Source organism: Pareuzebyella sediminis, from assembly GCF_008367235.1.
GTDB lineage: Bacteria > Bacteroidota > Bacteroidia > Flavobacteriales > Flavobacteriaceae > Pareuzebyella > Pareuzebyella sediminis.
The window spans coordinates 691,752-807,094 of the sequence record NZ_VTZS01000001.1; the positions used below are offsets into that span (position 1 = coordinate 691,752).

Here is a 115,343-nt window from a genome sequence, read left to right on the forward strand (position 1 = left end):
ATGTTGGTTATTGTGCTTGAAGCTATCGGTTTTCCTCCTGACAAGTTGGCTATCGGCCTTGCTCTAATATTTGCCGTTGATAGACCCCTAGACATGCTTAGAACCGTAGTCAACGTAACCGGTGATGCTACTGTGGCCATGATAGTGGCGAAATCAGTAGGGAAAATGGGGGAGCCCAAAGTTAAAAATTGGGACGATCATCTCGAGGAGGTCAAATAGATAAAAAATACCTCTACCTATTTTTCGGCCCGTTTGTCCAACGCGTCGTTTCATCAATTCATCTAATCTTTGAACTGGCGGTATTTCGACATGGTGAACATATAGATACCATAACATACCAGACCGGCCGCCACGACTCCCATTAGCCATGGGCCAGAGCTATTTTCCTGAAGAAAGGAAAAAGCTTCGGCCGTTCCCTTTAGTTCTTCTCCGGATCCCGTTGGTCGCATGGCAGCTTTCGCAAAAAAGTACGCAATGATGCAAGTTAAAATTCCTCTGGAAATAAGGCCCGCATACCCCATATTCTTAATGAACTTTCGTTTGGTGGCATCTGCCATGGATTTAATATCGAATTTTTTTAAAAAGTCGCCCTTATATGCCTTAATAAATTGATAGATACCCTTAATACCTAGTGCAACTGCCAACCCTAAGAAAATAAATTTTCCGGTTTCCCCTGTCAACATTGAAGAACTAGAACCACCCCCAGAGCCCGAAGGCTCTTTAAAAATATCAATAATGGCAAAAAATCCTAATCCCAGGTAGAGTAATCCACTAATAAAAAAGCTGACGCGTTTGACGACGCCCTTTGAATCATTACCAATATGTTCCGGATCTTGGATACTTTGAATGAATCGCCATACGGCATAACATATAAGACCAATGCCCATTACGCCCAATAAAACCTTTCCAAAGGGTTGTTTCTCTAAAAAATCAAGTATTTGCAGTTTGCCTGCTTTTTCGCCCCCTAAATTGAAAGCGGCCAAAAAGGCCAACACTCCAGTTAAAGCATATACCAAACCTTTGGCAATAAAGCCCGCAAAGGCCATTCTTTTGATGTTATCATCCATATCAATTGATTATGATATAAGAATAATTATAATCAATGATTTGGATGGCCCCCATCACTTCTTTTTTTGACCAATATGAAAATTTCGCCGCTCCTTTTTCGAACTAATCCAAAAATTTGGCTCGTAATTCAGGAGTAGGTACCATGCACTGCGCTTTCCGGCCGAACCACCGATACCGGTATTTTGCGACCAGGTCATACACCATATTCCGCAGGGAGACGGGAATCCAACGAAACAAGGCCAAAACACTCCACGCGCCACCCACTTCTTTCGATATTTCCATAGCGGCTTCCGATTTCACGTAATAGGCGGTACCAGGATCAATTAGGATAATAGAATCTATTTTCGAAGTGTCTATATGACGTTCGTCAACCAATTTTCGGCCTATTTCACTTTGAAGTGCCGCAAAACGGAATACATCCTTTTTATCACGTTTGATTATATCTTGAATTGCGTTGTTACAAAGATTACAAACGCCATCAAAAAGAATGATTTTTTTCTTTTTCATAAATACAAAGGTATGAATGGCAGTGCATAATTAAACAATTTAATTATAAGCCGTCCAAAAAAGTATTAAGGTCGGTTTCCCTACCCAACTTGAGCTTTTTCTTCAAACGGTATTTTGACTTTAGAATACTATCGGGAAGTACGTTCAGGGTAGCAGCAATTTCCTTAGTAGTAAGGTTCATCCTCAAAAATGCGGCAAGGCGTATTTCCTTCTCGGAGATATCTGCGTATAAGGTCTTTAATTTCTGGTCAAAATCGTTGTGTACTTCTGCAAAATACGTCTTGAAAATCTCCCAATCTTGATCCGATGCGTTCTCTTTTTTGAGTAGCATTACCATTCTTCGGAACTCCATCTTAAACTTTTCTGGAGAATTTCTGATATTTTCAAGATTATCCATCAGTTCTTGTATGAACGTATTTTTCTGAACCAGATGCAGGGTCTGGCTGGCGAGTTCCTTTTTTTTATGCTCAATTTCCTTTCGATATATCTCTTCCTGTTTTTCTTGGGCCAATTTTTGTTTCTTTATGCGTTGTCGGAACACGAAATACAAAAGTCCAGAAATAAGAAGCAATGAAATCATTCCTACTGCATACAAGGTCTTGGTCAATTTATCAACCTTCGCCCTTTCGTTCAAGGTTCTGATTTCCTCTTGTTGAAGTGCAATTTCCGCTTCTTTTTTTTCCGTTTCATAAATGGTCTTCAGTTCTTCGATTTGTTGCGATTTTTTGGTAGTGTAAATACTGTCACTTATTTTGTAGAACCTTTTATAATCATCGTAAGCCAAATCAGATTCATTTCTGCTATTTCTAATTTCCGCCCTTGTACCAAGAGCATCCCGCAATGTGGGTAGTGCTCCAATATTTTCTGCTACGGCGATGACTTCATTAATATTTTTTAAGGCCGCATCCATATTATTTTCTGCCATATCAAGTTGTGCCAATTCGTAAAGGGCTTGTGTATGGTTCAACTTAATGTCTTGTTGCCGTGATAGGGCCAATGACTCCTCCAGAAGTTTTCGTGCCTCGTAATACTCACCGTTCATAGTACGTAGTCTGGCCAAGTCTTTTAGCGATTGAGAAATCATGGTCTGAACGTTCATTTCCCTTGCCAACAACAATGACTGCTCAAAATAAGCCTCAGCCCCTTTGTTGTCTTCTAATTTTTCGGCCGCTATTCCGGCAGTGTTTGCGGCGTATCCGAGATATATCTTGTCATCATTTGTCCGATAGATTTCCATCGCCTTTATAGCATATTTCAAGGCAGAGTCATAGTTCTGTTGTTCAAACTCGATGTCGGCCAATTGTTTAAGAGCGTCTCCCGCCCGCACTTCATCCTTGATGTCCTCAAAAAATCGCAGGGCCATCAGGGTATAATCCAAGGCAAGGGTATATTGACCTTTTTCAAAATAGATTCCACCCAGCACCTCGTATTCCGAACCCCTGAGGTCAAAATTGCCAAGGTCCGTTTGTTGCCTGTTCTGGTCTGTGTACATGTCTAGAATACGCTGTGTCAATAATATGGCCTGATCGAAATTTCCTTTTTCCCTTTCTATGGTTGCCAACGAATGAAGCGCAAATATTTGTCCGCGGATACTGTTGATACTCTTGAACCTATCGAGCGCCAGATTATGATAGTATGCTGCCGAATCATTTTTCGATTGATTGTAGTAATAGTTGCCGAACTGAATAAAGCCATTGGCCACTCCTTTTTCGTATCCGATTTTTTTTGAAAGTTCATATGCCTGTATGGCATATTTATGGGCTCCCTCCGGATCCATGAACATCATCTTTTCATGAACTCTTGACAACACTTGGGCTTTCAGGGTATCATCTGGAAGCGATTTTGCCCTTGTAATTAGGCTGTCCAATTCTTTTCTACGGTCTTGCGCATTGATGATCGTTACAATGCAAAGTAGCGAAATAAGGATGAGGTTTTTTGGTTTCATTCATGTCGGTTAAAGCAGCTTCAAGATAAGTAAAATGGATAGGTCAGGAAAGCACTTAGTTCTACATAAAAAGGTAGTCGTCCATATACTGTCCATATGTTTTGTCCCGTCATATTATTTCATTTGAAATATATTATATTGATAATCAGATATATATTATAATTTTTATCTACTTCAAAAAGCACGTTGTCCATTGTTCAAGTATAAGCCTTAATACTGATTTGTCCATACTTTGTCCATGGACAAAATTAGGTGAAAGGAGTGTTTTGGGCCTACATTCGAACAAGTTGAATCCAATACACCAAAAATTATGAAAAACAAATTATGTTCACAGAAGAAAAGCTTGATTCTTTTAACTAGCGTCATTATTTGCTTCTTGGCTTCCTGTAGCAAAGACGAGGCGGGGGAGGCCGAGCCTAAGACCAACCCTAATGCCCAGGAAATCGATGATATAATCGCCAACCTTAGTTACGATGCCTCGGCACTTTTAAATGTACAGGATACGGGTGGTGCATCATCGGAACGCACTTTAAAAAGGGAGCAACCATCACAACAGGGCCCTACTCAGGGAAATATCAGGACTTGTCTGACCCAAGAATATAGCCTAGAATCAAATTTTGATGATGTTGCCGTTCTGAGACCAACTAATGGAATTATTTGGCCGGGAGCTTTGGTCATTGGCAATGAAGGTATGCTAGACGGTGCGCCTGACCCATTTACCTTGGCCAGGGCACCTTTAACGTTGAGGTTAGATCTACCGGGTATAGGTGAGCAAGGAAATCTTAAGATAGATAACCCTTCAAATTCTTCGGTACAATCAAGTATTGACGGAGCTCTCGAGTGGTGGAACAATAATGCCTATCAAGACGGGTATGTCAATGCCTCTAACTCTTCCTATCAGGCCACCACTTCATATTCCTCAAAACAACTTAGTTTAGATGTCGGCCTAAACCTGGAATGGGCTACTGGCTCGGTAGCATCACAACTTGAATATGAAAGTTCATCCACCAAGCGTGTTGCAGCCATGGTATATAAACAAGTCTTTTATACAGTTACCATGGATACCCCTTCGAACCCATCGAGTGTCTTTGGTACAAACGTAACTACGGAACAAGTAGAGAAAGCTATAACGTCGAATACGCCTCCAGCTTATATTAATTCGGTTTCTTACGGTAGAATTATCATGTTCCGTATGGAAACTACGGACTCCAGAACATCTATTGACCTGGATGCCGTTTTGGAATATGCCGGGGGAGTTAATGCGACGGGCACCATTAATTCGGAATATGACGAGGTACTCAAAAATTCAAGCATTACAGTGGTGACCATCGGAGGGAACGCAGAGGTGGCCTCGGAAGCAATTAACGCAGCTGATATAGAAGCCGGCCCAGGTTCGCTAAATCATATCATAACCGGAAAAAATGCGGTCTATAGCAAAGATAATCCAGGGGTACCTATCGCATATACCATTCGGTACTTAAAAGACAATACGTTTGCAAAAATGGGATATACTACCGAATACAACATTGTCGAATGTGACAATTACGCTTTTGAACATAAGAACGCCTATATCAAAAAGGACTTGAGCCAGAAAATGAGATTCCGTTTTACGTATAAGGAAAGGGGAACCGAAAACTTCAAAACCGGCAAGTGGACGGAAGTCACAAAAAACAAAGTGAATACAGCGGCCAAACCACCTGCTGGAGCTCATGACGTTAGAATTCAGTTTGAATTCCTAGATGTTTTTGTCTGGACGACCATGGGCGAATTTCACCTCGATTACATAAGAAATGATACGTATTTTGAAGGATTCTGTTCCGGATTTCTATGCACGAAAATCAATGTTCGAAAATTATAGGTGTTTCCCGTATACAATTACCAAAACCGAACAGAATTAAAAGTATTTGGCAAATTGGGGCCCTAAATACTCGGGGGAACATATTTAGGGTTTTGCAGTCGGCTTCCAAGATTGGGTTCAACAACTTGGGGGTCGGCTGCCTTTTTTAAGCGAACGAATTCAGAAGAGGTGGTCCGCGCTAGCGGTATGTACAATAAGAAGTGTTGGGGTAATATTATTACTTTTTTCGCTCTACCAATTCTAGCTGGTCGACGCTTACATTGGTAGTAAACATGCCATAGTTAACAATAGCCTTGTCTTTTTCAAGACTGTCGATACTACCGACGGCCTTGCCATCGAGAAGCCGAACACGGTCACCTATTTCTAATATAGGTTTTGGAATCGACTTTTGCTTTTGTACGGCTTTTTTCTTTTCGATTTTCTTCTTTTCCCGAATACCTTTTACTTCTTTCCGAACCTCTTGTGCTACTTCGGCTTTTTTTGTTCTTTCCGCCTTTTCCTGTTTCGCGGATTTTCTTTTTCGCTTGCTATTCTCGGTTTCTACAATACGTAGAAGCTCCGATACCAGAGCTCGCTTCTTTTTGTCTTTAAAATATCTGTTGGCGACCTTGTCTATTTTTGCGCCTAGGTGAATCATTCGCTGATCATGGTCATACAGCTCTTGATAATTCTCAAGTTTTGATTTTATTTTTTCATTAAGCTTTTCAAGCCTTTGGGCCTCTTCCTTTGCTTTGGTTTCTTCCTCTTGAAGCCTTGAGCCCGTCTGCACCATTTTACTGCGTTCTTTCTGCAATTTGGCTATAGTAGCGTCAAACCGGACCTTTCCACGTTCTATCTTGTGTTTTGCTTTATTGATCAAGGAATAGGGAATCCCGTTTTTCTGGGCTACTTCAAAGGTAAAAGAACTACCTGCCTCGCCCAATACAAGTTGAAAGGTCGGTTCAAGAGTGTTTCCATCAAAGAGCATATTGGCGTTTGTCGTATGTGGCAATTCGTCGGCAAGGGCTTTCAAATTTGCGTAGTGTGTGGTAATCACTCCATACGACTGACGCTCATAGAAAACTTCCAGAAACGCCTCCGCAAGCGCGCCTCCCAACTCAGGATCGCTGCCGGTGCCAAATTCATCGATTAAAAATAAAGTATGCGCATCGCATTTTCTTAAAAAGCGGTTCATGTTCTTCAAGCGATAGCTATAGGTGCTCAGGTGATTTTCAATGGATTGGTGGTCCCCGATATCGGTGAGAATTTTATTGAACAAACAAACAGAACTTCTTTCATGAACAGGTATTAAGAGTCCTGATTGAAGCATTACTTGAAGAAGACCAATGGTTTTTAAAGTGATGCTTTTCCCTCCTGCGTTTGGCCCTGAAATAACAATGATACGATTTTCAGGATGCAATTCGATGGTCTGAGGATAGGTCTTTTCTTTTTTGGCCTTATTGCTGAGATATAGTAGCGGGTGATAGGCATCACGCAGGTACAGTCGCTGATTGAAATTTATTTCTGGCAGAAGGGCTTGAGTATCTACCGCATATTTGGCCTTGGCAGCAGTAAGATCCATGTGGCTCAAGAATTTTTGATAATCGCCTAAAAGATTGGCGAAAGGTCGAAGAGTGTTGGTCAATTCGTTAAGTATACGCTGTACTTCTTCTTTTTCATCGAATTCGAGATTATGTAGTTCACGACTGTATTTTAGCGTGGCTTCGGGTTCTATATACACAATGCTACCCGTTTTGGAAGTGCCCATTACATTTCCTTTGACCTTACGGCGGTACATGGCCTTGACCGCTAAAACCCTTCTATTTTCTACCACGGATTCGCGAATATCGTCCAGATAGTCGGAACCTGCATAGGTACTAAGTGCCGCTATAAAACTTTGGCCAATCTTGCCCTTCACCTGGTTCATCTGTTTCCGGATATTGAAAAGGGCATCGGAAGCCTTGTCTCTTACTTCACCAAAGCGGTCGATGACCTCTTCAATTTGAGTGGTTATAACCACATTAACCTCCAGTTGGGCCGAAAGCTCGAAGAGCAAAGGATAATATTCCTTGAATTTTTTTAAAAACTTTTGATGCGTAGCTACCGTCCCACATAGGGAACCAATCTTTCGAAAACCGCCGATTTCCAAAGTTGTATTATCAATCTTTAAGAGTTTTAACTCCGCATTGATTTGATCAAAACCATGATTTGGAATACGGTTCTCGCTAATCAAGGAAGAAAGGTACTCGGCCGTCTGTTGTAACAATGGCATAACCTCCTCTGAGGTTTTAGAGGGTACGATTTCCAAGGCTTTTTCTTTGCCCAACTCGGTAGTGCAACGGGCGGATACCTGTTTCAATACCGTAGGAAATTCTAAATCTTGCAGTGTTTTTTTATGTATAGATACCATACCATGCTACAATGGAGGGCAAAGGTAGCGAATCGGTTGAAAAAGTGCTGTGCTATTTAAGACAATGCGTAGATACGTTCTATTTTCAATGGAATCTGTACGTTGAACGAACCGGCATCTTCAGTGAATTAATATCAATTAAGGCGTGGGTGGCTTGTAGACCCAAGAATTACTTAATGAGTCTGCCCATAACTGAGCCCTTTACAAACGATTGACATTAATGGTGTCGTTACTTTTCAAGACGCCTTCTTTCTTCATTAAAAAAGAATAGGCAAGTCTATCGATTCCAAAAAATGTAAGGCTACTTAGCTATACCCCATGAATACGGCAACTATGATTGAAAGACCGCACAATAATAAAATAAGTAGGGTGGGAACAATAGCAATTCGCAACCATTTATTGTAAGGTATGCCACAGACCGCCAATACAGCCATTAGAGCTCCATTGGTGGGAACTATCATATCCATCATAACAGCTCCGTATTGGTAAGCCAACACACAAGTTTGTCTGGTTACACCTATCAAATCGGAAAGTGGAACCAAAACCGGCATGGTCAAAACCGCCTGACCGGAATAGCTTGGAATCGGGAAATGGAGTAGTGTATGGGAAATCATCATCAATACGGCCGATACGGTCGGAGGAAGGTATTGTAAGGGGCCGAACAGGGTATGTACTATCGTATCTATAATCATACCTTCTTTTAACACCAAGCCGATACTATTGGCCATTCCGATTATTATAGCGGCGAAAATCATTTCCTTAAAACCGGCCAAGTACATGTCCCCGGTTTTGTTGAGACCCAATTTCCCAATAAGACCGGCTAGCAATCCCAGGGCGAAGAAACAAGCCGATAATTCATTAAAACCCCAATCAAACATCAACATTCCATACACTACAACGGCAAAAGTGAGGCCCAGTAGGGCTAAAATTATTTTGCTCCCCACAGTCATGGGTTGGGGGGACGTTGAAGCTTCTTCTTTATCGATCCGGTGTTTTTTCGCATAGCGCAACAGATACCAAACCCAAACCACGAATACCAAAGCGAGTATGATAACCCGAAATTCGGCCCCGGAAAGAAGCGGTAGCCCAGCTTCTTTTTGCGCAATAAGCACAGCGAAAGGATTAGAGGGACTTAGGGAACTCCCCAGTACGGTCGAACCGTAGCTCATATAAATGACCGTAAAGACATCATACCCCAAGCTTTGGCCAAATAATATCAAGATGGGAATCATGGCTATTACTTCTTCTTGCATGCCAATAGTGGCCCCGCCCATCATAAAAAGAAACGATACAATAACTAAAGCCAAGGTCTCCCTGCCACTTAGGAGATGTACTAATTTACCAAGGCCCTGAGCAAAGGCACCCGTTTGCTCAATGACATAGAACGATCCCCCAATCAATAAGATCAGAACAATCGTTTCCGCCCGGCCGGCAATGCCCCGAGGCACGGCGAGCATCAAATCAAATGCAGATAATCTTTGACCTTCTATTTCTTTATAGGAATCACCGATCACCGTAGTGATACCTGACTCCTTGTCAACAATTCTTTCGTAAGTCCCTTGCGGTAAAATATAGGTTAGTACCCACGCGAAAAATATAAATGCCACGATAATGACGAAAGCGTTGGGGAATTTTTTCATTTCAGGATTGGGTTTGGTGGTATCCCAATGTAATAAATATCGGAATGCGATCTACTACAACGGTCATTATAATTTCACTCGGTAAAAAATTGGAATAACATCGAGAATCACGTTTCATCGGGATAGTTGTGTATCCAAAAAAAAAATTAGAATTTCACTAAAAAATAATATATTAGACTCCAGACATTGTCATGCAAACATAGCACTAAAACACTATGGACAAATGAAATCATCTTTTTTAAAGACTATCTTGGTCTTTTCGTTTTTTATAATTTATACCGGTGGATTGGCGCAAGTAACCGAAATTATCGTTCCTGATAGTACGGCAAAAATCGACAATAGATTAAAGTTTGGTATGGGCTTTGGGCTTAGTTTTGTCGGCGGCACGAATATTGGACTATCACCGAACCTGATTTATCAATTGAGCGATAAGTTTAATATCGGAGTAGGGGTACAGGGAAACTACACCGCCATCAAGGATTTAAAGCAAACTACGACCTTAGGGGCCAATCTTTTCACGGAATACAGGCCGCTAAAACGCCTGACTACCTTAATAGAATTTGCCGAATTACACGTTTCGGAGAAAACCGAGACCCCTACCGAAGTCAAGGAAAGTTTTTGGGAGTCCGTACTTTTTATCGGAGCGGGCCTCAACATTACGGATAAGATAGCCTTGGGTGCCAAATACAACCTACTGTACAAAGAGGATGAAAGTGTTTACACAAGCCCGATTATTCCTTTTGTGAACATCACCTTTTAACTTTTCACGGTAAGGCTGTGAAGGTAATTCTGCTTACCTTCTTTACATGTTATATCTTAATTCTAGACTTTAAAGAATCGATATCTCAAAGAGGGAAGCTGTATTAAAGCTTCAAAATTTATGGGCCATCGGTTTATAAGTAGTTTGGTTGAGTGCTTTATCAGGCAATTGCAACACACGTCAAAACCTTTTTTCGGCCATTCGTTGCAAGTCCGAAGTTGGCACCACTACAATTTCAAAATCGATCACACCCAAGAGTAGTTCCTCTTCCGTGAGGACCTCTACTTCCCACAGACCTTCCTTTACATTGCTTTTATAAGTATATCCTCGATATCCGCCATCACGACCTCCGGTAATTTCATATCCGATATCTTCAACAATTTCCCATTCTTGGGTATTCGAATTATACCATTTCCAGCGATGAAATATGGATTTTTCTAAGGCGGTAGGGGCAAATATCGAAGAAAAGACATATACATTTTCATTTGGACGATAGGCATACCTTAGCTTATGGTCCCTCCAAAATATGAACCACTCATCCTTTTCATAGGAGACTATATACTCCTTATTTCTTACTTCGATATTATGGGCCACTATACCTGCATCTAGGGCCAAAGGTACCGGAGGTATCATTTTTAAAAAATAAAAAAGATTGATCAATAAGTAAATAATGGCCACAAGACCGATAAGTTTGGCTAGATTAATTTCAGCTCTAGTACTAGGGCTCACCATATAAATGAGTATGATCAGAAATAGCGTACATCCCAAACTTATCGCTCCCGAAATCAAGAAAATATCCATATTTATTTTCTTTAGAAAAACGGGTATCATAAAAGTGAAAAAGGTTAGGCTAATAAAGAAATACACGCTAAACTGTAAGTATTTGTTGGATATACGCTTTTTCAAAAACTCATTGGCCAATAGTAAAAAAATCAAAATGACAAAAAATGAGGCTGTCTTGGACAAGGAAACACTCCTAGAGAAATAAATAACGTAGGCGCTTGAAAGTCCACCAAAGAAAAACTGAATGGCTAGCGGAAAATATTCTTCAAACCGCTCTAGAAACGTATTTTTCCATCGTCCATCGTCCGCAAGATTGTAGAGATATATTGTAACTGTAAGGCTGGTCATATGTAAGCACAAGACCACTAGGTCATACGTTCGGTCTATACGACCAAGGGTAAAGGAATCAAAAATAAAACCCCCAATAAAAAATAAAAGGGGGGCATATTTTTCATGCTTTCTGATAAACTTACGGAGTTTACTGTTTCTAAACCGAACCAAAGTCCTTTTCATGGAATTCTATGAAAAATGTGTATGCAAAGAAATGAAAAGGACAAAGAGAAATGGATCTTTTCGGACTTTTTTGTACCTGCAATTCAAATAACACCCTTTAACGAAGGTATACTCGGTAATTTTATGACCCAAACCTGATTACCCTCATACAAGGACAATGGAACTTCGAAATTCACACAATTTGTAGTAATTTGCACGGTACAAAAAAACAATTCCCATGCAAAAACCCCAATGGCAAACCGCCATAGCGTTCGAAGATATTACCTATAAAAAATGTGATGGTGTGGCTCGAATTGCCTTTAATCGGCCCAATGTTCGCAATGCTTTTCGACCCAAGACAACTAGTGAGTTAATTAAAGCCTTTTATGACGCACAGGAAGATACTTCGATAGGTGTAATTTTACTTTCGGCCGAAGGGCCGTCGACAAAGGATGGAGTGTATTCGTTTTGCAGCGGGGGTGACCAGAAGGCCAGGGGAGAAAAGGGGTATGTGGGTGAAGATGGAATGCATCGTTTGAATATTCTCGATGTGCAACGTCAGATTCGTTTTATGCCCAAAGCGGTCATTGCCGTTGTACCCGGTTGGGCCGTTGGAGGTGGTCATAGCTTACATGTGGTTTGCGACTTGACATTGGCCAGTAAAGAGCATGCTATTTTCAAACAGACCGATGCCGACGTGACCAGTTTTGACGGTGGATATGGCTCGGCTTATTTGGCCAAAATGGTCGGACAGAAAAAAGCCCGTGAAATTTTCTTTCTCGGCCGTAATTATTCTGCTCAGGAAGCATATGAAATGGGGATGGTGAATGCCGTGGTTCCCCATGAAGAGTTAGAAGAAACCGCCTACCAATGGGCCCAAGAAATCTTAGCTAAAAGCCCTACTTCTATAAAAATGTTGAAGTTTGCCATGAACCTAACAGATGATGGAATGGTGGGGCAACAAGTTTTTGCCGGAGAGGCGACACGCCTGGCCTATATGACGGAAGAGGCCAAAGAAGGAAGAAATGCCTTTTTAGAAAAGCGAAGGCCCAATTTTGGAAAAGATAAATACCTACCATAAAAGTTTCAATCTGAAGTATCATTTGTATGCGTTATCAAAAGCAAAAGCAACCGTGAGGTTTTTGTGATACTTAGTGCCTACTTTTAGTATAATAATTTATAATTATGAAGGCCATCCTCTTTTTTTCAGTTATACTAATTCTTTTCCTTTCGTGCTCCTCCGATGAAGTAACATCGACAAATGAAGTAGGCATGAGTGAGATGGAAAAGAATGAAAATGGTGAAGTCAAGCCCTTGACGGGTGATTTTGTTGAAGATACACATCCGACCATGGGAAAAGCTCAAATAAATATTGAGAGAACAGTATTAACCCTCACCAACTTCAAAAGTGATGACGGGCCGGTTTTAGAACTCTATCTCGCTAATGATTTAAAAGCTTCAAAGTATATTACTTTAGGTGAACTGAAGGGATTGGATGGGAATTACACTTATGATCTACCCAAAAATATTAATCTTGAGACGTACAAATACCTTATGGTCTGGTGTGTTGATTTTTCAGTAAGTTTTGGCCATGCGGTCTTGGAATAAGCAAATCGTTTAGGTGATGGTACGAACCAAAAAGGGCCTTTCCATTTCTGGAAAAGGCCCTTTTATCGAGAACACTATATGAAAATGAAAAAATTAACTACTAATTCTAAACTATACCATAAACTTAGCGGGATTTCCTTTTAGGTGAAAATTATTGTTGTGAGATAAGTGAGGTTTGTGGTGTAGGTCTAAGAATATGATATAGAAAGAATTATCCTACTCCAAATACAATGCTAATCGATAGATGCAATGATGCCCGCCAAAAAAGAGTTTATGTCAAATTCCGGTTCTTCTGCCAACCCTGTTCGTACTACCACTATATCTTTTGAAGGAAGAATAAATACCCGCTGCCCTTGAAACCCATTGGCCGAATACATATCCTTGGGAACGTCCGGATACTTTCCTCCAGCGTTCAACCAGAAGTGGGCCCCGTAAGTACCGTTCGAACCTTCGGTAGGTGTAGTAATATAATCGACCCAGGTTTCGTCGAAAAGTTGGGAACCGTTCCATTTTCCCTTGTTGAGGTATAGTAACCCAAATTTCGCCCAATCTCTTGTAGTCGCCCACGCATAGGATGATGCTACAAAATTACCTTTCATGTCCGTTTCAATAATCATTGAGTTCATCCCTATCTTATCGATTAGCGCACTGTACGGAAAATCAAGATATTCTTGCAACGAACCGAAACGTTTCCGCAACAGTCCTGATAACAAGTTAGAAGTTCCCGAGGAGTAGTTCCATATTTCGGTGGGTGGTGCGATACTTTGCTTTTCGGCCTGAACTGCAGGCATATCACTGGCAAGAAAAAGCATTTGGGTCACATCTGAAATGGAAGTATAGTCTTCATCCCATTCCAAACCACTTTGCATGCGAAGCAAATGGTTCAGGGTTATTTTTTTTCTCACATCGTCTTCCCATGCTGGTACGGGGGCTGCCATATTGAGATCCAATTTATCTTGATACTCAAGAATACCATACAAAGTAGCCAAAATACTCTTGGTCATACTCCATCCTAATATAGGGGTATCCTTAGTAAAACCTTCGGTATAACGCTCGGCCACAATATGGTTTTTATAAGCGACCAAAACGGTTCTAGTCTTTTGAATTTCAGGCTGTATAAAGGCCGTTTCGACCGCCGATTCTAGCGCATCGTAGTCGATATTGGCAAAAATCGTATCCGTCTGCTCTTTATCGCCATATGGGAAGGAACAAGGATTTTCACTGTGCTGTCGATGGGGCACCGGAAAGGTGCTACTTGGTTGGTAGGTATCGTTCACCAACATACAACCTATCCCTTCATGACAAACTGTTTTTCGTTTCATCAAGCCATATATCGAAGCTGTAGTGCTTAAACCATTATTTTCTACTTTGGCCAGGCTTATCAACGGCATATTATTGTCATGCTGAAGTACTGATTCTGGGCTCCTTCCGGTTATGAATACCGTAGAAGCCATATTCTTTGATGCGTAACCCGAAATGATATTGAGTTTAGGGTATTGTAAAAAAATGACGACCCCTAAGAATAGTGCTGGTATGAGCCAAAGAATTTTTTTTATTTTCATAAAAATATGATAGTGGTGTTGAAAAAGAAACATCGTAAAAATAATTCAATTCACGGAACAGTAAATCTTATTTTATAAATTGCCCCTATGAAAGTACTTGTACCTTTAAACATTCCCGATGCCGGTATTGAGCTTATGAAAAAGGCAGGCCTTGAAGTGACCAAATGGACCGAAGATCTGCCTATGACCAATCAGCAATTGAACCAAGCGACAAAGCAACATGACGCCCTCTTAAGCACGGGTAATTATAGTATCGATGAGGCATTCATAAAGGATAACCGACATTTGAAAATTATCTCTCAGTTTGCGGTAGGTTATGACAATATTGACTTAAAAACAGCAACGGAACTGGGTATTCCAGTAGCCAATGCACCCAATGCCATGACCGATGCTACCGCCGATATTGCGTTCGCACTTTTACTCGCTGTCTCTCGAAAAATGTGCTATATGCACAAAAAGATAGACAAGGGTGAATGGAGTCATTTTCGTCCACAAGCCCACTTAGGTATTGAACTGAAGAATAAAACGGTCGGTATTTTTGGGTTGGGGAGAATCGGGCTTGAGTTTGCCAAACGTTGCAAAGGGGCCTATGGTATGAAAATTCTTTATTGCAATCGAACCGATAATGACAAAGCGGAAAAAGAATTGGGAGCAACCAAAGTTTCATTTGAAGACCTTTTGAAATACAGTGATATTATTTCTGCGCATTGTGCCCTGACAGAAGAAACGACCCATAAATTTGATATGTCGGCCTTCAATAGCATGAAAGAGTCGGCCATTTTTATCAACACTTCGAGGGGGCCGGTTCATCACGAAATGGATTTGATCAATGCCTTAAAAACAAAACATATATGGGGGGCGGGGCTCGATGTGACCGACCCTGAGCCAATGAAATCCAACAATCCGCTATTAACTATGGAAAACGTAGCTGTAACTCCCCATATCGGATCGGCAACGGTCGAAGCACGAAATCGTATGTCGATCTATGCGGCAAGTAATATTATAGCCCTTTATAAGGGAGAAAAAATACCGTATCAGGTTCATACCTCATAGCGTGCAGCGTCGATAATTTGTTGGGGATGTTACCTTCGTTGAATCATAGATTGTAGGGTATTGTTATCATATGGGTACGATGGGATTATGAAACTTCTAAAAAGCTAGCTTTAAAAGACCTTCTTATGAAACCAATCATGCAAGCCAAGGTTTTTATAGTACTTGTTCTGCCTTTTCTCTTAGTTTGCTGTGGCGGGGCGGATAAAGATTACATTTGGAAAAATAGGGAAGTAACTGTTTCTGCCTATAATTCGTTAGCCTCGCAAACCGTAGGAAACCCTAGTGTTGCAGCATGGGGCGATACTTTAGTTAATGGTATGAGGGTGGTTGCGGTATCACGCGATTTGATAGGCTTAGGATTAGGCTACGGTACTCAGGTTAAAATAGAAGGTCTTAAGGGCATTTATCAGGTCAAGGATAAAATGCACTCAAGATATCGAAACCGTATCGATGTTTTTATGGGCAAAGACCTCGAGAGGGCAAAGAACTGGGGCCAAAAGAAACTGACCATAGCCTACAGAGTAAAACGCGATACGATAAGAAGCAAATAATTATGAAGAAACTACTACTCGTTGTATGTGGAATGATTTATTTATGGAGTTGTAAATCAAGTAAAGAAGCCTTCAACCCACCTACTATTATCGATACCCCAATTAAATTTAATGAACAGCGAAGGGAACTTACACTGCAATATATGAGGGAAAGGTATGGGCTGGAAAAAGAGGAGCCGACCATTGTTCCAAAAATGATTGTGCTGCACTGGACAGTAATTCCCACACTTAAGCAATCTTTCGAAGCCTTTGACCCTCCCACCTTACCAGATTGGAGACCAGATATAAAAGGCGTTAGTGGTCTTAATGTGTCTTCCCAATTTTTAGTGGATAGAGATGGTACCATTTATCGCTTGCTTCCCGAAACTACGATGGCAAGGCACGTAATAGGTTTAAATCATTGCGCCATAGGAATTGAAAACGTAGGCGGTACCGAAGAATTACCCTTGACTACGGCTCAAGTTCATTCTAACATACAATTAGTCAATTATTTAGCAACTAAATATGATATAGATTATTTAATAGGGCATTATGAATATACGCATTTTGAAGGTCATCCCCTATGGCTAGAAAAAGATGAAGATTATCGCACCCAAAAGACGGATCCAGGGGAAGATTTTATGCAAAAGGTTCGTGAAGCCACCAAAACCTTTAATTTTGAACCTGTACCCGACAAATAATATTTATTATATGAAAATCAAACTAGGCGTTTTGGCCTTATTCTTTATGCTTTTTAGTTATGGTCAAAACCAGACCATTACCGCTTCTCTCTACGAAACCTATGATACCTATAAAGAAGCTGCTCTTGACAAGCGCCGCATAAAACATAGCGAATTGCAACCCTTAATCAATAGATATCGTGAAAACCCTGATTTTGAGGTGACCAAGGTTGGGGAATCTATAGAAGGCAGGGATCTTTCTTTGATCAGCATAGGGAAAGGAACAACCGATGTTTTTCTATGGTCGCAAATGCATGGAGATGAACCTACGGCTACACAGGCCATGTTCGATATTTTTAATTTTTTGGCCAGTGACGACTTTAAAAATGAAAAGAATACAATTTTAGATTCGCTTCGACTACATTTTCTGCCTATGTTGAATCCGGATGGGGCGGAAGTTTTTCAAAGAAGAAACCGATTGGGCATCGATGTAAATAGAGATGCCCTTCGTCTGCAATCTCCAGAGGGAAAGACCTTGAAAAGAGTAAGGGATAGCCTAGAGGCGGCGTTCGGTTTCAACCTGCATGACCAAAGTACCTATTACAATGCCGAACGCACCGAAAAACCTGCGACAATTTCGTATCTCGCACCCGCCTATAATTATGAAAAAGAAATAAACAAAGTACGTGCGAATGCAATGAAGGTCATTGTTTTCATGAACAACATCATTCAAAAATATGCTCCAGGCCAAGTAGGTCGTTATAACGATGACTTTGAGCCCCGGGCATTTGGCGATAATATTCAAAAATGGGGTACCAGTGCTATTTTAATCGAATCGGGTGGATATCCTGATGATGTGGAAAAGCAAGAGATACGAAAGTTAAATTACGTATCGATTCTTTCCGCGATTTACACCATAGCCGAAGAAAGTTACAAGGACATTCCCTTAACAGACTATGAAAAAATTCCTGAAAATGACAGAAAATTATTCGACCTAAAAATTGAGCGGGCTACCTATGAACTCTTGGGAGAATCGTACATGCTCGACCTGGGCATTAATAGGCTTGAAGTAGACAAGGCAGATCATAACGATTTTTGGTACAGCAGTCGTATTTTAGATCAGGGCGACCTATCTACTTATTATGGTTATGAAACTTTTAATGCCTCTGGATATACGATAAGACCAGGAAAGGTTTATCCTCAAGTAGTACCTTCGCAATCCGAATTGGAGAATTTGGCAATGGATTCCCTTTTACGGTCCGGTTACACCTATGTGCGTTTGGAAAACATTCCCAATGAACAACTAGAATCCACTTACCCGGTACACCTTATCGGTAAAAAATATAAAGTCCCGGAATTCAATTTGGAAATCGGTATAAACCCTACATTTCTTCTAGAGAAAAATGGAAAAATCGAGTATGCCGTAATTAATGGGTTTCTTGTCAATGTAGAGAAACCCTTCAATGCTAATCTTAAAAATGCCATGATCTACCGATAGCCTTTTACACTAGGAACAGCTTTAGTAGCCGAAACGAATCACGGTATGTGATCCATGAAGGGCCAAAAGCACATACGAGTAAACTATTAAGGTGACGATAATTAAAAATAGGGTCAGGGCGGTAACTTTAGACCATCTCGGCATTCCGTTCAAGGCCGTGTTGCGAACTATTACATTGAGTACATCCATAATTTCTAGCTTTACGATTATTCATAGCTGTTCGTATTTAAGGATGTAGGTTTTTGATAAGAACTTTGGAGTGCTCTCACTCAGTAAACAAATATTCGGCCATAAACCCTACCGATCGTATTTTTTTTCGTCGAAATGCAATAAAAAAGGAAGAACTGCGACGTTCTTCCTTTTTTCAATTTCCAATATAAGCGGCTTTAAGCTTAGGATAGACTTAAAGTGTTTCAGAATCCAATAGCGCGAAGAACTTATCAAGATTAGGTATGATTACAATTTTAGTACGCCGGTTTTTCGCCATATTCTCCCGTGAATCATTTTCGACCAATGGTAAATAGCTGCTGCGGCCAGCGGCGATCATCTTCTTGGGATCAACATTGTATTTTTCTTGAAGTATGTTGACTACTGAAGTGGCCCGTTTGACACTGAGGTCCCAATTATTTCGGAACATGGCCGTATTGATGCTTCTAGAATCGGTATGGCCTTCTACCATAACTTCCATACTGGGTTCCGAATTGATAACTTCGGCCAATTTCCCCAATATATTATTTGCCTTTGAACTCACCTTATAACTCCCACTGTTAAAAAGGAGCTTGTCCGAGATGTTGATCATGACCACGGTTTTGTCAATATCGACGTCCACATCTTCCTCATCATCCGAAATAGACTTTTTTAGATTGTAAGAAACGGCCAGATTCATCGAATCTTCAAGGGTTTTAGCATCTGCGAGTTTCTCGGGATCTACCTTGGCCAAAGTCTTTCTCATTTTCTGCTTGGTATTGTTGCTCATTACCGCGACATCATCTATAGTGGTAAGTTGATTGTCATTGATTTCCTTCAGCGAATTTATTTTTTCGTTGTATTCGGTAACGCGGGCCTCGATTTTTTCTATTTTCGACTCGAGTTCTTCTTTTTCCACTTGGGTTTTGGTCAGTGCGGTTTGCGTCTCGGAGAGATTCGTTTCAAGGGCCGTGTATTTCTTTTTTGAAACACAGGAGACCAAAAAGACCACGGAAAGTGTACTTACAATAATCGTTTTTCTCATTTTCAATATTTTTATTTTGTAAAATAGATTCTTATCTAATTACGCAAGGTCGATGAAAATAGATGTTCGTTAAAGACAGAAAGATTGATACAATAACATTTAATGGGATAGGTGGGGCATCTCACTTGCATCTATACCTCTACATTACAGACAAAAAAAAGGTGCCATACTAGTAAGGCACCTTTTTTTTGTAAACATATCCGTTTTATTCGCAGCCACCAGTAAAACCGTCGGCACTGAATTTTGTTTGCACGGCGCCTTGCAGATTACCTTCAACTACTTGAATGGCCAAATTGTTTTCACCACTTCCATCCCGCTTAGGGCTGCAATATTCAAACAAGTAAAAACTATTGGCCCGCTGTGAAACCAAGTTGGAAATATTATTGAACGTAGTCTCGAGTTCGTCTTTGTTACCAGCAAATACGCTAGAAGTCTTTCCTAAATCACTGAGTACTTGAGTATCTATTTCGCCACCTAGTCCTATCGTGAAAAATGAAATGTTAGGGTTGGCATTATCGACTCTCTTTTGAGCATCTTCTTTGGTGTATCTAGAGGCCTGATCGGTACCATCAGTAAATATCACTACCGAAGCAGCGCCTATTTTGTCACCTTTAGTGCTCTCGTTCAAGAGATCTGAAGCCTTGTCGGTAGATTTAATTACCGCTCCATATAAATCTGTGGAAGGATCGCTACTGATATCTGTCGTTATGGTTTCTATACTCGCCGTAAGTTCTTCTTTGGAGGCGGTCAACGGATTCAACTCATGTAATTCATTCTCGCCATCAAACCAATAAATTCCCATCTTGAAAGACTCTAGGGTCGTAGCGGGCATCACATTGTTGATAAAACTGATACTGGCCGATTTTAATTCTTCAAGACTTGTGCTGAGTACACTGTTGCTCAAGTCAAGAACCAATAGTGTATTGTTGCTGAAAATTTGTGAATTCGGGGATATCCGGGCCTGTGACTCCGATGTCGATATCGTATTAAAACAATCATCGTTTCTACCTTGTTCATAAATAGTAAACTGGTCGGCGCTAAGTCCTGGTACCGGGTTTCCTTGCGAATCCGATACTTTAAAAAAGATGGAGACCTTACCAGGCAAGGTAGTATATTGTTCTTGAATGGAAAGTACCAGATCGCTTTCGCCGAGATTCAAACAATCATCTACCGGTTTTCCCTTACCAAGTTCATCACCGAAGTCCAATCCGAAGTTGACATCGTCATCGGCATTTCCACATGAAATTAGTAAGAATATCGAAAAAAAGAGGGTTGCGAGTTTGGAGGAGAATTTCATTTTCGAAAATTTAACGTTCACCCAAAACAACGGTGAAAATCAAGTAAAAGTATACTGTCCTTTAAAATTTATGTTAAAGATTGTTAAGGCAGATGAAAAGGTTTTTGTAGCTTTCGGGGCTAAACCGATAAATTCAAAGCGAATACCGATTCAACCCTTGTATTTGCTTTGGCCAAACGCCGATTAGTGGGTGATTAACAATGATGTATAAAAAAGTACCGCTTCCTTTCCTTCTAATAGTTGTTCTTATTACCGCACACTCAAGTACGTATTCACAAAAGAAGAACGCCTCCTTTCAATTAAATATCCGCAAAACCCATCTACCTATAGTCATTGATGGCAAAGGCGATGATTTAGCGTGGCAGGATACCGATGTGGCCAAAGATTTTTACATGGTTCTTCCCATGGATACAGGAATGGCCAACGAAACCTCGGAAATACGAATGACCTATGATGATGATAACCTATATCTTTTAGCCACTTTTTATCATAGCAAAAAAGCGGATTATTTCGTGGAATCCCTTCGTAGGGACTTTTCGTTCGGTAAGAACGACAATTTTCTGCTCTTTATGGATCCTTTCAACAATCAGACAACGGGTTTCTCATTTGGGGCGAACGCTTACGGTGCACAGTGGGATGGCACCATGTACGATGGGGGTAAGGTTGACTTAAATTGGGACAGTAAATGGATTTCAGAGACCACACGCGACGAAGAAAAATGGGTTTTTGAAATGGCCGTACCCTTTAAATCGATTCGGTACGAAGCAGGAGTTTCCGAATGGGGCATTAACTTTAGCCGATTGGATTTAAAGTCCAGCGAAAAATCAAGTTGGACCCCTATACCCAGGCAATTTCCTACGGCATCATTAGCCTATACAGGCACCCTCGTGTGGGATACCCCACCACCAAAACCAAAACTAAACTTTTCGGTCATACCTTATGTCTTGGGCGAAATAAGTAGAAATACCGCCAATGCTGAAGATGCCGATTTTAAAGCTAAGGTGGGGGGTGACTTTAAATTCAGCCTGACCCCTTCCTTAAACTTGGATGCTACTGTAAATCCAGATTTTTCGCAAGTCGAGGTAGACCGTCAGGTCACTAACCTAGATCGTTTTGAACTCTTTTTTCCAGAACGTAGGCAGTTCTTTCTAGAGAATGCCGATCTTTTTGCCAACTTCGGCTATGAGACCATCCGTCCATTTTTCTCTAGGCGTATCGGTTTAGGAGTGCCGATTCAGGCGGGGCTTCGTATCAGTGGAAATCTGAACAAGAAATGGCGAATAGGACTCATGGATATGCAAACGGCAAGTGTGGATGAAACTGGTTTGCCCAGTCAAAATTTCGGTGTGGTTTCATTACAACGTAAAATGTTCAGCCGTTCTAGTTTAGGGCTCTTGTTGGTCAACAAACAATCGACTAGGTATATTGAGGAAAATGATTCCATCTATGCCCGTTACAATCGTAATTTGGGTGTTGAATATAACTTGGCCTCTTCCGATAATCTTTGGAATGGAAAGGCATTTCTATTAAAGTCCTTTGCACCGGACAAAGAAAACAGTGGAATTACCCAAGCTGCCCATCTTGAGTATAAGAGCCGAAAGTGGAATTGGCGCCTACAAGAGGAATGGGTAAGCGAAGATTATTCGGCAGAAGTAGGCTATGTGCCGAGAAACGGCTATGTAAATATAAGCTCCTTCGCCGGTCATCTTTTTTTCCCAAAGAGTGGAAAGATAGTAAGTCATGGCCCTAAGCTCAATACTTCCTATTTCTTCAACGAAAAATTTGTTCGTACCGATAATACTAGCTTTCTACAGTATCTTATAGAATTTCGAAACCGAAGTAGTCTCGAGTTTTTTGTTTCTGATGATTATGTCGAATTGTTGAATCCTTTCGATCCGACAAGGCTCGGTATCGCCAGTCTTGCTGCAGGCACAAAACACCAGTGGAATGCTTTTGGTTGGGAATATGCTTCCAAACCCCAAAGTCTGTTTACCTATATATTTCAAGGCAGGGTAGGAGGTTATTATGCCGATGGCCGTCTTACCAGCCTTTCCTCGGAACTGGGTTATCGCTTTCAACCCTATGTAAGTTTGAGCGCCAACCTAAATTACAACTATATCGATTTACCGGCCCCGTGGAATACAAACGAATTTTGGCTTATCGGTTCCGAGGTAGATATTACCTTCACGAACAAACTGTTCTTTGCTAACCTTTTTCAATACAATGAGCAAACGAGGAACTTCAATTTGAATTCGAGATTACAATGGCGTTATGCACCTGCCTCAGATCTTTTTTTAGTTTATACGAACAATCAAATGATCGATCCTTTTATGCCCAAGGATTGGTCTTTAACCCTGAAATTCACCTACTGGTTCAACAAGTAAACCACCATCTTAAGGAGTCACTAACAAATTGTTAAAGTCCTTATTCAAGGAGCTTTTTTTTAATACCTTGTACATAAGGTTAATACTTTAATATTAACTAATAATGAGTAAAATCTTTTTATTAGAACTTTTAGAAGGCTACTATTAGAGTTGTATGACACATGAATTGAAAAAGATATTCGAAGCGTACCACAGGGCCAGTGCGCAGCAATTGAAAACCGCACTAGCTACAGTGGTGGCTTTAGAAGGTTCGTCTTATAGAAAACCCGGGGTTCGGATGTTGATTTCAGAGGATGGAAAGATGACGGGGGCGGTAAGTGGTGGCTGTGTGGAAAAAGAGGTTTTACGACAGGCACAATCGGTTTTTAAGGATAACATCCCTAAAATTATGACCTATGACGGACGCTATCGATTGGGTTGTGAAGGTATTCTTTACATTTTGATTGAGCCTTTTTCCCCGTCGGTATCGGTCGTCGATAATTTTCAGGAAATACTCAAGGGCCGAAAGACCTTTCAGGTTTCTGCTTATTATGAAAAAAAAGATGCCACCAACCCCTTATTTGGTTCGATGTTTACTTTAGGGGGAACTCCTCAAGTGTTTCGGGACGACTTTAAGCCCGATTCTTCTTTATCTATTTTCAAACAGAATATGTCTCCCTGTTTCCAATTGTTTATTATTGGAGCTGAACATGATGCCGTTCAATTGAGCAGTTTCGCCTCAAAAACCGGTTGGGAGGTGACTGTCGTCGCCGATGTTTCTGAAGAAAAGAATATATCCGATTTTCCCGGTGCCCTTGATTTTATTTCCTGTCTCCCAGAGGCCCTGGAAACAGAACAGATTGACCATCAAAGCGCAGTCATATTAATGACGCACAGTTATGTAAAAGATTTAAAGTATTTGCTTCGGCTATCCGATACAGAACCCGTGTACTTAGGACTTCTAGGACCAGCCAAGCGAAGGGAAAAGCTGTTGAATGAATTTTTAGAACGTCATCCAGAGGTTTCCGACTCTTTTTTCGACCGTATCTACGGGCCGTCTGGACTGAATATCGGAGCGGAAACACCCCAAGAAATTGCTGTAGCAATCATTGCCGAAATTCTCTCCGTAGTACGCGATAAAGAACCTATGATGTTAAAAAATAAGATAGGCCGAATTCATAGTTAATGGCCGATATTAAAAAAAACATAGCCGTACTAATTCTTGCTGCCGGTTCTTCTTCTAGAATGGGACGACCCAAACAACTACTTCCTTGGAAGGATACTACCTTATTGGGTACTATTTTGAAGAAGTCAAAACTATCCTGTCCAACCGAGATAGTCGTAGTTTTAGGTGCCTATGCCGAACGTATCAAATCTGAAATTGAAAAGGACGAATACATTTTGTTGGTAAATAAAAATTGGGAATCTGGTTTGGGGGGCTCTTTGGCCTTTGGCATCACGCATATTCTTGAAAACAGAAAAGGTCTTGATGGGGTGCTGGTACTTTTAGGTGATCAGCCATTTGTTGATGAGGATTTCATCGAGACGATGATCAAAACCTTCTATGAAAATGAAAAGGGCATTGTGGCCACTTCCTATGGAAAAAAGGTCGGGGTCCCTGCCTTGTTTTCAAGAGACTATTTTAATGAACTAATCGGCCTTGAGGGCGATTCAGGTGCAAAATTTTTGTTGCAGGAATATGAAGACGATATCATTCCACTGACTGCAGGTACCGTGACACTTGATATTGACACCCCACAAGACTATGAACAGTTAAAAAGCCGCTATTAAGCCTATAAACTATTACTTTCTATTTTATGAATAAGTCATTGAAAATCAATTTTATACAACTGTTATTGGTGACAGTTCCGTTTATATTGACAGCACAAGAAATGGGTTTTGAAGAATACAACCCGACTTCGACGCTGGTCGTACCCGTACACGAAATTAAACGGGCAAAGTATCCTTTTATAGACGTGCATAGTCACCAACGGAGTATGGAAAAGGAAGATTTGAAAAGACTAGTGAGCGATATGGATGCGCTTAATGAAGGGATAATGATCAATTTAAGTGGAGGCTCGGGGGAGCGATTAGAAAAAAGTACAGTCAATATAAAGGAGACCTACCCTTCAAGGTTTGCAGTTTTTGCAAACGTCGATTTTGATGGGGTCGGAAATTCAGGGTGGGCCGAAAAAGCGGTGGCACAGTTGGAAGAGGATGTGAAGAATGGGGCCAAAGGGCTTAAGGTCTTTAAAAGTTTAGGGTTGCGAAACATGGATAGTGACGGTAATCGATTGGCCGTCGATGACCCCCGCTTAGACCCAATTTGGGCCAAATGTGGTGAACTAGGGATTCCCGTACTTATACACTCCGCAGATCCGAAATCATTCTGGGATAAAATGGATGCGGATAATGAGCGGTGGCTCGAACTAAAGACCCATCCAAGAAGAAAAAGATCGGATACCGACCCGGCTCCCTGGCAACAGATCATTGATGAGCAGCATCGTATGTTCAAAAAGCATCCGAACACAAAGTTCATTAATGCCCATATGGGCTGGTATGCCAATAACTTAGAGTTACTTGGAAATTTGCTGGATGAAATTCCGAATATGAACGTTGGCATAGCAGCGGTAATTGCCGAATTGGGCCGACAGCCCAAAAATGCACGCGAATTTTTCATAAAATATCAAGATCGGATTCTTTTCGGAAAAGATAGCTGGCGACCCGAAGAATTTCCGACTTATTTCAGGGTTCTTGAAACCGATGACGAATACTTTCCCTATTATAAGAAATACCATGCGTTTTGGGCGATGTACGGACTTAATCTACCGGATAAAGTACTTAGAAAAGTATACTATCAGAATGCACTGAACCTGATTCCAGGTCTAGATAAAAGCTTATTTCCAAAGAACTGATCGACACCAATACTGGTTTTAGGTTAGTATCTTTTAAAACTACCCTTTTACCTCAAATACCAAATTATATACGTAAAACTCCAAAAATCTGAAAATCATGTGCTCTAAGATACAATGTCATATTATACCTCCTTACATTTTAGAGGAACTTGCCAAAAGAGGTAACGTAAGCTGTAAAAAAGCCCTTAACGATACCCATAGAATTGAAGAACGCCGTCGTTTCGCCTTAAACCACCTTTTGCAGCGGGAAGAGGTAAGTGGGAATGGTTCCCGTTTTGTCTATGACTGTAAGAATACATATGAACAACGGGTATCGCTAGTACTCCAAGAAGGAGAGAATAGCACATCGGATGAGACGACGAATAGTGCATTTGAAGCTTCTGGCTTTGTACGTGATTATTTCAGGAACACTTTTGGTTTAAATTCTATCGATGGCAACGGTCTTGACATTATTTCTAATGTGCATTACGGTATCGCTTATAATAACGCCTATTGGGATGGAGATGAAATGACCTATGGCGACGGGGACGGCAAGGAATTCACGGATTTTGCAAAAGCCATTGATGTCGTGGCACACGAGCTGACCCATGGTATAACGCAATTTCTCGCAAATCTAGAATACAGAAGCCAGTCAGGCGCTTTAAATGAACATTTTTCAGATGTTTTCGGAACTGTTATCAAACAAAAATACCTACAGCAAGATATTTCGGAAGCTGATTGGCTTATAGGTGATGCCGTCGTTACGGAAGAATTTCCGGGCATAGCCATACGCTCTATGAAAGCACCGGGAACTGCCAATGACTTCGACACCCAGCCTGACCATATGGATAATTATTATAATGGAACGGCAGATAATCAAGGGGTGCATATCAACTCAGGCATCCCAAACAAGGCATTTTACCTATGTTGTCTCAAAATGGGTTTAGATGACTGTGCGTTGCTGTGGTTCGAAACCCTAAAATCATTATGGCGGACCGCCAATTTTAATGACATGCTCGAAACGATGATCCTAACTGCCCAAAGCTTAATTAAAGAGGATAAAATTGCCAAAGAATCGGTGGTAGTGGTTTCGGAAAGCTTTTCAGCAGTCGGGCTAACGCCAATCGTGGCCTAATGAAATACAAGATAATCGTCGAAGGTGGTTTTGCAGGAATTTCCCGGGAATATGAGGGAGAGGTAGAACTAACCCCAGAAGAAACCAAATCGATCCTAGAAGGAATGAAAGAGGGTGGTGGTTTCCAAAATCAAGATATTCGAGATGGTTTTAGCTACGTAATCAAAATAGAAAACGATAACAAGGTTTTACGTAGAAAATTTGAAGAAGGCAATATGCCTCGGTCGATTCGTAATTTTATGGACAGAGTGAGGCAAACTAACCGTAAATCGACAAAATAGAGTTCAAACAGAAACCATTATTTCTCGACCTGTAGGCTTTGGTCGAGATCTCCGTAATCTTGAAAAATACCACAGGAATACTCTTTCTTAATCAAGGAGTCCTCTTCCTTTTTTTTCTTTTTAGCCAAAACTTCGATTTGAGGGGACAGATAAGCCATAATATGATTTTTTGTAGTGGAACAACGCGCTGCGTTAAAAAATGTTGTCTTGGTTTCGATGAACGGTTTTAGTTTCGACGAATGGTTTGGTTCTAGAAGTAAAAGTATTATCTACCGATATAGGAACGGAAGACTTTACAAAAATTTTGTGATTATTTCATCGAATGGAGCAACATCAAATACTATTGCGAGCAAAAAAAAGAATGGGGCAGGAAAATAAGCGTCCTTTCCGACACCTAAATAACTTTTTCCTTATAAAGTGGCTAACTGTTTTTCAATATAGTTCTGAATCAATTTCCAATTCATTCTTAAGACCAAGGCCGCTGAAGGAATATTGTCGTCCTCGATAGCGGATATTATGGCGTCGTGTTGGTCATTCGAATTATAATGAAAGGAGTCATCTGCCATAAACGCCCTTTCATAAAAGAATACACGTGTTTTCAAATCTTTTAAGATTTGTTGAACCACTGAATTTTTATAGTTGGAGGTCAACAACCTATGAAACTCCATATAAGCATTTACGCGATCCAAGGCGTTCTTTGCATTGACTATAAGGTTTCGTTGTTTTTTGAGTTGATGTATCAAAGTATGGTCGAATACTGATTCTTCCAATGCCAATACTTCCAAATGAGCGACCAACTCATAAAGGTTCTTGGCCTCCTCATGATTAACTTCAGCGATACTGAATCCCTTATTGGGAATAGCCCTCACAATATGAGATTGTTGTAACTGGGTCAATGCTTCCCGAATAGGAGTCACACTAATTCCTAGTGCCCTTGAAAAGGCCGCTAAATTAATACGTTGGCCTGGCGCCAAGGCCCCTTGTTGCATCTCTTGCAAGAGATACTCCCTCACCTTATCACGATAGTTTATTTTGACAGCCATGCTTCAAAGATAGTTTATCGTATACGATTTTCCTATCGTATCCATAGGCAGGGACATAAGAAAAAGGTTTAACAAATATTAGATTCACTGATAAGCCGATATAAATATTTTGACCGGATGCAAGTAGCCCTTAAAAATTCAGTCTCATATATTTGGGCAATTAGTCAGGTGCATTTCATCTAAAACTGGATTTTAAAACACTAAAGAACAGGGCATATCGTTTTACCATGTAAACCCATAAAAATTAGACATGACCCATTTATTCAAAAGAACAGGTAATTTTATGGCTCTGGCAGCCTTAACTGTAGTTGTCTTTAGCTGTAGTAAAGACGATAAGGATACCCTAGAACAAGACGAACAAGTCTCACAAACCGAGTTAAAGACCATTTTAGAAATTGATGACCTTTCCAGCGTAGCCGATCAAGTCGTAGCCGACCTCTTTAATGCCGACAATTCTGGTGGGACGGCCAAAACCAGTGAATGCTATGGTGCAGTTTATACAGATACTGGATTTTCTGTCACTTTTAACGATTGTAGTGTCGATAATGTCGACAATGTCGATGGCACATTAACCGTCGTTTATGGCCAGCAATCTGATAGCCATGCCTTTTCTGTTATCTATGACAATCTTACAGTAGGTACGGCCAGTATAGATGGAACAAGAACTTTTACGCTTGTTGGAAATCAACAAGAAAGTTCGGTGTCCTTTATTATTACGAGCGACATGACTCTTACCCTAGGCGACGGTTCCGAGATTTCTGAAAAAGGAAGCAAAACGTTTGCCTTTATTTTCGGTGAGACACTTGGTGAAAGCAAGCTTACAATTGACGGTGAATGGATGGTTAAAGCCAACGGAAATACATATTCCATTGATGTTAGCGAACTCTTAGAGGCCGGCTTTGGTTGTGATTATATTGGCAAAGGCCTAATGGCATTGAATAAGAACGGACTTCAAGTTTCTGTGGACTTTGGTGATGGTACTTGCAATGATGTAGCTTCCATAATATATCCTGACGGTACAAACGAGGAAGTTTCTTTAGAAGACTAAGTTAACAAGGAGTAGCTATGAAAAAGGGAATGGGCATATTTGATGCTCATTCCCTTTTTTGTCTAAAAATCAAAGCACCCGTCTTTAGCTAATCTTCAGGTGATTGCCTTCCCAATGAAATTTCGGTACGGCGCCCGAGCACCCTCTTCTACCTAATAGCGCTGAAAGGGCGTTAAACAGTTTTTGTCAACGTTGCTTGCATGATCTGTTGTGTTTTTGATTATCATTACTTTCTAAGTAATGGCAGGAAAGAGGGGAACGCAAAACTATTGTTCTTGTTAGGTAATGTAGAAAAGAATTCAAGCGGCTTGCTGTTACTCCGGTTTGTGTAATTCCTCAAGCAATTGTTCGTAGTTTTCGATTCTTGTATGGAGTATACCGCCCATATTTACGATAGGAACCTCTAATGAATCTAATTCTATATGATTTCCAAAAGCCGGCTTTAGTTGTTTCTTGATTTCCGGGTTGACCGCCAATACATAGGAAGTGTACAGGTAATAACTTTTATCTAAAGAGTTTATAAGACTATCGCACGAACCACAGCGTTTCGGAATATAGAGGACTATCTTCTTTCTGGGCTCAATCTTTATCAGTTCATAATCACGTTTCAAGGCCCTGCCAGACAAACTATCATTTACTTCCAGTTCGTAGGTGTAGGTCGGTTGCTTGTCCCGCATCACCACTAGGGTTTGAAGATGTACCTTTGATGTGGCAGGCACTCTAATAAATCTAGGGGTTGCCCTACTTTGCCTAAAATTCTTTCCTTTGATTGTAATCTTGACATCCAAGTCTTTCTCGTTCTCATTGATGGCATAAAATGCCAATCGACGGGGTAGCTCTTTAGTTTCTATTTTTACGGGACGTTCCTGCGCCAAACATGAAAAGCCAACGTGCAGAAATGCGAAAATACTAAGAAATGTTTTATAGATATTCATAATTTTTAATCACCTTATTTAATCCTTATGGCCCCCTATGCAATCATGCAAACTATAAAGTTTTCAGATATTCTAAGAGGGATGTTCTTTCCCCCTCTGTCAGTACATCCCCGAAAGTATGGCCCATATTACCATATCCACTGAGAGTAGTGTCATAGGTGTTTTCATCTTTCTTTGAACTTTCCAATGTATAATTCCATCCCAGTTTAGATGTATCATAATCTTCACTGTCATAGCTTCTGCTCCAATACTTTGGTCGAAGGTCGCTGTTAAGAACTTCGTATAGTGAGGGTACCGATCCATTATGGAAATAAGGTGCTGTCGCCCAAATACCATCCAATGGAGGGGCTATGTAACCTCCTTCTGAAAAGATTTCGAGCGGTTCCGAATAGGTTCCGAACCAACCCGTATTAAACCAATCCAAAAAGTAATCATTGATCGCAGAGGACTGGGTATAATAATTAGAGAGTTCGGGATCAGTTTCAACTGTCTCAAGGGCTACCATAAGGTTAGGATACGAGGCATCTTCGCCATAACTACCGTGACATTTTACGCAGTATTCTTCAAATACGACCTTTCCTTCTATAGCCTTTTCGCTATCAATAGTGAACGGATAGGAAGGGGGCTCGATACTTTGAATATATGCCAAAATATCGACCATTCTTTCATCCATTTCCTCAGCCTTATCCTTATTGGCCAAAGTCAACAAACTGGAGCCAATGAAAGATTTACAAAAATCACCCCTACCGATACCTGTGTAAAACATGGCATTCTTCTTTTTGAGCAGCCACCATGCAGGCACATCGGTAGGCAGTGCTTGTTCCGGTATGGAAACATATGGGGTGTCAGACCATTCTAACGAGTTTTTATCCCTGTGGGCAATCAAAACTTGAGCAATCTTATCAGCGGGATTCACTCCTTTTGATGCTAAAATTGTATTTGGTCCAATAGCAATAATACTTTTTCTGAATTGATCATAGGCCTTCCATTCAGGGCTACTCTCTCCTCCGTACAAAAATGATATAGCACTATTGAGAAGTGCTATGTTTTCAGCGCGGTTTGTCGTGTAATCTGAAGAATGGTTACCCAACCCCACCACAAATTTGCCGTTGACTTCCGCGGCATGGCAAGACATACAATTGGGTGCAACAACCCGCACGCCATTAGGGGCATCAACTGCAGTATAATTGTAAGGAATCACCGCATTGTCTCCCAAACGCTCTAATTTATTCGTATTGTCTTCCCCAAAACCGGCAATAAATGCCTGATAGGGTATTCCTGAACTCATATAATCACCTGTAATTAGATAATCATACCCTATGACGGCATTCCCTGTTCGTTGATGTGATTCTGATATACTGTTCACTATGATCGGGTCGGGCTCTGGTTCCGGATCCGGAGTAGGGGAGGGAGACTCGGTATCGGGCTTGGGTAAAGGCAAACTTGAACCCCCATTATCGGTGGAACAAGCTTCACCAAGAAAAGAGATCAATATTAAGGCAACTATATAATGATATTTTGTCATCAAAACCCAAAGCTTAACATGTACAATAATTGACAAAACTTTATTTCATTCAAAGGTACGAATATTGTAGATTGTCGATAAACAGTGTTTACAAGAACCCTGATTTATCGATGAACAGTTCTTCGGGCATATAGTACTTCTGGTTCACCGTATATTTCAACTATATGTTTAAACAAATGTTAAACGGTTTAGACAAAAAAGTTTTATATCATAACTTTATCAAATTTACAGGAAGTCTGCACTAGTATGATTGCAGCTAACGGATTAAATTTTAGATTATTCATGGATTTATTAGAACGGGCTACCAATTTTGAAAATAGAAAATGGTCAGGTATGTCGACAAGCGACCGTGTCAATGCATCGAGAGAAGCGAAGGAGCTAATTTTGTCTTTAAATGAAGTATATAAAAAGACCAAGGATGAGTCTTTAATGGATATGATGAAGAGAATTACCGTTATCAAGCGAAAAATTGAAAAACGTCTTAAGCTCAGGCCCTAATTTCTCAGCTTCACTTCATAGGTAAGAAGATTCACTAGCTTTAGCGTACCTATGCCCAGATAAAGGCCTTGGCCTTCTAACAATACCCACAATGATTCGGTTTTTCGGGGCGAAGGGCTTACTATGTCCCATGACAAACCTCTTCTATTTGTTGATTAAAAAAGGGTGCACCAAAACTTATTGATAGCTATATGAGAATAAACTACTCAAGTTGACTGGGTACTTATGACTATATTATTTTGATAGGACAATTGCGCTAATCCAGAAAAATCATCAAGACTTACTTTCCAAAAACACAGAGCTACTGCTAGGTGTGAGCAGGGTATCTTTTAAAGCGGTCTGCACATAATTTACTGCCATCCGTACAACTTTACTAAGAATCCGTTAGGTAAAAAAGTATTTTAGTAATGGCATTTTTAGTAAAAGATAATAAGTTCGTCCACTTTAAATTTCCGCCGAAAATAAACTGCCTATAATGAAACTGTCAAGAATTTTTATCCTCGCCTTCAGTTGTTTTATCCTCTCCTTATTATTATTGCAATCGTGCTATTCAGTTCGCATCAGGAGTGTTGAAGGAGCCTATGAGCCCGAGGCGCCTCTTACGCGTACCGACTACTACAGGGGTATGGCCGTAATAGAACTTGATACGGTAATCACTATCAGCGCGACATCCAAAGACTTCACTCTTTTAATAAGAAGTACTGAATTATGTCCTTCGGCACGCCTTCACACCATAGAGTACAGAAATACATTGGGTGCGATTCTCTTAAGTGCGGTTACCTTTGGAAGAAAACGTAAGGTTAAGATTAAATATGTCTGCATGAAAGACGACCCAAACTAAATATTATGGCCAGAACGACCAAATACACTTTAAAAGAATGGGATACCCTCCATAATAATGGCCCTTTCAAACTAAAGGCCCTTTATAAGACAAAACTGGAAGGTTCAGGAATAATGCCTTCAAAAATTGACCGGTACAATGATGCCGCCCAAGAAATACGACGTTTAATCGGCGAGGCCCAAGGCAGTAATGAGGGTTTTCGGGCCCATGGTTCAGCTTGGTCTATGTCTAATATCGCCCACCAAGGTGACCGAATGCATTTCAATGCACATATGAACTTACGCTCTCACTTCTCAGGGCAAGAAATACACGAGACATCGCCTTATAAAGCAGAGAACGTTTTTTTAGTACAGTGCGGGAATACCATAAAAGAAATATCGGCCTATTTAGAGGCACATGGCAAATCACTTAAAACTACTGGTGCCAGTAACGGCCAGACCATAGCTGGCTGTATTTCCACTGGGGTTCACGGATCTGCCTTTGGCGTCGGTTCTGTACAAGACTATATCATAGGAATAAATTTAATTATAGGTCCCAATGAAGAAGATGTAGTTTATTTGGAGCGGCATACAAAACCAGTATTGACCGATGCGTTTATTCAGAAAATAAACGCTAGGGTCATACGAAATGATGGTCTTTTCAATGCGGCCCTAGTGGGACTTGGATCTTTTGGTTTCATTCATGGGGTGGTTATTGAGGCGGAGGACTTGTTTTTGCTCAAGAGATACGTTCGAAAAATAGACAAAAATACGGCCCTCGAATTGGCAGAGGGCCTAGATTTTGAAAATTCACCCTTCAAAATTGAAGAGGAAACAAATGATCAGGGTCAAGGAACGACCCCATACCACTATAAGGTTTTTATTAATCAATATAGTAAGGAAGCAAACGAATATGTTGTCGAATGCATCTATAAAAAGCCATATCGACAAAGTTATCCCGACCCATTTCCTATAATAAAACAGTCTATTTACGGTGATTTGATTAATCTTATCATATCAATCAGTAGAAAATTCCCAAAATCAATTCCGGCCTTCGTCAAAAGTTTGGAAAAAACCATTTTACCTGCCGTGGATGAAGTAACAACGGGAACTTTATCGGAAACATTTTGGGACGCACCCTATCAGGGTCCTGCCTTTGCATGCTCCTTCGGCGTAGACCATAGCGATTCAGCGAAAGCCCTTAAAGTACTAACAGAACTTACCAAAACCGATGGCCCCATACCTGGCATTTTCGCCATGCGCTTTATTAAGCAGTCCGAAGCAATTTTATCTTTTGCGAAATTTCCCATTACTTGTATGATCGAAATAGATGGGGTTCTATGGAAGAAAAGTAGAAAGCTTATCAGTTTAAAAGAATTCTCAAGACGTATGATTATTGCTTTAATGGACAACGATATTCCCTTTACGATACATTGGGGGAAAAATGCGGATTGGGGCTTTCCAAATCTTGTAAGCCATATGTATGGCGAAAAAGCTGATACGTGGAAGGCCTATCGAAGTGCCTTGCTTTCAAAAGACATGCAGCTACTCTTTTCCAACGATTTTTTGAAAACATTAGGACTCTTTTCCGAGGAGGAAGAAAACGAAGAAGCTCTGGAGGATTTGATTGCTTCTTTGTAATAAATCACTTGTAATCACCAAGCTAAATCTTTTTTTTATTAGGTTGAACTATTCTAATGGTTTTCCTTTAGCATAATTAAAGGTTTTCTTTCACCTTTTGTTGACTTTGTTTCCACAAACATTCTTTGAATATGAAATAAAATACATATCTTATCATTCTAATCCATAAAATCACTTTATTTAAGAATGGCAAGATCGCAACAGACGTATAGCAAAAAGGAAAAAGAGAAAAAAAAGCTTAAGAAACGAGAAGAAAAGCAAAAGAAAAAAGAGGCACGTAAGGCTGCCGCCAAAGAAAGTGGTGACGGCATACCCTTTGCATACGTAGACCACAATGGTAATCTCACCGATACCCCTCCCGATCCAAGCCTTAAGGTTAAGGTAGAAGCCGAAAACATAGTTCTCGGTATCCCAAAAAAAGAAGAAGGGGATCAAGAAGAATTCGACCCTATAAGAAAAGGTAAAGTGTCATATTTTAATTACTCAAAAGGCTTTGGTTTCATTATAGATACGGAAAATCAAGAAAAGTATTTTGTGCATGTCAGTGGGCTCATTGATGAAATCAATGAGGAAGATCACGTTACCTTCGAATTGGAGAAGGGGATGAAGGGCATGAATGCCGTACGTGTAAAGCAAGTTTAGTTTTGTTCAGATAATAGGTATCCGTGAAAAAAGTAGTTCTACTATTCATACTTGTCGCCATAGCCACTTCCTGTGTTTCTCAAAAGTCTCGTAGCCTTTTCAACGGAAAAGACTTGAACGGATGGCATAGTGATATTCCCGAAATGGATAGTGTTTCTGGTGCCCGTGATCCTTTTATCGTGAGGGATGGCATGTTGGTCAGTCTTGGAACACCGGGGGGGCATCTTATCACCGACGACATCTATAAAAATTTTCGATTGGAGGTGGAATATAGATTTGCCGGGGAACCCGGAAACTGTGGAGTTCTCGTTTTTGCTTCCACCCCTAGATCCTTATACAAGATGTTTCCTAAATCCATAGAAGTGCAGATGATGCACGAAAATGCAGGGGATTTTTGGTGTATAGTCGAAAATATTGAGGTTGATAATATGGTAGAAAGGAGAGGTCCCAAAAGCGAATGGGGTATCACAGAAGGAAAAAAGCGACGCATTCTCAATCTTACCGATGGGTCTGAAAAACCGGTCGGAGAATGGAATAGTATGACTATAGAGTGTCTTGAAAACGAAGTCAAGGTATGGGTGAACGGAGATTTAGTGAATCATGGGTATAACGCCACGGCCAGTTCAGGACAAATTGCACTGCAAGCGGAGGGTTCTGAGGTTGAGTTTAGAAAGGTGGTACTTACCCCTATAGACCAACTAAGTGATTAAACCCACTAATTTTTGAGTCCACGCTTTACCAAAAAAAAAATAAAATCAGCATAATAAGTAGTATGGAAAATTCTAAAAGTAAGTCCACCGGTTCTGGACGGAGAGATTTTATAAAAAAATCAGGTATCGTTCTTGCCGGTAGTTCCTTGTTATATCCAGGCAGTACCTTCGGGGCGGGATATACGGGAAAAGACAATCAACTTAAGGTTGGACTTATCGGTTGTGGAGGCCGTGGTACCGGAGCAGCAGCACAAGCCTTGCAGGCCGGAGATGATGTTGTTCTGACCGCTATGGGTGATGTTTTCGAAGATAGACTGGAAGGTTCGCTCAAAGAACTCGTCAAAATTGGTGGCGATAGGGTTAAAGTAGACTCAAGTCATAAATTTCTTGGTTTTGATGCCTATAAAAAAGTAATAGATTCAGGCGTAGATGTCGTAATCTTGACTACGCCCCCAGCTTTCCGCCCGGCTCATTTAGAAGCAGCTGTTGCTGGTGGCAAACATATTTTCTGTGAAAAACCCATGGCGGTCGATGCTCCCGGAGTACGTAGAATAGTAGCTGCTGCTAAAAAGGCCAAAGAAAAAAATCTCTCGGTAGTAGCAGGCTTTACTTTTCGTTTCGGTTTCGGTAACAGGGCCGCTTTTGATCGCATCCATCAAGGGGCCATTGGTAAAATAAGTACCGTATCGACTTTTCGCTACGGAGGAGAACTATGGTATAAAGAGCGACAACCAGGATGGACAGATATGACCTATAAGATGCGTAATTGGTATTATTACAATTGGCTTTCAGGAGATTTTATTGTCGAGCAAGCAGTACACAGCCTTGACCTCATGTCTTGGGCCATGAAAGATGTATTACCCATCACCGCCATGGGGTCCGGAGGACGACAGGTGCGCACCGATGAAAAATATGGCAATATATTCGATCACTTTGCTGTTGAGTTCACCTACCCGGATGGCGCCAAAGGATATCATTTTACAAGGCAACAATCAGATACAGATACAAGAAACAGCGTTGATATTTTTGGAAATGAAGGTTCCGCGGAAATACACCCAGGGCGTATTTACAAAGTTAATGGAGCTGAAAAATGGGAATATGAAGGGGAGGAAAATAACATGTATCAAACCCAGCATGATGAACTTTTCGAATCTATTCGAAATAATTCACCCTTGAACTATGGCCAACAGATGGCCAACAGTACCATGTTAGCTATTTGGGCCCGTATGGCGGGGTATTCCGGAAAGAAAATTACTTGGGAAGAAGCGTACAACTCCGACCACAATCTAGGGCCGAAGGACGAGGACTATGATTGGAACCTGAAATGGCCGACGCCTCCAGTGGCCATACCCGGAAAAACTAAGGTTTTATAATAAATATTCCGTCCATGAAAAATAAACAGCTTTTAACAGTAGTACTATTTAGTTTTGTTGCGGTATGCTTAAAGGGTCAAGAGAAGCCTATAGTCTTTGGTTCGGAAACCACGCTGGATGCCCTGCTTTCTAACCCTGGCAAACAAGGGGAAGGCATTCAATGGGTCAATGTCAACACTGATCCTGATACTTGGCGGACCGAAAATGACCTGCTCATTTGCAAGGGAACACCCATAGGAGTAATGCGGTCTGAAAAACTATATGAGAATTTCATTCTAACCGTGGAATGGCGACATATGGAAGCAGGTGGAAACTCCGGAGTTTTTGTGTGGAGTGATGCCAAACCTGATCCAAAATCCAGACTTCCCGGCGGGGTAGAAGTGCAAATGCTTGAACTCGATTGGGTAAATCTAAATATCAGGGATGGTAAAAAGCCGCCTATTGCTTATGTGCACGGTGAACTTTTTGGCGTAGGCGGGGTCGAAACCGTTCCGGATAACCCAAGGGGAACCCGAAGCAAGTCAATAGAGAATAGAGCCAAGGGTAAGGGAATATGGAATTCTTACCAGGTAATCTGTGTTGACGGTACGATTAAATTATCCGTAAACGGAAAATTTGTCAATGGTATTAGTAAATCGACCATTAAAAAGGGATATTTATGTTTGGAATCGGAAGGCGCAGAAATTCACTTCAGAAATTTTCGTCTCATCGAACTTCCCTCAGGGGTAACTTCTGAAAATCAAATAGTAGAGAAGATTGACATAAATGATTAGTCTAAGTTTAAAAGCTTTTTTGAACTAATCAATAAGACTAATTTGTAATAGATTGGATAGATGGTAAGGCCTTGACTTGCCCCTTTCTTAAATTTCCAAGGGTAATTGACCCTATTCTTACGCGTACTAATCGCAGTGTGGGAAAACCTACGGCAGCGGTCATTTTACGTACTTGACGGAACTTCCCTTCTGTTATGGTAATCGATATCCACGAAGAGGGGCGATGCCGTTCAAGACGAATACTTAGATCTGGTTTCGGAAGGCACGGTATTTTTAGAAGCTTTTTTGCAATACAGGGTTTGGTTACATATTTTAACCCTTCAAACCCGATTTCAACTCCGGCACTCAATTTTGTTAAGGCTTCTGCGGTAATCTCTCCATCAAGCTGAGCAAAATATTCCTTTTCGATTCCAGAACTATTTATAGTATCACTCAGTTTCCCATCAGAAGTAATCAATAAAAGTCCTTCTGATTTTTCATCCAACCGACCTATTGGCATACATCCCTCGGGAAAATCATATAGGGCACCCAAAAATTGTTTGGTTCGTAACTGTCTGGCATCATTCGAACCGAATTGACTTAATATGCCGAAAGGTTTATAAAGTATAAAGTGGTGTTCTTGTACTGCCATTCAAAAAATAATTCAACCTCTTGATATGTTTGAAACTTTTACACATCAAGAATCTCACGTGCTTTGCTAGTGATTCGGTGTAGGGTGTCATCGGTAATGTATCGTTTCTGATCGACCTGTTGTGGTTGATCACTTGCGCAGAAATAACTATGAATGCTTCTTCGATCTTTAGAAGTGGTATTCGTCGTCCCGCCGTGCCATACGTGAGAGTTGAAAATAAAGACGGTTCCGGCTGGTGCCTTGATTAAAATCTCATCAGGATGTGCAAGAGTAGGGTTATCCATTTCTTCTTCAGGAAGTTTATTTGACATATGCGTGCCAGGAACAATACGGGTAGCGCCATTATAATCTGTAAAATCGTCGAGCAACCAAATGGAGTTACATACTTTAAATCGCTCACCTGCAACCGAGTTTTTATAATCTACATGTAATTTTTGCAGGCCTTTTCCGGGTTTTGCTGCTCTATAGTTTAAGGAAGATAGCTTGTACTCTTTACCTAAAACCGCCTCAATGCCGGCAAGCACACGCTGATGGGTATAGAAAATATCGAAAACGGCGCCTTTATTGACCAAATCTGCCAGACGGTCGGCCCCATACTCCTTTGGGTGGCGAATATATTTAGAATCCGCTAGCTCAGAACCGGCCGACTCCCCTTCTATTTTAAGGAGCTCTGTTATCCGATCGTTAATTTCTTCAACTTGGGTCTTAGTCAAAAGTTGACCCAAACAAAGATAGCCCTCTTTGTACAGTTTAGTGATTTCATCTTTTGTAAGCATATCCGGAATTCAAACAAACCAAATTAATAATAAAGCTTTTAAAACCAAATAGAAAATTTATTTTGAATAGCGTAAAATAGTTTGAAAAGGGACCGAACCTTGTAATTCAGGTTTAGAGGAAACGCCTCTTACATTGAAAAGGTCAGACCAAAACTCACATTTGAAGACCTATCACTGTTTCTTGTTGGTGAAAAACTGCTATAAAAATAATTGTAAAGGGCCGAAAAGCTTAAAACTTTGTTTATTGGTAGTTCTGCCTTTAATTGTGCCAAAATGCGATGATTGCCTATATCACGATATAGGGGTTGAAAATAAACGGTGCCTGTGACATCCAATCTGGGGGTTTGAAAAGAATGATTAACGGACAAATAACTACTATTTCTGTGATTATACAGCTTTTCTTGGGTATCACCAATATGTTCTATTTCATACATGTACGAATTACCAAAGTAGGCTTTGGTAGTTTCCCGAGAAATAAACTTAAATCGTAGTCCGGAACCTACGAGATTTCTACGTGTAATAGCCAACAACAGATTATTCTGATTTTGTAGAAATGCTTCAAAACGTAAAAGATCAGAAATTTTATGGTTGTATCGTAAATGAAAGAACCATGAATTCTGAAAATCTTCATCATTGGTACGAATCAAATCGTAATTTCCAATGAAAAAAAATATCTTCTTTAAATCTCTTGATTTTAATTGGGTCGTGAGGTTCGATCCGATTTGAAAAATATAGTTTCCATTATTATCGGTATAGCTAGTCAGTAGATCACCCTTTAAAGCAAAACGGGTAGAATCTGTTTGCATGCGCTTCGATTCTATATTAACAAGCTGTGCATATGTGAAAAAAGGCACTAATAAAAAAAGTAATAGGGTTTTTTGATGAAATCTCATAATAAATTATTTGCGACCGCAAATTTATTGTTTCGAGATGAAAAATAAAGATTTAAGTATGATTAAGCCTCTTAAGTAAGATATTCTAAAAATGCTAGTTCATTTCTGGTGTTGAGGCTTCGATCCAACCTAAGGCGTAAAGTATGACAAAGAAGGCACATGGACATACCTCATTGGCGTGATTCTTGTATAATTCTTAAAAGGACTCTCAAAATCTTAAATTATGAAACTAGAACGTCTTATACTACTGACTTTTGTAAGCCTTCTCTGGAGTTGCGGGGCCACTCAAAAAGGTAAAATCACAATGGCTCAAAAAAATAAATTAGATAGTCTGGTTGCGCAGAAATCATATGTATTCAATGCCAATCAAGCGCTACCGTTAATGACCAATAGCATGAACAGTTTGGCCAATGCGGGTTTTTTTCCGCCAGGAAGCCTTCCCAATCAAGTGAACCTAACTGGCAATGGTAACTATGTTAAGGTATTAGGTGACAGTTTGTCCGCCGATCTCCCTTACTTCGGAGAGCGTCAAATGGGCGGGGGCTATAATACAGAGGGTTCCGGTATCACTTTTAAAGGAAATGCGGAGCGCTATGAGGCAAAATTTGATAAGAAGAACCAACGGTACGACGTACAGTTCAGAATACGCAACAAAATGGAAATGTTCAATGTAAGGCTTATGCTATTTCCCAATATGACGGGCTCCATGTCGATAAGCAGTAATCAACGTTTTGCCATTCGTTATAATGGTAAAATATCGGAGGTAGAACGTGAATAAAGAAATACAAAGGATATTAAAAACCTTGGGGGATACCCCTTTTTATAATGTTTTGATCGGAAAAAGAGTGATGAATTGGTCTAGTAGGTTTTCTTCTCCTCTCGGACGATTATCTGATTAAAGACCAGTCATAATACCTTACGCAACAAGAAAAAGACCATTTTAACGCCTTTATACAAGAATACATCTAACTAAAAGTTGGAATAACCTAGGAGTAAGGTATTACGACCGGTATAAGTGGCAATGAAGGTAATATTACATGAATACTTCGTAACCCACAAAATGAAAAAATATCGGAGAACGATTCGATTTTTTTTTAAATTTAAAAATGCGAACCATAAAAATAGTCTCCATTGCCGTTCTTTCCATAGTCGCTCTTTATTTTGTACTCAACACACTGCTAGAATATCGCTTGACTAGTTTCTTGGATGACCAGAAAGTAACGGGAATCGAACTTTCTTACGATGATATTGAGCTTCATATGGTTAGCGGTTCGGCCCTAGTTAAGAATACAACAGCCGTTCTCAACGATAGCCTAGGGGCTAATATTTCGGGCAAAGTGACCCTTGACACTTTAAAAATTAGAAATATTGGCTATCTAAGGTTGTTGTTTCTTGGTAATCTAAACCTTGATGCTATTGAACTTCATAGTCTTTCAGGTACATTGCACCAAAATGGCATACCGATTCCGATGGAAGAAAAGGATTCTGTTGATGTTCAAAAGTCAGGAGTTGGAACCGAACTTAACTTGTCCATTAAGCTCAGTCATTTGGTTTTAAAAAATACCAATATTCAGCTATTCGATGGAACTAGCGATTCGCTGCTCTTGTCGTTTAAGAACTTTAACCTTGATGTAAAAGACATTTTAGTAGACCGCAATACCATTTCTAATTCACTGCCCTTTATTTGTAAGGACTATTCTATTGAGACAGATTCCATTTTCATTAAGGCGAGTGCCTATGAAAACCTGACCGTATCGAAAATCAGGGGCAACCATGTTAAAACCACATTGCAAGGTTTTCAGTATAGTAATAAATACTCGACACATAGGTATAGTAATATTTTGACTCAGGAAAGAGACTTTTATGACATAGAAATAGACTCCTTAGTCTTGGAAAATACTTCTTTGGAAAGCATACAAGATAATCGCTTAAAACTAGGTCTCCAAAATGTAATTTTTAGAAATCCTAAAATTAAGATCTACAGGGACAAACTAGTTGCCGACGAATATTCCATAAAGCCTATGTATAGCCAAACCCTTAGGGAGTCCGGTATTGATATGGCCATTGACCAGCTTGAAATAAAAGATGCTGAGTTAGTATATATCGAAAGAACGGAACACGACAATACTGGTGGTGCTATTGAATTGAATCATATGAACGTGACTATTATAAATTTAGGTAATACTTACAAGGAGGATACCGAAATCGCCATCAACGCCTTATTCATGGGCTCTGCACCTTTATCGGCCCAATGGAATTTTAATGTGGCGGATACTTCGGATAGGTTCGAGTTTAATGGTGAACTTGATCAATTCAATGTTCGGGAAATCAATCGTTTTACAGAGCCCACGTTGAATGTTGATGTCAGTGGGGTAATTCACAAGCTATTTTTTAATATAGCTGGGGATAACTTCAAAGCGAACACCCATCTAAAGGTTGACTACGAAAACTTGCGTTTTGGAATCATTAATAAGAAGAGGCACCGGCAGAGAAAGTTCCTCTCGACGGTCGCCAATGTGGTGGCCCATAATAAATCGAGAAAGAAGAACACCATTTACAAGACGGTAGAAATAGAAGTTGAACGCGATCGTCAAAAGTCGTTCTTCAATTTTGTATCCAAAAACATTGAAAAAGGTATGGCCAAGGCCATTTTGTAGACAGAAAAATACAGTCTTTAAGCTGAGAGGAGCACTGGAGTAACACAGCCTATTATTTTGGCAAAGCCCTATAAAATTAATCAATAGGCATATTTATGTAAAATCCGGCCAATATTCGACCAGCTTTTTCCTTAGAAACCCAACACTTCGTTCCAATTGGTCCATACCATCAACCCCATCTTCGATACTAATCCATCCGTCAAAACCAACTCTTTTTAACTCCTTGAAAATGGCATCATAATCATTCAGTCCTTTACCAATTTCACCATGGCTTAATCGCTTGGCATAACCTACCGATCCGCCTTCTTCATTGCGAAGATCTTCAATAGTACCCTTGATGAGATAGCGATCGCTGGCATGCATGGTTACTACCCGATGTGACACCCGAGATAGTAGTTCCAGCGGATCTTCGCCTGCTAGAAAGGTATTACTGGGATCGTAATTCACTCCGAAATTAGGATGATCGATTTGATCGACCAAAGCGCAAAAGACATCCATCTGTTGGGCAAACTCGGGGTATTCCCAAAAATCGTCTTTATAATGGTTTTCCAAGATGAGCGTAATACCGAGGTCTTGGGCAAAAGGTAGACAAGCTTTAATGCATGTAGCGGCAAGTTCAACACCTTCGTCCATGCTAAGTTCGGGTCTACGTTGCCCAGAAAGTACCCTACAAAACGAACCTCCTAGTTCATGGGCCATTTCAATCCAATGTTTTTGCTTTTCAATCTCTCTTTGACGGAATACCGGATCGGGATGCGTGAAATCTGGAGAGCAGCAAAGCATAGGAATCGTTTTTCCATGTTTTTCTACCTGTTCCCTGAATTTTGACCAATGGGTACGGTCTTCCATCTCAAGAAACCCTGAGTACCATTCCAGTCCATCGACCTTTAATTCAACCGCAAGATCGATCCACTCAGAAACTTTCATAGTCCCATCTTTGCACAAGGCGTGCATGAAAGCTTTTGGAAAAACGGCTAATTTTGGCATGATCTTATTTTTGATTAATTATTTTTATGGGAGTCGGTCCATACTTTTGGTGGGTTTCTGCCGATCATCGGAAATTGTTCAAGTTCCAGTACTTGACCGCTTACAGGTCCGCTTTGGTCTGAAAGTAGATACACGGCAGCAGTGGCGATTTCTTCTGGGGCGAACAAACGTTGTGCCGGAGCAAAGATATCGGGCAATTCGGTAAACCAATCGTCTTTCATACCTTGATTTCTCTTGTTTTCTATCTCATTTTCGGTCAATACCCATCCTGGATTGATTTGGTTGACACGAACGCCATTGTTGCGAAATAAGGTATCTCCAAGGTTTCTGCTCATTGTCATGAGCGCCCCCTTTGACATACTATAAGCCAATAAATCCGGTTCGCCACACCACGCATTGATAGAACCGATATTCAAGACGCAACCGTGATTTTTTTCAAGATAGGGTAGTGCAGCCTGTATAAGGGCGAAAGGAGCTATGGTATTTACCTCGAGCATTTTTTGTAAAAAATCGACGGATGTCGTTTGAAGGTTCGAAGATGAAATCAATGCCGCATTATTTACTAAACCGTCCAGTTTACCGAAGGTCGATAGTGTTTGTTCAATAATATCCGCAGCAGCATCCTTTTCGGTGATATCCTTGGTGAAATGCACCGCATTTTCAGTACCCAATTCGTCCACTAGCTTTCCGCCTAATGCATCTCGAAGCCCATTAATGGCCACCTTGGCACCTTCTTTAACGCAGGTTTGGGCAATAGCCTTACCTATTCCTGTATAGCCTCCGGTAATAAGAACAACTTTATCTTTTAACCTCATTGGTTCAATTAGGTTTTAAAATACTTTTTACGACCTTGCCAGAATGCATTTGCTCAAAGGCAGTATGCCAGTCCTCAAGTTTCCATACGCCCCCAATAATTGGTTTGACATCTAAGGTGCCTGCGGCCAAAAGATGAAGCACTTTCTCCCAAATGGGCCAATTATGGCTGAAACTCCCCTGTAATCTAACATTTTTCTGAACCAAGGGGTCCAAAGAAAAATTCAAGGGTTTTGGTCCCCATCCTACCTTTGTAATCTGTCCATTCGGACGTACGTATTTCAACGCCATTTGCAAGGTTGCACTTACCCCCGCCGCATCAATGACACAGTCGACCCCAAGCCCATCATATTCCTGACTCCAAGCCGTGGCATCTCCTACAATCGGGGTACAACCGTAGCTATTTCCGATGTTCAACCTCTCTTGGTCCGTTTCCAAACCTACAATGGCCACTTCGGCACCGCATAATTTTGCCATTGCCGCACAAAGAATCCCTATAGTACCAGGCCCTATGACGATTACTCGATCGCCAGGCTTAATGCTCGAATTGATAACTGTAGCATTATAGGCCACGGAACAGGGTTCGGTAAGGCATGCCTGTTCAAAAGGAAGCCCATCGGGAACCTGGTGCAGACAACGTGCCGGAACACGGACAAATCGGGTCATAGCTCCATTAACGCCATAACCAAACCCTTTTCTGGTAGGATCAAGGTTGTAGAGCCCTTGTCGGGAAAGCGGATTATTGGCATCGATTACAGCGGCCGTTTCACTTACTACACGATCGCCTTCTTTCCAGTTTTTTACTTCACTGCCCAATTTCACAATATGCCCCCCAAATTCATGCCCCAATACAACGGGGTAATTGACGGGCCAACTGTGGTCTGCTGTCCATTGGTGGAGGTCACTACCACATACCCCAACGTTGGCAACTTCTAACAGCACATCGTTTTCACCTATTTCAGGTTCAAGAATTTCACGAATTTCTACGCTTCCTTTTTCAGGAGCAAAATTTACAACAGCACTAGATTTCATCGATTTAGATATTTACGCTTTGATAATGGGTCATTAAACATTGCCATATCCATGGATTTTCTCACAGATAAGACGCAGCGAGCTTTCAAGGTCGCCTTCGGCCGTTTTGAATGCATCTGCGTCAATGGTCAAAGGTGCTCCCAAAACCACAAGGGGGGCACCGTATTCCGGACACTGAATAGCTTGTTCCAGAGAAAGCCCACCTACGGCTTGTACCGGTACCTTAACCGCCTCGACCACTTCGCGTAACTGATCTAACGGACTAGGCATGGCTTTGCCTTGAGCGGCAATTCCACGGCGCTCGTCATAGCCGATATGATGAATAACATAATCACAGCCCAAGTCTTCGAGACGTTTTGCCCCTGCCACCATATCTGGACAACCCAAGTTATCGCCCATGACTTTTACACCGTGATCTTTACCTGCTTCGACGACCACTTTAATTGTTTCCTCATGGGCCCTGGCCATAACAACGACGTGGGTCGCCCCGGCCTTGGCCATCATCTCAGCCTCTAGATAACCACCATCCATCGTTTTAAGATCGGCTACTATCGGAATTCCAGGAAAGGCTTCGCGCAACTGTCGAACCCCATGTAAGCCTTCTGCTAAAATTAACGGGGTGCCGGCTTCAAGCCAATCTACTCCTGCTCTAAGTGCCATCGCCGCCGTCTCAAGTGCCTCCTCAATGTTCGTTAAGTCAAGGGAAATCTGAACAATTGGTTTCATATAGTAAGTATAAATTTTCTAATTAAAATAAAAATAACCTATTGATTTTACATGGTATCTTGTAAAGTTAAGGTCTCAAATTATAAGGACGCTATTCTACAAATAAAAATTTCAAATGCATGCAAGAATATTACCGAACCTTACAACTATTTTAGCGGACTGGTCATAGTATATTAGATGGTACTGGCTTCTTTGGTCCAACTATGTCTTTGACCTGAATATACTCAAGTTTTGGATTATTCAATGGCTGAAATATGACTTACACTATAAAAACCGTACATTTCAGAGCCAAGATTTTAGTTTCGTTTTAGCACCACTCTTGGCAAACTTAAAAGTCGGGAATAACAAAAACGGTATGACAGTGAATCTATTTAAAAATAACAATGTTCGAATCATACTTCTCTTAGTGTGGTTTATGAGTACAGGATGCAAAGACGGAAAATCGGGATCCAAAGAAAAAAAATCCCAACCTACAGAGATTCTTGCAAAAAATAAGTGGGTCCCTATTTTTAACGGTAAGGATCTTACCGGGTGGACATGGAAAATCAAAGGATATCCCTTGGGTGAAAACTTCGGAAACACTTTTCGGGTACAGAATGGATTGTTGAGCATTAGATATGACGGCTATGGACCTGATTTGAAAGGTCGATTCGGCACTTTGTATTACAATAAAAGGTTAAGCAATTATCGGTTAAAAGTAGAGTATCGTTTTGTAGGGGAGACCGCCCCGGGTGCTCCCGAATGGGGCTACCGAGATAGTGGTATACAATTTCATGGTCAACCCCCGGAGACCCAAAAACTGGATCAACCATTTCCTATCTGTTTGGAATATAATTTTCATGGGGGTAACGGTACCGATGAGAGACCTTTAGGTGCTCTATGTGCTTATGGCATGTTCGTCGAAGTCAATGGCAAAAAAAATCAGACGACTTGCGTTCCTGCCGCCGTAGCAAGAACTTTTCATGGAGACCAATGGGTCACTGCTGAAATTGATATAAAAAATGGGCAAATCACCCATTACGTAAATGGTGAAGAAATCCTTCGATATGCCAATCCCACCTATGACTCCCAAAATGAAATAGCGAAAATGTTTATCCTTAAAGGAGATAGTACCGTAAGCGGAGGTTATGTTTCATTTCAATCGAACAGTCACCCTATTGATTTCCGGAAAATAGAACTACTGGAATACTGAACCTCTTATTTTACCCCTATTATTGGTTAAAGCGGTTCATTTTTCAATCATTGATTTACGCTCAGTACCATCCGAGATTAGATTTAAGTATCAAAAAAGTCCAAAATAAAAACACTCAATCCAATAGCAACCAATAAAATCAACCCAACAGTCAATAATAAAATCGATCGGTTTACAAACTTAAATTTTAGGGCTGCTATCTTAGATATAATATAAATTTGTTGCCCGAGTTGCAGAAATAGCTCTTCCTGATTCAAACTTACTTGGTAAAAAGTCTTGGAAAACTCTTTGATATCACCGAACTTGGTAATAACATCCCCGAAGAAAAAGACGTTTTTTTCGAATTTCCCCTCTATCCTAGGCATAAAGCAACGTATGCTAAAAAAAATAGAAGTTAGGGTCACAACCAGCCAAAACACGATGAGTATATTAATGAAGGTCTGGGTTTTTGCATGAACCAATATCAGTTGACTATTCTGATATATAAAATTGAACAATATGCCATAAAATGAAAGAATTAGCCCTGCCTTAATTTCAGAAGATCGTATTAAAGCGGTAACATGGGCCATACTGCCCCAATAATGGTCTACCAATTCTTCCTCGTGTCCACGGGATACCGAACGCCCATCATGGATTTCATTCTTGTGCTGCGCTTCGTCCTGTGAAATCTGGTCCATCAACGTTCGTTTAAAGTGTTTTATAAGGGGAAATTCTATTTTGGGAATCGTAAGTTAGTAATTTCTCCAATTTCCTTTTAGTAGCCCCTAATATATCTAAAATAACAGAAGAGGCCTTTAGCGAACAAAGGCATTGCAAAGAAATTTTTCAAAAATGAACTAGAAACTTACCAGTTAAATGTTATTCCTACATTATTAGGGGATAATACAACACCTTTTGAAAGAGGTTTAGGCAATCTAAATTTCATTTTAGATAAGCTGATACTCTTCGTCGATTATTTGATTTTATTTAGCTAATTTTAAATCGATGTCACTAGTATCCCCCTAAAATATCTGGTTGCCATCCCTTTACTATCTCCCTTTATATCGACAGATTTATCAACGTAGACACTAATACTAATATCAAACCAATGAAAACCAAGAACCAATCCGTCGTTAACTTTTTACTCCTAATCTTATTTTTCACTGGTCTATCTTATGGGCAAGAGACCTATACAGTTACCTTAAACGTAGATTTAAATGTTTTAAACCGGGGTAATCCGTCAAAGGCTTGTACCTTCAGTTCAGATGCCGAAGTCATCGACAATACCTCACCGGAGAGCTTCACTATTTTAGTAGCCGAAAATGATGAGATAATATGGGAAGCATTCGCCTCCGATGGGCAAGAACTTGATGTGGAAACTATTGAGTTTATCACTGGAAGCGGAGTTGGGCCTTTTGGCAGTAAAAAACTTGAGGGTGAAAAGAATAGAGGGCGAAAAAAGAAGGTTAAAGGAAAGGTAAAGCGTAATATGCGAGGACAAGAATTCAAATACAATCTTTCCTTTGGTGTGAACTCGGATATTTATGTCATTGACCCTAAAATTAAGATAGGCCGATAGAAGGAATAAGAATGTTACCATACTTGAAATTCCAATTTAGAAATATACTACCAGAAGCGTTTCTACCCCTATATCTTGTCGTAGTTCTGGTCATTTTCGGAGGTACGGTAGCACCGCTAAGTGCACAGAATAGACACCTTACGGATAGTCTCGAATTTATCTATACTACCCAAAGCTATCCGAAAGGGGAAGAACTACAAATCTTACAAGAACTTGCTTTTAACCATCCTAATCCAGACCGGTCGTTACACTATAGTCAGAAATTGTTGAATCTGGCAAGGGCTCGTGATTCTGTCGGCTACATTATTGCCGCCCTGCAACAACAAGGCAACGCACTTCGATTAAAAGGCGATATTATCAAGGCATTGCAAAGTTATTTTCAAGGGGTTGATATTGCCATTAGAAAAAAAAGAAATCGAGACCTCGGTTTGCTCTACAGTACTATTGCCGATGTGTATTCGGTAATGGAAAACCGTAAGAATACCGTACTTTATTACAAAAAGGCAATCGCTATTCTGAAAGATGAGAACGATTCGCTTAACTATGCGTCCACTTTGGCGAACCTAGGAGACGAATACAACCTCAATTTTTCCAAACCCGACTCGGCATTGCTCCTTTTTGAACAATCCGGTGCTATTTTCAAAGCCTTGAACAACCCGAGCGGTTTGGCTTATAACTTAGGGAATGTAGGTTTGGCTTATGCGCAGAAAGGCAATTTTGTTCAGGCCGAGAATAACATAAGTAAGGCCATCGAGAAATTGAGCGAACTCGGTGATTTCTATCCGATTTGCGTTTATCTTACTTATATGTCCGATATCTATGCCAATAAGAAAGATTACACATCGGCCTTCCATTATGCCGAAAGAAGTCTCGCCTTGGCAGAACAGTATGGGCTGAAAGACCAGATTGGCGACGCAAACCTCAAGTTATCGGAACTTTATGATATAATGGATAATCCGGCCGAATCCCTTGCACATTATAAAGAATATGTCAGCTATAAAGACAGCGTCAGGAATATCGCCTCTGTGCAGCAGATGGCCAATTTACGCACCGATTTTGAAATTGCCCAAAAACAGGTCGAGGTCGATCTACTGAACCAAGAGAAAAAAACGCAACAAGTTATTGCCATCGCTATGACCGTTGGCTTAGCGATGATTGCATTACTGGCCTTCGGTCTCTATCGGCGCTATCGTTTTATACGGAGCACGAAAATGATAATAGAAAAGGAAAAGGAACGTTCCGAAAAGCTTTTGTTGAACATTCTACCCGAAGAAACCGCAGTTGAACTCAAGGCCAACGGAAAGGTAAAGGCCAAAAGGTTCGAATCCGTGACTATCTTATTTACCGATTTCAAGGGATTTACGGCCTTCGCTGAAAATCTTTCTCCCGAACAGCTCGTTGAAAGTGTTGACTATTATTTTTCTAAGTTCGATGAAATTATGGAAAAGCATGGGCTTGAAAAAATCAAGACCGTAGGAGATGCCTATATGTGCGCAGGAGGCTTACCCTTTATATCGAATGATCATGCCGTTAAAATGGTTCGTGCCGCTTTTGAAATCGTAGACTTTGTCGAACATTCAAAAAGAATAAATTCGCAAGAGCTGACTAACTTTGATATTAGGGTAGGAATCAATTCCGGCCCCGTAGTCGCCGGGGTAGTGGGCACCAAAAAATTCGCCTATGACATTTGGGGCGATAGTGTTAATGTAGCTTCCCGAATGGAGTCTTCCTCCGAGCCGGGACGCATAAATATATCCGCCGATACCTATGAGCTGGTCAAACATGAGTTTAAGTGTACCCATCGGGGCGAAATATATGTGCGCAACAAAGGAATGATGAAAATGTATTTCGTTGAACACCCTGATACCTATGAGGTTTCCAAACGAAATTCCGATAAAAAAGTGGGATAGTACCTTTCCGTAAGATGTAAATATCTCTAATCACTCCAACGATTTGATTCGATAATATGAAGAGAAACCTATTTGCTTCAAAAAAAACTTTGGTAAATTACCAATAAAAATGTAGGAAGAGCATGGTTCAGAAGATATTGACCCCGATTTCAGGGCGGAAAACATTAACGAGCAAATCGGTTATTCCGTTTGTCCATCACTACGGTCGAAGACTATTCATTGGTGTCATTATGGTCTTTTCGACGCTGTCATGTTGGAGCCAGACGGCAGAAACGGACTCGCCCTATTCCTATAGAAAGGGAGATCCGAATGGCACTGGTAAGTGGTATATGGGTCGTGAGATTGCCCATGTTATGGGATATCAGGGCATAGGGTGGTTAGAGCGTCCGGAGCGTGAGCAGGAGGAACGCACTGCCGTACTTCTTGAAAATATGTCCATCAGGCCCGAGGACACCGTTGCCGATATTGGGGCTGGATCGGGTTATCACGTACTAAAAATGGCACCTCTGGCATCAAAAGGCCTTATTTATGCCGTTGACATACAAGAGGAAATGTTGAAAGCACTAGATGCTAAAAATGAAAAAGAGGGTTTTGAAAATATAGCTTTGGTACAAGGTGGGGAAAAAAGCATCAACCTTCCCGAAAACTCAGTCGATAAAGTGCTCATGGTTGATGTGTATCATGAGTTTATGTACCCTATTGCCATGCTGGGCTCGATTAAAAAGGCATTGAAACCCAACGGGAAGCTTTTTCTTGTAGAGTACCGCGGCGAGGACACCTCTGTTCCTATTAAAAAATTGCATAAAATGACTGAAGCCCAAGCGGTCAAGGAGATGCAGGCAGGGGGTATGCGGCTCGAACGTAATATCGAAAACCTGCCCTGGCAACATTGTATGGTTTTTGTCAAGCAATAAGTATTTAGGCTGAAAACGAACTTCTCGTAGTACATCTACACAAGACGCGGCAAGGTAGTGCCTAATTCGCGCTATATTACCACTGAGGTTGACGCAATCATCATTATTACTGGTAAAACGTCTTAATTCTTCATAGCTTCGTGAGGATCGGCAAATGTCGTTTTGGTCGAACTGACTGATGAAAATGAAAAGCATATAATACCATAAAAAGATATAAATGAAAGAACAATCCCTTTTACAATCCTACCATTCCAAAGCGTTAGATCTAAAAAATAGAGTCGTTATGGCACCGATGACTCGGAGTAGGGCTGCCAACGAAGAAAAAAAACCAACCGCGGAGCTACAGGGTCGTTACTACGCTCAACGGGCATCGGCTGGATTGATTATCACCGAAGGTTCCCAGGTATCCGAGGAAGCCGTTGGATATGTCAATACCCCAGGAATACATACCCAGGCTCAGATTGAAGGATGGAAAACGGTCACCAAAAAAGTACATGAAGAAAAGGGTAAAATATTCATACAGCTTTGGCATGTAGGTCGCATGTCGCATCCGGATTTTCATGACGGGGAACTTCCCTTGGCCCCGTCTGCCATAAATCCAGAGGCAGAATCGTACACACCGGACGGTTTTAAAGATACCGTTACTCCCAAGGCTATGACCACTGCCGATATCAAAAGAACAATCGACGACTTTAAGAAAGCAGCAAAAAATGCCATGGAGGCAGGATTTGATGGGGTGGAAATCCATTCTTCGAACGGTTATTTATTCCATCAGTTTTTTAATAGAACATCTAATGTCAGAACGGACGAATACGGAGGTTCTATCGAAAATCGCACCCGCTTTTTCTTTGAAGTTCTGGACGCGATCAAAACGGTCGTTCCCTCCCATAAAATAGGGGCACGGTTCAATCCTTCGCTCAATGGGGTTTTCGGAACGACCATGGACGAAGAAACGATTCCGACCTTTGAATATATCATCGAAAAGCTGAATGCTCATGATTTGGCTTATATTCACTTATCAGAACCGTTTACCGATGTATCGGACTTGCCTTTTGCCGTGACGGAAATTGCTAAGCATTTTCGACCGATATATAAAGGTACTCTTATGATTAACGGAGGTTTTGATCAACAATCGGGCAATGCCATTATCGAAGCTGGTAATGCCGATTTGGTATCCTTCGCAAAGCTATATATATCAAATCCGGATTTGGTAGAGCGCTTTGCAGCACACGTTGAAGTAGCCGATTGGGACAAGGATACATTTTATACGCCAGGACCAGAAGGCTATACTGACTACCCAAAAGCCACAACGACTCAAAATTCGTAGTATTTTTTCTTTAATACTCCACATAACATAATTAGAAATAAATAAAAATAGTATACCATGAAATTTACAAGAAAGGCATCTGCACAGTGGAAAGGAGCTGGCAAAGATGGAAAAGGTTCCCTTACAACGGGAAGCCAAGTGCTGGATAGCACCCCTTATTCGTTCCATACCCGTTTTGAGGATGGTAAAAAGGGTACCAATCCAGAAGAGTTGATCGGTGCTGCCCATTCAGGATGTTTTGCCATGCAGCTGAGCTTTTTGCTAGGTGAAGAAGGTTACACTCCCAATACCCTCGATGTAGGGGCCACGGTCAGTTTTGAGGATGGCAGCGTTACCAAAATTCTTCTAGATCTTAAGGGAGACGTACCAGAAATCGATACGGACAAGTTTACCGAAATAGCACAAAAAGCAAAAGAGGTATGCCCCATTTCAAAATTGCTAAAAACGGATATCGAGCTAAACGTGAGTTTGGCCTAACCCTAAAATTAAGAAAATGAATACGACCCAACATAAGGCGTATGGCGCAAAAACAAAAGACGCCAATTTGGAACCGATGCAGATTGAACGTCGGGAACCTGGTTCCGATGACGTGAAAATTGAAATTTTGTATTGTGGTATTTGCCACAGTGATATCCATCAGGTGCGCAATGACTGGAAAAACTCAGTATATCCGGTAATTCCCGGCCATGAAATCATCGGTAAGGTAACCAATGTCGGTACTAATGTATCGCGATTCTCCGAGGGTGATTTGGTGGGTGTCGGTTGTATGGTCGATTCTTGTCAAGAATGTGATTCTTGCAAAAAAGATTTGGAACAATTTTGCGAAAATGGAGCGACTTTCACCTATAACAGTGAAGATAAGCATCTCGGAGGCCATACTTATGGGGGGTATTCAACGGGCGTGACCGTAAATCAGGATTTTGTGCTAAAGGTTCCGGAAAATCTTGACGCCAAGGCAACTGCACCACTACTTTGTGCCGGTATTACTACTTGGTCGCCCTTGAGCACTTGGAACGTCGGTAAAGGTGATAAAGTGGGAGTAGTGGGGCTCGGTGGCCTTGGCCACATGGGAATCAAGTTTGCCAATGCCCTGGGAGCCTATGTGGTTATGATAACCACTTCACCATCAAAAGCGGAGGATGCCAAACGACTAGGAGCCCACGAAGTGCTATTGAGCACCGATGAGGATGCGATGAAGTCTCATACGGGTACTTTTGACTTTATATTGAATACCGTTCCGGTCGGTCATGATATAAACCCTTACATCAATCTATTGAAAATAGATGCTACTATGGTCATGGTGGGTGCCGTAGAACCATTGGAAGCCGTAAATGGTGCAGGGCTGATTATGGGCCGTAAAAGAGTGGCCGGATCCTTAATAGGGGGTATTAAAGAAACGCAAGAGATGTTGGATTTTTGCGGGGAACACAATATTGTGTCCGATATCGAAATGGTCGATATGCAAGAGGCCAACAGCGCCTTTGAAAGGGTGGTAAATGCCGATGTAAAATATCGGTTCGTAATCGATATGGCCTCCTTAAAGAATTGATGCTAGCACAAAAAAACGAAGCTGCTTCATGTAGCGTTTTTTGGGTACTTTACGAAATCTACCTCTCTTAAGGATTTCCTAAACTCATTTTTATAACGCAGCAAGACCTCAACATAAGAGAAGTCCTATTTTTTTGGAAAATGTACCTCTACCTTATCATGCATGGTGTATAGTCGAAACTTAGTGCCATCGGGCACTAAAATCCCACTCGATCTATTTTCCTTCATGATAGGATTTTGTCCATATTTTTTCCAATGTACCAAGTCTTTGGAAGCGGCCACGTTGGTAGACCATTCATGCCAATCTTCAAACGCGGTGCCGTGATAATAGGCATAGTACCAACCGTTGTGTTTGACGATCTGATTTACGGCCAGTCCAAACTGGTCATAGGTTTCCGGGCCCATGGCAATAACCGGATCGTCTTGTACATTTGTCCAAACGTTAAGGTCTTTGGAAGTAGCCAACCAAATACCTAGATCATTTCTTTCATAAAATAAATACCAAACGTTATCTTCGAACCAAACGGTCGGAGTACCGTACGGACCTTCACTCAAAGGAGACCCGTCTGTCTTTCGGATGTCTAGCGAGCCATGGTCCGTCCAATGTATCTTATCCTTTGAGCTTAAACGATGGGCCACATCATTTTTTCCTTCGGCGAACATTTGATAGGTATCATCGACCTTCAGCACCATCATATCCTCTGTCCAGCTATCATTGAAAATCGGATTTTCGGCGTAACGCTTCCACGATATGCCATCCTGGGAAGTAGCATATCCCAAAGAAAGCGGGGTTCCATCCGGCTTTAGGCCTGTATACCACATAGAATAGGTGTCCCCTTCCTTTAAAATATACCCGCGTTCCCTTATTTTTTGATCCCATGTATCTTCACCGGTCCCTTGAAAGATAGGGTTGTCAGAATACGTATCAAAGGTAACCAGAGCATCAGGAAAAGGAACTGAATCGCGCTGAGCAGATAGTTCTGGGGGAGTGTCAATCGGGCCAACTTTCGTTTTAGCCTTTTCCTTACACGCGAAAAGGAATAGTACGATGAGACAAGTTAAGGGTACTTTCATTTGGTTATAAACTATGGTTTTAGACAGGAAAGATACTAAAGTCCATCGACAAATGAGATCCGTTTTCTTTTTTGTAGTATGGAGTAAGCCTAGATCGCAAATGCCATATCTCATCGTAAACCATCTAGCCACATTATAACGATGAGCGCAAAATGCTTTAGCGTTAATCATCTTTGAAATCAAAGCAAAAGGTTCTATATAAGATTATCATCTTTAAGGAAAGAAAAATAATCTATGGAACATAAAATCTTATTAAAAAAAATTGAGCTTGTTACCCATAACGTGCTTCATTTAGTCACCGAGAAGCCAAAGGATTATTCCTTTACTCCAGGACAGGCGACGGAACTATCCATCGATAAAGAAGGATTTCGTGAACAGAAGCGACCATTCACATTTACTAATCTTCCGACGGACAATGAATTGGAATTCACAATAAAGATGTATCCCTCCCATGATGGGGTCACTGAACAGCTGGGCCATCTTGAAGTGGGAGATACGCTATTGATCGGGGACGCATGGGGCGCTATTAAATACGAAGGTGAAGGTGCTTTTATTGCGGGAGGAGCTGGTATCACACCCTTCATTTCTATTTTGAAAGATTTGAATCGACAGGGCAACCTAAATGGACATACATTATTCTTTGCCAATAAAACGGAAAAGGATATCATCTACAAAAAAAATTTGGAAGCATGGCTCGGTGATGCGTTCCACAATATCTTATCTGAAGAGAACCATGAGACGTATCCCCATGGGTATATTGACAAAGAGTATTTGAATTCAAAAGGATTCAATACCTCTCAAAAAGTATATCTCTGCGGGCCACCGCCAATGATGGATGCCTTACAGTCGGAACTTTATGCCATGGACGTCTCTAAGAAGCAGCTTGTGGCCGAAGAATTATCCTAAAGGTCTGCACTTTTAGTATTCTTGCTCTATTCTTCCTTAAGGTTCGAATCCATCAAAATCCAGGTATTTGGGTCCAACATCACTTTTTCCGGTGCAAATTCAACTAGAAACTTATAGGTTTCCCTATCGTTTTCAAGCCTTACCTTTTGAATCATTTTCTGGTCTGCTTGTGTACCATACACCCCAATTTCCAAGGGCATGTTGAAAACACTTCCATCTTTTTGCACTTGTTTCAATTTTATTGAAATCTCCTTTTTCTTGGTATTGTAGTTCCATGTACCTTCTAGCTTCAAAGTACCAGGTCGGTACAACCACTGCTCAAAAAAAAGGCGTAGGTCCAAACCTGAAGCTGCCTCCATCTCCCTTCGAAAATCATCTGTAGTTGCATTTGCATTTTGATAGCGTTGATAATACGTTTGTATACCGTACCAAAAAGCCGCTGTTCCCATCACGCCACGGAGCATATGCAAGGCCCAACTACCTTTCTGGTAGGTCTGTACACTGACCACTTTCGACATATCCGCCAAGTTATCATGAACAATACGATAATCGGGGTGCTCCAAATAAAATTCGTCCACCGTCTTTTTACTTTTTGCAAGCCCCTCCAAAAAAGCATCCCGCCCATATTGATGTTCGATGAAGAGCAGGGTAAAGTACGTGGCAAAACCTTCACTTAGCCACACATCGTCCCAGTCGTATTCGGTGACAGCATTACCGAACCAATGATGGGCAATTTCATGAATGGCTACGTTGCGCCAACGTTCGTTGCGATCTCCCACTACCGCTTCGTCATCGTAAAGAATGGCCGTAGCCGCTTCCATGGCCCCACTCACACTGTTCGACTGAACGTTAGCCAGCTTTTCATAGCTAAAGGGACCGATACGGTCGTTGAAAAATTCGAGCACCGCTTTGGTCGGTTGGGCAAAATCATAGAAGCCTGCTTCGCGATCTTGGGGATAAACCCAGGTCTGAATAGACTTTCCTTCAAATTCATCTACATACTGCACGGCAAATTCTGCCACCCCTAATACATACAGCCAAGTTGCAATAGGCACGGACTGTTTCCAATGGGTCAGCCTACGACCTTGAGGGAGATTGGTTTCCTCTATTTTCAATCCATTTGAAACGACTTGATACCGTTCCGGAGCAGTTACAATGAATTCACAGGTTGCTTTATCATAGGGATGATCAATAGTTGCCATCCAATTACGACCTTTATTCGGCCAATTATCACTAAAGAAAGTGCGGTCGCCATATTTGTTGTTTCCAATATGTAGCCCCGTGGCGGGTATCCCTTGGTAAATAATGGTATAAGAGGTACGCTGATTTGTGATAGAAGGCGAAGGCAATCGAATGATAAGGGCATCGTTTTCGTGGGTAAATGATAGTACTTTTCCTTTAGAAGTTACCCCGGACACGATCATACCCTTATTTTCAAGTTTTTCAGTTGCCTTGACAAGGTCGAGACGGAGCGTATGAATACCTGCGGCTAAAAACTGAATATCGACCGTTTCTTCACAGTAGATTTCGTCTGTTGAATCGGAGAGCGCTATTCGAAAGGTATAGTTCAAGGCATCTATGTTGGGATTCTTTGGGTAATTATCGGTAATTGGGTTTCCGAAAACAGAAAATAATATCAAAAAGTTGGCAATAAAGGGAAGCCCGTATTTCATTGTCCTATTCTTTAGAAATTTAAAATGGTTTTACTATTTTTTAAAAGGCAACTCGACCGGAGGGCGAAATTCGATCACCCCTTTTTCCTGTATGGCATTTTCTACCGCCTTAATAGAAGAAGGTACGAAAGCGCTCAAGTTTTCCACCCCATCTTCGGTCACTAAGGCCACATCTTCAATACGGATATACAACCGTTCTTCAGGAATCCAAATCATAGGGTCAATGGTAAATACCATTCCAGGCCGAAGGGGCACGCCTCGTACGATACCCACATCGTGAACGGCCATCCCTACGGGATGCTGAAAATGTCCTCTAAATTCCAAACCTTCCCGTACTGCCTTTTGATGGGCCGGACGGGCAAAAGTCTTACCGACCAGATAGGCTTGCATGTCTTCAGCCGCCTTATCAAGAACCTCGTCAGACGTGACACCGGGTTTGACATGCCGAAAAAGGGCATCGCGATAGGCGACAATGTATTCATAAAGCGCTCGCTGTGAGGCATCGAATTGTCCGTTCACCGGCCAGATACGGGTTACGTCACTCGTATAGTATTTATAGTCGGGAGCATAGTCCATGAGCACCAAATCCCCATCTTTTAATACATCGGTCTTGTGAAAATAGTGCCCCATATAGGCATTAGTACCCCCACCGATTATGGAAGAATACCCATCGCCACGGGCACCGTTCAAGTGAAAGATATATTTAGCAGTGGCATCGAGTTGATATTCATATATACCGGGTTCGGTAGACCGCATGGCCTCGATAATACCCAGGCCTGCTATATCGGTAGCTTTTCGAATCAGGGCAATCTCCTCTTTGCTTTTAATCAAACGCATTTCGTCTAAAATAGGAGAGAGGTCCCGTATTTCGAACTGTGGGAACTGGTTCTTGATTTTTTCTACAAACCTAGACTCCCTAGTCGGACTACCGTCCCAAGGGTCGGCCATAGTACGGGCTTGCCCGTATAACAACTCATCGCGACTATCGTTACCGGTTTCAGCAGGTCCCAGAGGGGTGTAGAGCGTAGGAGCAGCCGATTTTATCAACCCGGTGCGCAGCAGATCGGCGGCCAAAAATTCGTAGCCCTTTACCCGATCGACTCCCGTAAGACGTTTCACCAAGTCTTCGTCTTCGGCCGATAGCACTTTACCCTGACCTGCTTCCCGTCCCTCATCACGATGCGGAAGATATAAGGTGACCTGTTCGTTCTTTCCGTTAAGTAGAAGGTAGGCATGGTCCGTTTCAAGACCTGTCAAGTAATACAGGGTATTCGACTGTCTGAATACACTAAAGCCAGAACGGCCGGCGGCCCCTTGTATAAGTGCCAAGGAATTATTGCCGATGCTCTTCAGAACATTTGCCCGACGTTCAACAAAATTTTCAACAGAAAAATCGGTCTGGTAATGATAGTCTTCCTGTGACCAGGAATTAGTGGTGGTGAACCACGTACATACCATTATAAATAGGATGACTTTAGGCATACGTATTGGTTTTGTGAATCAAATAAACGATAGGTGACGAATATAAATAAAAATAGAACTTCGGCACAGGGCCATTACAATCTATAAATGTATAATTGAGACAAAAAAAATCCTACAACCAAAGATTAAAGCATCAAACCCTTGAAAGAGTCCGTTTTAAATTGATTCCTACCAACCTTTGGCACGGTTAAAAGGGATATTTGCATAAAATGTGAATAATGGAAAATGTATTGATTGCCGGAGCAAACGGAACAACAGGAAGGAAAATAGTCCAACTTTTAAAAAATTCAAGGGATTACAATCCAGTAGCCATGGTGCGAAAGGAATCGCAAATGGAAAAGTTTGAGAAAGAAAATATAACGACGGTGCTCGGGGATTTGGAAAAAGATATTTCCCATACCGTTCAAAATATCGACAAAATTATATTTGCCGCTGGTTCTGGTGGGAAAAAGGTAATTAAAGTAGATCAAGAAGGCGCCAAGAAATTAATTGATGCCGCCAAGGATAGTTCGGTGAAAAAGTTTGTTATGCTCAGTTCGATGGGCGCGGATCAACCAGAAGAGGCCTCGGACTTGAAGGAATATTTAAAAGCAAAACATGAAGCGGATGAGTGGTTGAAATCTAGCGATCTATGTTATACCATTGTACGACCAGGTAGTTTGACCGATAACCAAGGAACAGGTAACATAAAACTTGCGCAATCACTTGGCCATTCAGGGTCAATAGCCCGAGAAGATGTCGCACAGACGTTGGTCGGAGCACTTCACGATGATATTGCAAACAAGCAGGTATTCGAAATAGTCGAGGGGGAAGTCGTTATCCGAAAAGCGTTGGAGACCATTTCCAAAAACCCCCGACCTCAAGCATAAGTTGGGAGTAAAGGTCAACCAACCTCTTAAAGATAAAACTATGCCCATCTATAGCACCGGATGACTTAAGAAAGTGTTCAAGCAACCCAAATAACAGGCAATTCCGTAACGAACCAATAGGCGTAAAACAGACCCAGAACTTAAAAAAAAGCACCTTGTTTCAAGGTGCTTTTTTTGTGTTGTGTAGTAAGTGCTATAGGAAATTAATCTTCCGTAATCATTATTGATTTGACGTTCACAAACTCCCTTAGGCCAAAGCCGCCATGTTCACGACCAAAACCGGAATCTTTAACACCTCCAAAGGGCATACTCGGATCGGCAAGGCCGAACGAGTTGATAAAGACCATTCCTGTATCGAAGTGTTTTTCGGCCATTTCCACCGCTTTATCCACATCTTTAGAAAATATGCCCCCTCCTAATCCGAAACGACTGTCATTCGCAATCCGCATAGCATCTTCGTTATCCTTCGCTTTTATCAACGAGGCGACAGGACCAAAAAGCTCATCATCATAAGCGGGTTGGCCTGAGGCCACTTGATCTAAAACAGTGGCGGGGTAAAAGTATCCATCACCTTGTGGAATTTCTCCTCCACATAGTAATCGGGCTCCATTTTCTATACTTTGTTGCACTTGGTCATGTAGTTTCTCTCTTAGATCTTCTCGTGCCATCGGACCTAATTCCGTCTTTTCGTCCTTTGGGTCACCAGTTCTAAGGGCTTTCATGGCCTTTACAAAGCCTTCTTTGAATTCATCATATACAGCGTCGGTGACAATAAAGCGTTTTGCCGCGATACAGGTCTCCCCATTGTTATAGATACGCCCCTGAACACAGGTACTGACGGCCAAATCAATATCGGCATCTTCCAAAACCAGATAAGCATCATTGCTTCCAAGTTCCAAGACTGTCTTCTTGAGTTCTGCACCCGCCTTTTCACCGATTACGGCTCCAGCCTTAGGGCTACCGGTTAAGGTTACGCCCCGAACTAAATTGTGCTTGATCACCGCATCGGATTGATCGTGCGTTATGACGAGTACGTTGAAAAGACCGCTAGGTAACCCTGCTGTATCAAAAATAAAGCGCAAAAGCTTGGCCGTTCCCGTCACATTACCGGCATGTTTGAGCAATACACTATTTCCCGCCATAAGATTGGCAATAGTATACCGAATGACCTGATAGGCCGGGTAATTCCACGGTTGAATTCCATAAATAACGCCTATGGGCGCATAACTAATAATACCTTTTCCGCCATTCACAAGTTCGCGTTCTTCGTTTTTCAGCACTTCAGGCGCTTTTTTAACCGTATAATCACAAATTGCCGTACAAAGATCTATTTCCTGTTCACTTTGCTTGAGCAGTTTTCCCATTTCATCGGTCATCATTTCGGCCAAATCGGACTTATAGTTTTGGAGTTCCTTTCCAATAGCCGAGATCACTTTACCTCGCTCCTCTATGGATTTGTTCTTCCAGTGTAGAAAGGCGTCGTGTGATTGGTGAATAGTTTGTTCCAATTCTTTATCGCCCAAACATGGATAAGTTGATAGTGTATTGCCCGTCGTGGGGTTTATGGTAGTAATCGTTTCTTCTTGTGTTGTAGTAGCCATTTTTTAAATAAAATTAAGAATGTTATTATTGCTGTTCGCTAGGTACGAGGTAGACATCATTGATGTTTACACGATCAGGTTGTACCAAGGCATAATAAATAGCATTGGCGATATCCTCAGATTCCAAAGTCTCCATCTCAAGCATTTTTTGCATCATATCCTTGATATCTTCATCGGTAATGGTGTCCGTAAGATTGGTCGCTACCGCCCCGGGCTCTATGGAAGTTACATTGATACCATACTTAGGGGCCAGTTCTTGTCTGAGACCCTCGGAAAACATTTTCACAGCGGCTTTTGTAGCACAGTACACGGCTCCACCTGGAAAATATCGATGTGCTGCCATGGAGGAGATATTGATGATATGACCTCTTTTTTTTGTCTTCATCTGCGGTAGAACGGCTGCTACTCCATGGAGTACGCCTTTGAGGTTGACATCAACCATTTGCTCCCATTCGTCGGTCTTGAGTTTCTCGATAAAGGAAAGAGGCATTAAACCGGCATTGTTGATCAATACGTCAATAGTTCCGAAGGCTTCCACCACTTTCGACACCGCGTTGTCGAAATCTTTCTTCTTGGTTACGTCGCAAGGGATGGCCAAGGCGGTACCGCCCTCACTTTCAATTTCTTCTTTTAGATTTTTCAGTTTCTCTTCGCTACGGGCCATCAGCACCGTTACGGCTCCCTTAAAGGCCAACTTTTTCGCCGCCGCTTTGCCTATACCGCTCGAGGCGCCGGTAATCAGTATTACTTTATTCTCTAGATTCATTTTTATATTTTTTTACGTTTCACCCTAACATAATTGATTTTGATGTAGGTCTTTGACTACATCATTAAAAGTATTAGCCTAATAGATATCATATCTTGAACATCTTCCTTATAATTTCCGATGGTGGGCTCGTAAAAACCTGATAGTCAAATCCCTGAATTTTTCAGGATTATATGAGTCCTTCGCTAGTTTTTTCGTTCAATAGCATTACTAAGTGTAATTTCTGAGATATCGCTGCGTTGTATATAAACCTAAATCCAAACCTATGAAAGCCTACAAGCTCTTTATTTTAATGGTCCTCGTACCCCTCGCACAATATGCACAAGTAGAAGTCAAATGGAACAAGGCACTACCTACTGATATCTTATGGCAAGAGGTCACCGCCCTTGGCAATTTGATCGTAAGTTCCCAGGAGGGGCTAATGGGTGTCGATACCGAGACAGGAACCATCAGTTGGACCCATCGAAACCTTGGAAATTTAGACAGGCTCTCTTTTGAAGAATTACCTAATAGTCCGTTTTTTACAATGACGGCCGAACGTAGTTTGCACATGATCGATCAGTTCAGCGGTAAGGAAGTGTTCAACTCGGCCAAGGCGGGACTCCAAGAAATTTCCAGCTATTATCTACTCTACGATTCCGATGCCATTCTGGTAGCCGGAACCGACCCAAACGGAGAGCCTTTAATGGTCTCGGTGACCATGTCGGACGGCACTCAAGCATGGTCAATGAAAGAAGAATTTGGCCGTATCGTTACCGCAACTGAATTGGGAAATAACGAATTATTGATCGTAACCTTGTTCAATAACTATAAGCTAAACGCAGACTCAGGTGAAATCATTTGGAAGAATACCAATTCCAAAGAGGCCGATCAGTTGAACAATATGGGAAAGTTCGGTGCTCTGCTAAAGAAGGCTGCAGAGAATATGTCACAAGATATGGATATTCAACTACAGTACTACAAGCCCGAAGCAAGTGATGTTTTCTATCTGGGATCACAGCAGGAACGTCAGTCAGGGTTCACTTCCTCATCAGGCGAAATGGTAAATTACACCAATAACTACAACGCTTACCACAGTAAAGATGGCAGCTTGGTGTGGGACGAAGAATTAGTCGTCAACGGTGCCCTAGGACATGTTGCCTTTTTAGACAAAGGTATACTGGTCTTGCCGGATGACGGTAATCGTACCAAGATTAACCTTTTCGATTATCGTACGCGCAAAGGCCTTTGGGGTAAAAAAGGACGTGGCATCGCGATCAAGGGAGGTATTTATGACTATTTGGATTCAGGAGATGGTATCCTATTGGTATCCCGTACCAATAACAACGATTTCCTAAATTTCCTAGATCCGATGGCTGGGACAATTACTTTTGACAAACCGGTGAAAGTTGACGGTACCGTGGTCGGCATCGTTCCACTTGAAGAATCCGTATTATACATTACCACGGAATCGATGAACATTTTGGACACCTCCACAGGTACGCTAAAGTGGAAAAAGAGTATCCGGACGAGCCCAGAGCTAACCGCCGAAAATCATGGTAAAATTTATGCTTTTGACAATTCCTCGGGCTTGATAAAAGTAATCGATAGAGCCACCGAACAGGTGAACGACTTAACAACAACCGCATTAAAATTCGAGGGTAAGGAAAGTCCCAAACGCTTGGAAATCATGAATGATGGTATTTTTGTGCATTCCGATCAAAACGTAGCCAAATACACATTCGATGGTGCGTTGAGCTTTCAAAAATACTATGCTGCACCACGTGAACCCGGTTGGAAAAGGGCATTGTTATACGCCTCTTCTGTGAGAGCGGCCTATGTCGGTGCCTCCTCTTACTATATATCAGGGGCCATGCGAGCCGCAGAAGGTGAGGTTCGTCAAGAAAACGAAGTGGCCGGTGAGCTCGTTTATCAAGTAGGAAATGCCTATAATGAATTGGGCAACGTCGCCTCAAGTTATGCGATACATGCCTTTAAACAGGCAAGCGCCCGTATGAAGGCGACGAAAGCCGGTAGGGATTTTATGTTCATCATGTCCAAAAAAGAGAAAGATGTGGTACTCCTAAAAATAAGCAAACTGAATGGCGAGATTGAAGGGGAAATCAACTTGGGCAAAGATCGTGAACCCATCTATGCCTTAGATGATATTACCGGACAAGTATATTACCGGAATACCGATACGGAACTGACATCGTATCAGGCCCGTTAAAATATCGGAAACCGATTTTTAAGATAGCTAGGCCATGATTTTAATGCTCATGGCTTTTTTTTGTCTTCAAGAGAGGCCCGCTGCCATTCGTCGAATAGTTAGAAATAGGGGTAGGGTATCTCCTTGCTCTACTGTTATAAGCACAAGAATCCCTTGTAATTGGGGAATTGCAACTAATAATGATTAAATCTTAACCTATGAAATTCAACATTTTTGGAAGTTTTCTTTTAGCATGTAGCTTTTTGTTTATAGGCTGTTCCGATGGCGATGACAGTTACAGTGAATATGGACGCCTTAGGGTTCAATTAACGGACGCCCCGTTTCCACATGATCTGGTAGCAGAGGCCAATGTGACCATTTTTAAAATCGATGCCCGGCATAAGGCAGGTGTAGAAATGGAGGATGCTGCGTCAGACGGCGAAGCGATGACCGAGAAATCCGAACTAGAACCTTTCGAAGTACTCATGGAAGAGGAAGTACCCGTAAATCTTTTGGATTTAACCAACGGCGTAACAAAAACTTTAGTCGATAGCAATGTACCTGTAGGTACGTACGATTTGATCCGTGTTCATGTGAAAGGTATCAATGTCGTGATGAAAGATGGTACCGCCTTTAATCTGGATGTTCCCAGTGGGGCCCAATCAGGAATAAAAATATTCATGGAACCGGTACTCACTGTCAGTGGTGGCCTGACTGCCGATCTTTTGCTTGATTTTGACGTCAGTAAGTCTTTTGTGGCCAAGTCAGATGGGTTTAATTTTAAACCGGTCATAAAGGCAAGCAATTTATCAACAGCGGGTACGCTCATGGGTATAATCACAACGACTGAAGAAGAAGTAATGCTAGGGGTCGAAGGAGCTCAGATAGCTGTATTCAAAGATGGTGAAGTGCAAACCACTACTTTTTCTGGCGAAGAAGGAGGCTATATGGTCATGGGACTCGAAGAAGGAAGCTATACCGTAATTATCGAAAAGGAGGGGTATACCATGCAAAGTATGGAGTTCGTGGAAATCGAAGCCGCCAACAAAACCGTGCAGGATTTTGAACTTACCCCTCAGCAATAAATTGTTCTGTAAATTATAAAAAAGCGGGAAGTGGCTCCCGCTTTTTTTATGACCAAGACTGTCGCTAATTAATTTGATTTTATTAAAAACGTTAGCCCAAAGCCATAGCAAGCTATATCGCATTCCGGGAAATCAGCTTGGCGTAGCGATGCAAGGAGTAGGTAAAAATTAGTACCCGTATAGCCCTATTTAATACATATGAAACTTCATATACACAGTATCACTGTACGTTAGGTAAGCGGTAGCTGCGGTAGGCTCCTATAATTCCCAAAAGGGAGAGCATTAAAATTACCCCTTCGGTCGATATCATTGCCGCTAAGGCACTGATTCCTCCAGTAATCAATAGTATGGCCCCGATAATGGTATTACTTACAGAGACATAATCCGTTCTCCGATTGCCATCCGCCATATCGACGATATAGGTTTTTCTTCCCAATCGCACTCCGCTATGGGCCACTCCGAGTACAAAGAATGCCGTGGGATACAACCAAAATGCATCCCGGATAGGAGATACATAAGAGACAATTATGAAAATAAGAATACCCAATGAGGCCGTAATGCAGGCCGCAAGGGCCATCACGTTTTTACTGGAAATATCGGCCATACGTCCCCAAATCGGGGCACTGACGACCGAAGCCATTCCGTTGGCCAATATAAACACGCCCAAAAGATAACTTTCCTTCCCTAATATATTTTGGGCCAACAGCACGTAGAAAGGTGCCGTAAGTGCCGAGCATAGTAACAAGGACCTTGCAATGATAAAATTCCTGAAACGGGTATCGGAACGCACAATGCCCATACGTTTCCTAGCTTCTTTCCATCCATTCCTACCCCCTTCGGTGGCTCCCTTAAATTCTTTGATCTTTGCATAAATTAGCGCCGAAAAGAACCACATGCTGGCCGCAAAGAAAAGGGTAAGGGCATAAAAGGTGACGTCGGCGTCTTGCTCAGACCTGTACATGATGTAGAGACCTGCTATCAGTGCCAAAATACCGGAAACCGCAACGGTGTAGCCTTTTAATTTGCCTCTTTTTTTCTTGGGAATTGTTTTCCCCAGAACATCTTTTGAAGCCACTGAGCAGAGACCCCGTGACAAACTAAACAGCACCAAAAACAAAATAATCAACCAACCAGCGGTCACACCGTCACTATATAGAGTTACAAAACCAATGGCCAGCATACTGACACATTGTAAGATGCTCCCCAAGACATAGACCCATTTCCGGCGGGCCTTGGTACGAATGTAGCTGGCGATTATAATTTGGGGTAGCATGGAGCCCGATTCACGAATGGGTACTATAAAGCTGATCAGATAGACCGGGGCGTTCACATAACTCATTACCCATGTCAATACTGTTTTGGGGTTGCTCAAGGTATCCCCAAGTTTCGTAAGCGTATTGCTCCACATAATCAGGAAGTAGTTCTTTGGGGTATCTTGACAAGCATCTTCACTTATGGCCCTACAAGACCGAGCATCTTCTTCATTGTTGAGGTAGTCATAGAGTTTTTCGGTGAGCGTATGTTTCTTCATGCCGCCAATTTAAGGTAAAAAGATAAAACGGCATCAGGTACAAATGGCTACCTTTCATGCGAGAATATCTTGGAGACATGGGTACTTTGGGAATCATCCGTAGAACCCAACAAGGATATGGAGAGCCAAGCTTTGAATAGAAGAAAAGATTAAAATCCATAAAGGAAAGCACATCATGGCGTCTTAAAGGTCTTTTAATCGCTACGACCCAACGTACGTTCGGTAAATTTTAGTACTTTAAAGTCTCGGACAGGGAATCCCGAACCATTAAAACGTAAGAAATCCATGAAAAAATATCCTAGTATTTTCAATGACGTTATCGGACCGGTTATGCGCGGCCCTTCGAGCTCCCATTGTGCTGCCTCATTGCGTATCGGACGTATCTGTCGCGATTTGATGGAGGGTGATATCGAAGAAGTACAGATCGAATTCGATCCCAACGGTTCTTTGGCAACTACCCATAAAGGACAAGGCTCCGATATGGGCCTCTTTGGAGGGTTCTTGGGCTGGGAAGCCGATGAAGAACGCTTGCCAGATTATCTACAGGCCATTGAAGAGGCGGGCATCAAAATCCATATTGATATTCACCCTATCGGTGCCACACACCCCAACACGTATCAGATTACTTTAAAAAACAGCAAAGAGACGCATCAATTAATTGCCATTTCGACCGGAGGAGGCATGATCGAAATTATCGAAATCGATGGGGCCTCGGTAGCCATGGGGGGTGATTTTTATGAAACCTTGATTTATGTGGACGCGCCCAAAGACGTAATGGCGCATATTGAACAATCCTTTGACTGTGACGAGATAGCCCTTCGACAAGGCACCGCCCTATTTATCGAAATCAAGGCCGACCGGTTTATGGACGAAAGTCTAGAACAGGAACTGTTAAAAAGGGACGAGGTACTTAATATCAAAAAAATACAGCCCGTATTACCGATTATGGCACGGAAAGGCCTTACCGTTCCGTTTATCACCTGTGAGGAGATGTTGGCCTTCAACGCGGATAAAAATCTGGAATTATGGGAATTGGCCATAGCCTATGAAAGTATGCGGGGACATATTTCCGAAGAGGAGGTCTTTGAAAAAATGCGTGGCATCTTACGGGTTATGGAAAATGCCATCGACCTTGGACTACAGGGTACCGAGTATGCCGATCGGATTTTAGGACCACAATCCCTCGGCTTTCAGCAAAAGCTGAACGAAAAAAAACTGGTCGAGGGCGATGTATTGAACCAAGTCATTCTCTATACCTCCGCCATGATGGAAGTGAAGAGCTCGATGGGCGTAGTGGTAGCGGCACCCACCGCAGGATCTTGCGGAGCCTTGCCAGGGGCGATTATCGGGGTGGGTCGTACCTTGAACCTTTCTGAAGAAGATAGGGTTAAAGCCCTATTGGCGGCCGGTATGATCGGAATCTTTATTGCGGCCCATGCGACCTTTGCCGCCGAAGTAGGGGGGTGCATGGCCGAATGCGGGTCTGGATCTGGCATGGCAGCGGCAGGTATCGTAACCCTGAAACAGGGTAGCTTGCATCAGGCACTTGGTGCCGCCTCTATGGCCTTACAGTCTAGCTTAGGCATGGTCTGCGATATGATTGCGGATCGGGTCGAGGCTCCTTGCCTGAATCGAAACGTGATGGCCGCCTCTAATGCCATCTCCTGTGCAAATATGGCCCTATCGGATTACAACCATCTCATTCCTTTGGATGAGGTAGTAGAAACAATGAAAAGGGTAGGGGATGCCCTGCCGAACACGCTCTGTTGTACAGGGCTAGGGGGACTGGCCATTACGAAGACGGCCAAGGAAATCGAGGCCAAGCTGGCCCAGGGAGAAATCGATAAGAAAAAAACATTTTTTAAAGTATGCTAGGCCCGCGTCTTCTAGATAATTTCCAAGCTACAAGATGATTGTGGTACTTTGGGTTTCGCTGGGCGGTCTGGCCCTTTGGTTCGCAATCGTGCTGACCAAAGATTTTCTAGTCCATAAAAACAAGTTAGAAGAAAGCAGTTGGTTAAAGACTTCGATCATCGGTTTTGTCGTCAACTTTTTTGACGTATTGGGCATCGGGGCCTTCGCACCCCAAACGGCTCTTTTGAAGTTTACCAAACAGACCAAAGACCAACACCTTCCTGGAACGATGAACGTGGCAAATACTCTTCCCGTGGTGTTTCAGGCCCTTATTTTTATAACCATTATCGACGTCGAAACGGTCACCTTGGTATCGATGTTCGTTGCTGCCGCATTGGGTGCCGTATTAGGTGCGGGCATAGTGGCCCAAATGTCGGAACGTAAAATCAGGTTGGTCATGGGGGGTGCCCTCTTGGTGACCGCTTTCTTTATGTTGGCGACGCAACTGGAATGGATACAGGGCGGAGGAACCGCCATCGGACTGGAAAACGGTAAACTGCTACTCGCGGTAGGGGCCAATTTTGTGCTAGGCGCACTCATGACGGCAGGAATCGGCCTATATGCGCCCTGTATGGCCTTGGTCTTTGCCCTGGGCATGTCGCCACAGGTCGCTTTTCCAATAATGATGGGCTCCTGTGCTTTTCTTATGCCCCCTGCTTCGGTACGCTTTATTAAAGAAAAGGCCTATAACCGAAAAGCAGCCGTGGCCATGGCCATTCCCGGTATAGTTGCCGTAGGTATTGCCGCTTTTATCATCAAGTCGTTACCCTTGGATGTACTACGCTGGGTCGTCATAGGTATTATAGTCTATACTTCGGGGACGATGCTCCATGCAGGGACGACCAAACCATAAGGAAATCTGCGTAGCTTGATATCGGTGCCCATCCACTACAAAGATCAATCGTGAAGATCACCTTTATTGTACCGAACGGTATGTATATCGTTTGGGCGCTTCTATCTGCGCAATGGCATTTCATTACTAAAGAGGATGCTATCCCTTCAATCTTGCGTAACCCATTGCCCTAATTTTGGAGGCATTCGATATAAGAATAGCTTCAGTAATTGTACTACCTTTACGGTGAAAATTGAAATGTGAACAATGACTCCCTAACGTGATTATCAGATTAGGTCAAGGCTATACAGAAACGAGTACAAGTTCGAACATGTGGGATGCTTTCCCCAAAAAATAGTGCTAAAAATGCCATGGTATTTCGTACCCTATTAATCTCCGCAGCAGGTTTTCTATTCATTGGATGTAACTCGACCAAACGTATAGCGCAAGAAACCATACTTTTAGGTCCTGGTGAGCGAGCGATACCGACACCTCGCGGCCAAAGCAGCACAGGAACTACTGCATATACCTATGATTTTGATGACCATGACTTTATTCGCCTCGAACCGGTACCCATTAAACCCATATTACCCAATGGCGAAAATATAGCGGAACAACTCGAAACCGCCACCGAGGCCATCGAAGTCAGCGCCCTAGTAGATTCGGATTTCAAGAGTCCGGTGGCCGATAAAATTGTTGAAAACTATATCAATAGTGATAATAAAGAACCTGAAGGTCATTGCCTTGAAGTAAGTAAATCCCGTTTTGAGAAAGCGTATAAAGAGGTATATGGCCATTCGCCGTATCAAGATTTACCGGATAGCATGGCTACCCAAAAATTTACCCCTAAAAGGGTATTCGATTTGCTGTACGTCTCCGCTTCAAAAACGGACCAGGACTGGCGAAGCCTTCCAGAAAAATATAGAGGTAAGGGCAATGCCGGGGCTCTTGCCTATGCGGGTATGGGAACTTTGGTAGATTCATCAGGTATATGGAGTGGCCAATTAAGACCCGGAGCACTCATGCAAGTTTGGCGGTTCAAGGAAGATTATGAACGGGTCGCGGAGGGTGTAGATGTAAAAAAAATAGATCCTTATGGTCATTCGTTCATTTTTATCAGCTATGTACGTGATGAAAAAAATGCTATTGTGGGGCTTAAAATTGCGGATCAGGGTTTTCAAAGCTACAGGCCATTAATCCCCCGGGATTATGAAGTTTGGTGGGGAGTGAACCTAACTATTTAGTAGAACGGACACCTGTTCCATTATAATTTAACATTTTTAATGTAATTTCTTCGTATCTAATAGGTTATCATAATACCATCTACCTATAATTTATAGAAAAGACATGTTATTTTTTTTGTTCCTCCTTTCTTTAGGTTTTGCAAACGAAAAACCTCTACCTCTATCGGAGACCATATGTTTTAATGAGAAGGTACCCTTAGGGTTCCATGCGGATGTAGATAGTATTGCGGTGGCTTATGCCAATGCCAAAGGAAACGCCGATCGACTTCGGATGCGCTTAAGAGAGGGCCTTCGTTCGGGTACTATTTCATATGATCATATTAGATCGGCTTTTGCCGATCATTTGGTAGACCAGATTATACCGCACTGGTACGGTACCCCTTGGAGTTTTGGAGGTCATACCGATATACCTAACCAGGGTAAAATTGCATGTGGCTATTTTATATCTACCACCCTGCGTGATATGGGCATCAATCTCAACCGCTATACCTTGGCACAAAAGTCACCGGCGGATGAGGCAAAAATGATCAGCTGCGGTGCCGTTATTACCGAAGTTCATCAAGATACCCCGAAAAGGGCTTATGAAGCGATCGATCAATTAACGAACGAGGGACTCTACTTTATAGGTTTTGACGAAGGGCATGTGGGCTATCTTTTAAAACGGGAAGGCGAACTGTTCTTAATTCATTCCAATTATCTTTCCCCGGTCTCGGTATGTATGGAAGCCCTTGAAGATTCACGAGTGTTCAGGAGTTTTAAGAAATTTCATCTGGTCCCAATTTCCCATAACGATACGCTTTTACAACGCTGGTTAGACCAAGCTTCGGTATTGTAATACATCGCACACCCCTAACGCCCTAGATTTTCACTGTTTTTTTTCCCGTGCTTCCTATTAAAGAGATAGTTATCCCTTGTTCTTTCCTATGGGTCGCCTCTAAAAATTGACGTACTGGATAATCACATCAAACCGGCAAATTGCACTTGGCCTTAACTAAAGAAAAGGCCAACTTTTGACAGCTGGCCTTTTTATTGTGATATGGGACCTTTATATTCTTACAAATACATTTTCAACATTTCGTTCTGAGATCGGCTACGCAGTACACGAATAGCTTTTTCCCTGATTTGTCGTACCCGTTCGCGGGTAATGTCAAAGAGTTCCCCGATTTCGCTGAGACTTTTTGGGGTTCGTTTCCCAATACCATAATAAAGCTGTAAAATTTCACTTTCTCTTTCGGGCAGCGATTTTAAAGCCTGTTTCAGGTCTGTACTAAGGGAGTCTTTCATCATTTCGGCATCAGGACTAACCGTATCGTTAGATTTGATAACATTATACAGATTCGAAGATTCACCTTCCTCGAAGGGGGCATCCATGGAGAGGTGCTTGCCCGAATTCTTCATCGCCAGTTTAACGCTCTTGGGGCTCATATCGAGTTCCCTGGCGATTTCAACCGCGCTTGGGGGTCTTTGATAGGTTTGTTCCAAAGAAGAATATACCTTCCTTATTTTACTGATTTCACCAATTTTGTTCAAAGGCAAGCGCACAATACGCGATTGTTCCGACATGGCCTGTAAAATGGATTGCCGAATCCACCAAACGGCGTAGGAAATAAATTTAAAACCACGGGTTTCGTCGAAACGTTTTGCGGCTTTGACCAAACCGATATTCCCTTCGTTGATAAGATCGGAAAGCCGAAGCCCGTTCCCTTGATAATGTTTTGCGGCGGAAACCACAAAACGTAAATTGGCATTTACTAATTTGTTAAGGGCAATTTGATCTCCTTCACGAATTCTTCTAGCCAATTCTACTTCCTCTTCTGCAGTAATCAAATCAATCTTTGATATTTCTTGAAAGTACTTTTCCAAGGATTTCGAATCTCTGTTCGTGATTTGTTTCGTGATCTTTAATTGCCTCATATATTTATTTTGTTTAAAGTTTACCTTTTATAATTTAACAATATTTAGCAGAAAACCTAATAAATCCTTGGTTTCTTTAGTTTTTTTCTTAAAACAGGTGCTCAATTAGTTCCTCTGACGCACACACCATGCTTGCTGTTTTTAGTATTTCACGACAAAAGCCCTTACTGCAATGCCTTACCTACTACACCTGATTTCTTACCATGTACAAATTCTTAGGTGTTTTACGATGTGATTTTATACCGAAAACCCCACTAAAAGAAGGGTATGCTAATGGTTTGCGCTAGGTCGCTTTGCTTGAGCAGGGTTTCGAAATGGAATTGATTATCTTCATCATTTTAAAATAAATCCCTATGAAACACAAGCTATTGGAATGATGAAGCCGATTGAAAAAAAAATTCTGGTTACCGGAGCCACCGGTAAGGTAGGGCAGGCTTTCATCAACACTTTTCTTAGTGATCCTACACAAAAAGGAAGCATAAGGGCGCTCTGTCATACGCGTAGTTTAACACCCCATAGCCGTTTAGAGGTAATTCATGGTTCCATATCCGACAGGGCTACCGTGGAAAAGGCCATGGACGATATTACCCATGTGGTTCACTTGGCCACCCCGAAAGAAAATCCTGAAACCATCATCGATGTTGCTGTTAAAGGCTTGTTCTGGTTGCTGGAAAGTTGTAGAAAAGCCAGTAGTTTCAAACGCTTTGTATTGATCGGTGGAGACGCCTGCGTAGGACATTATTTTTATCCGTACCAAAACCCGATCACTGAGCAGCAAGCCTTTGCCGCCTATCCCGGTTGCTATGCATTGTCAAAAGTACTTGAGGAAACCATGCTGCAACAATATGTCGTGCAATACAACCTTGATGGCACCTGTCTTCGTGCTCCTTGGATAATGCAGGGCGACGATTTAAAGCGTCATCTTACCTTTGCAGAAGAGGTGTTCGGCGTACCTGAATGGCACAAAATGGTGAAGGCCCGCACTGCGCTCGAATATCAAAAAAAGCAAACCATTCCTTTAATGTACGATGCAAAGGGAAACCCCATGCAAAGGAATATGGTGCATCTTAACGACCTTGTGGTTGCGATAGGCATCGCCCTGGATCACATGGAGGCCAAACAGCAAACCTTTAATATAGCCATGGACGAGCCATTTGATTATGGCAAGGCGGCCGACTATCTCTTAAAAACGCGGAAGATACCATCGGTACCGGTGGCTACGGAATACCATTCCACTTGGCTCGATACCACCAAAGCCAAATTTTTACTCGGCTGGCGGCCAACATACGGATTGGAACAAATGATAGACGAAGCCTGGGGGAGTATTTCTTAGTACTAGGTTTGGCACTTTATATAAAGCTGGACATGCGACTACATAAAAGGTATAAGGGCGCATATCATTATTTGAAAATCAGCATAAGACCAATAGAAGACCCCGAAATCAGTATTCCTATCTGTTTCCGTAGGCGTTTTAGCAAAAAGAAATAAGACTATCGATCATGGTATTGGTTTGAATCCATAAGGCTAAACCAATTTTACGGAAGATCTTACTTTTCCTTGATAAAATTTAGGTCCAACACATTAAAATTATGGGCAGCTTTAACCAAAAGCGTAGAGCCGATAGTTTCAAATAACTGATTGGTCTTAACGATAAACTCCGCTTGCTGTTCAATCTTATAATTGGGAATACCCACCAAGGTTAAATCGGTTGTTGCAGAATATTTCTCGATCAAATCGTAAAACGCCCTTTGCTGTACGGCATTATGAATAATCTCTATTTCTACGTCTACTCGAAGATCCTCGACAAGCTTATATATTTTATTATACACAATGGCAGTATCTACATTGTTATTATTGACGAACAACACTCTGATATTTGTATCCTGCCAGCGTGGCGAGGCGATAATAAAGCGCGCGATATTAAGCATCATTTCGGCATTTTTACTATCGGTTTCGCGCCACCATAAATCGACTGCTTTGTAATTTCCAAATTTTGTCCTTTTATCAAAATCCAGATATAATAGATTATAATCCAAATGGAGTAAGACTTCCGTCATTTCAGCGTATTCCTTAGAATCTTCCAGCCCTTTTGGCCAACCCATCATGATCGTATTGGGTTCAACACCTGAAAAGCCAAACGTAGTAGCTATATTTTTAATTCCCGTATAGATATTGTCCACTTTAATTTGCCTCGCAAAAATACCTAGGTCTGAAAAAGCCTCGTCGGTAACGATTTGCTCTGTTTTTTTCAGCGGTTTGTCATTGTCTTTATCTACGATGAGTTTAAAATTGGTGACGATACCTGTGCGGCCGGATACCGTTTTACTCAATTCCAATAAGTACGATTGGTGTGCACTTTGCCCACTAAACAAAATGATATTGGGATTCCAACTCGCTTGGACTTCGGTATTCGCATTTATTTTTTTTAAGCCTTTATTTACAATATTTTCCCAAACACTTCGCCACACATCGTTGGATTGAATTTGTACCTCCTTGCGCTGCAACCAAAAGTATAAACTCGCAATAATGGCCAAGGCGGCAAACATAGCAATCATGTCCAACTTAAACATTACCGCAAAACAGGCAAAAAAACCAAGCAAGCCAATCCAGCGTTTAATTTTAAAAGTGGGCTGAAAATCAGGATTTGCCCAATTTTCGAGAAAAAAAGCAATATTTATAAAACCATAGGCCGTCAGGTAAAACATGGAAACTACACGTGCAATAACATCCAATTCTCCGATTAAAATGCCGGCTTCGGCAATAATGAATACGAGTATAAGCGCATTCACCGGTTCGTTGTTTCGTCCTTTTCCTTTAGAAAATACTTTGGGTGTTACTTTATCCATCGACATCGCCTGTAAGATCCTGGGACCGCCAAGAATGCCCCCTAGAGCAGATGATAGGGTAGCGCCCCATATACCGGCTACTACCGCCGGTGAAAACAGAGCCATTTTCATTAAAATATTATAGTCTGATTTTAGAGTTTCAGAATCGATACTTACAGCAATAAAAATGGCCAGGGATATATAAACGACCAGTCCTACCCCAATAGCCCATAGCGTACCTTTGGGGATCGATTTCTTGGGGTCTTTCAAATCACCGCTCATGGCTATTCCAGCAGTAAATCCGGTTACCGCAGGAAAAAATACGGCAAATACAATTTCCATGGGTACGGCGCCTTCGGTAGCGACCATATTCACGGTGTCAGGTACAAAATCCCTGGTACCAAAGACGATGGATATTAGGGATACAGCAATGGCAGTTAATATAATGTATTGTGTTTTTAAGGCGATGGAAGTGCTGATTAGCGCCAATATGGTAATGGCAACCAATGCTATGGATCCGGTGATCCTAAAATCAGTAATGGTCATGCCAATGTCAAAAAAATCATTGAAACTTTCGGCAAATCCAATTAAATACAAAGCGATGGACAGTGCCGTGCCCACATACAGGGAAATACCAATGGAACCCCCAATAGGGATGCCCATACTACGGGAAAGTACATAGTAGACGCCCCCAGCACCAATTTTTTTATCCGTAGCCACAGAGGAGATACTCAACCCTGTGGTTATTGAAATCACATGGGCGATACTAATAATAACAATCGCTCCGATCAATCCTGCATTACCAACGACCCAGCCCAAACGCATGTACATGATAACGCCCAAAATGGTAAGTAAAGAGGGTGTAAAAACACCGGCAAAGGATCCGAATTTTTGAATTTTCTTCATTGAAAAAATTGGGAGTTGAATATAGCTATTCTTTAGTATATCTGTAGCATGTTCCCTTTTTATGAAGAATGTAGATAGAAATATAACTACATGGCTCACCTACTAGAGATACGTTGCATGGGCAGCATATTTGGGGTTGGCTCGCTAAAATGAGCTCTATTACCTTTCTTTTGTATTTCTGGTCATGAGCCAAAGTTATTTTGTCCAATAATTAGTTTTAGAGTAAAAAAATTTATTTTATGGGTTCAATTTTCCCATAGTATAAAAGGAGTATGCCTTATATTTGATTTTAATTAGGTAAAAATCAACCGTATGAAATGGCAAGGGAAACGTCAAAGTTCAAATGTCGATGACCGAAGAGGTCGGTCAAGCTCTGGAAGGGGGTTAGGGGGCTTCAGTACGAGTTTGCTCGGTCCGATCATTAAACTATTGTTCTCCAAGGTGGGCCTGGTCATTGTGGGGCTGTTCCTTGTAGTTTCGTTTCTTACGGGGAATAATCCGTTGACCTTGATCGGGAATTTATTGGGCGGCGGGGTGCCGCAAAGCGCTCCTTCCGGAACCTATGAAGGTACTGCCGAAGAAAATGAACTGGCGGACTTCAGTGCGGTCATCCTGGCAAGTACCGAAGATGTGTGGAACAATACCTTGGAAAATTACCGGGAACCCACTCTCGTACTGTTTTCAGGCTATGTATCCTCCGCCTGTGGTTCCGCCTCAAGTGCCACGGGTCCGTTTTATTGTCCCGGGGATGAAAAACTGTACTTGGACCTTAGTTTTTTTGAGGAGATGGAACGCCGAATGAACGCTCCCGGCGATTTTGCACAGGCGTATGTCATTGCCCATGAAGTAGGGCACCATATTCAAAAATTAATGGGAATTACCGCCAAAGTCGATAGGCTCAGAGGGCAATTAAGTGAGACCGAGTTCAATAAGTATTCGGTACGCTTAGAGTTACAGGCCGATTTTCTTGCCGGCGTATGGGCCAATCGTTCGAAGCAAATGATGGAAGACGGTGACCTTCAAGAAGCCCTGAACGCCGCGAATGCGATCGGGGACGACCGTCTACAAAAGCAATCCACGGGTAGGGTAGTGCCCGATTCTTTTACCCATGGTACATCAGCACAACGTATGCGCTGGTTTAAAAAAGGGTTTGAAACCGGTGATATTTCCCAAGGCGATACCTTTAATGCGGAAACGCTTTGATATAGTTGGGATCCGTAAGGGCGATTGGGGAATTCATGGTATTCTTTCAGAGTACCATTTTTTTTCAATTCAACTACTTTATACCTCATTTTGAGGTATTGTTTTACAGCTATTTGCCCTTTCAAAAAACCCTTTTTTTGGACTAAGATTCCCTGTTTTACGAAAATACGTTGCAACCACCTTTATGGTACGATGCATGTAATATGATAGCGCCTGCCGATTTTTTGGTGCGTTGCATAGAAAGAACGCCGTTGAGAGGCCGGGATTCGTTGCATTATAGACCAGCGAAGGGCCAAGATCCCATTAAAATAGCAGGGAGCTAGCTAGTGGGTATCGGTTCAGGGGTAAAATCTTTCAGCCTCAACATAATCAAATTACTTTTTTTATTAAATTGATCCGGTGATTAGCTCCCGATCGATGAAGCTCAAGAAAATCAATTTTATACAATGGCATCTGTACGCAGGGCTTTTTACGGCCTTTTACGTACTGGCCTTTGCCATTAGTTCGTTGTTGCTCAACCATGATGCAAAGATTGAAAATACCCATACGACCAGTACATGGCAGGCCATGGTCGATATAGATCCCTCTTTGAGCGATCAGGATCTTTGCTTAAAGATTCGTGACGACCTTGCTATGATAGGGTGGCCCACGGACTGGAAACGCGAAAATAACGGTATACTGAATTTTAAAATCGTCCATCAAGCCAAGGAGAGTCAATTATCGGCAAACCTATCGACGGGCAAGGTAAATGTAAACGAGGTCGGCAAAGGATTTTTTGCCACATTTCAGGCCTTGCATTTTTTTAGTGGTAAGATACCCAATGGAAACCTTTGGCTAAGGTCGTGGCAAGTGTACCAATGGCTCACCATGATCATCATGGTCATTTCACTGGTGTCGGGTATGTGGCTTTGGATAAAATACGTACGCAAAAAGAAGTTTATAGCCTTGTTTATATCGATCTGGGCATTATCTCTCTTTTTAATGCTATGGCTCTAGAACTTTAAGAATTTAATAAAGAATAGATAGAACGGATGGCGCCTTTCATGAAACGCAAAACATATACATGGGTAAAAAACGTTCATTTATATGCCGCATTGACCACAGTCGTATTTCTGAGCATGTACCTCTTAAGCGGATTAATGATGATGGGGGGAGCTTACGGGGAAGAAATCAAAACATCCGTAGAAATACCGATTACCGCCTCGGTTGTTGAAAATGATAGGGAATGGGCGCAATTTATCGAAGACCAAGGCATAGAGGGGAGGCTTATCTGGGAAAGAACTTTCGATTCGGGAAAAATAATTCGCGAATACAACACCCTGGGCACTATGCATAAACTAGAAATTGCCCCTGATAAAATAACGGTCGACCTGGAAATTGCCCGAAAAGATATGAGTGGTTACATAAACGACTTGCACCGATTAAAGGGGTATAAGGGGCCGATGTTGTATTGGGTATATGCCCTATTGGTCGATGTAACGGCCCTATCGCTTATTGTGTTCGTGGCAACGGGTATCCCCCTGTGGCTTCAGGTCGTGGATAATCAAAAAATAGGCTGGGCCATACTCATAATCGGTTTGATTTATGTCTGTATCATCGTGTTCAATTTGATGTAGGTAAGCAGGCCGAACTGTAATGCGCAACGCAATGTGCTGCAATACCTACGGGCCCGAACATAGGTATGGCGCTACTTTGGCATACGGTATAAAATGGAAGGTCCGGGGGACTTTTTCTTGCGACTAAAAAGTTTCTACAATACAATTCAACACTTATGAACGGACCGACGGTGGGAGGGGCGTGACATCGCAACCCATTTTGCGTGGACAGTCATGCATTCCGATAGGTAATGAACAACCCGCTAGAAATAGTGTTGTTTGGTATGGTGTCTTACATGAAAACGTTGAAAAACTAGAAGCGTTACCGTAATTTTGTGTTTCAAATACGTCACCTAATTTTTGAAATGTGCCAGCAAAAAGACAACAATTACCCCAAGAAGCCCCTATAGATCTAGAAAAATTCATTTTTTGCTTAGAAGGGGTTCATGATATAGAAACGGAGGAGGTTACCGAAGCACAAAAAAACCTGGAACATTTGGCTATGCAGTATGGGGTGGCCAGCATTTATCAAACCTGTGACACCATTGAAGGTCTAGAGGCTAGTTTAAATGCATTGGTCATGGAGGATCATCATTTTAAAGACTATGAAATCATTTACTTGGTGATATCAGGGGAGGCAAATAGTATTTGTTTAAATGACTACTACTATAGTTTACAGGAAATCGCAGAACATTTTGAAGGAAAGTTAAAAGGGAAGATCTTACATTTTTCAAATGCAAAAGTGCTGGATCTAGACGAAGAAGAAGCACAATATTTTCTGGATATCACAAACGCAAAAGGGGTTTCTGGCTATGGTATGGCATACAACGGACTAAGTAGCTCGAATCTTGACAAGGCCTTTTTTAACTTGTTTAAGGAAGATGATAATATGTTGGCCGTGGTAGAAGAATTGCATCGCAGACATTATAATGTCTGTAAACTACTGGATTTTAGATTGTATTATTAATACCTGGCTATACAACTTCCGTGGAATTTCGCCTGCGCACCAGCTTTCTTAATGAGTATTTCAGCCACCGGTTCAACCCATACTACCAAATGCATTCTCCATGTAACTTTGTTTTTGTAACCCGAAGTATTTGGTACTACTTCTCCTTTAAATTTTTCTTCTCAAAAGATTCTTTTGATAACGGTATGACATGGAGCACTTTGCGAAATGCATGAATACCCTAAAAAAACAATAAGAACCTTGTGAGTAAACATTTATTATACGAACCAACGGTAGGAGGGGAGGGTAATGTGTGTGGAATGGGTTGTTTTTGTTCTAGTTTATATGAAAATAGTTGTTTCTTTAATGGATAAATATAAAAGACCCATCTAATAATTCTGATAAAGTATATGCAACCATCTTTTCAACATATCATGACGTTCTCATGTCAACATCAATATTTTAAAGATGGCTTGTTCAAAGCAATTTATTATTCTTGTCCTGAAAGTACATCGAAGCTTTTAAAGGACTTAGGAATAGTTATAAAATATTTTTCAGGTGGATTTCATTTGCTGTCCTCTAACCCTGAATTGCTTGCAACAGAAATTCGGTCCAATCCATTGCAGTTTTATCTGAATTGTAAAGATCCTTATTTTATTAATTACTCAGATCTTTCAAAGTTTTCACCGAGCGAAGATTTATTCTATTTCAATAATTTAGATTCTTCATTTAATGATGTGGGCAAAACTTTTGATTTACAAATTGAAGACTTTACAGAAGAAAAGGACATTGTTAAATTAAGTCATGGTGCATTTAAGATTCCTTCATATGCCGAAGGGAAATCATATAAATATAAAGACGCTTCTAACGAAGAAATTTCTGAGAATCTCATTCTTAGTAATACGGATGAACCTGACACAGTCTTAGTCAACAATTTACCTCAAGGTTTAATACGAGTTTTTCAAGATGATGAATTCGTTCAAAGTATATATCATTTTCACAGTTCCGTTTGGAATAAACCGTTAGGAGCCGTTGAGATTTTCAGTGGTGCCTTGTATGACCATTTCAAAAAACATGGAAAAGTCAACTATAGTGTAAATTTTAAGAATCGTGAAACCATATGGAACTACTATTTAATAGATTTTCCTTTTTTTAATTACGAAGATTTGAAAATAATCAACAAAAATAAGGAAGTGGTTTTTAAGCCACCCGAAAAGAAAGTAATACAAGGAAATTCTAAGGGACTTTTATTTCAATCGAAAGAAAAAATTCCGCTTTTGGAGTATACCGATGATCATTTTCAATTGGTCGAAAACTTTGATGAGGCTTTAGGGTATGGTAAAGTGGTGGTAAAGATTTTGCCTAGAGCTTCTACGGATTTCATATATCAAGAAAATATCGATGTAAATGATTCATCAGAACCAGAAACATTCTATTCACATATTTATTTGTAATAAATTTTATGCATCAAAAACGACCAGAACACAATTTAAATGACGAAGGTATTACTGAATCAAACTCAAGAATTGAAATTCATAAGCAGGGTACTATCGACGCAAATGGTGAATGGCAACCAATTTTAGCAGAACTAAAAGGGTGCAATATATTTGAGGTTATCGCGGTGGCTTATGGCGAGAAGGGCGAAGGAAAATATGCAACCTTACATGCTATTGTATCCAATGCATATACCGGAAATAGAGGTAACATAAAACCTTCAAGTAATTACTATGGTTGGCAATGGTGGAGAAGAATCGGACTTCGTTGGGTAGGGACGCCTTTTAGCTATAGTCTTGAGATGAAAACATATTCTAGTTATGGTAACTCGGGTAAAATACAGTACAGTATTAACAAATTAGGAAAGAATATAGTTTAAGAATTATGTCAAAAAAAAGGCAATTCCAATAACGTACAAAACACCAGGTGTATATATTGAAGAAAAGAATGCTTTTCCTGTATGTTTGAGCCAAACGATGCCAATACTTGGGTTACTGCAAAAAGTATGATTGTTAATTTTCTTACCGAAAAATGGAAACAAGGAGCACTCGCAGGTTCATCTCCAGAGGATGCTTTTGATGTTCAAATAGGTTTAGGAACCTTACAACAACAAATGCAAAAATCATAACATAAACTCATTAAAAATTATTAAAACATAAAAATTATGGCAGGAGAAGCACAAGACACCAATTGGCCTTTACCAAAGTTTTACTTCAGTGTAGATTTTGGATCCATAACAAATATTCCATTTCAGGAAATTGACGGTTTGGACATTGAATCTGAACCCATTCATTATCGTCATGGCAATAGCCCTGTTTTTTCTGAGATCAGTATGCCAGGAATAGGAATGACTAAGAATAATAAAGTGACCATGAAAAAAGGCTTTTTCGCGAGGGATAATGCTTTTTGGGACTGGTACCTAAAAATAAAAATGAACACCATTGAACGTCAAAATGTTGTTATTAAACTTTTAGATGAAGGTGGTAATCCCACAATGACATGGACATTATCAAACGCCTATCCTACTAAAATTAGTTCAACCGATCTTAAATCGGATGGTAGCGAAGTCGCCATTGAGAGCATTGAAATAGCGCATGAGGGATTAACTATTGCTAACGGATAGTTTTCATGAGCCTATCAGAATTTTTTAAACTAGTCAGTAAAACTGCTATGACATAATTGTTGACGATATGAGCCTTAAGGCAGTCATGTCTACAATTATATCAAATACGGTGGTATTGGCCGTTTTACACATTGGACCAATCTGTATCATAATGTTCTTGCGTTATGTAACTTGAGCTTTGGTTACGGCATAATAATAAAGATTGAGAATCTTTATTATTTGAGCGAGAAGGTGTGCGGGCAAAATTGCTACAATCTTCTTTGATTTTTTCTTTCCAAAAGCTTTCTTCTAAAAAGGTAATGAAATCGAAAAGCACTTTCGCTTTGAAATTCATGAATACCTAAAAAAGCAATAAACAAACAATGAATAAATACTTATTAACTGACCGACGACAGGAGAAGGAAATGTGTGTAGAATGGGCTATTTAAGTCTATTTTTTAATTCTGATACCTTGTTTTTATGTCCTTTCGTTGGACTTTTTAAGTTTCCGAGAAGGTTAAGAACGCTATTTATTGTGCTTGAATACAGTTCTTTTTTATTCAACTTCAAAAAGTTATTCAAATAGTTTGTGTTGATGGGACTTTGACTATAATAACTAATATACTTCTTAACTATACTATTAAAAGCGGACTTATGTATTACATTTCGACAAGAAAACAACCAATCATATGGTGGATATTTTTTTGAACACACATCTAACAATAACGTTTCTTGAGTTTTTGGAGGATGATTGTCTTTAACAAAACGAACAAATTTCTCAAACTTCTTATAATTTTTTTGTGAGTATAAAAATCTCGAATATGAATCCAAAATCAAATCTTCATTGTTTAATTTTTTAATACTGTATGCATAATTTCGAAGACTGGCTCCCTCTAAATTAGTAATTGTTTGAGCGTACATTTTAAAATCTTTCTTATAAATTATTGATAACCAATCTTTTAGATGGTTTAGAACTGATGGGTAATTACTCCAATAGGTTAGAAATAATAATAGTTTATCAATTAAAGCCTGTTTTTGAACAGACGTTAAACCTTTTTTATCGGTTGTTTTATTGTACATTAACATTAAAGTCGAGTATAACTGGCTACTATATTTAGGCTTTATTTTTTCAATAATAATATCAAAAAAGTTCCAGTTATATGGAGGATAGTGCTTAATATGTTCTTGAAATATTTCATTAACCCCAAGAGTTATAGTTTGGTCATCATAGTTGAAATAAGTATTGATATACTTTTCAATATTAGCCAAAGTTGAAAAATCATTATTTAATTTCATATACTTGAAACACATCTTTGGGAAGGAGATGTATATTGCTTTTTCTTCTTTGCTTAACGAAACCAAAAATTCTCTTTTTAGCTTTAGATGAATGTTAGATAGAATTTCATCATCTATGTTGATATTCTCATTATCCGATTTAGGTATCAAAAAAATCAATTTATTAATAATACTGTCAAGTGAGAAAACACCTTTGGCCGCAGTACTATTCGAAGTGTATTCTTCGCTAAGTTTTTTAAAGTAATAATTGGTAAGCTCAGTTATGATTAATTCGTCCTTAATGTGTTCCTTTTCAATATAATTCTCTGCTAAGGAAATAAGAATATTCTTAGCTTTTTCATCCTCAATCTTATCTTCATTAAGGTTTTCTAACATTTTGTCAATAAATTTTGGGCCAAATAAAGAAGTGGTAACTTCAAAATCTTCAGGTGAAGTAGGATACGAGCCAAGGAGTTTCGGCTCCTCAATAACTTTTCCTTCAAGGTTACTCCGAAGACCTTTAATGAGAGCTATGTCTGTTTTAAAAATTTCAATGAACTCCTCTATTTTTCGATGTATGCCCTCGACAGTTGTATCAGGTTTTATTGAATTGTTTAAATATTGAAACAGTCTATTATAAGGCATCTTATAGTTAGTGTCATCTAAAAACCACTTTGATGCTCTACACAAACCTTTGAAATTCGCAAAATCTGGTATTAATTGTGTGAATTCATTGTTAGAAAAAACACTTTTTATAAAGGTGTAATCTCTCAAATTCTTCCTAATCTCATTTTTTACATTTTTATATTCTAATAAGCCGACTAATATTTCCAAAATAGGTGACGCAATGGAATTGTAATCTTCAAACTTATTGCTATTGTAGTCATACGCTATTTCTATTTGTTCTAAAAGAGTTCTTACTTCCCTTTTATTAATTCCTTTTTCTGCATCAATATTCAATAATTCTAATACCTCTTTTAGTTCTCCATTTTCAATCAATATTCGAAGCTCATCCGGCACATCTTTATCTATATCTATATTTAGAATAAACGGTTCTATTTTGTCAAAATGGACTTCTCTATTACGCTTAAAAAAACGTTTTTGATTACGGTTTAGTACTAGCTCATTTTTTCCCAGTTTTAAAATAAAATTTTGGTTCTTTTGTTCAATTTGATTTCTTAAAGCGCTATTGATTTTATTTAGAAAGTTAATGTCATCTAGCAGTATCTGGTACAAATGATTCCATTCTTGTTTTATAATTAAAAGTTTGATTAAAAACTCATCTGCTTTGTTATCGAACTCTAGACTAATGTATTCTTTACCTATTTGACGTTTAATTAAGTCTCGTTCGGTTTGGAGATTATTTAAGAATTGAATAATTTTTCTTGGATTAGTAGTAAACTCTTGACATATAAGTCTAATACCTATCTTGGATAACTCCAGTTCATATTTTTTGTTAATCTTATTAGTAAAGTCAACTAACTCCTTAGGCGTAAATTTTTTCAACCTTATAATCTGATGAAAAATCTTTCTTAAATACTCTTCAGCATCTTCGGTTTCTCCATTCAAGAAGGATGTTATCCCATTTTCATCAACAGGAATAATAAAAATAATATTCTCAGTTTCAAGAAAATTCTTCATTGTAGCCAATGTTTCCTTTAAATTTTCATTGTCACAACGGTCTAGGTTGTCAATCACTATAACAATCTTCTTGTAATCTTTTTCTGAGAGAATAAACTTTTTAAACTTAGTCATCCGATCATCATCAATACCAAAAATCTTACCTATAATAAGTTTAAAAGTTTCTTCGAATTTCTCTGGCTCAATTAATTTAGATTGTTTAATTGTGAAAGGGATAACTCTAAAGAAATCCCTTGATAAATAAAATAGAAATGAAGCTAGTAAAGAAACCAATACAAGAATCGATTTCGTATCATCGTCCTTAATCTTAGGCAACACAAACATGCCTATTATCAGCAGAAGAATCACGGCTGATAAAATCAATAAAGAAATTCGCTTACCATTAATTGGAGTTTTGCTTTTTTTTGGGTCTTGAGTGGTGGTCTCCTTATAAAGAATATTATCAATTGCCTCTTCTTTAAGTATTTTGAATTCAGAGTTTAGACTTTTAATGAAACTTCTTCTAAAGTCATCATTGGAGTATTTCCATGCATCATACTTAAAATAAGCAATTTTGTCCTTTCTGTTATCTAAATTGTGAACCTTGACAAAGCTTTCAAGAGTACTTATGATAGTTGATTTACCGCTACCCCAACCACCAAAAAGCCCTATATTTTGCTTACCAGAAGAGCCCTTAACTACTTCAAATAAGGTTTCAGCATATGGTTTGGTACCTAATAAGTCCTCGTTTACTTCACTGGATAAATCGAACTCTTTGTCTTCTATGAACTTGATGGCCATTAGGTTGATTTCAAAATATGTAAGATAAGTATTAGGTTGTAAAACTGTTAAATTTGAGAAATTACTTTTTAACATATTATAAACCAAGTTGTAAGGTTATTGGCCTAGGAGAATTTTATTCATGGCTTGTTATTTTTTTAATTCGGAATCCATGAATCTTAGATGAGGTTGTCTTTTGGCTAATCTCATTTTTCGATTTGGTAAAACACGTGATAAAATAAGTGCGACGATAGGAGCAATTCTTTTTCGGCGAGTCGCAGCGATGGCCTAACTAGGGGAGCTCATAAAATGACAAAACGGCCAGAGTAGGGGGCCTATTCATAGTACCAATGGAACCTCACTAAAAATGTACGTTGGGTACATTTTCTGTACGCTCGGCCTATACCTTATAAAAAAAATCTAAATTTTTGTGATTTTTTCAACACAAAGCTAACCAATAGACTATAAAAGATTTTGTATTGTGAGAAATAAGTTTGTTGCCATTATTAAAGAGAATGAAGGAATCATTTATAAGGTTACCAAAATATACACAGAACAATACGCTGATCAGCAAGATTTATATCAAGAGATAGTTTATCAATTATGGAAATCTTTTGACAGTTTTAATGGCAAATCCAAAATTAGTACTTGGATATATAAAGTGGCATTAAATACTTCTTTGATGCATATCAAACGTAAAACTAAACATCCTAAACCAATTACTATCCCAGAAGATACGTTAATGGATGAAAGAATAGCACTATTGTATAAGCAGATAAAAAAATTAAATGAAGGAGAAAAAGCCATTATTTTCCTCTACTTGGAAGGTAAAAAACATAAAGAAATAGCCGCTATAACTGGATTTACCACATCTAATGTAGGTACACAGATAAGTAGGATTAAACAGAAATTAAAAACAGAAATCAATAAAAAATAACATTATGGAATTAGAAGAAATGAAAAACCTCTGGGAAGGTATGAGTCAAAGATTAAATAATCAAAAAACACTTACCGATGAATTGGTAATTGAAATGACTCAGTTAAAATACAATAGCAAAACAAACTTTTTTAAGAACAAAGAATTTTTTGGACTTGCCGTAGCTTATACTATGATTGGAATAGTCATTTACTCTTTTGAATCTCTTGATACATGGTATTTGAAAACCTTTGGTATCGTTATGATTATAATTTTAGGCATATTGCCTTTATTTTCAATAGATTGGGTAAAAAGATTAAGAAAAATAGAATTAACAAAATCAAGTTATAAGGAAGTCCTAGAACAATTTTATAAGACCCAAAAAAGAATAAAACAAATTGAATCTATCGGTTTAATTATAAGTCCGTTCCTTTTTGTAAGTTCTTCTGTATTTTTCTCAAAAATCATTGGAAATGAAGACTTATTCAAATTAAACATGTCATGGGCTTTAATCACAAGCATTGTATTAATATTTATTGGGACTATATACTTTATTATAATATCAAATAAGAAAAAAAGGAAACAACTGAAGTCTATAGAACAGTTACTGAAAGAACTAAAACATTAGAATTCAAAAGATATTAAATCAATCTAGCTTATTAAGATCTTAAATATTATGTACAATAGACCTCAATGTTTAACTTGGCCTCATAAAATTTTGGTCAAAACAATAGGGGAGAGGAGCGTTAAGAATTTTATCCGCCTCCGACGAGTGAGGCACGAACGAGAGGAAGGCACCTGATGAATACTGGATAAATGTTTTTTAAGTACTTGGACAGACCAACGCCAATGCGCCGGCTGGCTCCTTAGCTATAAAGGTTTATACAAAAGGTATAGAGAAGTTGGGTGAGTATAGAATCTACAATCAAATAGAGAATTTTGGATAAAACTTTTTAAGAAAACATCGCAATTAATTATACTAAAAAAAACCGATCAACTAATTCTATTTTCTTAATATTAGTTGTTTTTTGATAATCATCATGTGACACAAAGACCTCATACAGTGCCTGGTAGTACCTTTTACCATCAACGGCATCCATTAACTCTTTAAGTCTATCTTTATTTGATATTATCTGAGAAAAAGCTTTATTTCCTTGCCCATGTAAATCTGCTACATCGACAATAGTTGAACCTGAAGAATATTTTGTTAACTGATTTGGAACAACTGTAATTAAGAGAAAATCTGAAATTATTCTTCCTGTATGAGGGTCGAAAGGTGAAAATATTGGCCCTTTGGCAGCTCCCTTTAATTGATTATCTTCTATAGCTTTTGGCCAAGTTTTTATTTCTTCACCTTCCACGAATCTTGAAAAACCGAGTAAATCACCTTTTTCCGGTACCGGAAAATAAAATGACCAACGTGTGCCAATATTTTTGGATGGCTTTATACTAATCTTATTTTCATTGAGGAACTTATATCCATGCAGTTCGCAACTTAAATCATTTGAAATTGGACCACCAATTAATAATAAATTCCCTTGTTTTTCAGTGTCTGGCAAACCATCATAACCTACAAATAATGCATCCTCTGGTAATTCGGTTAATTTAACTATTTCTCTCGAAGCATGCTTTACATCTGGATGTAAGCCTCCCCATTTAGGGTGAGTTTGACCTGGATGTAGAGTAATCTTATCCCAAAAATTAAAAACACTTCTGATTTCGGTTTTAGATAAATTTTTATCATCCAAACCTTTATATTCATCCCAAACTATTGCCGGAACTGTGCCTATCATTGAGCCCAAGAAACCTAAAACTAAGGTGGCTCGATTTTTTCTATAACCTCTGGTTTTCTGTAATTCCTTTATTGAGTCTAGACTAATAAATTGTTTATTAAGTTTCTCTCCTTTGAGAATGCCTTTGTTAATATAAGCTCTAACGGTACTCTCGGATACTTTTAAAAATTCGGCAGCCTGTTTGACGGTAACTTCGGACATATTATTATCTTTTCCTTAAATATATTTCTTTATTAGGATACCTTTAGAGTATTTAAGATAGAGAATTTTAAATAACCAGCGCATCTCTTCATTATGTCAAATAGAAATTAAAAAATTTTTCCTTGGAACACGATAGGTAGCAAGTGCTAAGAATTTTACTCGCTACGCCAACACGCCATCTCGCTCATATTTTAAAGGTCTCAAGACCTTTAAAATATACTGCTGTTAGCTGTTGCGGCAAGCTGACGAGAATGCTGTAGAAAAATTCAAGGAGACTTTCTACCATACACGCCATCGGCATCAACTCGCTCAAAATTCTAAAGATTCTCAATCTTCAGAATTTATGCCGTGGTGTTGGCAAGCGATGGATAATTGTGTGTAAAATAAATTGTGGTAACAATTTGATTTTATAAAACAATCGAGCGTTTGGCAGCGGCTATTTTACATAATGGCTAATTATAGATACAAATCAATTATTTCGCCGTGTGAAGCACACCGCCTAAAAGGCTTCTTGTATACCTGCAAACGAATGCTTAAAGTGTGCAGAATGATCGTGCGGGATTTGACATAATAGAATTATAGCCTACGAATGCGGAAGAAACTTGGTATCGCAAAATGCTTTTACATAATATCGGTGCCGATATAAAACACTGCGTGTTGGTTATATCTGATATTATGCAAAACAGCAAGCTGTACACATTTTGCTACTCATAAGCATTTGTCCTATAATTTATATTATGTAAAATATAATATTTCAAAGGCTGCAACTCCATCACGCTACTCCTCGCCATTACCAATTCTAAAAAAGGCTTTTTAAATACTCAAATACGAAAACGGAATCGAAATCTGTGCTACGTCCAATAGCACTTTAGTGCCTCCCGGTGGTTAGAAACAGGCGGTTTCGTGGAGTTTGGTGTCGCCCATATAGTTACGTACGGCCTGCGCATACCTCTCAACCTTTTTCAAGTGGCGTTCCAACTGATCTGAACAATGCTGGACCGAACCGGCTTCGTCGCGCAATGACATTGTAATCTGCCGATTGGCCTCCCGCAACTCCCTCGCTTCCTCCTTTAAATCGGCCAACTGCTTGAATTGTACATACGTTTTGGGTTCAAAGCTATACGAATGCAGTTTGTCCGTAAACTGGTCGATATCCCGCTCGTTACGTTCCAAACGTCGTCGCAAAAAAGCCTCGCTCGAAGCGTTCCAAGATCTTATACCAAGCTCATTTTTTATAGTTTCCATAGGTTCTTCCCAGAACAACTTGTAGTTACAAGTTATGATGCAGGTACAAAGATACTTCCCATAAGTATGATATACGTTGAAAACCAGTGATTTAACAAAACCTTTACATTCTCTTCATAAATACCAAAAATTCCATGGGATTTGTAAGATCATTCCTGAAAAAAGATGCTAAAAACTAAAGAAAGTTCAATGGGCCGCACAATGCGAACGGTACTCTTCCACCCCTTTGTGCAACCGATGAAAATCGTGGATCTGCTTCAGCGCACGCTCCGCATAGTCATCGATGGTACGCCGATGTTCTCGTATGGCGCTGATGATTTCTCGATTGGCATGGCTTAGAGCCTCCAATGCCCTTCTAAGCTTATCGAAGCTTTCAAAAAGACTATACGTCTTGGGTTCATAGCGGTAGGACCGTAATTTGGCCTGCAGCTGTTCCAGATCTTCCTGGGTACGCTCCAATCGAATCAATAAGGCACCTTTTTCATCTTCGGGACTGTATTGTAGTCGGGGTTCGATTGCTTCCATGGGATATGATTTAAGAGAGTCTTGTAAGAAAAAGCAAGTAGGTCATCTCTAATTTACAAAAAAACATCATATCTGTACCTCATTAATCTACAGATAATCAGACTTTAACACAATATTTAACTGGCGCTTTAAAAATATTAACAGGAAAAACCTTTTGGGAGTACGATAAAAAACATGGGCATCGCGCTATGACATACCCCCACTAACACTTTCCATACGCAAAGATTACGCATAAAAAAACCACCGGATACCGGTGGTCTTGACTATGGTTGGTTGCAGTGTTTATCGTTAGTCCTCGAATTCGATCTCAGCCAAGGTCAAGGTCCGTGACAATCGTGCCGAGAAGGGGTTTTTTGCCAAGTCGTTGAGCAACTTTTCACGCTTGCGCTCCGTAATATGAAGGGTATCGATTATTTCACGTCGAAGCTCCCTCTCGGCCTTATAGGCTTCTTTGAGTTCGACACGCTCTTCGGTACTCAGCACAAGACCGGGCTCGAAACGCTCCATGACCGTATATTTGGTCACCTCCATATTTTTTGTGTCGTCTTGTAGCTTTTGTTGGGCAAAGGCGGAGGTACCCGTAATCATGCACAAAAGACCCAAGGTCTTCAGGGGGAATTTTTTTATCATCATTTTCATAATAAAGTTGTCTCCTCGCTAAGATAAACCAATTATGAAAAAAATCACATTCTAGCCTATTCGGAGGCTGTTGACCGAGCAAACAATTCGTTTAATCGAAATCTTGGCCCGCCTCGTTTTTAACAGCGACCGTTTACCCCTCGAAAACGTTTTTCACCGATTTTTTGTACTAGGGGTCCTGCCCCTTATTTTTTTACCGTCACCTGTACGGGCTGCAGCACGGGCTGAACCTTTAGGTATTGGCGTAGTTGTCGACGGGTCAGTATCGTGCCCATCTCATTGGCCTCTTGTTCCGCCAGATCGGCAAGCAAAAACAGCTTGTCTTCGGTGGTAATATTCATGCGCTTGATGTCCTGCCGTCGCAAAAGAAACTCGGTCACCTTTTTTTCAAACAACAAGGTCTGCTCGCCGGTCATTACTAATTCGGGCTGGTATTTTTGGGTCAGTTCCTTGGCCTTGGCCTCGGTCTGCGGGTCGGCATCCTGAAAAAAAGTGTCTTGGGCCACTGCCGGGGACGAAAACAAGGCTACTAAAAGAAGTGCTGTAAAGAAAGTTTTGTAATTCATAATAGTGTATTCGTGTTGTAAATGGGAGGCGGCGAGAAGCGCCCCTACCCGTTCGTTTGAGATGATACCTTCAATATACAAAATCGGGGCGACCTATGCCCTATCCCGTATCGATACTATCAAAAACCACCCCGAATGGGTCAATCCGAAACTTTAAAAAATATCTAAAAAGCTATAAAATGATTACCTTCACGCCTTCAAAAATGTGCTATGTGGGTATGGATTCTTTTTATCGCGCTGATCGTCGTTTTCTTGGCTCTCGACCTCGGTGTTTTCAACAAACATGACCATGTTATCCGCAGTAAGGAAGCCGGTATTTGGACGGCCATTTGGGTCACGGTCGCCCTTTCGTTCAGTGGGGTCATTTATTGGTTATTTTCCGGTGACCTTGTGGACAACCCTACGGGGCTGTCGCCCGATACGGCGGTACTCAAATATATTACGGGCTATTTGATCGAGCTTTCGCTCAGTATCGACAACGTATTCGTCATCGCCGTCATTTTTTCCGCCTTTAAAATTCCACCGATGTATCAGCACCGGGTCTTGTTCTGGGGCATTCTGGGCGCCATCGTCTTTCGGGGCCTCATGATCGTTTTTGGCGTCGCCCTGATCAACAAGTTCGATTGGATCATCTACGTATTCGGGGTCTTCCTGCTGTACACGGCCTATAAAATGTTGAAATCTGACGACCATGAATTCGACCCGAAGCAATCCTGGGTATTTCGGCAGATCAAAAAACTCTATCCCATCACTAGTGCGATCAAAGGGCATGATTTTTTTATCAGGCGCATGGGCGTCAAGGCGGCCACTCCCCTTTTTATGGCCCTCGTTATCATAGAGCTTACCGATGTGCTCTTTGCATTGGACAGTATTCCGGCCATATTGGCCATTACCTCGGATCCTTTTTTGGTGTTCAGCTCGAACATTCTGGCCATCCTAGGGCTACGGTCGATGTATTTCTTGATTTCAAGGATGCTGCAGAAGTTTCGCTACATCAACTATAGTCTGGTGGTCATTCTGGCCTTCGTGGGTCTTAAAATGCTGTTCTCGCATGAAATAGAGCTGCCTGAATGGGTATCCCTGGCCGTTATTTCATTCTCCTTGGTGGCCGGTATTGTCGCATCGCTGTTAATTTCCGAAAAAGAAGAAGAGGTCCCCGCAGAATAGGTTAGTTCTCCGCATCGGTACGCTGGAACAGTATCCGGTAGATTTTTCCGACCCCCCAATTGCCCAACGGAAAGTAGAGCGCGAAGAACAGTGCCATGGCCAAGGCAAAATTTCGTATGCCGAAAAACTCCTCGATCATGTTCCCGGGATATGCATAGGACGTCTCAAAAAAATACCCCCCGAACTCCAACAGGCCCATGGCAACGAGTCCATAGGCATACTGCATGTGGTAGGGCAAACGGCGCAGCAGCATCGAAATAGGTACCATATACACGATGTAACAGGTGATGACCTGCCACCAGTAGGTGAACTTTGCGATTTCCAGTTGTGTGCCGAACCAATTCATAAAAAGGCCCCAAATAAAATACACGATGCAATAGGTGGCGATAAGCTTTCGATCGACCTGCAACTGCGCTTTGGCCCATGTCAAAAAATCGTTCATACCTAAGACCTCGTTAGTTTGGCATCGATGATCTTAAGGGCATCCTCCACGGTCTTCATGCCGTCCATATCGTCATTTTCAAGGAGAATATCGAATTCATCCTCGACGTCGAGCACGATGTCCACCAAATTGGCGGAATTGATATTGAGTTCATCCAAAAAATAGCTTTTTAAGGTGATATCGTTCACCGATACATCTTCGGGAAGGTATATCGAAACGATTTCTTTGAGTTTTTGGTACCGTGCTTCTTGAGACATGTGTATCGTAGGGTTGAAAAGTTAGCATGCATCGTGCGATAGCGTTTTATCGCACTAATAGCGCTTAAAAATAATACAGGCATTGACATCACCAAAACCAAAACTCGCTTTTGCTAAAATTTCTGTACGATGTGCCCGGGTTTTTTGGGGAATATAGTTCGAATCTACCATTTTTTCGATATCGGGATGTAAGTCTTCGGCATTCATAGTACCGAATACCTTGTTTTCCTTGAATTGTAAGACCGAAGCGACACACTCGATACTGCCCGCGGCCGCCAAACAATGGCCAATGGCCCCTTTAAAGGAATTGATCAACGGGAAGTGCTTGCCCGAGCGGCCAAGGGCTTTTGCCCAATTCTCGATTTCAAGGGCATCTTTAGTAGTCGCGGTCAAATGTCCGTTGACCGTATCTATGTCCGAGGGTCCGATACCGGCATGGGCCACCGCTTGTTGAATACACCGTTGTACGGCCTCGCTGTTCGGGGCCGTCATCGAGCCACCCCCCCGTTGGCCTCCACTGTTCACGGCACCACCGAGCACTTCGGCATAAATGTGGGCCCCACGAGCCGTTGCGCTCTCGAGGGATTCGAGCACCATGGCCCCTGCCCCACTCCCCGGTACAAAGCCAGAGGCGGAAGCACTCATCGGCCGACTGGCCGCTTCGGGGCGGTCATTATAATTTCTGGGAAGGATCCGCATGGCATCAAAACCGCCCCACACGTACGGACCGCTATCGCTACAGCTACCGGTAAGCATCCGTTCCGCCTGTCCCGACGCTATACGTTCAAACGCCATCAGTATACCTTCCGTTCCCGTGGTACAGGCCGATGAATTGGTCGTCACTTGGTTACCGCATCCTAACATACCGCCCAAATACGCGCTGACACCGCTCGCCATGGTCTGCAAGACGACCGTACTGCCCAACCGCCGCACGTTCTTGGCATCGACCTTCAGAATGGCCTCCCGAAACTTGTCCACCCCGAGCGTGCCCGTTCCGAAAATAATGCCGCTATCCCAATCGGGCGCATCCGCTTGCCCCTCGGACAACCCGGCATCTTGCCACGCGTCTTTTCCTGCCAATACCCCGTATACGATTCCCGTGGCGTTCATATCACGTAACTGTAAGGGCGTAAAATACTCTGGTAAGCGATTTTCAGGAATTTGGGGCTGCCCGGCAATCTGGCAGGCGAACTCCAAGGCTTTGAGCTGCGGCATAAAGCGAATCCCGCTGAGACCCTCGTCCATGGCCTTAGTAAAAGCAGGGAGACCGACTCCGTTCGGGGCACAGACCCCTAATCCTGTGACTACAACGCGTCTAGCCATGGTCATCGGCTTTAAGCATTCCGGCAATAGTTCCTTTACAGACCAGCTGTTGCTGCTCATTGTGCATCTGTACCGTGCATTTGAGTTTATGAAAGCGATAATACACCTTCTTTGAGCTTACGATTACCTTTTCCGGCGGAAATACAGGTAGCAGAAACTCCATATCCGTACTGCTGAGGGCGATTTTCGGATGCGCATCGCGCAAGGACTTCTCCTGCTGCAATAAATGAAGTCCCAAACATACCAGGCCGATCTGGGCACAGCATTCGGTCAACAACACCCCGGGTGTTACGGGATGTCCTTTGAAATGCCCTTGGTAAAAAGAAGCCTCGGGTGAAAACGTATAGCATCCCTTGGCTCCGTCATCGGTCACTTCCAGCAACTCATCCACAAATAAAAATGGTTGATCGTAAGGAAGTTGTGTGATAATATCTTTATAATTCATTGAAGTATTATTTTAGCACACCTGTGTATAACTTATTACCGTAAGCTTTCGCCACCATCCACAGGAATAATGGTGCCCGTGATCCATTGTGCTTCGGGCGTAGTCAACAAATAGACCACGTCGGCCACATCTTCGGGCGTTGTCAATCGGTTATTCGGATTGCGTTCGAGCGCTTTTTGACGGAGCTCTTTATGCCCGGGAATCATTTGAAATGCCCGGGTTATCGTGGTACCCGCCTGAATACAGTTGGCCTTGATGCCCAAAGGAGCAAATTCCAGCGCTATGCTTCGGGTCAATGCCTCGAGGGTCACCTTTGCTGCCGATACCGCCGCATAGCCCGGCCAAGGCTTTTGATTGCCCTCACTGGTAAAGGAAACGATGCGCACATCGGTGGCAAATAATGATGAGGCGACCAAGTCCTTGGTCCAATAATAAAGGCTCAGTGCCATGGCCGAAAGGGTGAGCTGAAAGTCTTGGTGCTGTAGCGTCGACTTCCCTTCTTCGGAAAACATTGGCTTTAGATTGCCTTTGGCGATACTATGCACCACCACTTTTATGAAATGGCCTTGGGGCAAAATGGTTTTAAGTTGCTCCACTACCCCGGTGCGCTTTTCCGCATTGACCGCATCCACATTAAAACTTTGAAAACCTACCCCCAATGCGGTAATCTCCTTAAAATGGGCGTCGACTTCTGGCATATCCACCTTTCGGTCGCGGTGTACCACGACAATATGAAATCCGTGACGGGCTAATTTCTTGGCCGTAGCCAAACCAAGGCCGCTACTGCCGCCCAAGATCAAGGCCCATTCTTTCTTATTGCTTCCGGCCATCTAGTATCTCTTTTTTAGCCATTTTTAATTCCTTTACCACTGTAACAATATCCGTTGCGCCGAGAACCCTGGGCCAAAACTAAGAATAAGGCCCTGCTCCCCTGGCGAAAATTGCTTTTCCAAAAAACGCTCCAATACATAAAGCACCGTGGCGCTGCTCATATTGCCGTATTTACGCAACACTTCGCGAGTATCATCGATATTTTTGCCCAAGGCACCGAACAGCTCATCGACCGTCTGCACGATCTTGCGTCCCCCGGGGTGAAATATCAAATGATCGACCTCCGCGATCGAACTGCCATGCCTTTCGAGAAAAGGGTGTACAATATCGGGAAAATGTTTGGCGATCGTTTCCGGAACGGCGATGTCCAATATCATCTTCAACCCGTGATTGGTCAGGTCAAAGCCCATCAAATGCGTAGCATCGGTAAAATGGTACATCTCCCCTCCTATCACCTTCGGGCCTTGGGCACCGGGCTCGGAGGACAATAGCGTACAGGCCGCACCATCACCGAATATGGCGGCACTCACCATGTTGGCCATCGAATGGTCGTTCAGCTGAAAGGTCGCTGTAGGACTTTCAACAGCGACCACTGCCGCTCTTTTCCCTGGGTTGGCGCGTAGAAAATTTGTCGCATAGATCAGTCCGGAAACCCCGGCCGCACAACCCATTTCCGTTACGGGCAAACGCAGGATATCTTGTCGCATGCCCAAATCGTTGATTAAATAGGCATCAAGCGACGGAATCATGATTCCCGTACAACTTACCGTTATGATATAATCTACCGAATCGGCGGCCCAATCACACTGCGCCAGAGCCTTTTGCAGTACGGTTTTACCCAATTTTTTGACTTCCCGTACATAAATCGCATTCTTGTCCTCGAAAGAAGTGGCCGTAAAGACATCTTCGGGACTCATGATACTATACCGACGGTCTACGCCCGCTCCTTCAAAAATCTTGACCACCTTGCGCCGAAAGCGCGGTTCTTGGTCCCCTAGCCACATGTTGACGAAGGGAATGATGTCGTCGGTTTTTTTCGAATAAGGAGGCAACGCTTTCGCTACCGTCGTTATACGCACTTCATTCATAGTGTGTTCTTAATCGTTTATGTCGCATGACCCATACATAGCGGAAGGCCCATCTCCATCGAATATCATGCTCCATCATGGGTAATTCGTGAGTAAAGTCTTGGAGTTCCTCCTTTAAAAACCCACGTTGAATAGACACCAAACCATCGTGTTTGGCAATCTTGCTGCGTATAAAAATAGTACTAAACACTTTAAAAAGATGGTATGCCAAGGCACTTCTTTGTAAGTCGTTGATAACGATACCGATCTGGGCCAATGTAGTAAACTGTTTTAAAAAAATCGGGATATCCCGATTCAGAAAATGATGCATGGTCAGCGTACAAAGAAGGATATCACACTCCAACTCGCTTGGCTTAAGTGCCAAAACATCTTGTTCTTGATAGGTTATTTCGGGGAAATCGGTGGAAAGCACCTTGGCCAGCTCAAGACTTTTGACGTTGAGGTCGATTCCTATACACCGTAGCTCAATATGACGCTGTCGCGCCCATTTCACGAGCTTTCGAAGCAGAAATCCGTTACCGCAGCCTACATCTAAAATCGTATATGATTTTTTATAATCATCTGTCATCAAATTACTTACCCCTTCTATCGTAATCGTACTCCCCCCCAAGAAACGATTGACCCGATCGATATCGGTAAGTACCTTTTCAAGTACTCCCTTTTCCACGGACAAATCATCCATCCACTCCTGTTCCGCACTCCTTTTTGAAAAATCAGTCATTCGCACAAGGGTTCTCCATGGGTTCTTTTTATCATTTGACGCATCAATCGAGGCTGACCGGTCAAGAGGGCCATCCCTGCATTCGATACCCTTGGGTGAAGCAAGGCATACTGCAACATGCGCCCCAAGCGTAGTCTTTTTGTAAAGGTAGTGTTCCATACCCGGGTATACGCTTTTTCCAGTGTTTCATTTTTCGGGTTCTTTTCGCCTAAATAGGCACTGATCTGTTCAGAGGCTATCTTGGCGCTATGAATTGCCATGGCCATACCGTTACCGCAGAGCGGATGGATCAATCCTGCGGTATCCCCACACATGAGCATATGCCCTTCTACAGGGCGTTTGGCGTCAAAAGAAATTTGTGCGATGGTCAAAGGATCTTTGAACACGGGTTTAGCATCCCTCAAAAATGTGGCGAGAAATGGGTTACGGGAAACGACTTCTGCATTAAAACTTTCTATATTTTTAGCCTGTCGAAAGCTAGCATAAGACACCAAATAGCAAAAATTCACTTCGCCCGTCTCGGTTTTGGAGAGTCCCCCGTAGCCGCCTGGAAAATTATGGAGGGCTACCATATTTTCGGGAAAACCATCGTATGTGTAATGCCCTTTGACGGCCATCCACCTCGATTTTCTTTGGATGAACCGGCGTTCAAGATACTTATCAAGGGTATCTCGCTTGCCATAGGCGCCTATGGCCAAAGAAGAGGTATAGGTATTGCCCGTATCGGTACCTACTTCGAAAGCCCCCGATCGGTAGTGGATCGCGCATACATTTTGAAATTCGAAATCAACGCCCAGCTGTACGGCATGTCGGTAAAGCCGGTCGTCGAATGCATACCTACTGATCCCTTGTCCTCCCAAGGGTAGTTTGAGCTGCATGTGCCTTCCGCTTGAAGTGCTGAGCTGTAAGGTATCAATGGCGACCGCACCCATATCGCTTAAAGAAACACCTAAAAGTCGTAGGTACGGCACCACCTCGTTGGATACATATTCACCACAGACCTTATGCTGCGGATAATGCCTTTTCTCCAGCACCAAAATGCGATGTCCCTGACGCCCCAAATGAATGGCCGCGGTAAGGCCGGCCAGCCCTCCTCCCACAATAATGACATCATAGTGTTCCACTCCGAGAAAGTTACTTAAATAAAAAGAATCCCGGCCGAAAAGCGGGGATTCTATCGAAATACTTGTACAGTCCGTGGCTATCGGGGTTCTGTACTATCCTTTGACCTTCTGCTTGGCCTCTTCCTTCAGTGCTTCACTAGCAACAATGGCCAGTTCTACCCGGCGGTTATCCGCCTTGCCGGCCGCCGTACTATTGTCGGCCACAGGTTGGGTCTCCCCGTACCATTTGGTAGTCAAGCGCCCCGGATCGATACCTTGCCCGATCAGATAATCCGAAACGGCGTTGGCACGACGCATCGATAGGCCCATATTATAGCTTTCGGACCCATCGCTATCGGTATGGCCTTCAACCAAGATGTTCGATTTTGGATAATCCTTTAGGATTTCCGCGAGACTGTTCAAGGTTGTTTCTGAATTTCCTTTGATATTTGATTTATCGGTATCAAAATAAACGCCCCCGTCTTCTGTAAAGGTCACATTGATACCTTCACCTACCCGGGTAACTTCGGCTCCGGGGATTTCCTCTTCGATACGCTCTGCCTGCCGGTCCATTCGGTCTCCGATGTACCCCCCGGCAACCCCGCCGATGGCCGCGCCGAGTATCGCACCTAATACCGTATTATTTCCTTTTCCAACATTGTTGCCTAGCACGCCACCGATTACGGCCCCACTGGCAGCACCTACCGTAGCACCTTTTTGCTTGTGATTGGCATTCTGAACGGTCTTACAGCCGATTACCATAGACATCGCCATTAATATATATACCGATTTTACTATTGCTTTCTTCATCGTAGTTATCTTATTGCTTGTTAAATTCATATATCACGTCAATGGATTCTCCATTTACGGTCGCATTGGACTTTAAGGTCATTTGAGTAGGACTCAGTGAAACGATGTCGAGTCCATATCCGGTGCCGCCGTACAAATCGTTTTTCTTTTCGTCGATAAACTTGAACATCAGCCTATCGTTGCCCATATTGGATTCGGACACGGACCACCTGATATTTCTGATACCGCCGGAACAGGCACTATTGGTCGTAGGAATCGTATACGTTCCGGTACTATTGTTGTTATTAAAGAACCAGGTACTCCCTTCAAAACAAAATGCCTGGGCATCATTGAATAGCTGCGCTTTGAAAGAACCGTCGCTACCCTCGTAACCCACGTTTTCCAAGGTCCAGGTACCATCTATAGTCTTGCGTTGTTGAGCTACCTCCTTGGAGATGGAGCACGAAGCCATAAACGCTACTATCGTGACTAACACTATTGCTTTTTTCATGAGTTTTCAATTTTGATTTGAGTATATACGCTTTAAGCTCACCGAATGTTGTAGGCGGCCCGTTAATATCTTGTTAACGATAACTGCAATTTGACGATTTTTTAAAAAATAAGAGGTTGTAAAAGATTAAGAAGGGTGCTCTTTTCCATTAATAGGACCATAGGTCGACCAGCGCCTTTTCAAAGCGTTTTTTCGGCAGGTACATATCCTCTAGATTTTTGGCAAAGGGAATAGGCGTTTCAAGACTGCCCACCCTTATGATGGGACCATCGAGATATTCGAAGCAATTTTCCATGACGAGCGCCGCGATATCGCTAGCCAACCCACCAAAAAGGCTGTCTTCTTGAAGAATTACCAATTTACCCGTTTTGACGACCGATGCATATACGGTATCGATATCCAAAGGAGCCAAGGTTCGAAGATCGATCAGTTCGGCTTCGATCTCAGGATGTTTTTCAAGGGTCTCCAACGCCCAATGTACCCCTGCCCCATAGGAAACGACCGTAAGCGCATCGCCCGTGCGTATGATTTTCGCTCTTCCTAGTGGAAGCGTGTAGTAGTCTTCGGGCACTTCTTGATAAATACTACGATACAACGCCTTGTGTTCAAAAAATAGAACGGGATTCGGGTCTTCGATCGCAGTGGCCAACAACCCCTTGGCATCATAGGGAAAGGCCGGATAGACCACCTTTAGACCAGGGGTCTTCGTAAACCATGCCTCGTTGGTCTGTGAATGGAACGGACCCGCTCCTACATCACCCCCGCAGGGCATCCGAATGACTACATCGGCCTTCTCGCCCCATCGGTAATGCGACTTGGCCAAATAATTCACGATAGGGTTGAAACCGCTACTCACAAAATCGGCGAATTGCATTTCGACGACCGCTTTCATGCCTTTGATAGACAAGCCCATAGCCGTACCCACAATTCCTGACTCGCAAATCGGCGTGTTTCGGACCCTTTCCTTGCCGAAAAGCGGTACAAAACCCTCCGTAATTTTGAAAACACCACCATATTCAGCGATATCCTGCCCCATGATTATAAGGTTGTCGTGTCGTACCATACTTTGCCTCAGCCCGTCCGAGACCGCATCGATGAAACGTATTTTTTTTACCTTGTCATTTGGATTAACTTGTTGATAAACAAAATCTTTAAATACATCTTTTAACTCTTCACTTTCAGTACTTTGGGGTACTTGATCGTCGAAAGCCAACCGTATATGTTCATTAATCTCCGTTTCGATACGATCTTTGATTCTTTCGATCAGCGTATGATCCAATAGGCCTTGATCGATCAGGAAGGTCTCATAATTTACTATAGGATCTTTTTGGGCCCACGCATCCATCAAATCATCGGGCACATACTTGGTGCCACTGGCCTCTTCATGGCCTCTCATGCGAAACGTATTACATTCCAACAAGACAGGCTCGGGGTGCTCGCGCATTTGCTTTACGAGCCGGAGCACTGTGGTGTAGACTTCCAAAATATTGTTGCCATCAATCGTATACGATTTCATTCCGTAGCCTAGCCCTCGATCGGATAACTGTTCGCAACGGTATTGCTCGTACGTTGGCGTCGAAAGTCCATACCCGTTATTCTCGATACAAAAAAGTACGGGCAGGCCCCAGACCGATGCGATATTGAGTGCCTCGTGAAAATCACCTTCGCTTGTACCCCCCTCACCCGTGAATACGGCGGTCACTTTTTTTTCCTTTCGAAGAAGATCGGCCAAGGCGATACCATCGGCAACCCCTAATTGCGGCCCTAAATGCGAGATCATGCCTATTAAACGGTATGCTTGAGCCCCGAAATGAAAGCTCCGGTCCCGCCCTTTGGTAAAGCCGCCCAACTTTCCTTGCCATTGCGAAAAGAGCCGATGCAGGGGTACCCCCCGCGTAGTAAACACGCCCAAATTACGGTGCATGGGCAAGATATATTCTTCGGGGAGAAGGGCACTGGCCATGCCCACCGAAATGGCTTCCTGCCCGATACCGCTGAACCATTTCGAAATCTTGCCCTGGCGCAACAAAATGAGCATTTTCTCCTCGACCATTCGAGGTTTGACCATTCGCTCATAAAGGCTTAACAAAGTTTGGTTACTAATACCCGTCTTTTGGTACTGCATGGTCTATTTGCTGCTAGTTGATACATCCAAAGGTAAAAGTAGCAAAAAGCCAGCACTCAAAGCACTAAGCTACCGTACTAAATTGCCCTTATTTTCTTACCTTTGAACAAACTTTTAATAGATACCCATGAGTGCCATTCCCAGTGTAGATCTTCAAAACTTTGTTTCTGAAGACCCTAAAAAAAAGCAAAAGTTTATTCAAGAGCTGGGCGCCGCTTTTGAAAATATTGGGTTCGTCGCCCTCAGCGGGCATTTTCTTTCCGATGAATTGGTCGAGAACCTATATGTCGAGATCAAGAAGTTTTTCGATCTCCCTCAAGAGGTCAAGAACAAATATGAAATCGAAGGCATCGGTGGGCAACGGGGGTATACTTCTTTCGGTAAAGAGCATGCCAAAGGACGAAAAGTGGGGGATCTAAAAGAATTCTGGCATTTCGGGCAATATGTGGAGGACGATGCAAAATTGGCCGAGGAATACCCCGACAATGTCATGGTCGAAGAGTTGCCACATTTCAACAAGATCGGAAAGGAAACCTATAAAATGCTTGAAAAAACGGCGAAATATGTGCTCAGGGCCCTTGCGCTACATCTCGGACTTGAAGAAACCTATTTTGACGCATATATTAAAAACGGAAATAGTATTCTTCGCCCGATACACTACCCTCCTATTACCGAAGAACCCCAGAATGCGGTACGGGCGGCCGCTCATGGAGACATTAATCTGATCACGCTTTTGATGGGCGCCCATGGAAAGGGATTGCAGGTGCAAAATCATAATGGGGAGTGGGTCGATGCCATCGCACGACCCGACCAGCTCATGATTAATGTGGGCGATATGCTCTCGCGGTTGACCAATGACCAACTGAAATCGACCATTCATCAAGTCGTGAATCCACCCAGGGAACTATGGGGTACCTCACGGTATTCGATCCCCTTTTTTATGCATCCAGTGAGTGAAATGCCCTTAAATTGCCTAGAAAACTGTGTAGACGAAGACCATCCCAAAAAATTCGCCGATATCACAGCGGGGGAATTTTTAAATGAACGCCTTATCGAACTAGGATTAATCAAAGGATAGCATGGATTTACAGGACCAACTAAAGAACTTATTTCCCGATCACGAGCCCGAAGAGCAACATGAACCCGAGGAAACCCAAAGTGATATCTGGCTCCAAGATGACCCTATTCTTTGCAAATTTGAAAAACGCAAAGGTAAACCGGTGACCATTCTTGAAGGCTATACCGGAGCGGATGACGATTTCAAGAAATTGGCCAAAGAACTTAAGACCACGCTAGGCGTTGGCGGAAGTTTTAAGAAGGAAATGATCATCATTCAAGGAGACTATCGGGACAAGATTATGGATATGTTGAAAAAGAAAGGTTTTTCCGTCAAAAGAGTCGGTGGCTAAACCCGACATACTAAGGGTTCGTCTCCTATTTCGCTAAAAAAGTGTATTTCTGTTAATTATCTTTTGTTTTTTTTTAATTAATGTTACTTTTAATCTGCTAATTTCAAAAATCCTTGCGCGCATGAGTTCCCTTTTGCACATTACAAATGGCGATAGCTTTACGAACAGGTTGAACTCCCTCAATATTAAGGGGGATATTATCACGTGGCGAGAGATGCTCTGCGAAGGAAAAACATTGACCAACGTAGGCAGTGAGTCTTTTTGGAAGACCAGATTCGATTTTCTGCACAAAAATTACAAAGTATCGAAGTCGTGGTTTATTGAAAAAACGTTAAAGGAATATCGTTCACTTTGCAACCATAAACAGCAAGACGAGATCGTACTCTGGTTCGAGTACGATCTTTTTTGTCAGATCAATCTGATTGCCGTATTGAGTTGGTTGAAGACCAATCGCAAGTATGCCCAAATTTCATTAGTGTGCAGTGGTAATGAAGATGAGAGCGATAGGATGTACGGACTCAATGATCTGAGCGACGAACAACTTTTGATGCTCTACAAAAAGAAAACGGAACTCGGGCAAGACGATATAGAATTTGCCGACTATGTGTGGCAACTCTACTGCAGTGACAACCCTATTCGGCTCGAAAACCTTTCCGAATTCCAAGATTTTCAATTCGACTACCTCTCCGATGCCCTTAAGGCCCATTTGCACCGTTTTCCAAGTATCAAGAACGGCCTGAACGAGATGGAAAATAATATGCTGCAATTGGCCATTGAAAAAAAGTCCCCTTCCAAAAAGGAATTTGTGGCGGAAATACTAAAAAATCAAGGTTTTCTTGGCTTTGGCGATTCTCAGTACGAAAGAGCTTTGACCCGTATGAAACCTCTGTTCAGCTCCTTCAATCCCGTAAAGCTTACTAAAAAGGGCAAGGAAATTCTCGATAACAAAACCAGTTATTATTCCTGCATTCAAGACAATGATGTGTATCTTGGGGGTGCGCTGAAATACAATTTTCTTTATAATACCGATACGGACAGGATCTTAAAATTATAAGATGCAGCTAAGCCCATCGGAGCTGATCTTAAATGCCGACGGAAGCATTTATCATCTAAATTTACTACCTGAAGACATTGCCGACACTATTATTACCGTAGGAGACGCTGATCGGGTGCGAAGCGTTTCAAAATATTTTGAAACCATTGAAATCAAAAAAGGAAAACGAGAATTTCTAACCCATACAGGAACATTTCATGGAAAAAGGCTTACGGTACTATCTACAGGAATCGGTACGGACAATGTGGATATTGTGCTCAACGAGCTCGACGCACTTGCAAATATTGATTTTCCGTCTAGAAGTCCAAAAAACAGTTTAAAAACCTTGGATATAGTACGTATTGGCACCTCAGGTGCGGTACAGGAAGACATTCCCGTAGACTCCTTCATAATGAGCGACCTGGCCATTGGATTGGACGGTCTGCTTCACTTTTATGATAGCTCTGACATTTTACACCGGGAAATTGGAACAGCTCTAATGTCGCATTGCGATTGGTCAGAAGAAAAACCACACCCCTATGTGGTGGAATACGATAGAAAGTTAGGCGACCTATTAAATTCAAATCGTATACGATTAGGCATAACATTGACAAATTCAGGATTTTACGGACCGCAAGGCAGAAAATTACGTCTTAATCCATCCGATGAAGGCCTTACCCGTAAAATAGCTTCGTTTATCTATGAAGGACGCAAGATTACCAACTTGGAAATGGAGACTTCGGGCATATATGGACTTGCAAAACTACTGGGGCACCGTGCCGTTTCAATGAATTGTATTTTAGCGAACCGCGTAACGGGAACATTCAGTCCGGACCCGAGCAAAACGATCAACGCACTGATTGAATATACCTTAGAAAAGTTGACTTCATAATCTTTGCAGCGCTATACGTTAAAAACATAGGGTTCACGGGTATTCAAGATACGAATGAAAAATCAAGATATATCTTTAAATACAAAATAAGCATATGAAGAAAATCAGTATTGTTGGGGTTCCCGAGCATTTTAATCTGCCATGGCATATGGCGATTGAAGAAGGTGCTTTTACAGAAAGGGGTATCGACCTGCAATGGACAGACATTCCCGAAGGGACCGGAAAAATGTGCCAAATGCTACAACACGGGGAAACCGACTTGGCGATTATCCTTACCGAAGGACTGGTAAAAAGCATTTCTGAAGGGAATCCAGCACGAATTATCCAAGAATATATTGGCTCTCCCCTACTTTGGGGCATACATGTAGCCCAAGAAAGTCGTTTTAAAGCGATTTCAGCCCTTAAAAATACTAAAGCCGCCATTAGCCGATTTGGTAGCGGAAGTCATCTTATGGCCTACGTAAATGCCCAAAACCAAGGTTGGGACACTTCCGAACTGAAATTTGAAGTCGTCGATAACCTGACCAATGCGGTAAGTGCGCTCTCGGCGGGTTCAGCTGATTATTTTATGTGGGAGCGCTTTACGACCAAACCCTTAGTAGACCAGGGCATTTTTAGGCGGCTCGATGATTGTCCGACCCCCTGGCCTTGTTTCGTTGTCGCAGCTACAGTAAAAAGTATTGCGGAAAACAGGAGTACTTTGGCTCATATCCTTGAAATTATCAATACCTATACTTCCGATATACGCCATATACCGAGTATCGATCGTACGTTAGCAAACCGATATGGTCAGCAGTTGGAAGACATACAAAAATGGTTGTCTATGACCCGTTGGAGTCAATCTCAATTGAGCACGGATGACCTTCATAAAGTACAGGATACCCTTTTGGAATTGAAGTTGATAAACACAAAGTTAAAACCTAATTCAATTTTAGAAACCATTCAATAGGTATATGTTACAACTATTCATTTAAACCTTTACTTTAATTTTAAATTTGTTTACTAAAAGTTTAACCTGTCAAACAAGGGAGGCGCGACCCCTTTCCCTGGGCTTTAATAGTAATAGGCGTAGTTGTGTAATTTATCGAATAGACCCAAGCGATCTAGCCCATATAAATGAATCGTCGCGGTGCTGAAAACAGGGACCATGTCCCAGGTCCATCGATCTACCTTCCGTAAGAAGACGAGGTACGCTTTACTCTTTCAAAATGTTGTAGTTCAGATTGGGCGAGAAACCACGTTCAAAGCTGATATTTTATGGCCCCTTGCATGGCCCCTATCATCGAATACAACTGCTGCCCGACCTCCCAAAAAATTGGAGAGACCGTTACAAGGCACTGACCTACCAATCGATAAGGGATTTCCCTTGCTGTTTTAAAAGGGCATTGGCTTTACTAAAATGTTGGTTTCCGAACCAATAGCCCCGATTGGCACTCAGGGGTGAAGGATGTCCTGACGTTAGAATATGGTGCTTTGAAGCATCGATAAGACTGGCCTTTCTTTTGGCGAAACCTCCCCAAAGTAAAAAAATGAGTCCTGATCGTTCCGTTGACAATTTTTTGATAACGGCATCGGTAAAGGTCTCCCATCCTTTTCCTTGGTGACTTCCCGCCTGATGTGCCCGAACCGTAAGAGTGGCGTTGAGGAGCAATACGCCCTGATCCGCCCAGCGTTCCAAGTTTCCACTTTTCGGATAGGGTTGGTTCATATCATTTTCTAATTCTTTAAAAATATTGATCAAGGAGGGGGGATGAGGAATGCCGTCCTTCACGGAGAAACATAGACCATTGGCCTGGTTGGGGCCGTGGTACGGGTCTTGGCCCAACAACACCACCTTAGTTTTTTCAAAGGGACTGTACTCAAAGGCTGCAAATATATCTTTGCCTTTGGGATAGCAGGTGTGTTCGGCATATTCTTTTTTGACAAAGTTCGCCAAGACTTGAAAATAGGGTTTTTCGAATTCTTTATCCAGCTGTAGTTTCCAGCTCTGTTCGATGTCTACGTTCATAATTTTTATCCAAAAGGTTTAAAAATGCCCGTTAAAGCTACCTAAAACCTGGTAACTACGCTTTACTTGCTACGCCCTTTTATTCTTTTCGACGATATATTTCGAAAGATACTTTGTACTCGCCATGGTATGGTGCATCAGCATGGTGCCGATAAAATTTTGGCCTCGATGGCTTTCCAAACCGTCTAACAGCTCCTGTATACGATCTAAAAATCGCTGGGAAATCACCTCTTTGTTATAACAGGCATGGATAATGGCTTTGCCCCGACCTTGAGCTAGTTCCCAATCCTTCTTATTGCAGTACATATCAACCGCTGCTTTTGCAAAGTCTTCCGAACTGTCCGCTATTTTCCCGTTCCACGGAAGGTCGTCGTGCATGCCCTCTGCACCGATATTCGTAGTTACGCTTGGAGTACCCGTCTGCATTCCCAAAATCAACTTGCCCTTAATACCTGCACCGAATCGCAAGGGCGCTAGATTTACACGCGCATCCATCATGACTTTCCTAACATCTTTCACCCATCCTTCTATCAGAAAACCTTCTTCTACTCGGTGCATATCTTCTACTTGTTTCGGAAGATAGGCTCCGTACACTAATAATTTGGCGTCGGGCAGTTCTCTTCTGATCTTCGGCCAAATATCGGCCTTAAGCCATATTAGGGCATCTATATTGGGGTTGTGCTTTCCGTTGCCGATACATATAAAATCGTTCCGTTGATCGAAAGAAGGCCATTCTTCACGCTCCTTTGGCGCTATTTTCGAGAGCAAGAACGGTACATGTAACAGCAGTTGTTTTGGAATACCTACTTCTTTGGTGAGTAGCTCCATTTCATAGGTGGACACTACCAAAGTTAGGTCACAGCGGTATATACTCGCCATTTCTCGCTTGGCCAAACCGCTATTCAACCATTCTTTGTTCGTAAACGGACTTTGCTCTTTTAAAAGCTTTTCGCGTATCTGTCTTAGCGAATGGAGATCTTCGGTATCTAAAATCCGTAAGGCGGAAGGGACATGCTCGGCGACACGCCAACCGAACTGTTCTTCGGTTAGAAACCGATCGAATAATACAATGTTGGGCTGCAAGGTCTTTACGAAGTTGTCAAAATCGGGATCGTTCACTTGAATACCCTTTTTTGGTACGCCCAACGCCTCCAGTTGCAATGCGTGTTCGGTCTCCTTGGCGGTACTCGCGAAAATCACTTGGAATGCATAGCGCTGAAAAAACTCCAACAACTGCAGCATATGGTTTCCTGCCGCGGTAGTTTCGGGCTCGGGCCATGTAAAACCAATGATGAGAACTGTTCGATGTAACATAGCATCCAAGGTTGACCAAAAAATATACGGAGAACCTTTAATCTAACTTTAAGAAAGGTTTTGGAACTTACATTTTGGCCGCGAAACGCCGCGAAATGCTCGACCTTAGTTTGCGCTCATAGTCTTCTTCGAGCCATTCTTTATAGTTCTTGGTATTGTTCATTATGCAATAGGAATATTGCCTGACCCTATAGGCTATTTCTTCTTTGAGCTCCTTCGCCAAAAGGCGGGCATCGAAAACGTCCTCGGCATTTTCAACACATATTTCGGCGTGCTGCTCGATACTGCGCTCAAGTACGATCTTAGATTTTAGTCCTTGGGCGAATACCTTTTTATATTCCTCTTTGATATCGTATTCGATATTTTCCGATTTACTGAACTTGGCTCTAAGGGCTTCGGGCATTTCGTAGACAAACTCCCGTTCGATATCTTCATCGTTCTTGATGTTCTCCAGGTAAAAATCCGGGAAATGGAAGATTTCCTGCCAATCTATGGGGGCGTTCCACATACCAAATCGGGCGACATTGTTCCCTAAGTCAACGACCGTAAATTCTTCCTTGTTCGGCAAGATCCTGGAACCCCTTCCGATCATCTGAAAATAAAGGGTCAAAGAACGCGTTGCACGGTTCAATATGATGGTCTCTACAGTGGGTTCATCGAACCCTGTGGTCAGTATACTCACTGAGGTCAGGATAGCATCAGGCGTTTCGGAAAACCATTGCAATATCTCTTTACGTTCAGATGCGCTGTTCTTGTTGTCGAGATGGCGAATATTGTAGCCTGCTTTTTTAAAGGTTTCGTATACATAGCGCGACGTATTGATCCCATTGTTGAAAATAAGCGTCTTTGTGCCCTCGGCAATTTCTTTATAGGCCGATACCAATTTGCCCAGCATGCTTTGGTTACTATAGAGCTCATCGGAAGATTTAACCGTGTAATCTCCGCTGATACCTAACTTCAAACTTTGTAGACTTACATCATAGTTGTACACATTGGCCTTGGCCAAGAACTTTTTCTGGATCAAGGAAGCTATCGACTCGCCGACAATCAATTTCTTGTAGTTGTCTTTCATCGGAAGCTTGATATTGGAGCTTAGGGGGGTTGCCGTCACCCCCAGAATGGTCGAATCCTTGAAAAATTTGAAAAGTTTGCGAAAAGAATTATAATGGGCCTCATCGATGATGACCAAGCCGATATTGTTGATTTCGACTTTCTCTTCCTGCAACCTATTGTTCAGGGTCTCCACCATAGCAACAAAGCACATGAAATTGTCCTGGTCCTTCAACTCTTTGACCTCGCTATTGATAATTTTGTTCTTGACCCCAAATCCCTTGAGCATTTTTGAGGTCTGCAAACTCAACTCTATCCGATGGGTGAGAACCACGACTTTTTTACCGGTCTTTTCAATATAACGACGGGCTATTTCCGAAAAGACGACGGTTTTTCCTCCACCCGTCGGAAGTTGGTAAAGCAAGTTGCCATTCTCTTCCCCTTCCTCCAAATGTTTGAAAATGGTTTTCAGATCTTCAATCTGATAGTCGTAAAGCGTTTTTTCCGTAGTGTCTTTAGATAACTTCAAGTAGGTTGTTGAATTTTACGTTCGTTATTTTGCGCCGATTCGCTGTTAAAAGCTCAATTTTGCAAAACTAAAGGAAAATTATACTTGTACGAAATATATCTTGGGAAATCCCCAAAAAAGGGTATCCCGAAACCCTTCGACAACCACAATAAAACTCAAAAATTGTAGGCAACTATTTGATAATGATTAATCCACCGCATCAAGGGCATGGGAAAAAGCCTCTTTTAAAGGCCAATTTTGATCTTGCGTTTCTTGGTATATCTGCACAATTCTTTCTTTGTATTCCGATAAGAGGTTGTTGTAGGCTACAAATTGTACCACTTCGTTAAAGGAATTGAGCATACTCTTGTAAAAAGCATCGGGCACATTACGTTCTCTAGAGAATACTTGGGCAACCTCGAGGTTGAAAAGCATTACCTCGGCAATCAGTGGTGCTTCTACACCAAGTTTCAAAAAGTGCTTGATGAATTTTTGGGCCACCGAGCGCCTCGCTTTGGGCTTTCTTCGTTTTACGGGAAAATATTCATTTGAAATCTTGGTCTTTGCTTCCTGTACTAGTTTATCCTCCTTCGGATTAAAAATAAAATCATAATATTCCTTGACTACGGGAAACCTTTCATAAAGGTCCACCAGCTGCTCTTGGAGTGCATCCTTTGGTAATTCGTTCAGGTACTTTTTCAATTGTCTTTTGCTCATGGCGTTTATTTCGTCGAGATGAAATGATCGAAACGACAAATTTATAGGCTCTAGAGGCTATAAATCTTAAACTTCTCATAAAATATGTATAAGATTATTGGCCTCCTTTTGGAAAAGACGGAATAAAGCTGTATAATACTCTCTTGTAGAACTCCAAAAACCCAAAAGTAACATATGAGGCAACTTAAGATAATCAAGCAGGTAACCAACCGGGAATCAAAATCATTGGATAAATACTTGCAGGATATCAGTAAAATCGATTTGATCAATGCGTCCGAGGAAGTAGAACTGGCACAACGAATTCGCGCCGGGGATCAAGTCGCCCTTGAAAAGTTAACGACGGCCAATTTACGGTTTGTGGTATCGGTAGCCAAACAATATCAAAACCAAGGCTTGAAACTGCCCGATTTAATCAACGAAGGAAACTTAGGGCTGGTTAAGGCCGCTAAGCGTTTTGACGAGACGCGGGGATTCAAATTTATTTCCTATGCCGTTTGGTGGATTCGACAATCGATTCTTCAGGCACTTGCGGAGCAATCTCGTGTGGTCCGTCTGCCGCTGAACAAAATTGGATCGATAAACAAGATCAAGAAAACTTTTTCGTATTTAGAACAGGCTCATGAAAGGCCACCTTCCGCCGAAGAAATTGCCAAAGAACTCGAGATGACCGTCAGTGAGGTTAAACAATCGATCAAGAATTCCGGAAGACATGTCTCTATGGATGCCCCACTTCGGGAGGGTGAAGATTCGAATCTATACGATGTACTGCGTTCAGGAGAATCCCCAAGGCCAGATAAAACCCTTATGCAACAGTCGTTGAATACGGAAATTAACAGGGCTCTGGAAACCTTATCCCCAAGGGAGGCGGATGTGGTCAAGCTATATTATGGTATAGGAGACCAACAGTCAATGACCTTGGCCGAAATCGGACAGACCTTTGATTTGACACGTGAACGGGTTCGACAAATTCGTGAAAAGGCGATTCGTAAACTACGTCACAATTCTAGGAGTAAATTGTTGAAGACCTATTTGGGATAAAGCAATATCGTATCTTATACCTATAAATTTAAAAAGCCCGGACTTCATGTCGGGCTTTTTTGTACAACTAATTAACCGCATAGCTCTGGTAGAACGCGTTGCGGAACACTAAGAAAAATTTAACTTGCTGATTTCTTCATTTTTGAGAATTTCATTCAAGCATTCGATAAAATTCATGTACGCAGCATTGTCGGAATTTTGATTTGCCATAATAGTAAGATTTAAAGAGTTCAACTTGGGGTCGAGGTTACATATAATCTAATTCGACTAATTCGTTAATACTTAAGATTTCATTCAGTTCTTGAAGAAAAGATAGA

At 41.6% G+C, this 115,343-nt stretch carries 109 protein-coding genes (1 of these 109 only partly in view); 58 read left to right on the forward strand and 51 right to left on the reverse strand.

All coding sequences use genetic code 11. The features are described 5' to 3' along the window. Positions 1-219 carry the end of a dicarboxylate/amino acid:cation symporter gene (locus F2B13_RS02730; RefSeq protein ID WP_149275747.1) on the forward strand. It extends 1,107 nt beyond the left edge of the window, so only the last 219 of its 1,326 coding nucleotides appear in the window; the start codon falls outside the window, past its left edge; the stop codon is at positions 217-219. A gap of 62 nt (positions 220-281) precedes the next feature. Here the strand turns inward: F2B13_RS02730 and F2B13_RS02735 are convergent, their stop codons facing one another. The 3 genes from F2B13_RS02735 to F2B13_RS02745 form a co-directional block, all read right to left on the reverse strand. Beyond that, on the reverse strand, positions 282-1,067 hold the full coding sequence (locus tag F2B13_RS02735; protein WP_149303051.1) for a DUF1206 domain-containing protein: 786 nt from the start codon (positions 1,065-1,067) through the stop codon (positions 282-284). A gap of 103 nt (positions 1,068-1,170) precedes the next feature. Continuing rightward, complete coding sequence (locus tag F2B13_RS02740) at positions 1,171-1,575, reverse strand: thiol-disulfide oxidoreductase DCC family protein (RefSeq protein ID WP_149303053.1); 405 nt, start codon at positions 1,573-1,575, stop codon at positions 1,171-1,173. 43 nt (positions 1,576-1,618) lie between these two features. Beyond that, positions 1,619-3,520 (reverse strand): tetratricopeptide repeat protein, encoded by a 1,902-nt coding sequence (locus tag F2B13_RS02745; protein ID WP_149275750.1) that lies wholly within the window; start codon positions 3,518-3,520, stop codon positions 1,619-1,621. A gap of 310 nt (positions 3,521-3,830) precedes the next feature. Between F2B13_RS02745 and F2B13_RS02750 the strand changes: the two genes are divergently transcribed. Continuing rightward, entirely contained in the window at positions 3,831-5,378 is a 1,548-nt protein-coding gene (locus tag F2B13_RS02750) for a thiol-activated cytolysin family protein (protein ID WP_149303055.1), read from the forward strand. A gap of 217 nt (positions 5,379-5,595) precedes the next feature. On the opposite strand, the gene F2B13_RS02755 is transcribed toward F2B13_RS02750, so the two are convergent. Beyond that, complete coding sequence (locus F2B13_RS02755; RefSeq protein ID WP_149275752.1) at positions 5,596-7,767, reverse strand: endonuclease MutS2; 2,172 nt, start codon at positions 7,765-7,767, stop codon at positions 5,596-5,598. Between the two features lie 305 nt (positions 7,768-8,072). Next, positions 8,073-9,407, reverse strand: coding sequence for a YfcC family protein (locus F2B13_RS02760; protein WP_149275753.1), 1,335 nt, complete (start codon positions 9,405-9,407; stop codon positions 8,073-8,075). Between the two features lie 223 nt (positions 9,408-9,630). On the opposite strand from F2B13_RS02760, the gene F2B13_RS02765 reads away from it, so the two are divergent. Next, a complete protein-coding gene (locus tag F2B13_RS02765) occupies positions 9,631-10,167 on the forward strand; it encodes a hypothetical protein (protein ID WP_149275754.1) in 537 nt (178 codons plus the stop codon). 180 nt (positions 10,168-10,347) lie between these two features. Here the strand turns inward: F2B13_RS02765 and F2B13_RS02770 are convergent, their stop codons facing one another. Next, positions 10,348-11,463 (reverse strand): DUF2914 domain-containing protein, encoded by a 1,116-nt coding sequence (locus F2B13_RS02770; RefSeq protein ID WP_149303057.1) that lies wholly within the window; start codon positions 11,461-11,463, stop codon positions 10,348-10,350. 217 nt (positions 11,464-11,680) lie between these two features. Between F2B13_RS02770 and F2B13_RS02775 the strand changes: the two genes are divergently transcribed. Together F2B13_RS02775 and F2B13_RS02780 are read left to right on the forward strand one after the other, a co-directional pair. Beyond that, a complete protein-coding gene (locus F2B13_RS02775) occupies positions 11,681-12,523 on the forward strand; it encodes a 1,4-dihydroxy-2-naphthoyl-CoA synthase (RefSeq protein ID WP_149275756.1) in 843 nt (280 codons plus the stop codon). A 191-nt stretch (positions 12,524-12,714) separates the two neighbouring features. Next, positions 12,715-13,050 carry a DM13 domain-containing protein gene (locus tag F2B13_RS02780; protein WP_198439795.1) on the forward strand — a complete coding sequence of 112 codons (336 nt, stop codon included), beginning with the start codon at positions 12,715-12,717 and terminating at the stop codon, positions 13,048-13,050. 233 nt (positions 13,051-13,283) lie between these two features. Here the strand turns inward: F2B13_RS02780 and F2B13_RS02785 are convergent, their stop codons facing one another. After that, complete coding sequence (locus F2B13_RS02785; RefSeq protein WP_149303059.1) at positions 13,284-14,612, reverse strand: serine hydrolase domain-containing protein; 1,329 nt, start codon at positions 14,610-14,612, stop codon at positions 13,284-13,286. Positions 14,613-14,699: 87 nt separating this feature from the next. Between F2B13_RS02785 and F2B13_RS02790 the strand changes: the two genes are divergently transcribed. The 4 genes from F2B13_RS02790 to F2B13_RS02805 all read left to right on the forward strand — a co-directional run bounded on the left by F2B13_RS02790 (position 14,700) and on the right by F2B13_RS02805 (position 18,373). Further along, positions 14,700-15,665, forward strand: coding sequence for a 2-hydroxyacid dehydrogenase (locus F2B13_RS02790; protein ID WP_149303061.1), 966 nt, complete (start codon positions 14,700-14,702; stop codon positions 15,663-15,665). A gap of 125 nt (positions 15,666-15,790) precedes the next feature. Beyond that, on the forward strand, positions 15,791-16,216 hold the full coding sequence (locus F2B13_RS02795) for a 3D domain-containing protein (RefSeq protein WP_232622990.1): 426 nt from the start codon (positions 15,791-15,793) through the stop codon (positions 16,214-16,216). A 2-nt stretch (positions 16,217-16,218) separates the two neighbouring features. Further along, positions 16,219-16,896: an N-acetylmuramoyl-L-alanine amidase gene (locus tag F2B13_RS02800; protein ID WP_149303063.1), complete on the forward strand. Its 678-nt coding sequence runs from the start codon at positions 16,219-16,221 to the stop codon at positions 16,894-16,896. A gap of 10 nt (positions 16,897-16,906) precedes the next feature. Then, complete coding sequence (locus tag F2B13_RS02805) at positions 16,907-18,373, forward strand: M14 family zinc carboxypeptidase (protein WP_149303065.1); 1,467 nt, start codon at positions 16,907-16,909, stop codon at positions 18,371-18,373. 21 nt (positions 18,374-18,394) lie between these two features. Here F2B13_RS02805 and F2B13_RS20340 read toward each other — a convergent pair whose 3' ends face one another. The 3 genes from F2B13_RS20340 to F2B13_RS02815 form a co-directional block, all read right to left on the reverse strand. Further along, the gene (locus F2B13_RS20340) at positions 18,395-18,562 is read right to left on the reverse strand and encodes a hypothetical protein (RefSeq protein WP_198440069.1); all 168 of its coding nucleotides are present in this window, start codon (positions 18,560-18,562) and stop codon (positions 18,395-18,397) included. Positions 18,563-18,776: 214 nt separating this feature from the next. Further along, entirely contained in the window at positions 18,777-19,604 is an 828-nt protein-coding gene (locus F2B13_RS02810) for an OmpA family protein (protein WP_149303067.1), read from the reverse strand. Positions 19,605-19,809: 205 nt separating this feature from the next. Next, positions 19,810-20,901 carry a vWA domain-containing protein gene (locus tag F2B13_RS02815; protein ID WP_149275763.1) on the reverse strand — a complete coding sequence of 364 codons (1,092 nt, stop codon included), beginning with the start codon at positions 20,899-20,901 and terminating at the stop codon, positions 19,810-19,812. A 200-nt stretch (positions 20,902-21,101) separates the two neighbouring features. On the opposite strand from F2B13_RS02815, the gene F2B13_RS02820 reads away from it, so the two are divergent. From F2B13_RS02820 to F2B13_RS02845, 6 genes are all read left to right on the forward strand, one after another. Then, positions 21,102-23,285 (forward strand): DUF5916 domain-containing protein, encoded by a 2,184-nt coding sequence (locus F2B13_RS02820; protein ID WP_232625182.1) that lies wholly within the window; start codon positions 21,102-21,104, stop codon positions 23,283-23,285. A 166-nt stretch (positions 23,286-23,451) separates the two neighbouring features. Beyond that, positions 23,452-24,450, forward strand: coding sequence for an XdhC family protein (locus tag F2B13_RS02825; protein ID WP_317131985.1), 999 nt, complete (start codon positions 23,452-23,454; stop codon positions 24,448-24,450). Then, complete coding sequence (locus tag F2B13_RS02830; protein WP_149303072.1) at positions 24,450-25,055, forward strand: nucleotidyltransferase family protein; 606 nt, start codon at positions 24,450-24,452, stop codon at positions 25,053-25,055. The genes F2B13_RS02825 and F2B13_RS02830 overlap by 1 nt, the downstream gene beginning before the upstream one ends. Before the next feature lie 26 nt (positions 25,056-25,081). Then, positions 25,082-26,179, forward strand: coding sequence for an amidohydrolase family protein (locus F2B13_RS02835; RefSeq protein ID WP_149303073.1), 1,098 nt, complete (start codon positions 25,082-25,084; stop codon positions 26,177-26,179). A 97-nt stretch (positions 26,180-26,276) separates the two neighbouring features. After that, positions 26,277-27,293 (forward strand): M4 family metallopeptidase, encoded by a 1,017-nt coding sequence (locus F2B13_RS02840; protein WP_149303075.1) that lies wholly within the window; start codon positions 26,277-26,279, stop codon positions 27,291-27,293. Next, positions 27,293-27,574 (forward strand): protealysin inhibitor emfourin, encoded by a 282-nt coding sequence (locus tag F2B13_RS02845; protein WP_149303077.1) that lies wholly within the window; start codon positions 27,293-27,295, stop codon positions 27,572-27,574. Before F2B13_RS02840 ends, F2B13_RS02845 begins: the two co-directional genes overlap by 1 nt. A 17-nt stretch (positions 27,575-27,591) precedes the next feature. Here the strand turns inward: F2B13_RS02845 and F2B13_RS20345 are convergent, their stop codons facing one another. Together F2B13_RS20345 and F2B13_RS02850 are read right to left on the reverse strand one after the other, a co-directional pair. Then, complete coding sequence (locus F2B13_RS20345) at positions 27,592-27,732, reverse strand: hypothetical protein (protein WP_198439797.1); 141 nt, start codon at positions 27,730-27,732, stop codon at positions 27,592-27,594. A 252-nt stretch (positions 27,733-27,984) separates the two neighbouring features. Beyond that, on the reverse strand, positions 27,985-28,617 hold the full coding sequence (locus F2B13_RS02850; protein ID WP_149303079.1) for a GntR family transcriptional regulator: 633 nt from the start codon (positions 28,615-28,617) through the stop codon (positions 27,985-27,987). Between the two features lie 250 nt (positions 28,618-28,867). On the opposite strand from F2B13_RS02850, the gene F2B13_RS02855 reads away from it, so the two are divergent. Continuing rightward, on the forward strand, positions 28,868-29,665 hold the full coding sequence (locus tag F2B13_RS02855; protein WP_149303081.1) for a hypothetical protein: 798 nt from the start codon (positions 28,868-28,870) through the stop codon (positions 29,663-29,665). A 314-nt stretch (positions 29,666-29,979) separates the two neighbouring features. Here F2B13_RS02855 and F2B13_RS02860 read toward each other — a convergent pair whose 3' ends face one another. Further along, positions 29,980-30,600 carry a hypothetical protein gene (locus tag F2B13_RS02860; RefSeq protein ID WP_149303083.1) on the reverse strand — a complete coding sequence of 207 codons (621 nt, stop codon included), beginning with the start codon at positions 30,598-30,600 and terminating at the stop codon, positions 29,980-29,982. A gap of 52 nt (positions 30,601-30,652) precedes the next feature. Continuing rightward, a complete protein-coding gene (locus F2B13_RS02865) occupies positions 30,653-32,125 on the reverse strand; it encodes a c-type cytochrome (RefSeq protein WP_149303085.1) in 1,473 nt (490 codons plus the stop codon). Positions 32,126-32,407: 282 nt separating this feature from the next. Here F2B13_RS02865 and F2B13_RS02870 point away from each other — a divergent pair, with 282 nt between their 5' ends. The 7 genes from F2B13_RS02870 to F2B13_RS02900 all read left to right on the forward strand — a co-directional run bounded on the left by F2B13_RS02870 (position 32,408) and on the right by F2B13_RS02900 (position 38,581). Then, entirely contained in the window at positions 32,408-32,623 is a 216-nt protein-coding gene (locus tag F2B13_RS02870) for a hypothetical protein (RefSeq protein WP_149275773.1), read from the forward strand. A gap of 475 nt (positions 32,624-33,098) precedes the next feature. Beyond that, positions 33,099-33,464, forward strand: coding sequence for a hypothetical protein (locus F2B13_RS02875; RefSeq protein ID WP_149303087.1), 366 nt, complete (start codon positions 33,099-33,101; stop codon positions 33,462-33,464). A 5-nt stretch (positions 33,465-33,469) separates the two neighbouring features. After that, the gene (locus F2B13_RS02880) at positions 33,470-35,083 is read left to right on the forward strand and encodes an FAD-binding protein (RefSeq protein ID WP_149303089.1); all 1,614 of its coding nucleotides are present in this window, start codon (positions 33,470-33,472) and stop codon (positions 35,081-35,083) included. A 186-nt stretch (positions 35,084-35,269) separates the two neighbouring features. Beyond that, positions 35,270-35,725 (forward strand): cold-shock protein, encoded by a 456-nt coding sequence (locus tag F2B13_RS20600; protein WP_149303091.1) that lies wholly within the window; start codon positions 35,270-35,272, stop codon positions 35,723-35,725. 23 nt (positions 35,726-35,748) lie between these two features. Next, positions 35,749-36,435, forward strand: coding sequence for a 3-keto-disaccharide hydrolase (locus tag F2B13_RS02890; RefSeq protein WP_149303093.1), 687 nt, complete (start codon positions 35,749-35,751; stop codon positions 36,433-36,435). 62 nt (positions 36,436-36,497) lie between these two features. After that, positions 36,498-37,808, forward strand: a complete 1,311-nt coding sequence (locus F2B13_RS02895) for a Gfo/Idh/MocA family protein (RefSeq protein WP_149303095.1) — start codon at positions 36,498-36,500, stop codon at positions 37,806-37,808. Positions 37,809-37,822: 14 nt separating this feature from the next. Continuing rightward, the gene (locus F2B13_RS02900; RefSeq protein WP_149303096.1) at positions 37,823-38,581 is read left to right on the forward strand and encodes a 3-keto-disaccharide hydrolase; all 759 of its coding nucleotides are present in this window, start codon (positions 37,823-37,825) and stop codon (positions 38,579-38,581) included. A 37-nt stretch (positions 38,582-38,618) separates the two neighbouring features. Here F2B13_RS02900 and F2B13_RS02905 read toward each other — a convergent pair whose 3' ends face one another. From F2B13_RS02905 to F2B13_RS02915, 3 genes are all read right to left on the reverse strand, one after another. After that, on the reverse strand, positions 38,619-39,212 hold the full coding sequence (locus tag F2B13_RS02905) for a pseudouridine synthase (protein WP_149303098.1): 594 nt from the start codon (positions 39,210-39,212) through the stop codon (positions 38,619-38,621). A gap of 38 nt (positions 39,213-39,250) precedes the next feature. Further along, a complete protein-coding gene (locus F2B13_RS02910) occupies positions 39,251-39,988 on the reverse strand; it encodes a phytanoyl-CoA dioxygenase family protein (RefSeq protein WP_149303100.1) in 738 nt (245 codons plus the stop codon). A gap of 128 nt (positions 39,989-40,116) precedes the next feature. Then, a complete protein-coding gene (locus F2B13_RS02915) occupies positions 40,117-40,794 on the reverse strand; it encodes a DUF481 domain-containing protein (RefSeq protein ID WP_198439798.1) in 678 nt (225 codons plus the stop codon). Between the two features lie 310 nt (positions 40,795-41,104). Between F2B13_RS02915 and F2B13_RS02920 the strand changes: the two genes are divergently transcribed. Both F2B13_RS02920 and F2B13_RS02925 read left to right on the forward strand, forming a co-directional pair. Next, positions 41,105-41,659, forward strand: coding sequence for a DUF4251 domain-containing protein (locus F2B13_RS02920; RefSeq protein ID WP_149303102.1), 555 nt, complete (start codon positions 41,105-41,107; stop codon positions 41,657-41,659). A gap of 328 nt (positions 41,660-41,987) precedes the next feature. After that, positions 41,988-43,538: a hypothetical protein gene (locus F2B13_RS02925; RefSeq protein WP_149303103.1), complete on the forward strand. Its 1,551-nt coding sequence runs from the start codon at positions 41,988-41,990 to the stop codon at positions 43,536-43,538. A gap of 93 nt (positions 43,539-43,631) precedes the next feature. On the opposite strand, the gene F2B13_RS02930 is transcribed toward F2B13_RS02925, so the two are convergent. From F2B13_RS02930 to F2B13_RS02945, 4 genes are read right to left on the reverse strand one after another with little or no spacing between them, the layout of a single operon-like run. Next, positions 43,632-44,525 carry a sugar phosphate isomerase/epimerase family protein gene (locus F2B13_RS02930; protein WP_149303105.1) on the reverse strand — a complete coding sequence of 298 codons (894 nt, stop codon included), beginning with the start codon at positions 44,523-44,525 and terminating at the stop codon, positions 43,632-43,634. 14 nt (positions 44,526-44,539) lie between these two features. Further along, complete coding sequence (locus tag F2B13_RS02935; RefSeq protein WP_149303107.1) at positions 44,540-45,340, reverse strand: SDR family NAD(P)-dependent oxidoreductase; 801 nt, start codon at positions 45,338-45,340, stop codon at positions 44,540-44,542. Between the two features lie 4 nt (positions 45,341-45,344). Continuing rightward, complete coding sequence (locus F2B13_RS02940) at positions 45,345-46,370, reverse strand: zinc-binding dehydrogenase (protein ID WP_149303109.1); 1,026 nt, start codon at positions 46,368-46,370, stop codon at positions 45,345-45,347. A gap of 33 nt (positions 46,371-46,403) precedes the next feature. After that, entirely contained in the window at positions 46,404-47,096 is a 693-nt protein-coding gene (locus F2B13_RS02945; protein ID WP_149303111.1) for an orotidine 5'-phosphate decarboxylase / HUMPS family protein, read from the reverse strand. 355 nt (positions 47,097-47,451) lie between these two features. Here F2B13_RS02945 and F2B13_RS02950 point away from each other — a divergent pair, with 355 nt between their 5' ends. Next, complete coding sequence (locus F2B13_RS02950) at positions 47,452-48,288, forward strand: 3-keto-disaccharide hydrolase (RefSeq protein ID WP_232625183.1); 837 nt, start codon at positions 47,452-47,454, stop codon at positions 48,286-48,288. An 83-nt stretch (positions 48,289-48,371) separates the two neighbouring features. Here F2B13_RS02950 and F2B13_RS02955 read toward each other — a convergent pair whose 3' ends face one another. Then, positions 48,372-48,965: a Pycsar system effector family protein gene (locus F2B13_RS02955; protein ID WP_232625184.1), complete on the reverse strand. Its 594-nt coding sequence runs from the start codon at positions 48,963-48,965 to the stop codon at positions 48,372-48,374. A gap of 410 nt (positions 48,966-49,375) precedes the next feature. Between F2B13_RS02955 and F2B13_RS02960 the strand changes: the two genes are divergently transcribed. The 6 genes from F2B13_RS02960 (at position 49,376) to F2B13_RS02985 (ending at position 55,546) form a co-directional block, all read left to right on the forward strand. Beyond that, entirely contained in the window at positions 49,376-49,846 is a 471-nt protein-coding gene (locus tag F2B13_RS02960) for a hypothetical protein (protein ID WP_149303113.1), read from the forward strand. Between the two features lie 11 nt (positions 49,847-49,857). Continuing rightward, a complete protein-coding gene (locus tag F2B13_RS02965; protein ID WP_149303115.1) occupies positions 49,858-51,756 on the forward strand; it encodes an adenylate/guanylate cyclase domain-containing protein in 1,899 nt (632 codons plus the stop codon). Between the two features lie 122 nt (positions 51,757-51,878). Then, positions 51,879-52,670, forward strand: a complete 792-nt coding sequence (locus F2B13_RS02970) for a class I SAM-dependent methyltransferase (RefSeq protein WP_232625185.1) — start codon at positions 51,879-51,881, stop codon at positions 52,668-52,670. Between the two features lie 217 nt (positions 52,671-52,887). Then, complete coding sequence (locus F2B13_RS02975) at positions 52,888-53,997, forward strand: alkene reductase (RefSeq protein ID WP_149303117.1); 1,110 nt, start codon at positions 52,888-52,890, stop codon at positions 53,995-53,997. A gap of 57 nt (positions 53,998-54,054) precedes the next feature. Then, positions 54,055-54,474 carry an OsmC family protein gene (locus F2B13_RS02980; protein ID WP_149303119.1) on the forward strand — a complete coding sequence of 140 codons (420 nt, stop codon included), beginning with the start codon at positions 54,055-54,057 and terminating at the stop codon, positions 54,472-54,474. 16 nt (positions 54,475-54,490) lie between these two features. After that, entirely contained in the window at positions 54,491-55,546 is a 1,056-nt protein-coding gene (locus F2B13_RS02985) for an NAD(P)-dependent alcohol dehydrogenase (protein WP_149303121.1), read from the forward strand. Positions 55,547-55,671: 125 nt separating this feature from the next. Here the strand turns inward: F2B13_RS02985 and F2B13_RS02990 are convergent, their stop codons facing one another. Further along, positions 55,672-56,619 (reverse strand): glycoside hydrolase family protein, encoded by a 948-nt coding sequence (locus F2B13_RS02990; protein WP_149303123.1) that lies wholly within the window; start codon positions 56,617-56,619, stop codon positions 55,672-55,674. A 234-nt stretch (positions 56,620-56,853) separates the two neighbouring features. Here F2B13_RS02990 and F2B13_RS02995 point away from each other — a divergent pair, with 234 nt between their 5' ends. After that, on the forward strand, positions 56,854-57,525 hold the full coding sequence (locus F2B13_RS02995) for a ferredoxin reductase domain-containing protein (protein ID WP_149303125.1): 672 nt from the start codon (positions 56,854-56,856) through the stop codon (positions 57,523-57,525). 26 nt (positions 57,526-57,551) lie between these two features. On the opposite strand, the gene F2B13_RS03000 is transcribed toward F2B13_RS02995, so the two are convergent. After that, positions 57,552-59,198: a M1 family metallopeptidase gene (locus tag F2B13_RS03000; RefSeq protein ID WP_149303127.1), complete on the reverse strand. Its 1,647-nt coding sequence runs from the start codon at positions 59,196-59,198 to the stop codon at positions 57,552-57,554. 33 nt (positions 59,199-59,231) lie between these two features. Then, complete coding sequence (locus tag F2B13_RS03005) at positions 59,232-60,680, reverse strand: M24 family metallopeptidase (RefSeq protein WP_149303129.1); 1,449 nt, start codon at positions 60,678-60,680, stop codon at positions 59,232-59,234. Positions 60,681-60,898: 218 nt separating this feature from the next. Here F2B13_RS03005 and F2B13_RS03010 point away from each other — a divergent pair, with 218 nt between their 5' ends. Beyond that, on the forward strand, positions 60,899-61,549 hold the full coding sequence (locus tag F2B13_RS03010) for an SDR family oxidoreductase (RefSeq protein ID WP_149303130.1): 651 nt from the start codon (positions 60,899-60,901) through the stop codon (positions 61,547-61,549). A 203-nt stretch (positions 61,550-61,752) separates the two neighbouring features. Here the strand turns inward: F2B13_RS03010 and F2B13_RS03015 are convergent, their stop codons facing one another. Both F2B13_RS03015 and F2B13_RS03020 read right to left on the reverse strand, forming a co-directional pair. After that, positions 61,753-63,150, reverse strand: a complete 1,398-nt coding sequence (locus F2B13_RS03015) for an NAD-dependent succinate-semialdehyde dehydrogenase (protein WP_149303132.1) — start codon at positions 63,148-63,150, stop codon at positions 61,753-61,755. A 25-nt stretch (positions 63,151-63,175) separates the two neighbouring features. Then, the gene (locus F2B13_RS03020) at positions 63,176-63,916 is read right to left on the reverse strand and encodes an SDR family oxidoreductase (RefSeq protein WP_149303134.1); all 741 of its coding nucleotides are present in this window, start codon (positions 63,914-63,916) and stop codon (positions 63,176-63,178) included. A gap of 265 nt (positions 63,917-64,181) precedes the next feature. Between F2B13_RS03020 and F2B13_RS03025 the strand changes: the two genes are divergently transcribed. Both F2B13_RS03025 and F2B13_RS03030 read left to right on the forward strand, forming a co-directional pair. Then, on the forward strand, positions 64,182-66,125 hold the full coding sequence (locus F2B13_RS03025; protein WP_149303136.1) for a PQQ-binding-like beta-propeller repeat protein: 1,944 nt from the start codon (positions 64,182-64,184) through the stop codon (positions 66,123-66,125). A gap of 197 nt (positions 66,126-66,322) precedes the next feature. After that, positions 66,323-67,189 carry a DUF4382 domain-containing protein gene (locus F2B13_RS03030; RefSeq protein WP_149303138.1) on the forward strand — a complete coding sequence of 289 codons (867 nt, stop codon included), beginning with the start codon at positions 66,323-66,325 and terminating at the stop codon, positions 67,187-67,189. A gap of 220 nt (positions 67,190-67,409) precedes the next feature. Here the strand turns inward: F2B13_RS03030 and F2B13_RS03035 are convergent, their stop codons facing one another. After that, positions 67,410-68,720 (reverse strand): MFS transporter, encoded by a 1,311-nt coding sequence (locus F2B13_RS03035; RefSeq protein WP_149275803.1) that lies wholly within the window; start codon positions 68,718-68,720, stop codon positions 67,410-67,412. A 285-nt stretch (positions 68,721-69,005) separates the two neighbouring features. Between F2B13_RS03035 and F2B13_RS03040 the strand changes: the two genes are divergently transcribed. The 4 genes from F2B13_RS03040 to F2B13_RS03055 all read left to right on the forward strand — a co-directional run bounded on the left by F2B13_RS03040 (position 69,006) and on the right by F2B13_RS03055 (position 73,545). Further along, positions 69,006-70,595: an L-serine ammonia-lyase, iron-sulfur-dependent, subunit alpha gene (locus tag F2B13_RS03040; RefSeq protein ID WP_149275804.1), complete on the forward strand. Its 1,590-nt coding sequence runs from the start codon at positions 69,006-69,008 to the stop codon at positions 70,593-70,595. A gap of 34 nt (positions 70,596-70,629) precedes the next feature. After that, the gene (locus F2B13_RS03045) at positions 70,630-71,487 is read left to right on the forward strand and encodes a sulfite exporter TauE/SafE family protein (protein WP_149303139.1); all 858 of its coding nucleotides are present in this window, start codon (positions 70,630-70,632) and stop codon (positions 71,485-71,487) included. Positions 71,488-71,804: 317 nt separating this feature from the next. Beyond that, positions 71,805-72,710, forward strand: a complete 906-nt coding sequence (locus F2B13_RS03050; RefSeq protein ID WP_149303141.1) for a hypothetical protein — start codon at positions 71,805-71,807, stop codon at positions 72,708-72,710. 103 nt (positions 72,711-72,813) lie between these two features. Next, the gene (locus F2B13_RS03055; RefSeq protein ID WP_149303143.1) at positions 72,814-73,545 is read left to right on the forward strand and encodes a hypothetical protein; all 732 of its coding nucleotides are present in this window, start codon (positions 72,814-72,816) and stop codon (positions 73,543-73,545) included. Positions 73,546-73,763: 218 nt separating this feature from the next. Here F2B13_RS03055 and F2B13_RS03060 read toward each other — a convergent pair whose 3' ends face one another. Continuing rightward, positions 73,764-74,624, reverse strand: coding sequence for a sigma-70 family RNA polymerase sigma factor (locus F2B13_RS03060; protein WP_149303145.1), 861 nt, complete (start codon positions 74,622-74,624; stop codon positions 73,764-73,766). Positions 74,625-74,997: 373 nt separating this feature from the next. Between F2B13_RS03060 and F2B13_RS03065 the strand changes: the two genes are divergently transcribed. Further along, on the forward strand, positions 74,998-75,957 hold the full coding sequence (locus F2B13_RS03065) for an NAD-dependent epimerase/dehydratase family protein (protein ID WP_198440070.1): 960 nt from the start codon (positions 74,998-75,000) through the stop codon (positions 75,955-75,957). Positions 75,958-76,171: 214 nt separating this feature from the next. Here the strand turns inward: F2B13_RS03065 and F2B13_RS03070 are convergent, their stop codons facing one another. Continuing rightward, positions 76,172-78,355, reverse strand: a complete 2,184-nt coding sequence (locus F2B13_RS03070) for an amino acid permease (protein WP_149303147.1) — start codon at positions 78,353-78,355, stop codon at positions 76,172-76,174. Between the two features lie 312 nt (positions 78,356-78,667). Between F2B13_RS03070 and ypfJ the strand changes: the two genes are divergently transcribed. The 8 genes from ypfJ to F2B13_RS03105 all read left to right on the forward strand — a co-directional run bounded on the left by ypfJ (position 78,668) and on the right by F2B13_RS03105 (position 84,716). After that, entirely contained in the window at positions 78,668-79,558 is an 891-nt protein-coding gene (ypfJ, locus tag F2B13_RS03075) for a KPN_02809 family neutral zinc metallopeptidase (RefSeq protein ID WP_149303149.1), read from the forward strand. A gap of 417 nt (positions 79,559-79,975) precedes the next feature. Continuing rightward, positions 79,976-80,554: a PepSY domain-containing protein gene (locus F2B13_RS03080; protein WP_149275811.1), complete on the forward strand. Its 579-nt coding sequence runs from the start codon at positions 79,976-79,978 to the stop codon at positions 80,552-80,554. A gap of 47 nt (positions 80,555-80,601) precedes the next feature. Beyond that, positions 80,602-81,174: a PepSY-associated TM helix domain-containing protein gene (locus F2B13_RS03085; protein WP_198440071.1), complete on the forward strand. Its 573-nt coding sequence runs from the start codon at positions 80,602-80,604 to the stop codon at positions 81,172-81,174. Positions 81,175-81,520: 346 nt separating this feature from the next. Continuing rightward, positions 81,521-82,120, forward strand: a complete 600-nt coding sequence (locus F2B13_RS03090) for a DUF6642 family protein (RefSeq protein ID WP_232625186.1) — start codon at positions 81,521-81,523, stop codon at positions 82,118-82,120. Positions 82,121-82,509: 389 nt separating this feature from the next. Continuing rightward, entirely contained in the window at positions 82,510-83,553 is a 1,044-nt protein-coding gene (locus F2B13_RS03095) for a hypothetical protein (protein ID WP_198440072.1), read from the forward strand. A gap of 8 nt (positions 83,554-83,561) precedes the next feature. Next, positions 83,562-83,972, forward strand: a complete 411-nt coding sequence (locus F2B13_RS03100; RefSeq protein ID WP_149303155.1) for a hypothetical protein — start codon at positions 83,562-83,564, stop codon at positions 83,970-83,972. Positions 83,973-84,053: 81 nt separating this feature from the next. Continuing rightward, positions 84,054-84,221 carry a hypothetical protein gene (locus tag F2B13_RS20355; protein ID WP_198439801.1) on the forward strand — a complete coding sequence of 56 codons (168 nt, stop codon included), beginning with the start codon at positions 84,054-84,056 and terminating at the stop codon, positions 84,219-84,221. 36 nt (positions 84,222-84,257) lie between these two features. Then, complete coding sequence (locus F2B13_RS03105) at positions 84,258-84,716, forward strand: phage tail protein (protein WP_149303157.1); 459 nt, start codon at positions 84,258-84,260, stop codon at positions 84,714-84,716. A 420-nt stretch (positions 84,717-85,136) separates the two neighbouring features. Here F2B13_RS03105 and F2B13_RS03110 read toward each other — a convergent pair whose 3' ends face one another. Then, positions 85,137-88,391, reverse strand: coding sequence for a KAP family P-loop NTPase fold protein (locus F2B13_RS03110; protein WP_198440073.1), 3,255 nt, complete (start codon positions 88,389-88,391; stop codon positions 85,137-85,139). A 460-nt stretch (positions 88,392-88,851) separates the two neighbouring features. Here F2B13_RS03110 and F2B13_RS03115 point away from each other — a divergent pair, with 460 nt between their 5' ends. Both F2B13_RS03115 and F2B13_RS03120 read left to right on the forward strand, forming a co-directional pair. Beyond that, the gene (locus F2B13_RS03115; RefSeq protein ID WP_149303161.1) at positions 88,852-89,307 is read left to right on the forward strand and encodes an RNA polymerase sigma factor; all 456 of its coding nucleotides are present in this window, start codon (positions 88,852-88,854) and stop codon (positions 89,305-89,307) included. 4 nt (positions 89,308-89,311) lie between these two features. Further along, positions 89,312-89,914 (forward strand): hypothetical protein, encoded by a 603-nt coding sequence (locus tag F2B13_RS03120; RefSeq protein ID WP_149303163.1) that lies wholly within the window; start codon positions 89,312-89,314, stop codon positions 89,912-89,914. Between the two features lie 346 nt (positions 89,915-90,260). On the opposite strand, the gene F2B13_RS03125 is transcribed toward F2B13_RS03120, so the two are convergent. From F2B13_RS03125 to F2B13_RS03145, 5 genes are all read right to left on the reverse strand, one after another. Then, entirely contained in the window at positions 90,261-91,280 is a 1,020-nt protein-coding gene (locus F2B13_RS03125) for a helix-turn-helix domain-containing protein (RefSeq protein WP_149303165.1), read from the reverse strand. Positions 91,281-92,165: 885 nt separating this feature from the next. Next, complete coding sequence (locus F2B13_RS03130) at positions 92,166-92,525, reverse strand: hypothetical protein (protein WP_149303167.1); 360 nt, start codon at positions 92,523-92,525, stop codon at positions 92,166-92,168. A 186-nt stretch (positions 92,526-92,711) separates the two neighbouring features. Further along, positions 92,712-93,050: a hypothetical protein gene (locus tag F2B13_RS03135; RefSeq protein ID WP_149303170.1), complete on the reverse strand. Its 339-nt coding sequence runs from the start codon at positions 93,048-93,050 to the stop codon at positions 92,712-92,714. A 288-nt stretch (positions 93,051-93,338) separates the two neighbouring features. Then, complete coding sequence (locus tag F2B13_RS03140; protein ID WP_149303172.1) at positions 93,339-93,683, reverse strand: hypothetical protein; 345 nt, start codon at positions 93,681-93,683, stop codon at positions 93,339-93,341. Between the two features lie 191 nt (positions 93,684-93,874). Further along, complete coding sequence (locus F2B13_RS03145) at positions 93,875-94,255, reverse strand: hypothetical protein (RefSeq protein WP_149303174.1); 381 nt, start codon at positions 94,253-94,255, stop codon at positions 93,875-93,877. Between the two features lie 210 nt (positions 94,256-94,465). On the opposite strand from F2B13_RS03145, the gene F2B13_RS03150 reads away from it, so the two are divergent. Next, a complete protein-coding gene (locus F2B13_RS03150) occupies positions 94,466-95,422 on the forward strand; it encodes a TerC family protein (protein ID WP_149303176.1) in 957 nt (318 codons plus the stop codon). 1 nt (position 95,423) lies between these two features. On the opposite strand, the gene F2B13_RS03155 is transcribed toward F2B13_RS03150, so the two are convergent. The 11 genes from F2B13_RS03155 to F2B13_RS03205 all read right to left on the reverse strand — a co-directional run bounded on the left by F2B13_RS03155 (position 95,424) and on the right by F2B13_RS03205 (position 105,057). After that, positions 95,424-95,864 (reverse strand): hypothetical protein, encoded by a 441-nt coding sequence (locus F2B13_RS03155; RefSeq protein WP_149303178.1) that lies wholly within the window; start codon positions 95,862-95,864, stop codon positions 95,424-95,426. Positions 95,865-95,866: 2 nt separating this feature from the next. Further along, positions 95,867-96,121: an acyl carrier protein gene (locus F2B13_RS03160; protein ID WP_149303179.1), complete on the reverse strand. Its 255-nt coding sequence runs from the start codon at positions 96,119-96,121 to the stop codon at positions 95,867-95,869. A gap of 54 nt (positions 96,122-96,175) precedes the next feature. Further along, positions 96,176-97,444: a beta-ketoacyl-[acyl-carrier-protein] synthase family protein gene (locus F2B13_RS03165; RefSeq protein WP_149275831.1), complete on the reverse strand. Its 1,269-nt coding sequence runs from the start codon at positions 97,442-97,444 to the stop codon at positions 96,176-96,178. Beyond that, entirely contained in the window at positions 97,437-97,889 is a 453-nt protein-coding gene (locus F2B13_RS03170) for a 3-hydroxyacyl-ACP dehydratase FabZ family protein (RefSeq protein WP_149275832.1), read from the reverse strand. The genes F2B13_RS03165 and F2B13_RS03170 overlap by 8 nt, the downstream gene beginning before the upstream one ends. Positions 97,890-97,924: 35 nt before the next feature. Then, positions 97,925-98,719 carry an SDR family oxidoreductase gene (locus tag F2B13_RS03175; protein ID WP_149275833.1) on the reverse strand — a complete coding sequence of 265 codons (795 nt, stop codon included), beginning with the start codon at positions 98,717-98,719 and terminating at the stop codon, positions 97,925-97,927. A 33-nt stretch (positions 98,720-98,752) separates the two neighbouring features. Further along, positions 98,753-99,808 carry a type III polyketide synthase gene (locus F2B13_RS03180; RefSeq protein WP_149303181.1) on the reverse strand — a complete coding sequence of 352 codons (1,056 nt, stop codon included), beginning with the start codon at positions 99,806-99,808 and terminating at the stop codon, positions 98,753-98,755. After that, positions 99,801-100,529, reverse strand: a complete 729-nt coding sequence (locus F2B13_RS03185; protein WP_149303183.1) for a methyltransferase domain-containing protein — start codon at positions 100,527-100,529, stop codon at positions 99,801-99,803. The genes F2B13_RS03180 and F2B13_RS03185 overlap by 8 nt, the downstream gene beginning before the upstream one ends. Then, entirely contained in the window at positions 100,526-101,653 is a 1,128-nt protein-coding gene (locus F2B13_RS03190) for an NAD(P)/FAD-dependent oxidoreductase (RefSeq protein WP_149303185.1), read from the reverse strand. The genes F2B13_RS03185 and F2B13_RS03190 overlap by 4 nt, the downstream gene beginning before the upstream one ends. Before the next feature lie 93 nt (positions 101,654-101,746). Then, positions 101,747-102,442 carry an OmpA family protein gene (locus tag F2B13_RS03195; protein ID WP_149275837.1) on the reverse strand — a complete coding sequence of 232 codons (696 nt, stop codon included), beginning with the start codon at positions 102,440-102,442 and terminating at the stop codon, positions 101,747-101,749. Between the two features lie 10 nt (positions 102,443-102,452). Further along, on the reverse strand, positions 102,453-102,932 hold the full coding sequence (locus F2B13_RS03200) for a lipocalin-like domain-containing protein (protein ID WP_149303187.1): 480 nt from the start codon (positions 102,930-102,932) through the stop codon (positions 102,453-102,455). Between the two features lie 148 nt (positions 102,933-103,080). Beyond that, a complete protein-coding gene (locus tag F2B13_RS03205; protein WP_232625187.1) occupies positions 103,081-105,057 on the reverse strand; it encodes an alpha-ketoacid dehydrogenase subunit alpha/beta in 1,977 nt (658 codons plus the stop codon). 127 nt (positions 105,058-105,184) lie between these two features. Here F2B13_RS03205 and F2B13_RS03210 point away from each other — a divergent pair, with 127 nt between their 5' ends. The 5 genes from F2B13_RS03210 to F2B13_RS03230 all read left to right on the forward strand — a co-directional run bounded on the left by F2B13_RS03210 (position 105,185) and on the right by F2B13_RS03230 (position 109,340). Next, entirely contained in the window at positions 105,185-106,135 is a 951-nt protein-coding gene (locus tag F2B13_RS03210) for an isopenicillin N synthase family dioxygenase (protein ID WP_149303189.1), read from the forward strand. A 1-nt stretch (position 106,136) separates the two neighbouring features. Then, positions 106,137-106,466: a translation initiation factor gene (locus tag F2B13_RS03215; RefSeq protein ID WP_149303191.1), complete on the forward strand. Its 330-nt coding sequence runs from the start codon at positions 106,137-106,139 to the stop codon at positions 106,464-106,466. Positions 106,467-106,587: 121 nt separating this feature from the next. Further along, positions 106,588-107,520, forward strand: coding sequence for a DUF1835 domain-containing protein (locus tag F2B13_RS03220; protein ID WP_149275841.1), 933 nt, complete (start codon positions 106,588-106,590; stop codon positions 107,518-107,520). Between the two features lies 1 nt (position 107,521). Further along, complete coding sequence (locus tag F2B13_RS03225) at positions 107,522-108,391, forward strand: nucleoside phosphorylase (protein ID WP_149303193.1); 870 nt, start codon at positions 107,522-107,524, stop codon at positions 108,389-108,391. A 94-nt stretch (positions 108,392-108,485) separates the two neighbouring features. Further along, on the forward strand, positions 108,486-109,340 hold the full coding sequence (locus tag F2B13_RS03230; RefSeq protein WP_149303195.1) for a substrate-binding domain-containing protein: 855 nt from the start codon (positions 108,486-108,488) through the stop codon (positions 109,338-109,340). 393 nt (positions 109,341-109,733) lie between these two features. Here the strand turns inward: F2B13_RS03230 and ung are convergent, their stop codons facing one another. The 4 genes from ung to F2B13_RS03250 all read right to left on the reverse strand — a co-directional run bounded on the left by ung (position 109,734) and on the right by F2B13_RS03250 (position 113,988). Then, on the reverse strand, positions 109,734-110,399 hold the full coding sequence (gene ung / locus F2B13_RS03235; protein WP_149303197.1) for a uracil-DNA glycosylase: 666 nt from the start codon (positions 110,397-110,399) through the stop codon (positions 109,734-109,736). Positions 110,400-110,468: 69 nt separating this feature from the next. After that, positions 110,469-111,713 (reverse strand): glycosyltransferase, encoded by a 1,245-nt coding sequence (locus F2B13_RS03240; RefSeq protein WP_149303200.1) that lies wholly within the window; start codon positions 111,711-111,713, stop codon positions 110,469-110,471. 67 nt (positions 111,714-111,780) lie between these two features. Further along, entirely contained in the window at positions 111,781-113,292 is a 1,512-nt protein-coding gene (locus tag F2B13_RS03245) for a DEAD/DEAH box helicase (RefSeq protein WP_149303202.1), read from the reverse strand. 186 nt (positions 113,293-113,478) lie between these two features. After that, on the reverse strand, positions 113,479-113,988 hold the full coding sequence (locus F2B13_RS03250) for a DUF6155 family protein (protein ID WP_149303204.1): 510 nt from the start codon (positions 113,986-113,988) through the stop codon (positions 113,479-113,481). A 174-nt stretch (positions 113,989-114,162) separates the two neighbouring features. Between F2B13_RS03250 and F2B13_RS03255 the strand changes: the two genes are divergently transcribed. Next, positions 114,163-115,026 carry a sigma-70 family RNA polymerase sigma factor gene (locus tag F2B13_RS03255; RefSeq protein WP_149275848.1) on the forward strand — a complete coding sequence of 288 codons (864 nt, stop codon included), beginning with the start codon at positions 114,163-114,165 and terminating at the stop codon, positions 115,024-115,026. Positions 115,027-115,343 lie beyond the last annotated feature (317 nt).

Bases quoted from the DNA above. Each gene is read 5' to 3' on its own strand.
- F2B13_RS02735 (WP_149303051.1), bottom strand. From the start codon at position 1,067: ATGGATGATAACATCAAAAGAATGGCCTTTGCGGGCTTTATTGCCAAA.
- F2B13_RS02740 (WP_149303053.1), bottom strand. From the start codon at position 1,575: ATGAAAAAGAAAAAAATCATTCTTTTTGATGGCGTTTGTAATCTTTGT.
- F2B13_RS02745 (WP_149275750.1), bottom strand. From the start codon at position 3,520: ATGAAACCAAAAAACCTCATCCTTATTTCGCTACTTTGCATTGTAACG.
- F2B13_RS02750 (WP_149303055.1), top strand. From the start codon at position 3,831: ATGAAAAACAAATTATGTTCACAGAAGAAAAGCTTGATTCTTTTAACT.
- F2B13_RS02755 (WP_149275752.1), bottom strand. From the start codon at position 7,767: ATGGTATCTATACATAAAAAAACACTGCAAGATTTAGAATTTCCTACG.
- F2B13_RS02760 (WP_149275753.1), bottom strand. From the start codon at position 9,407: ATGAAAAAATTCCCCAACGCTTTCGTCATTATCGTGGCATTTATATTT.
- F2B13_RS02765 (WP_149275754.1), top strand. From the start codon at position 9,631: ATGAAATCATCTTTTTTAAAGACTATCTTGGTCTTTTCGTTTTTTATA.
- F2B13_RS02770 (WP_149303057.1), bottom strand. From the start codon at position 11,463: ATGAAAAGGACTTTGGTTCGGTTTAGAAACAGTAAACTCCGTAAGTTT.
- F2B13_RS02775 (WP_149275756.1), top strand. From the start codon at position 11,681: ATGCAAAAACCCCAATGGCAAACCGCCATAGCGTTCGAAGATATTACC.
- F2B13_RS02780 (WP_198439795.1), top strand. From the start codon at position 12,715: ATGAGTGAGATGGAAAAGAATGAAAATGGTGAAGTCAAGCCCTTGACG.
- F2B13_RS02785 (WP_149303059.1), bottom strand. From the start codon at position 14,612: ATGAAAATAAAAAAAATTCTTTGGCTCATACCAGCACTATTCTTAGGG.
- F2B13_RS02790 (WP_149303061.1), top strand. From the start codon at position 14,700: ATGAAAGTACTTGTACCTTTAAACATTCCCGATGCCGGTATTGAGCTT.
- F2B13_RS02795 (WP_232622990.1), top strand. From the start codon at position 15,791: ATGAAACCAATCATGCAAGCCAAGGTTTTTATAGTACTTGTTCTGCCT.
- F2B13_RS02800 (WP_149303063.1), top strand. From the start codon at position 16,219: ATGAAGAAACTACTACTCGTTGTATGTGGAATGATTTATTTATGGAGT.
- F2B13_RS02805 (WP_149303065.1), top strand. From the start codon at position 16,907: ATGAAAATCAAACTAGGCGTTTTGGCCTTATTCTTTATGCTTTTTAGT.
- F2B13_RS20340 (WP_198440069.1), bottom strand. From the start codon at position 18,562: ATGGATGTACTCAATGTAATAGTTCGCAACACGGCCTTGAACGGAATG.
- F2B13_RS02810 (WP_149303067.1), bottom strand. From the start codon at position 19,604: ATGAGAAAAACGATTATTGTAAGTACACTTTCCGTGGTCTTTTTGGTC.
- F2B13_RS02815 (WP_149275763.1), bottom strand. From the start codon at position 20,901: ATGAAATTCTCCTCCAAACTCGCAACCCTCTTTTTTTCGATATTCTTA.
- F2B13_RS02820 (WP_232625182.1), top strand. From the start codon at position 21,102: ATGATGTATAAAAAAGTACCGCTTCCTTTCCTTCTAATAGTTGTTCTT.
- F2B13_RS02830 (WP_149303072.1), top strand. From the start codon at position 24,450: ATGGCCGATATTAAAAAAAACATAGCCGTACTAATTCTTGCTGCCGGT.
- F2B13_RS02835 (WP_149303073.1), top strand. From the start codon at position 25,082: ATGAATAAGTCATTGAAAATCAATTTTATACAACTGTTATTGGTGACA.
- F2B13_RS02840 (WP_149303075.1), top strand. From the start codon at position 26,277: ATGTGCTCTAAGATACAATGTCATATTATACCTCCTTACATTTTAGAG.
- F2B13_RS02845 (WP_149303077.1), top strand. From the start codon at position 27,293: ATGAAATACAAGATAATCGTCGAAGGTGGTTTTGCAGGAATTTCCCGG.
- F2B13_RS20345 (WP_198439797.1), bottom strand. From the start codon at position 27,732: ATGGCTTATCTGTCCCCTCAAATCGAAGTTTTGGCTAAAAAGAAAAAA.
- F2B13_RS02850 (WP_149303079.1), bottom strand. From the start codon at position 28,617: ATGGCTGTCAAAATAAACTATCGTGATAAGGTGAGGGAGTATCTCTTG.
- F2B13_RS02855 (WP_149303081.1), top strand. From the start codon at position 28,868: ATGACCCATTTATTCAAAAGAACAGGTAATTTTATGGCTCTGGCAGCC.
- F2B13_RS02860 (WP_149303083.1), bottom strand. From the start codon at position 30,600: ATGAATATCTATAAAACATTTCTTAGTATTTTCGCATTTCTGCACGTT.
- F2B13_RS02865 (WP_149303085.1), bottom strand. From the start codon at position 32,125: ATGACAAAATATCATTATATAGTTGCCTTAATATTGATCTCTTTTCTT.
- F2B13_RS02870 (WP_149275773.1), top strand. From the start codon at position 32,408: ATGGATTTATTAGAACGGGCTACCAATTTTGAAAATAGAAAATGGTCA.
- F2B13_RS02875 (WP_149303087.1), top strand. From the start codon at position 33,099: ATGAAACTGTCAAGAATTTTTATCCTCGCCTTCAGTTGTTTTATCCTC.
- F2B13_RS02880 (WP_149303089.1), top strand. From the start codon at position 33,470: ATGGCCAGAACGACCAAATACACTTTAAAAGAATGGGATACCCTCCAT.
- F2B13_RS20600 (WP_149303091.1), top strand. From the start codon at position 35,270: ATGGCAAGATCGCAACAGACGTATAGCAAAAAGGAAAAAGAGAAAAAA.
- F2B13_RS02895 (WP_149303095.1), top strand. From the start codon at position 36,498: ATGGAAAATTCTAAAAGTAAGTCCACCGGTTCTGGACGGAGAGATTTT.
- F2B13_RS02900 (WP_149303096.1), top strand. From the start codon at position 37,823: ATGAAAAATAAACAGCTTTTAACAGTAGTACTATTTAGTTTTGTTGCG.
- F2B13_RS02905 (WP_149303098.1), bottom strand. From the start codon at position 39,212: ATGGCAGTACAAGAACACCACTTTATACTTTATAAACCTTTCGGCATA.
- F2B13_RS02910 (WP_149303100.1), bottom strand. From the start codon at position 39,988: ATGCTTACAAAAGATGAAATCACTAAACTGTACAAAGAGGGCTATCTT.
- F2B13_RS02915 (WP_198439798.1), bottom strand. From the start codon at position 40,794: ATGCAAACAGATTCTACCCGTTTTGCTTTAAAGGGTGATCTACTGACT.
- F2B13_RS02920 (WP_149303102.1), top strand. From the start codon at position 41,105: ATGAAACTAGAACGTCTTATACTACTGACTTTTGTAAGCCTTCTCTGG.
- F2B13_RS02925 (WP_149303103.1), top strand. From the start codon at position 41,988: ATGCGAACCATAAAAATAGTCTCCATTGCCGTTCTTTCCATAGTCGCT.
- F2B13_RS02930 (WP_149303105.1), bottom strand. From the start codon at position 44,525: ATGCCAAAATTAGCCGTTTTTCCAAAAGCTTTCATGCACGCCTTGTGC.
- F2B13_RS02935 (WP_149303107.1), bottom strand. From the start codon at position 45,340: ATGAGGTTAAAAGATAAAGTTGTTCTTATTACCGGAGGCTATACAGGA.
- F2B13_RS02940 (WP_149303109.1), bottom strand. From the start codon at position 46,370: ATGAAATCTAGTGCTGTTGTAAATTTTGCTCCTGAAAAAGGAAGCGTA.
- F2B13_RS02945 (WP_149303111.1), bottom strand. From the start codon at position 47,096: ATGAAACCAATTGTTCAGATTTCCCTTGACTTAACGAACATTGAGGAG.
- F2B13_RS02950 (WP_232625183.1), top strand. From the start codon at position 47,452: ATGACAGTGAATCTATTTAAAAATAACAATGTTCGAATCATACTTCTC.
- F2B13_RS02955 (WP_232625184.1), bottom strand. From the start codon at position 48,965: ATGGACCAGATTTCACAGGACGAAGCGCAGCACAAGAATGAAATCCAT.
- F2B13_RS02960 (WP_149303113.1), top strand. From the start codon at position 49,376: ATGAAAACCAAGAACCAATCCGTCGTTAACTTTTTACTCCTAATCTTA.
- F2B13_RS02965 (WP_149303115.1), top strand. From the start codon at position 49,858: ATGTTACCATACTTGAAATTCCAATTTAGAAATATACTACCAGAAGCG.
- F2B13_RS02970 (WP_232625185.1), top strand. From the start codon at position 51,879: ATGGTTCAGAAGATATTGACCCCGATTTCAGGGCGGAAAACATTAACG.
- F2B13_RS02975 (WP_149303117.1), top strand. From the start codon at position 52,888: ATGAAAGAACAATCCCTTTTACAATCCTACCATTCCAAAGCGTTAGAT.
- F2B13_RS02980 (WP_149303119.1), top strand. From the start codon at position 54,055: ATGAAATTTACAAGAAAGGCATCTGCACAGTGGAAAGGAGCTGGCAAA.
- F2B13_RS02985 (WP_149303121.1), top strand. From the start codon at position 54,491: ATGAATACGACCCAACATAAGGCGTATGGCGCAAAAACAAAAGACGCC.
- F2B13_RS02990 (WP_149303123.1), bottom strand. From the start codon at position 56,619: ATGAAAGTACCCTTAACTTGTCTCATCGTACTATTCCTTTTCGCGTGT.
- F2B13_RS02995 (WP_149303125.1), top strand. From the start codon at position 56,854: ATGGAACATAAAATCTTATTAAAAAAAATTGAGCTTGTTACCCATAAC.
- F2B13_RS03000 (WP_149303127.1), bottom strand. From the start codon at position 59,198: ATGAAATACGGGCTTCCCTTTATTGCCAACTTTTTGATATTATTTTCT.
- F2B13_RS03005 (WP_149303129.1), bottom strand. From the start codon at position 60,680: ATGCCTAAAGTCATCCTATTTATAATGGTATGTACGTGGTTCACCACC.
- F2B13_RS03010 (WP_149303130.1), top strand. From the start codon at position 60,899: ATGGAAAATGTATTGATTGCCGGAGCAAACGGAACAACAGGAAGGAAA.
- F2B13_RS03015 (WP_149303132.1), bottom strand. From the start codon at position 63,150: ATGGCTACTACAACACAAGAAGAAACGATTACTACCATAAACCCCACG.
- F2B13_RS03020 (WP_149303134.1), bottom strand. From the start codon at position 63,916: ATGAATCTAGAGAATAAAGTAATACTGATTACCGGCGCCTCGAGCGGT.
- F2B13_RS03025 (WP_149303136.1), top strand. From the start codon at position 64,182: ATGAAAGCCTACAAGCTCTTTATTTTAATGGTCCTCGTACCCCTCGCA.
- F2B13_RS03030 (WP_149303138.1), top strand. From the start codon at position 66,323: ATGAAATTCAACATTTTTGGAAGTTTTCTTTTAGCATGTAGCTTTTTG.
- F2B13_RS03035 (WP_149275803.1), bottom strand. From the start codon at position 68,720: ATGAAGAAACATACGCTCACCGAAAAACTCTATGACTACCTCAACAAT.
- F2B13_RS03040 (WP_149275804.1), top strand. From the start codon at position 69,006: ATGAAAAAATATCCTAGTATTTTCAATGACGTTATCGGACCGGTTATG.
- F2B13_RS03045 (WP_149303139.1), top strand. From the start codon at position 70,630: ATGATTGTGGTACTTTGGGTTTCGCTGGGCGGTCTGGCCCTTTGGTTC.
- F2B13_RS03050 (WP_149303141.1), top strand. From the start codon at position 71,805: ATGCTTTCCCCAAAAAATAGTGCTAAAAATGCCATGGTATTTCGTACC.
- F2B13_RS03055 (WP_149303143.1), top strand. From the start codon at position 72,814: ATGTTATTTTTTTTGTTCCTCCTTTCTTTAGGTTTTGCAAACGAAAAA.
- F2B13_RS03060 (WP_149303145.1), bottom strand. From the start codon at position 74,624: ATGAGGCAATTAAAGATCACGAAACAAATCACGAACAGAGATTCGAAA.
- F2B13_RS03065 (WP_198440070.1), top strand. From the start codon at position 74,998: ATGATGAAGCCGATTGAAAAAAAAATTCTGGTTACCGGAGCCACCGGT.
- F2B13_RS03070 (WP_149303147.1), bottom strand. From the start codon at position 78,355: ATGAAGAAAATTCAAAAATTCGGATCCTTTGCCGGTGTTTTTACACCC.
- ypfJ (WP_149303149.1), top strand. From the start codon at position 78,668: ATGAAATGGCAAGGGAAACGTCAAAGTTCAAATGTCGATGACCGAAGA.
- F2B13_RS03080 (WP_149275811.1), top strand. From the start codon at position 79,976: ATGAAGCTCAAGAAAATCAATTTTATACAATGGCATCTGTACGCAGGG.
- F2B13_RS03085 (WP_198440071.1), top strand. From the start codon at position 80,602: ATGAAACGCAAAACATATACATGGGTAAAAAACGTTCATTTATATGCC.
- F2B13_RS03095 (WP_198440072.1), top strand. From the start codon at position 82,510: ATGCAACCATCTTTTCAACATATCATGACGTTCTCATGTCAACATCAA.
- F2B13_RS03100 (WP_149303155.1), top strand. From the start codon at position 83,562: ATGCATCAAAAACGACCAGAACACAATTTAAATGACGAAGGTATTACT.
- F2B13_RS20355 (WP_198439801.1), top strand. From the start codon at position 84,054: ATGTTTGAGCCAAACGATGCCAATACTTGGGTTACTGCAAAAAGTATG.
- F2B13_RS03105 (WP_149303157.1), top strand. From the start codon at position 84,258: ATGGCAGGAGAAGCACAAGACACCAATTGGCCTTTACCAAAGTTTTAC.
- F2B13_RS03110 (WP_198440073.1), bottom strand. From the start codon at position 88,391: ATGGCCATCAAGTTCATAGAAGACAAAGAGTTCGATTTATCCAGTGAA.
- F2B13_RS03120 (WP_149303163.1), top strand. From the start codon at position 89,312: ATGGAATTAGAAGAAATGAAAAACCTCTGGGAAGGTATGAGTCAAAGA.
- F2B13_RS03125 (WP_149303165.1), bottom strand. From the start codon at position 91,280: ATGTCCGAAGTTACCGTCAAACAGGCTGCCGAATTTTTAAAAGTATCC.
- F2B13_RS03130 (WP_149303167.1), bottom strand. From the start codon at position 92,525: ATGGAAACTATAAAAAATGAGCTTGGTATAAGATCTTGGAACGCTTCG.
- F2B13_RS03135 (WP_149303170.1), bottom strand. From the start codon at position 93,050: ATGGAAGCAATCGAACCCCGACTACAATACAGTCCCGAAGATGAAAAA.
- F2B13_RS03140 (WP_149303172.1), bottom strand. From the start codon at position 93,683: ATGATGATAAAAAAATTCCCCCTGAAGACCTTGGGTCTTTTGTGCATG.
- F2B13_RS03145 (WP_149303174.1), bottom strand. From the start codon at position 94,255: ATGAATTACAAAACTTTCTTTACAGCACTTCTTTTAGTAGCCTTGTTT.
- F2B13_RS03150 (WP_149303176.1), top strand. From the start codon at position 94,466: ATGTGGGTATGGATTCTTTTTATCGCGCTGATCGTCGTTTTCTTGGCT.
- F2B13_RS03155 (WP_149303178.1), bottom strand. From the start codon at position 95,864: ATGAACGATTTTTTGACATGGGCCAAAGCGCAGTTGCAGGTCGATCGA.
- F2B13_RS03160 (WP_149303179.1), bottom strand. From the start codon at position 96,121: ATGTCTCAAGAAGCACGGTACCAAAAACTCAAAGAAATCGTTTCGATA.
- F2B13_RS03165 (WP_149275831.1), bottom strand. From the start codon at position 97,444: ATGGCTAGACGCGTTGTAGTCACAGGATTAGGGGTCTGTGCCCCGAAC.
- F2B13_RS03170 (WP_149275832.1), bottom strand. From the start codon at position 97,889: ATGAATTATAAAGATATTATCACACAACTTCCTTACGATCAACCATTT.
- F2B13_RS03175 (WP_149275833.1), bottom strand. From the start codon at position 98,719: ATGGCCGGAAGCAATAAGAAAGAATGGGCCTTGATCTTGGGCGGCAGT.
- F2B13_RS03180 (WP_149303181.1), bottom strand. From the start codon at position 99,808: ATGAATGAAGTGCGTATAACGACGGTAGCGAAAGCGTTGCCTCCTTAT.
- F2B13_RS03185 (WP_149303183.1), bottom strand. From the start codon at position 100,529: ATGACTGATTTTTCAAAAAGGAGTGCGGAACAGGAGTGGATGGATGAT.
- F2B13_RS03195 (WP_149275837.1), bottom strand. From the start codon at position 102,442: ATGAAGAAAGCAATAGTAAAATCGGTATATATATTAATGGCGATGTCT.
- F2B13_RS03200 (WP_149303187.1), bottom strand. From the start codon at position 102,932: ATGAAAAAAGCAATAGTGTTAGTCACGATAGTAGCGTTTATGGCTTCG.
- F2B13_RS03205 (WP_232625187.1), bottom strand. From the start codon at position 105,057: ATGCAGTACCAAAAGACGGGTATTAGTAACCAAACTTTGTTAAGCCTT.
- F2B13_RS03210 (WP_149303189.1), top strand. From the start codon at position 105,185: ATGAGTGCCATTCCCAGTGTAGATCTTCAAAACTTTGTTTCTGAAGAC.
- F2B13_RS03215 (WP_149303191.1), top strand. From the start codon at position 106,137: ATGGATTTACAGGACCAACTAAAGAACTTATTTCCCGATCACGAGCCC.
- F2B13_RS03220 (WP_149275841.1), top strand. From the start codon at position 106,588: ATGAGTTCCCTTTTGCACATTACAAATGGCGATAGCTTTACGAACAGG.
- F2B13_RS03225 (WP_149303193.1), top strand. From the start codon at position 107,522: ATGCAGCTAAGCCCATCGGAGCTGATCTTAAATGCCGACGGAAGCATT.
- F2B13_RS03230 (WP_149303195.1), top strand. From the start codon at position 108,486: ATGAAGAAAATCAGTATTGTTGGGGTTCCCGAGCATTTTAATCTGCCA.
- ung (WP_149303197.1), bottom strand. From the start codon at position 110,399: ATGAACGTAGACATCGAACAGAGCTGGAAACTACAGCTGGATAAAGAA.
- F2B13_RS03240 (WP_149303200.1), bottom strand. From the start codon at position 111,713: ATGTTACATCGAACAGTTCTCATCATTGGTTTTACATGGCCCGAGCCC.
- F2B13_RS03250 (WP_149303204.1), bottom strand. From the start codon at position 113,988: ATGAGCAAAAGACAATTGAAAAAGTACCTGAACGAATTACCAAAGGAT.
- F2B13_RS03255 (WP_149275848.1), top strand. From the start codon at position 114,163: ATGAGGCAACTTAAGATAATCAAGCAGGTAACCAACCGGGAATCAAAA.